Here is a 115,343-nt window from a genome sequence, read left to right on the forward strand (position 1 = left end):
GCGATGGCCGTGCCGAACGCGACGGAGTCCTGCGTGGCGACCCCCCGCCCGCCCGCGCTGACCGGTACTCCGAACTCGTGCGCGCGCCACGCCCTCAGGTGGTCCAGCAAGACGTGGGGATACTGCTCGCGTTCGTCGAGGTCCAGCACCGTCGCGAACGACGCGAGGCCTGCCGGGTCGTGCGGGTCGCCGAGGTGGCGTTCGAGGTCCTCGGTCAGCGCGGCGAGCTCTGCGACACGGGTCATGACCGGCCCTCCCGCAGCGACAGCGGTTCCGCGCTGAACAGGCGGCCGTTCGCGTGCAGCTCGTCGACCATGGTGAACGGTGCGACGGCGATGTCCGGGGCGAGCCTGCCGCGCGGGCCCTGCACGCGGTCGCGCAGCACGTCGAGCGCGGCGACGAGCCAGCCGGTGGACGCGGCGAGCCTCCCGAACAGCGGCCGGTGCCGGTTGAACCACCACAGGTGCACACAGCTGGCCGCCGCGTGCAGGAACGCGAACCTCTCGGCCACGTCCAGCAACTCGGCGGAAGCACCGCATCGCGGGCCGAGCACGTCGGCCAGTTCCCTGACGTCCCGCGACACCAGGCTGAGCGCGCCCTGCAGCGAGCCCAGCCTGCTGAGCAACGGTCCCGCGGACGGCGATCCGGCCAGCACCTCGCGGATCTCGCGGGCCACCGCGGGCAACGCCGCGGTCACGTCGTCCCGTCCGCGCCACGTCAGCGCCAGCTCGCCCAGCCGCAGCTCGGGCAGGGGAGCGCCGAGGGAGAACGCGGACGCGAGATCGGTGCTGGGTGGTGGCTGGTCGAGCACGTCGTAGCCCGCCATCCTGCGCACCTGCTGGGCGATCAGCCGCAGGTTGCCGGTCGGATCGATGTCGATGTAGCGCACCACGGCGTTGTCGCGGCGCGCGACGCCGAACGCGCCGGTCGGGCCGTCGGCCACCAGGCTCCGGAACCCCAGCACGTCCGCGCACCGCGCGAACACGTCCTCGGACAGTTCGGTGAGCACGGCCTTGGTGGTGCTGGACCACAGACTTTGCCGGCCTGGCAACGTGTGCAGGCCGCGCGCACATCCGATCGCGACGGCGTCGGCCGCGGCCAGCGCGGCGCCGGCGGCCGCCAGTTCACGGCGGACGTAGGGCTGGCAGGTGAGCGGCTGACCGTCGACCCGTGCCTGTTTGGCGTAGTCCATCGTCAGGCGCAGCGCGGTGTCCGCGGTACCGAGGTTCGCGGCCGTGCTCATCACGCGCACGAGCTGCATGGCACGCAACGTCGTCTCCATGCCCTCGCCGATCCGGCCGACCACGTCCGCGGCGAGCACGGGCACGTTCTCGAACCGGAGGTCGGCGAACTCGATGCCGCGGAAGCCGTCGGTGCGGCAGACACCGCGCCTGGCCCGGTTCAGCTGGTCCTCGCGCAGCAGTACCAGGGAGAACGCCGCGGGCCCGCGGCCGCCGGTCCTCGCGACGACGAGCAGCGCCGTGCAGCGGGGGCCGAGGCCGACCCGCCACTTGTGGCCGTTGAGCAGGTAGTCGCCGTCACCGTCCTCGGACAGCGAGCACTCGCCCGCGAGCAGGTCGCCCTCGTGGTCGGACTCGGTGAGCGCGAAGCCGATCGACTGGCCGTGCCTGGCCAGCGTCACGACCTCCGCGCACTGCTCCGGAGTGCCCGCCAGCAGCACGCAGGTGGTCGCGGTGATGCCGAACATGGTGGCGGGCATGACCGTCGCGTCACGCCGGGACGCCAGCCGCGCGGACATCAGCGTGTCGTCCGCGGTGCGCAGCTCACCGCCGAAGCACTCGGGCACGAACGCGAGCCGCAGGTCCGGCCCCGTCTCGGCGGCCAGTGCCGTGACGCCGCACGCGGAGTCGCGGTGGCGCATCGCACTGAAGCCGAACGGGTTGTCCGCGAGCCTCGGGTCGCCCAGCCGGTGGTCCAGCTCCGCGCCCGCGGCGTACAGGGTGGACGGCCGGGCTTCCCTGGCAGGCAGCGTCAGAGCCATCACGCACCCCCGTCCTCGTCGCCGGACAGCGGAACCGGCCGATACGTCGAGCACGACGCGGGCAGCCGCACCCCCGCGAGCCGCAGCTGCCACACCCGTGCCGTGAACGCGGCGCCGAGCATCAGGTGGGACGCCACGTCCGTGACGGTGCGCCGGGCCGGATCCGCGAGGTACGTGCCGCGCACCCAGTCGTTGAACGCGCCCATCGCCGGACCGCACCAGATCTGGTAGTCCTGCGCGCGGCCGGGCTCGCCCGTGACCGCCCACCGCGACGCCATGCCGAGGTACCAGCGGAAGACGAGCGCCATCCGCCTGCGCGGCTCGGCCGCCGCCCGTTCGAGCTGCGCCGGGTCACGCCGGGTGAAGTAGGCGACGACGTCGGCCCACACCTCGTCCAGCGGACGCCGGAAGATCTGCTGTTCGAGCCGGAGACGTTCGCTCACCGGCAGCGCCTCGATGCCGTCGTAGGCGCGGTACAGCTCATACAACTTCTTGGCGCGCATGGGAAAGAGCGTTCCCTTGCGCAGCACCTGCAGTTCCACGCCCAGCTCGAACATGTCGGCGGCGGGCGCCATCTCGCAGTCGGCGACACCTGCGTCCGCGAGCAGACGGCGAGCGGTGTCGGACGTTCCGGACTCCACACAGCACTGGTTCACCGAGCCGGTGACGACGTAGTCGGCTCCCATGGCGTACGCCGCGGCGAGTGCGGCCGGGGTGCCGAGACCACCCGCGGCGCCCACCCTGATGGGCACGTGGTGCTTCGCCTGCTCGGCGTCGCGCTGCCCGAGGATCGTGGGCAGCAGCGCGCCCAGCGGCCGCCGGTCGGTGTGCCCGCCGGAGTCGGCCTCCACCGTGATGTCGTCGGCCATCGGAACGGTCTGCGCCAGGTCGGCCTGCTCACGCGTGACCAGCCCCCGCAGCACGAGGTCCGCCACGATCGCGGCGGGCGCGGGCCGCAGGAAGTGGACGGCGACCTCGGCGCGCGACACCTTGGCCACCAACCGGTTCAGCGCCACGGTCCGGCCCTGCGCGTCCTTGCGCAGCCCGGCCACGCGGTAGCGGACCACGTGCGGGGTCAACGCCATGAACGCCGACGCCTCGACGCACCGCACTCCGTGACGCAGGTAGAGGTCGACCGCGTCGCGCTCCAGCGCGTCCTCGCTGGGGCTGTGGATCAGGTTGGCGGCGAACGGCAGTCCGGGGATCTCGTCGGCGAACCGCCGCAACGCCCGTTCGATGGTCGTCGGCAGCAGACCGGCGGCGCCGAACGACCCGAGAAAACCCGATCTGGCGGCCGCGACCACGAGGTCCGCCGAGGCGATCCCACCCGCCATGGCGCCGGACATGTAGGAGTACCGCACACCGTGCGCAGTGCGGAACGCCGCGGAGCCGAGCCGGTCGGCCGGCAACGGTGGTGCGACCGCCACGACGGCGCTGTCGTCGGCAGGCCGTTCGGTGGTCAGGCCGACACCGCGTGCGCCGCGCACCACGTAGCAGGGCACGTCCAGCTTCAGCAGGGCGTTCTGGGCGCCGGTCGGCGGGCGTTCGGTGGTGAGCGTCATCGTTGTTCCTCCTCGCCGTGGCCCGCCTGCCCGCGCACTTCGACGGCGAGACCGGTGAGCTCGTAGATCCGCAGTCCCGCGCGGCCGTCGCCGGCACCAGGCGTGCGCCAGAGGCTCGCGTCGGCGACGACGACCACGCGGTCGCCGGTCCGCCGGACGTCGCGGACGTGCAGGTCGAATGTCATCTCGGGATCGGTGCGCAGGATCTGTCCCCGGTAGCGCCACGCCGTCTCGACGTCCCGCGGCATCGTGAAGACGGGCCGTTCGATGCCGTCCGCCAGCCCGGTCTCGCGCACGAACACGTGCAGGCCCTGGATGATCGCCTCCACGCCGAGCGAGCCGGGCATCACCGGGTCGCGGTGGAAGTGGCAGGTGAAGTACCAGTCGTCCGGCGAGATCGTCATGGTGCCGCGCACGTATCCCTTGCCGTGCAGGCCGCCGTCGGCGACGAGGTCGACGGAGTCCACGAGCCGCAGGTGACCGCCGGCGAGCGCGGGTTCGGTGGTGAACCACCGGTCGTCGGCGCGGACGTCCAGGTGCTTTGCGGTGACGTTCTCCTGCTGGTCGAGCCACGGCGGTACGTACTCGCCGCCGTCCAGGCCGACCTGGTTGGCGAGCGCTTCGGCGGTGAAGTACCCGAACAGCGACTCGCCGCGGTAGAACACCTCGCCGTCCACGGACAGCTCGTAGCGGAAGTTCTGCAGGATCGCGCCGGGAACGGCCTGGCTGGACAGCATCTCCGAGTGGTGCCGGACCGTCTTGCCGCGCAGGTCCACCTCGCGCACCAACGCCGCCCGGCCGTCCAGGTTGCGGATGCTCAGCTCGGAGTCCGGGAACTCGAGCGTCGCGCCGAGGTAGTAGCCGAGGAAGATCGCGGCCTGCAGCGACGTCTCCAGGTGCACGCAGTTCGGCATGGTGTGCGCCGGGTTCTCGTGGAAGTACCAGGCTTCCGCGGGAGCGTCGTACTCGCTGTCCATCCACGCGCCCGGTTTCAGCTCGCCGCGGGTGCCCTCCAGCCGCATGATCCGGTCCACGAACTGGAAGTCGCCGTTAGGGATGTGGGGTGCGCGGAGGTGGCGGTAGATCTCGAACTCCGGCCCCATGGTGACGTCGAGGTCACCCTTGGCCGCGTGGGCCAGGTGCAGCTCGTCGACGTACGCGGGCTCGCCGTCGTGGTTGCGCCTGCCGAAGAACGGCGGGACGCCACCGGGGCCTGGCCGGTACGGCGTGCGCGGCTTCTCGCGCACCTGGATGCCGAAGTCGTGGATGCTGATGATCGGCTTGTCGCCGTCGTAGATCAGCAGGTCCGCGACGAGCGTCGGCCGGGGGAGCATGGTGATCTCGGTGATCTCGGCGTGGTAGCGGATGCCGGGCGTCGACGGGGTGATCTGGCCACGGACCTTGACCGTGGTCTTCAGGCCGGGCACGGACTGGAACTCGGCGTCGGGCAGGACGAGGTGCAGGCCCAGGTACATGGCGTACACCTGCAGCAGCTGCACCCCGCCCTCCGCGACCAGCGACCCGGCCAGCACCGGGTCGCCGGTGAAGTGGCAGGCGAAGTACCACCCGTCCGGGTCGAGGTTCCTGACCGCGACCAGCTCGCCGAGCCCGCGCGGCCCGCCCAGCCGGTCGATCAGGGTGACCTCGTCGATCATCCGCAGCTTCTCCCGCGGCAACCGGATGGAAGGGTTGCAGCCATCGGCGCGCTGGTCCCACCTCGGGCCGAACACCTCTGCCAGCTTGCCCTCGGCGAGCAGCGCCAAGTCCGAAGTGGACAGTGAGGTGCGGTCGGTGCGTTCGAGCGGTTTGAACCAGGCTCGCGTCATGGCCTCGCGGCGTTTGCGGTCGGCCTCGCCGAACACCACGCCGAGCGAGTCGTCCAGCTCGGTCGCGGAGAAGAAGCCGGCGCACGCGTCCGACAGCTCCAGGATCAGCTCGCCGTCGGCGAAGCACTGGTAGCTGAAGAAGAACAGCACGACGTCGCCGTTGCGTACGAACCGGTCGATGCTGATCTCGTACCGCACCGTCTGGCCCGCTCGCGGGAAACCCCCGTGGAACAACAAGGTGCTGTCCAGCAGGCGGTAGACCCGTTCACCCCGCGTTTCGAAGTCGATGCCGAGGTAGCTGATCAGCATGAGGTCGCACTGCCCGGCCTCGACCGTGACGGCGGTCGGCGCGACGCCGTCGACCAGGTACCAGGCGTCTTCCGGAATGTCGTACTCGGTCGTGATCGTCGAAGGCTCGAACTTGCCGGTCTCGGCGGCGAGTTCGGTGACCCTGCTGACGAACAGGTAGGGCGGCTCGGGCAGGCGCACGCGGTACGGGAACGAGTCGATCTCGGCGAACTCACCGCCGAACACCTTGGCGATGCTGCCCTGGGCGAACTCCAGCAGGTCCGCTTCGTCCCAGATGACGTCGTTCCGGCGCGCGGAACCCCGGTGCGGCACGAGCTGGTCCAGCATCCGTTGCTGTACGGCGCTATGCGCACGCAGCGCCGCGCGATGTGCCTGCGCCACGGTGGTGACGAGCGCCCGCACGGGACTGTCCTGTAGAGCCCGGATGGGGCGTGCGGTGACCTGCTGCGGCGCCGCCATCACGGGTTCTGGCGCGACGGCCGCGGGTTCGAGGTGCACGAACGGCTCGCCCTCGATCACGATCGCGTCGACGGAGTCGCCGGACGCGGCCTCCACCGGTTCCACCGGTTCTTCCGGCTGCTCGGCCACGGCTTCGGCGGCCCTGTGCACCTGCGCGACCACCGACTCGGCGCCGCAGACGACCGGCACGGTCAACCGGGCCGCTGCTTTCCCGCTGTGCCCGCCGGAGAGCGCGGTGAGGTCGATCGGCAGGCCGTGGCTGACCAGCCGTGCCAGAGCGGCGGCGAGCGCGACGCCGGTGGGAGCACCTCTGCGGTCGGTGGACACGGCGACGTGCGGCCGGTCGGCCAGCGTCTCGCCGATCCACCGCGTGCAGGTCGCACCGGGGCCGACCTCGACGAAGTAGCGGAACCCGCGGTCGTAGGCGGTGTTCACGAGCCGCACGAAGTCGATCGCCCCGCACAGCGTCCGCGCGATGTGCTCGGCGAGCTGGTCGCCGTCGCCCGGATCGACGCATTCGTAGTCGTAGGCGGACAACAGCTCCAGGTCCAGGTCCGGGTCGCCGAGGGGATGGCGGTTCAGCGCGGCAAGCCCGTCGAGCACCGGGTGGATGAGCGGGCAGTGCATGACGTGGTTGGCGGGCGCCCGGGCCGCCCTGCAGCCGGCGCGCGCGATGACCTCCGCGCACTGCTCCGGATCCCCGGCGATGACGACCTCGCCCGGCGTGTTGATGTGCGTGAGGAACACGCGGTCCATGCCCGCCATCGCCTCCTGCGCCTCCTGCGCGGAGGTGAGCAGCACGTGGGTGGACCACACCGCGCGGTCCGGTGTGTCGTCGGGAAGGTCCCACGACCGCCGGAGGAACTCCTTGCGCCCGCACAGCTCGCCGCGGAACAGAGGCGTCTCGGTGAGCGCGGCGTCATCACGCGCCGACTCGGCCCACACGTGGGTGGCGAACAGCATGCTGCTCTCGCCCAGGCTGTAGCCGAACGAACCGTTCGGGCGCAGGCCGAGCACGTCCCGCAGCAGCTGGGTGTTCAGCACGGCGAGGTTGGTGCCGGTGGCCAGCACCGTGGGGATGTCCTCGATCAGCTCGGTCTCATGCCGCATCAACGCCGTGCGGTCGAGCCGTCGCAGCGCCGACGGGTACAGCGCGTCCACCTTGAACCGCCGCGCCGGATGTTCCTCGTGGTCCTCGAAGTCGGCCAGCAGGCCGGGAAACAGCCGGAAGAGGTCCCGGCCCGCGCCGGGGTAGGTGGTGAACGCGCCGGGGTAGACGAACGCGACCCTGCCGTCGGTGCCCATCGGCCTTCCGGTGCAGTAGCTGCCGGACGGCGTTGCCCACTCACCGCCGTCGGTGACCACGGCCGCCAGGTCCTTCTGCGCGATCTCCAGTTCGCGTACGAGCCGGTCCGCGTCGGGTGCGACCAGGACCGCCGTCAGTGCTCCCGCCGGTGCGCTGGCCAGTTCGTGCGGTTCGGCGCCGTCCCGCAGCCGTTGCAGGTGACGCCCGGCCAGGTCCGCGAGGCCGAGGCCATCGTCGGCGCGCAACGGGAGCACCAGCGCTCCTCCTCCGCCGCGCCAGTCGACCCGCACCTCGCGACCCAGCTCGTCCGCGCCGGACAGGACGATGTGCGCGGCGTGCCAGCCGTCCGGGCCACGATGGCCGACGGCGCTGATCGCGGCGACGCGCGGCCTGTCGTTCCTCCTGCGCAGCCACGGACGCGGTTCGGCCGGCACGCGCAGCCGGCTGCCGCTGAGAGCGGGCACCTCGTCCGGGTCGAGCACCAGCTCGGCCGGCGCTGCCGGGATCTCCGCCCGGTGCAGGCACAGCGCGACCTTCACCACCGCGGCGAGCACCGACGCGCGCTGCACGTCGCCGGTCAGGTCACCGAGCCTGCCGACGGCGCAGCCGGCATCGCCGGAACCCGCCGCGAACACGTCGGCGAGCCCGGCGACCTCGGCGTTGCTGGACGCCGTGGTCAGGCCGCCGAGCTCCAGGTAGTCCACATCGGACGAGGTCAGTCCAGCCTCCCGCAGGCTGTCGGACGCCGCCCGCGCCGTGGAGCCGGCACCGCGGCGCAGGGCGAGGGCGTCGACGGTCGCGTAGACCCGGCGGCCGGTGGGCACGTCCCGCGGTCGCATGACCACGACGGCCGCCGCGCCGTCGCCGAGCGGGGGCAGCGTGTCGCCGAGCGACGACGCGAGCCGGGCGCGGGTCATGGTGTTCTCGGCGCCCGCGGCCAGGTCCACGCCACCGACCAGCACGGCCTCGATGGTGGGATCGAGCAGCAGCAGACCCGCGATCTCCAGCGCGGCGGCACCCGCGGTGGAGTCGTTCGAGACGGTGAACGACGGCCCGGTGAAGTTGTGGGCCGAGCTCACCCGGCTCGCCATCACGTTGCCGATGTAGCTCAGCACCTCGTTGGCGCCGAGATCCGGGTGGATCGCCCTGCGTGCGGCCTCTTCGAGCGACGTGAGCGCCGACTCGTCGAGCTGCACGTTCGCGCGTGAGCACTCGGCTCGCACGTGCGCGTCGATGTCGAACCGGGCGCGGTGGGCGTGCGTGTGCGGTTCCATGTCCATCGCCACGACGGTCGCCACGCGGCGCGGTGCCCGTCCCGCCGAGACGGTGAACCCGGCATCGGTCAGTGCCTCGTCCGCCGCCTCGAAGAACACCAGGTGCTGGGGGTTGGCGTGCCCCAGTTCGGCGGGCGGGATGCGATAGGCGCGCACGTCGACGTCGACCTTCTCCGCGTACCCGCCTGCAACGACAGGCGAGTCCGGTAACTCGTCGAGGCCGTACCAGCGCTGCGAGGGCCGCTCGGTCAGCAACGGCGTCGCCGTGCGCACCGCGCGTTCCAGCGAGCCGGTGCCGGACAGCGGACCCATCCGGACGCCCAGCCCGACGATCGACAACGGACCCTGCTCGACCGGTTCCGGTGAGCCTGCCGGAGAGGGTGCCACGGACAGGACGACGTGCGCGTTGGTGCCGCCGAACCCGAAGGCGGAGACGCCTGCTCGCCGCGGTCCGGAGTCCGGCCACGGCCGCGCGGCGCGCACCACCCGCTCGGCCGTTCCGTTGCACTCGGGCACGCGCACCAGCTCGCGGATGCCCGGTGTGGCCGGGATGATGCCGTGTCGCATGGCGAGGACGACCTTGAGAGCGCTGCTGAAACCGGCCACCGTGAGCAGGTGGCCCAGGTTGGCCTTGACCGAGCCCAGCGGCGGCACGTCATCGGCGTTCTCGGCGAAGAACTCCTCGAGGCCGCGCAGCTCGGTGGAGTCACCGATCGGCGTGCCCGTCGCGTGGCACTCGATGTAGTCCACTGTGGAGGGATCGATGCCGGAGTCGTCGTAGGCACGGCGGTAGGCCTCGATCTGACCGGCCAGGTTCGGGCTGAGCAGGTGCTTGCCGGAGCCGTCGTTGCTCAGTCCGACGGCGTCGACGACCGCGTGGATCCGGTCACCGTCGCGCTGGGCGTCGGCGAGCCGCTTGAGCACGAAGACGCCGGCGCCCTGCCCGGTCACGATGCCGCGCGACGAGTTGTCGAACGGCTGGCTGATCCCGTTGTCCGGATAGGCGTGCAGGTCGGAGAACGACAGGTGGATCAGCAGCGGGTCCGGCGCGCACACCGCGCCCGCGAGCATGAGGTCCGCGCGGCCGGTGCGGAGGTGGTCGCGCGCGAGCGCCAGGCTGTACAGCGCGGACGAACAGGCGGCGTCCAGCGACAGCGCGGGTCCGCCCAGTCCGAACGCGTCGGCCAGCACGGTCGCCGGCAGTTGCGCCGCCCAGAGGTTGTGCGGATCGACGTCGGGGCTCTGCTCGGCGGCGGGCACGTCGATGCCCGCCCGGCGCAGACCCTCCGACACCGCTTCGCGGTGGGCGGGCCCGGACATCCGCACGGACTCCGTGGTGGGGAACGAGTAGTTGCCGAGCGCCAGCCCGGTCCGCCCGAGCACCGGGTCCGTGAGCTCGACACCGGCGTCGGCGAGCGCGGCCCGCACCACGTGCAACGGCCACCGGACCACGCGGTCCAGCCGCGCCAGTTCGTCCGCGGGGACGTGCAGCCCGGACAGGTCGATGTCCGGCTCGGTGACGAACCCACCTCGTGTCGCGGTGATCCGGTGCACGTCGTCGCCGGACCCGCCCGTCTCGCCCGGGTCCGTGCCGAACACCTCCGGCCCACCCGGCGTGCGCAGATCGGCTTCACGGAGCAGGTTCTGCCAGAACTCCTCCGGCGACGTCGCTCCCGGTAGCAGGCAGGCGAGGCCGATGACGGCCATCGGGCTGTGCACTGTCGGCATGGCTACTCACCCGTTCCCGTTACCGCTGGCGAATTGCTCGGTCAGTCCTTCGCTGCACGCGACGCAGGTGTCGGCGAACCGCAGCAGGACCCGGCCGTCCGGCGCACAGGCGGTGACGGTGCAGCGGGCGCAGTCCCCGTTGGTCACGCCGTCGTCCACGACGACCAGGAACGGCCGGCCGCTCGGTACCACGTCGTGCACGTCGACCCTGCCGACCTCGGTGGGCAGGCAGTTGCGGCCGATGACCCGGTGCACCCGCACCAGTGCCGCCTGCAGCAGCAGGTCGGCGAGCACCGGGCTGAACCGGTCGGTGCGGCAGCCGCCGTCACCCAGCGGCACGTCGTCCAGCTCGCACAGCAGCACGAGCCGGTGCGTGTCCTCCTGCAGCAGCGCGGTGATGCCACGCAACGCCGGACCGTGGAACAGCGCGCCGTCGGTGTACGCGGTGGCCGGGGTGCCACCATCGAGGTCGGGCAGGCCCTCGACGACCTCCGGCTCGGGCGCACCTTCCACGACTTCGGTGCGGTAGCGCGGTTTGCCGTCCGGACCGCGCACGAGCACGGTCGAGCCGGTCACCGCGAACTCCAGGTGCGCCGGCGCGTCGTCGTCGAACCGCAGCCCGCGCAACACCGAGAACTCCCGCAGGCCGCCGAGTCGTGCCGCGGGACGGGCTCGCCCGACCGCGTTGAGCACCGCGCCGATCACCGCAGTCGCCGGCAGCACCGGCGTGCCGCCGAGCGCGTGGTCGGCCAGCACCGGATCGTGGCGCAGCGACCGGATGTCTCGCCGCAGCACGACCTCGTCAAGGATGCCGGTCGAGTCCGATGTGGACAGTGGCGACGTGGGGCCCGCGACGCAGACGACGTCACCGGTGCGCTCAGGGCCGAACTGCTCGGCGAACAGCCGCACGCCCTCGTCCATCCCGATCAGCGGCACACCGCGTTCGGCGAACATCCGCGCCAGCTCCGGCGTGACCATGCCACCGTCCCACGCGCCCCAGTTCACCGCGGTCACCTGCGTGGCCGGCAGGTCGCGCTTGAGCGAGCAGGCGATCCGGTTGAGCGCCTCGTTCGCCATCGCGTAGTCGGACTGCGCCCGGTTGCCGAAGAATCCGGCGACCGACGAGAACAGCACGATGTGCCGCAACCGCTGGAGGTCCACCGCGTCGAGCACGGAGTCGAGGCCGGTGAGCTTCGGTGCGAGCACCGCTGCCACGTCCTGTTCGTCCTTGTCTGCGATGAGCTGGTCGGCCAGCACGCCCGCGCCGTGCACAATGCCGGTGATCTGGTGGCCTGCCAACGCTGCCGCGGTCGCCTCGCCGTCGGTGATGTCGACGGGAAGATAGGTGGCGGAGGCTCCGGCGTCCTCGATCGCGGCGATGGTGCCGCGGATCTCGCGCTGCGCCAGCAGATCGCGGGCGATCCGCTCGACCTCGCGGGGGACGGGCTTGTCGCCCATGTTCTTCAGCTCCGCGGCGATCGCGGCGCGCAGCTGCTCGGCTGGTACGTCCACCGCCCACGCGGGTTCGTCGGCGAGTTCCGTGCGCCCCAGCAGAAGCAGGTTCGCGCGGTACCGGCGCGCGAGCCCGGCCGCGCAGGCCGCGGTGACGCCACGGCCCCCGCCGGTGACCACCAGCAGGTCGCCGGGACCGGGGGAATCGACGGCGGGCCCGGACGGCATCAGATCGTCACGATCGTCGGAAAGGCCGACGGTGCGGCGGGTCCCGGCCGCGTCGTACGCGATGTCGGGCAGGTTCGGCTGTGCGTCGTGGAGTTCGGCGAGCAGCAACTCGGCGCAACGCTCGTCCGGCAGCGACGGCGCGAGGTCCACGGCACGGCAGAACAGCGACGGCGCCTCGATAGCGAGGGTCTTCACCAGGCCCGGCAGACCGCCGAGCAGGGCCGTACCGCGATCGACCCCGCCGAAGCCGAGCAGGCCGTCGAGCCTGGTGACGACCAGGAATGCCGCCCGTCCGCGGGCAGCGGCCCACTCCAGCCGCTGCCGGGTGTCGCGGGCGAGCAGCAGAGCAGAGGTGAGCGTTCCGCCCACGTGCACCACGAGATCCAGTTCCGCGTCGTCAGGCACGTCCTCCCGCGCGCGCCAGGCAGTCCACCCGGCCGCGGTGAGGGCGTCGGCGAAGGCGTCGTCGCCGACCACCAGCGCGGCGCGGGTGCGGAAGGGAGAGTCCAGCTGGTCGGGAGCGGGGACGGCCCGCAGGCACGCCTGCTTCCGGCCGATGCCGGGCGCTCCCTCACGTGCTTTTGGGCCGGCCGTCACCGACCCCTCTGGCCGGTCGGCCGCGCCGGACTCCTCGACGACGAAGTGCACGATGTCGTCCAGGGTCCGCAGCTCGGCCAGCCGTTCCGGGCTCGCCTCCCGCGCGTCCGGGTAGCGTTCCCGCAGGCCGCCCATGATCTCGACCCGCTTGATCGAGTCGATGCCCAGGTCGGCCTCGACGTCCATCGACGGGTCGAGCATGTCCGCGGGGTAGCCGGTCTTGCCCGACACGATCTCGAGCAGCGCGTCGCGCACCTCTTCGGCGGAACCCCGCGACGAGGCCGCGGGTGACTCGGTCGGGGCCGGCTCGGCCGCGGGTTCGTCGTCGACGACGATCTCCTGGTCCGTTGGTGGTGCCGCCACCTCGACAGGCTCGGCTGGAGGTGCGCTTCCGTTGCCGGAGGCCTGTTCCAGCTCAGCGGGAGCCGGTCGCCAGGCGCGCGGCGCGGGCGGTGCGAGGCGGGGCTCGGCCGGTGTCGCGCCCGGCTGCTCCAGTTCGACCAGGCTGCGCAACACGTCGCTGGCGTGGATGTGACTCTGACCGATGGCCACGCTGTGCTCGGTCACCGCGTTGATGCCGCTGATGACGCTGTCGTCCGGAGTCTCACCGTCGGCGTGCTGCTGCAACACGTCGGTGAGCCGCTCGGCCACCTTCAGCTGGCTGCTGAGGTACTCCTCGTGCATCGCCAGGTGTCCGTCGACGGCCTCGCCGACGCCGGTCCCCGAGTTCGTGATCAGCTCGCCCTCCTGCGGGACGGGCGCCTGCGACATTTGTTCGGGTGCGCCCTGATCTTGTTGCAGCGCATCACGATGGGCTCGCCGTTCGTCGGACACGTAGTTCACCCCGTTCATGGGAATCGTCATTCCGTTGGCCTGTGCGCGCTGGTGCGGTGGTGCGGTGAAGCGGTTGAACCCGGCGAGCGGCAACCCGAGCACGGCGAGCTGGGCCGCGGTCTGCTTGAGCGTCCGGTCGCCGTCCGCGCGAGGACCACCGTCGGCCGACAGCACGACGACGTCGTCGTGGCCCGCGAGCGTGCGCCGGGCCAGGCCGCCGAGCACCTTCTTCGGGCCGAGCTCGACGAACACGCGGAACCCGTCCGCGTACATCTGCTCCAGCCGCGGCCCGAACATCACCGGCCGGACGAGCTGCTCGGCCAGGACCTCGCGGTTGGCCGCGGTGTCCGCGCCGTAGCAGGCGTTCTCGGTGTTGGCGTAGACCGCGATGGCGGGCTCGCCGAGGCGGACCTCGCCGACCGCGGCGCGGAACGCCTCGACGGCGTGCGCCACGTACTTCGTGTGGAACGCCGCGGCCACGGGCAACCTGCTCACCTTGAGGCCATCGCCCTGGCACGCCTCGGCGAACGCGTCGATCGCCTCGGTGCCGCCGCCGACGACCACCTGGTCCGGGCTGTTGACGTTGCACACGCTCAGCTCCGGATACTGCTCCAGCAGCCGCAGGGCGTCCTCGTACCCGCACGGCACGGCGGCCATCGCCCCGCTGTCGCCACTCGCGGCCATCGCCCTGCCCCTGGCCGCCGCCAGGCGGAAGTAGTCGCCGTCGCCGATGCTTCCCGCGCACCACAACGCGGTCAGCTCGCCGAAGCTGTGCCCGAGCGCTCCTTCCGGCCGGAACCCCAGCGCCGAGAGGTAGCGGTGGTGGCCGACCGACAACGCGCCGATCGCCGGCTGCGCGTGGTCCGTGCGGCGCAAGGACTTCTCCTGCTCCGCCGCCGTCTCCTCATCGAACGCGGTCGGTGGGAACACGACCCCGGCGAGGTTCGAGCCGGCCACCGCGAGCGAAGCCTCGTCGAACGCCGCGCGCAGCGGTGGCACCGCGAGCGCGGCAGCCGAGCCCATCCCGGCGTACTGGCTGCCCTGACCCGCGAACAACACCGCGACCTTGCCCGGCACACCCGCGCGCCGCCGGTAGTACACGCCGCCGGGCAGCTCGAACGACTCGCCGTCGCCCGCCTCACGCAGCCGGCCGGCCGCCTGGCACCGCAGCTCGTCGAGCTCGTCTGCGCGGGCGACGATCGCCAGCCGGGCGTGCTCGGCGGGCACCTGTTCGTCGGACAGGCCGTCGCCGGACTCCAGCGCGGCGAGCAGTGCCGCGGGGTCGGCCCCGTGCCACAGGTGCACACGAGTGGTCGGGAGCAGCACTTGCTCTGCGGTGTCGTGCTCCTCCAGCACGCAGTGGAAGTTCGTGCCACCGAAGCCGAACGACGACACCGCGGCGCGCCGGACTGTGCGGTCCGGGTCGAGGATCCACGGCCGCGCCCGGACGCAGAGGTGGAACGGTGAGCCGTGGAGGCCCTGAGCCGGCGCGGTGACGTTGATCGTGGGCGGCAGCACCTTCTCGTGCAGCGCCAGCGACACCTTGATCAGCCCGGCCGCACCCGCGGCGGCCTTGGTGTGGCCGATCTGCGACTTCACGCTGCCGACGGCGACCGATCCCGGCTCGGCGCCCGCCGCCTCGTAGACCTCGCGCAACGCCCCGAGCTCGGTCTCGTCACCCACTGCGGTCCCGGTGCCGTGGCACTCGACGAGCCCGACGGTGGCGGGTTCTACGCCGGCGTCGGCGTAGGCCCGGCGCAGTGCGACGACCTGACCTTCCGCGCGGGGCGCGTAGATGCTCTTGAACCGGCCGTCGCTGGACGAGCCGATACCGCGCAGGACCGAGTAGATCCGGTCGCCGTCGCGCTCGGCGTCGGCGAGCCGCTTCATCGCGAGCATCCCGATGCCCTCGCCGATGAGCGTGCCGTCCGCCTCCGCGTCGAATGGGCGGATGCGCTCGCTGTTCGAGAACGCCGGGGTCTTCGAGAAGCACAGGTACATGAAGATGGTGTTCTCGGCGTCGCAGCCGCCGGAGATCATCAGGTCCGCCCGGCCGGACACCAGTTCGGCGGCCGCCATGTGCACCGCCGCCAGGGAGCTCGCGCACGCCGCGTCGACCGTGCAGTTGGTGGCGCCGAAGTCGAACCGGTTCGCGATGCGCCCCGCCACGACGTTGCCGAGCATGCCGGGGAACGAGTTCTCCTCCCACGGCGCGAACGCGTCGCTGAACCTGCTCGCGATCTCCTCGGCCTGGTCGTCACCGAGCCCGCAGCTGCGCACGACCTGCTTGAGGATCGGCGTCTGCAACCGCGTGGCGAGCGGCTGGGTCAGCGAGTTGGCGCCGGTGATGCCGAGCACGACGCCGGTGCGCGCCCTGTCGTACCAGTCGGCGCCCTCGCAGCCGGTGTCGGCGAGGGTCTCCCTGGCCACCACCAGGCTGAGCAGTTGCAGGACGTCCGTGACCTCCAGCGTGGCGGGCGGCATGCCGAACTCGACCGGGTTGAAGTCCGTGGTCGGCAGGAAGCCGCCCTTGCGGCAGTAGGTCTTGTCCGGCACGGCGGGGTCCGGGTCGTAGTAGTCGTCCACCCGCCAGTGCGTCTCGGGCACGTCGGTGATGCAGTCCACCGACTCGGCGATGTTCGACCAGAACTCGCGTAGATCTCCGGACCGCGGGTACAGCCCACCCAGCCCGACGATGGCGATCGGTGTGTCGCACAGCCTTGCGTGGTCACCCATCATGCTTCCCAACGGTCAGGCGGCGTTCTCGGCGAAGCGCCGGATCGCCGCGGGATCGCGCAGCATCGTGTAGTGGTCACCGGGGCAGTGCAGGACCTCCGGTGAGTCCGCCACCTGCTCCCAGCCGAGCGCGCCCGGTTTGTCGACGAGACCGCGTTCGGGACGCAGCACCACGAGCGGCACGTCCGTCCACTGAGGACGATGGGTCGACACCAGCGAGTTGTTGCGCAGCAGTCCGTCGCGGTAGCTCGTGAACACCTTGCGCAGTCCGGCGACCGTGGTGCCGGGCAGCAGCGCCCCGCCCGCGATGCCGGCTCGCAGCACCGTGGCGAGTCCGTGTTCGAAGTCCTGCTCGCGCAGCTCGTCCGGTGACACGGTCACGTCGCCGCCGCGTTTCGCGGCCAGGTACATGGCGAACCACCCGAGCACCACCAGCGGGTCGAGGTCACCGTCCGCCGCGGTGAACTCGGGAACCGGCGCGAGCGCGTCAAGCACCAGCACGCGGCGGGGGAGTTCGTGCGTGTCGAGCGTGTCGAGCAGGGCGTGGCAGATCGCGCCGCCGAAGGACCAGCCGGCGAGCACCCAGTCCGCGTCGGCGATCGGCAGTTCCCGCACCGCCTTCGCGACGTAGGAGGCGATCTCGTCGATGGTGGTGGACGTCCGGCCGCCGGTGAGCGCGGCCTCGAAGTACTCGGGCACGTGTTCGAGGTCGGCGATCACGAGCTCCCGTGACGGTCCGATTCCCTCTGCCAGGTCGCGGTAGTGGCTCACCGGGATCGCTCCGGGGTGGACCATCACGGCCAGCCGCCCCGGCGGTCCCGGTGTGCGTACCAGCAGAGGCCGGTCAGCTCGCGCCATTGCCGTTCGCCTGCTTCGTCTCGACGATGTACGGGGCCAGCTGGGCGATCGTCGGGTGGTACCACAGCGCCGTCGGCTCCAGTTCCAGGCCGAGCCACGCCTCGAGCTCACCGGAGAGCACGAGCGCCTCGGTCGAGTCGAGGCCGAACTCGTCGAAGTACTTCTCCGGGTCGACCTGGTCCGGCCGCACGCCGAGGCGCTCGGCGATCTTCCCGGTCAGCCAGCGCTGCGCGTCCTGCGCGGTCAGCGTTCCCGTGTGCGGTGCAGAGGGGTTCGTCATCACTGTCCTTTCGCGACATCGCGGAGCACTCGTTCCGCGGCGCTGACGCCGGATCCGACGGCGGTGTCGTGGTTGCCCAGCGAGTCGGGCCCGTACCGGCGGGAGTGGAAGTAGGAGCCGGCGAACTTGATCCGCGAGCCGTCGCCCAGCGAGTCGATCTCGTCCTGGATGTGCCGGGCCCCGAGGTCGAACGTCGGGTGCTCGTAGGGGATCTCGGAGATGACCAGCTCGTCGCGCGGAGCGATCGGGCAGGCGACCGATACGAAGTAGTCGGTCGCGCTGCTGAAGCAGTGCAGCTGGTTGAGGTAGTAGACGACCCACGGAGTGGTGGTGCCGTCCACGGTGGTGCGGCCGTAGTTCCAGCTGCGCCAGTTTTCCCGGTCGCGCGGCATGACGACGGGATCGGTGTGCAGCACGGCGGTGCTCGGGTGATACCTGATCGCGCCCAGCAGCCGCCGGTGCGTCTCCGTCGGCTGCGTCAGCAGCTTGAGCGCCTGGTCGGCGTGGGTGGCGACGACCACCTGGTCGAACCGGTGCGTCCCGTCCGCGGCCTGGACGCTGACGCCGGAGTCGTCCTCGCTCACGGCGTGCACGGGTGTGCCGAGCCGGAGCTCCCCGCCGTTGGCGCGCAACGCTTCCACGGCCTTGCGGACGTAGCTGATGCTGCCTCCGCGCACCGTCCGCCACGGCACGCCGCTGCCGCCCAGCGGTTCGGCGCCGTGCGCCATGAAGAACGCGATGATCGTGGCGGCGGGCATCTCCCAGATCTTGTCCGCCGGCACGACCCAGGCGGTGGAGCACATCATCACCACGAAGCCGTGCCGGAACTCCTCGCTGTAGCCGTTGCGCGCCAGGTAGTCGCCCAGCGGCATGTCGACCTTCTTCCGCACGAAGTCCCTGGCCGACTCGGTGTGGAATCTCCGCGCCTCGCGCCACAGCCCGAGGAACTCGGGCGGGCAGTGCTCGCGCACCTCGTCCTCGGTGCGCTGGAAGTCGTCCGACACGTAGCACGAGCCCGTGCCGGCGTCGTAGAAGCTGAACCGCCCCGGATGTTCGACACCCTCGACCCCGAGATCGGTGAACAGCTTCATCAGCTCGGGGTAGTTGGGTTCGTTGTAGACGATGAAAGCGGTGTCCAAGCCGAGTGTGCGCCCGTCGTCGTCCTTCACTACGACGGTGTGCGCGTGCCCGCCGGGGCGGTCGTCCGCCTCGAAGAGCGTGACCTTTGTGGACATTCGTAAGTTGTGCGCCGCCGACAATCCGGCGGCGCCGCTCCCTATGACCGCGACCTCTGGCTTCACGCGTCCTCCGGTGGATTGCATTTACCGCGTCCTGCCGTCGTCCTCGCCACCACAGTGCGGATGTCGCGCCGCGGAGATACGCGCGAATTGGGTTTTGCTCCAATCGGGTCGAACCTCCGCGCCGGAGGTTTAGGGCCGACGCGTACTGGATAGTCGGCAAAGCTTTATTCTTCAAACAATTGGCCGGTTGTCCCGTCGCGATATTGCGCTATGCTCGGATTCGCATCTCCTCGTTCGCCGCCGAGCCGTCTTCCTCATTGGTTCGTCACCGTGATCGAGGAAAGGACCACGACGTGGATGCGCAGGAGTGCGCGCGCACGACCCGTGAGGTGCTCGTGCACCGCGGTGGCCGCTTCATGGTCGCGCCCGAGCTCGCGACCCAGGAACGCCTTCTTCAGGTGCCCGCCCGCTCGCTGTACTTCCGCGGCCGGTCGGCCGTCCTCGGGGACCCACCCCCGGCCGTGGTGGCCGAGCTGTTCGGGATCTTCCCCGCCTGGCTGGTCGAGATCGCACTGACATCGAACGAACTCTCCGCGGGGCGGGCCGTCGAGGCGTACACGGCCGGATGCTGGGAATGGGGGCGCCATCACCTCGCCGCGGTCGCGGAGCCGGACCGGGTCGCCGACCTGCTGTTCACCGTGGTGGACGAAGCCGACGGCAGCGGACTCGCGCTCTTCGCGGGCTGGCGGCGGGCACCGAGGCCCGACGACGCACCGGGGCGGCTCGCCCATGCGTTGATGGTCGCCCGCGAGCTGCGCGGGGGACTGCACTTCGCCGCGCTGAGGTCGTGCGGCCTCGGCGTGGTGGACGCGGTGTTCACCGATCCCGACTCCGGACCGGACCGCCTGCGCCAGACGGGGTGGCGCGAGCAGGACGTGGAACCCGTGCGCGCACGCCTGCGTGATCGCACCGACCTGCCCGAGCGCTGGCGACGAGCCCAGCAGATCACCGACCAGACGTTCGGCGCGTGCCTCGGCGTGCTGCCGTCACCGAAACGCGCACAACTGGCCACCGCGCTGCGTGCGGCCGCCTGAGCCGCGCCCGCGCCGAAGACGACAGGAGAACGCAGTGGCACGAGGGACGCAGTGCGTCATCGGCGCCGGATTCGCCGGACTCGCGGCGACCCGCGCCCTGCTCAAGCGAGGCATCGACGTGCACGTGTACGAGGCCAGGCCGGACGTGGGCGGCAACTGGCTGGACGGCGTCTACGACTCCACCTACCTCATCACCTCCCGCAACAGCACGGGCTTCCCGGAGCACCCGCTGCCCTCCAGCCTTCCGGACTTCCCGCACTGGACCCAGCTGCGGGACTACCTGCGCGACTACGCCGACGAGTTCGGCCTGCGCCGCCACATCCGGTTCCGCCACGAGGTCTCGTCGGTGGTGCCGGCGGGCGCGGGCGACGGCACCGGCGGCTGGCTCGTCACCTGCCGCGGCCCCGGCGGCGAGGAGCAGACCAGGCACTACGCCGGGGTCGTCGTCGCGAACGGACACCACTGGGACAAGTTCGTGCCGGACAAGCCGGGCACGTTCACCGGCGCCCAGATCCACGTCAAGGACTACCAGCGCCCCGAGGACCTGACCGGGCCGCGTGTACTGGTGGTCGGCGCGGGCGTGTCGGGCTGCGATCTGGCCGTGGAGGCGAGCCGGACCTTCGGCACCGCCTGGATCTCGATGCGCCGCACGCACCACTTCATCCCGAAGACGCTGTTCGGCAAACCGGTCACCGACCTGAACAGCCCGTGGATGCCCGCCTGGCTGCAGCGGACGATGAGCTCGATCGCGCTGAGGGTCGTCAACGGCCCGTTCAGCCGCTACGGCATGCCCGCGCCGGACCACAAGCTCTTCTCCGAGCAGGTCACCATCAACAGCCAGCTGCTCTACGCACTGCGGCACGGCGCCGTGCGGTACCGCCCGGACATCGAGCGGTTCGACGGCCGCACCGTCCGGTTCGTGGACGGCCGTGCCGAGGAGTTCGACGGGATCGTCTGGGCCACCGGGTACCGGGTGAGCTTCCCGTTCCTCGACCACGGCATGTTCGAGTGGGACAACGGCATCCCGCGCCGCGTGTGCGGCATGGTGCCCGAGCGGATGGCCGGGCTCTACCTCTTCGGCCTCGTCCAGCTGCGCGGCGGAGCTGGACCGATGCTGGCACGCAACGCGGAGCTGCTCGCGGACGCGGTGCGGGCGCAGGACCGTGCCGACCGTCCCATCAGCACCGACCTCGCGCGGCTGCGCGCACCCGACAGCAGGTTCTACCTGTCCGTTCCCCAGATGACCAGGCAGATCGCGCTGGAGCGCAAGGTGCTGGCCGTGTGCAGGCGCCGCGCGCACTGGCGGGACACCGACCCGCCGGTGGGGGAGCAGTGCGGTGGAGGCCTCGTCCGGACGACCGCGGTGTCCGCGGCCCGTTGACCCCGAGAACCGGAGGCGGACATGCAGATCGTGCAATCGGTGCTGGTAATGGGGCACCTGCTCGGTATGGCCGGGTTCATCGCCGCGTACTTCGTGCAACGGCGCGTCGCGCCCGGCGGGCGGCTGATCCCGATGTGGGCGTGGAGCGTCCTGATCGTCACGCTGTCCGGCTTCGGACTCGTCGTCACCGGGATCGTCACCGGCGACCACCACGACCCGGTCAAGATGATGATCAAAGGTGGCCTGATGACGCTGCTCGGTGTCGCCGTGCTCGTCGTGTTCTTCCGCCGCAGGCCGATTCCCCGGCAGCTACCGGCGGTGTTCACCGCGGCCGTGCTCGCCGAGGTCGCCGTGTCCGTCCTGATCACGTGAGCCCGTCCGGGCGACGAAGGAGGACACCATGGCGACCGCACTGGTCACCGACCCGTCCGAGGGAATCGGCTCGGCCTTCGCCCGCGTGCTCGGCGCCAGGGGGCACGACCTGGTCCTGGCCGGAGACGACGAGAGGGAGCTCGGCCGGTTGGCGGGCGAACTGGCCGACCGGCACGACATCACCGTCGAGGTGATGGTGGTGAACCTGGCCGAAGCCAGGGGCCGCTCGCTCGTGGAGGACCGGCTGCGGGACGAGGACCGCATGCCGGTGGACCTGCTGGTGAACACCGCGGCGGGAGGTCCGGCCACCAGTGCCTGGTCGACACCCGCGCATCGGCTGCAGGCGCAGTTCGAACGCAACGCCACGACGGTGCTGCGGCTGACGACGGCCGCGCTGGACGGCATGGTCCGCAGGCGCAGGGGCGCGGTGATCAACGTGTCCGGTACCGACGGCCAGGCCCCGTGGCGGGCGCGGTGCACCGTGCAGGACGCGTTCGTCCGCTCCTTGTCGGAGGACCTGGCCGCCGCGCTGCGCGGCACGCAGGTGCACGTCATGGCGTTGTGCCTCGGCCGGCGCCGGTGCCAGGTGGCCGGTGCGGCCGTCGACGACGTGGTCCGGCGGGCCCTGCGGGACGTGGCCAACCGCAGGGTGGTCTCCGGTCGCGGGTCCGGGCTGCTGGCGGGCCTGTTGCCGGAACGCTGGGTGAACAGCTCGGCGGCGCGGTGGCTGGTGCGGCGGTGATCAGTGGATCCGGTGGCCGGTGGTCGCCTCGCCGGGGGACTCGTCGGTCCGGGACAGGCCGAGCCGGGTGCGCAGCACGAGCGACTGGTCGAGGTAGCCGGCGGCCGCCTCCGGCCCGTCCGTCAGGGCGACCATCCGGGCCACCCGGTGCAGTTGCTGCTCCTCGTAGCGCCGGTCGCCGAGCTGACGAGCGATCGCCAGGGCGCGCTGGTACTGCGTGAGCGCCTCCGCCGGGCGGTTCAGCTTCTCCAGCACCAGGCCGCGCCGGGCGTGCGCCAGGACGTGCGCGTCGCAGAGCGGCATGTCCGCCAGCAACGCGAAAGCCCGGTCGACGTAGGCCATCGCGTCGGAGGTGGCCCCCTGCTGCGCCGCGGCCCGGCTGAGGTTGCTCACCCACTTGGCCTCCAGGTACGGCTCGCCGATCTCGCGGACGATGGCCACGGCGCGTTCCAGGCAGTCGCGCGCCTCGTCGATCCGGCCGGTCAGCAGGTGGCTCTCGCCGATGTTGTTGAGCACCGTCGACTCGGCCTGCCGGTCGCCGAGCTCGCGGGCGATCACGAGCGCCTCCTCCATCGTGGCGACTGCCTCCTCGTGCCGGCCGAGCTCGGCGAGAGCCAGTCCCATGTTGCTGGTCAGCAGCCGCTCGGCGCGGCGGTCGCCCAGCTCGCGGGCCGACTCGAGACCGGGCTGGAGGATCTCGAGCCACCAGGCCTTGTTGCTGCACCGGTAGTGCAGGACGCCGGTGCGGTAGGCCAGCCGCCACGCGCGGTCGTGCTCGCCGTACCGGGCCGCCGTCTTCACCAGCGCGCGGATGTTGCGTTCCTCGGCATCGACCCACGTGAGGATGTCGGTGGCCGAGCGGGACGGCGGCACCACCTCGGGCGGGTGCTCGACCGGCCCGTCGAACAGCGGGGGATGGGGTTCGAGCATCAGCCGGGCGACTCCGACGGTGTGCAGGAAGTAGTCGATGAGCCGTCGTTGCGCGGCCGCGCATTCCGGATCGCCGCGCACCAGCTGGGTCGTGTAGAGGCGTACCAGGTCGTGCCTGCTGTACCGGCCGGGAACCGTTTCGACCACCAGGTGCGCCTCGGCGAACTCGTCGAGGTAACGGCGTGCCTTCCGCAGGTCGGTGCCGAACAGCGCCGCCGCGGCGATCTGGTCGACGTCCGGGCCGGGATGCACGCCGAGCAGCCGGAACGCCCGCCGCGAACGGGGCGGCAGCGCCCGTACGCTCAGCGCGAGGGAAGCACCGACGGCGCGGTCCGGCGTCACGAGCTCGGAGACCCTCCGCTGCTCGTCGGCGAGATCGTCGACCACTCGCTGGATCTGCCAGTTCGGGTGCGTCGCCAGCCGCGCACCGACGATCCGCAGCGCGAGTGGCAGGTGGTCGCACAGCCCGACCAGCGTGCGTGCGGCGGCGTGCTCGGCGGCGACCCGGCGGGCACCGATCACGCCCGCGATGACGTCGAGCGCGGCGCGCGGGGTGAGCACGTCGAGACCGAGGTGCGCCGCGCCCTCCAGTGCGACCAGGCTCTCCAGCTGGCCACGGCCGGTCACGACGGTGAGGCATTCGGGAGCGCCCGGCAGCAGCGGGCGGATCTGCTCGGCGTCGCGGGTGTTGTCCAGCACCACCAGCATCCTGCGTCCCGCCATCAGCGACCGGTACAGCGCGGAGCGCTCGTCGAGGTTCGCGGGGACCTCGGCCTCCCTGACCCCCAGCGCGTGCAGGAACCCGCCGAGCACGTCCTCGGGCGGCCGCGGCTCCCGCTCGTCGTAGCCGCGCAGGTCGGCGAAGAGCTGCCCGTCGGGGTAGTCGCCGCTGAGCCGGTGTGCGTGGTGCAGTGCGAGGGTCGTCTTGCCGACACCGGCCTGACCGCTCACGACGACGATCCGGCGATCGCTGCCCCGCAGCAGGTCGAGCTCGGCGTCGCGACCGGTGAACCCGGCGCTGCGCGGCGGCAGCTGGGCGGGCACGGGCCCGGCCGCGAGCGCGGGTGCGGCGGCCGGGGAGTGACCGGCGACGAGCGCCTCGCGTTCGCGGCGCAGCCCCTCCGAAGGTGTGACGCCGAGATCGGACGCCAACGCGCGCTGCGTGCGTTGGTACACGCCGAAGGCTTCCGAACGGCGTCCCGTGGCATGTAGCGCCCGCACGGCGAGTGCGGCGAGTTCCTCCCGTAACGGGTGTTCGGACACGTGTTCGTCGAGCAGGGCGCTCGCGTCGTCCGCCCGGCCGAGGCGGAGCAGGCGCGCGGCGAGGTCCTCGACGGCGTGCAGCTTGCTGTCGGTGAGCCGCGTGGCCGCGGCGCTGAGGAAGAGGCTGTTCGCGGTGCCTGCCAGCGCCGGGCCGCGCCACAGGCGGAGGGCCTGCCGCAGCGTGGTGACGGCGTCGTGGTCGGGCTGGTGTTTCGCGTCGGCGAGCAGCCGGTCGAACAGCTCGACGTCCACCGCGTCCGGCTCGGTGACCAGCTCGTAACCGGACGCCCTTCGCTTCAGCCTGGCCGGCCCGGTGAGCACCTTGCGCAGCGCGGAGATGTGCCCCTGCAGCGCGGTGCGCGCGTGCGCGGGCGGGGCCTCACCCCAGACCCGGTCGATGAGGCTGTCGGTGTCCAGCAACTGGTTGGGCGTCAGCGCGAGCGCCGCGAGGACCGATCTCCGCTTCGGCGCGCCCACCGTGAACACCGATCCCTTGGTGGTGACGATCTCCACCGGCCCGAGAAGGCGAAGTCTCATTCACGTTCTCCGTCCGTCGACCCGCGTCAGATCGCCGCTACTACCGGAAAATTGCCGCCGGGCAACCAAACGCGTGGAGCGCCGTCAGCTCGTTCCCGTCATCGTTGACAGGTGCTCACTCTAGAGAATTCCGATTCGCTGTCTCCGCTAATCTTGCGAATATTATTTTCCGCATTGTGGCAAACGAAGTCTTGACCTGCGTCAATCACCATCCGTGCTCGCCAATTGAGACGCTTAGTCGGGCATTAGGAAGGCATTAAGCGCGTCTGCGACCGTCTAGGGCGACAGGCTTCCGATCTTCGAGCGGGTGATGCGGAGTGACAAGCGCGGTTTCACGGGTGCAACGCCGGGAATCCCATCTTCCGGTGGGGGACGAAGTGTCGGTTCTCGTCCGCGACTGTCGTCGGGGACGGCAACAGGCATGGCGTTCCGTGGTCGAGGAGTTCACGCCCGTCGTCTGGACCGTCGCCAAGTCGTTCGGTCTGCCGGCGGGTGATTGCGAAGACGTGTGTCAATCGACATGGATTCAGGTCTTCACGGGGATCGACTCGATTCGCCGGCCTGAACGGCTGCGCACGTGGATCGTCACGGTGGCGAAGCGGGAGAGCATCAAGCACCTGCAGTTCTCCGCTCATCACGTCCTGGTCCCCGACCTCGGCTGCGACGTCCGCGAGCCGTGCGGCTCGGGACCGGAGGAGGTTGCCGTGGCGAGAGCGGACCACCGGCGGGTGCGCGCCGCGTTGCTCCAGTTGCCGGGACACCACCAGGCACTGGTGCGACTCCTGATCCGCGACCCGGCTCCCACCTACGACGAGATCAGCGCGCGCCTGAACATCCCGCGCGGATCCATCGGCCCCACCAGGAACCGGATCATGCACCGGTTGCGCGAACTCCTGGAGCAGGACCAGGACCTACCGCCGGTTCACCACCAACAGACCGCATAGCGACGACACAGGAGGAACGGGTCATGTCCACCGCGCAACGTTCCACCGCACTGGTGACGGGGCCGACCGCGGGCATCGGGGAGGCGTTCGCCAGGAGACTCGCGGCGGACGGTCACCGGCTGGTGCTGGTCGCGCGGTTCGAGAAGACGCTCCGCGCACTGGCGGCCGAACTGGAGGACCGGCACGGCCTGGAGCACGAGGTGCTCGAAGCCGACCTCACCGACCCGGTCGCGCTGGCCAAGGTCGAGGATCGGTTGCGTGATCGGAGCGCGCCGGTCGACCTCCTGGTCAACAACGCGGGAATCGGGGCGGTGGGCCGCTTCTGGGAAGCCGATCTGGACGTGCTCCAGGCGCAGTACGACCTCGGCGCCACCGCGGTCTTCCGGTTGAGCCGCGCGGCCCTCGAGGGAATGGTCGAACGCGATCACGGCGCCTTGATCAACGTGGCGAGCTTCGGCGCGTTGATGCCCGGTCGCAACGGCGCGGCGTACACGGCCGCGAAGTCCTTCGTCGTCACGCTGTCCGAGCGGATCGCCGCCGAGCTGAAGGACCGCCATGTGTCCGTCGTGGCGGTCTGTCCTGGATGGACTCGCACCGAACTGCACCGGCGCTCCGGCAACGACAGTCCCGGCGCGTCGTCGAACTGGTGGCTCAGCGCGGACCAGGTGGTCGACCAGGCGCTCGCCGACCTCGCCAGACGGCACACCCGCTCGGTCGCCGGCCTGAGGTACCGCCTGCTGTACCGGATGGTCCAGGTGTTGCCGCGCGGCCTGAGCCCTCGCTGAGCCCGTCGTCCGCCGAGTCCTTCGTTTCCCAGGGGAACACGTGAACCGCAACGACCAACGCGCCTGGTACCAGTACGACTGGGCCAGTTCGGCCTATCCCACACCGATCCTCACCGTGTTCCTCGCCGTCTACCTCACCGGCGTCGCCGAGTCCGCGGCCAGGTCCGGTGGTCAGACGTGCGCCGGCTCCGCACTGGTGGCGTGCGACGTCAGCCTGTTCGGCGTGCCGTTCCCGGCCGGATCGTTGTGGGGCTATCTCCTGGTCGTCGGGACAGCGGTGCAACTGCTGGCACTGCCCCTGGTGGGACTGCTGGCGGACCGCACCGGCAGGTGGTCGGCGGTCCTGCTGGCGTGTGTCGTCATGGGAGTGGGTGGTACCGCGGGGCTCGCGCTCGTCTCGGCTCCCCACTGGCTGTCGGGCTCCCTGCTGTTCGTGATCGCGAACGCCGGGTTCGGTGGGGCCCAGGTCATCTACAACTCCTACCTGCCGTGGATCGCCACCGGCTCGGAACGCGACGCGGTCGCCGCGCGCGGTACCGGTTTCGGCTACCTCGGCGCGGGCAGCATCCTCGTGCTGCAACTGGTGATCTACCTGGGGCACGACGGCATCGGGCTCGACGAGGCGGGGGCGGTGCGGCTCTGCTTCCTGATCTCGGGCGTGTGGTGGGCGCTCTTCGCGATCCGGCCGCTGCGGGTGCTGCGCCGGTTCGACCCGGTACGCCGGCCGGGGTGGACCGCTGGCCAGGACTCGATCTCCCTGGCCGGCACCGCGCGGAGCATGGCCCGGCATCCGATCATCCTGCGGTTCCTCACCGCGTTCTTCGTCTACACGGCGGGCATCAACACCGTGAACGCGGTGGCGTCGCAGTACGGCGAACGCGAGATCGGCCTCACCCAGGACGCACTGGTGCCGATCCTGGTCGCCGTCCAGTTCGTCGGCGCGCTCGGCGCCTGGCTGCACGGCAAGCTGGCGGTGCGGCTCGGCACCCGTGAAGCGATACTGGTCAGCCTCGCCTGCTGGTCGGTGTTGATCTGCATCGGCTTCTTCGTGCCGCACGGCGCCACCTTCGGCTACGCGGCGCTGTCCTGCGGTGTCGGCCTGGTCATGGGCGGCACGATCGCGTTGTCCCGGTCGCTGTTCAGCAAGCTGATCCCGGTCGGCCAGGAGGCGCGCTTCTTCTCGCTGTTCAGCGTCTTCGAACGCGCCAGCTTCATGCTCGGCCCACTGGCGTTCGCCGCCATCGGGCAGCTCACCGGTTCGTATCGGCCGGCGATGATGTCCACCCTCATCTTCTTTGTCGGCGGCGCGCTGCTGCTGTGGAAGATGCCCAGCCGCGTTCCCGCCGGGGCGAGGTGACCGCATGCGCATCGGCGAACTCAGCTCGTGCAGCGGCGTCCCCGTGTCGACGATCAAGTACTACCTGCGCGAGGGCCTGCTGCCCGCGGGCGAGCTGACGTCCGCGAACCAGGCGCGGTACGACGAGGGCCACCTGCGCAGGCTCAGGCTCGTCCGCGCGTTGATCGACGTCGGGGGACTGCCGGTCTCGACCGTGTGCGAGGTGCTCAACGCCGTGGACGAGGCAGAAGAGCCGCGGCGGGAGTTGCTGCGCCTGGTGCAACACGGCATCACGACGGAACCGGCGGCCGGCCATGACGAGGTGGCGGAACGCGAGACGCGGGAGTTCCTGGCGCGGCAAGGATGGAACTACGACGAGGACAACCCCGCGGTGCGTTCACTCGTCACCGTCCTGGCGACCGCGCGCGCCCTGGGACACGAGCACTTCATTGACTCGCTGGACACCTACGCCGACGCGTGCCGGCACATCGCCGAAGCCGACGTGACGCACGCGCTCGACCACCGGGAGGCCACCGACGTGGTCGAAGGTCTCGTAGTCGACACGGTGCTGGGCGACGCGGCGCTGCGAGCACTGCGCCGCCTCGGCCAGTGGGAGAAGCTGAACTCAGGCCTGCAGCAGCCCGATACCCAGCCACACCGTCGCGACGGCTAGAGCGGCCGCCCCCAGGTACGTGAAGACGATCATCTTGTTCGGCTTCTCCGCCTTGGGCGAGACCACGGCCAGGAAGAACCCGAGCGGGGTGAGGATGGGACCCGCGGCGAAGCCCACACGGACGATCGTCTTCGCGGTGTCGGAGAGATTCGCCCGATCGACGTAGAGCAGTGCGACCAGCGCGAAGATGACCCACACACCGGCGTGCGCGTGGCCGGCGCGGAACAGGTGACGCCTCACCGGGTTGTCGAGGTAGCCGGGCGTTCGTTTGCTGATCATGCGCAGCAACGAGTACCCGCCGTACTCGATGGTAGGCACCACGATCAGCAGGATCGCGGCCATCCGCAGGGACTCTGTGGACATGTCATATCCTCGCCGGGGCTCTGGTGGAGATCCGATGCGGCGGTCGGCGATCCCGCTGTACAGCAGGACATCCATCCGCGCGCGATGAACCGGCTGTCGCGTGGTTCGAGGGTATGACGGGGAAGCGCGGCCCGCACGACTCGCTGCTCCGTTCGGTGGTCCCCGTCCGTCTCAGTTGGCCGGACGGTCCATAGTGGACGAGACTCGGGCCGGGCTGGCAAGGTGCGAACGCGGATGTGCCGGTCACCTCCAGCGGCGACCGGCACATCTCTGGCGAGCTCGGAACCTAGACGAGACACTTCCAGCTGTAGGGATCGGCGACGGAGACGGTCCGGGAGAAAATGGCCTGCTCGTGCGGGTTCTGGCGCTGGCAGGCATCATCCATGTCCATGACCACCCGCGCGCCGGTGCCGGTGACGCAGCGCCAGTCGTAGGCGGTCGTTCCCGCGAGGGTGACTCCGTTCGCCGCGCCGATCGAGATGCAGTAACCCTGCAGGTCGAGGCCGCCCTTCTCGGTGAACACCGGCGGCCGGGCGAGGGTGACCGTGACCGACCCGGTACCGGGAGGGAGCGTGACGATTCCCTTGGCGCTGTCGACGGTGCCGGCGCTGGCCCTGGCGATGTTTCCGATGAAGGCCGGCACTTCGAACCGCACGCCGCCGGCGGGAGCGGCGCCGGTCAGGGTAAGGCTGACGTTCGCTCCGGAAGCGGTGATCGTCGCACCCATGCGCTTGCCGCCGGCGATGGGGTAGTTGCCGACACTGGTGGTGGCGCCGTCACGAAGCCATTGGTTCGGCAGACCGCGGCCGACGATCACCGTCGCGTCGAGCTTCTCGGCGACCAACGAGTCCAGCAGCACCTTGGAGGCGTTGGCCTGCCCCCACATGTGCGGGCTGGAGCCGGTGCCCGCGGTGCTGTGGGTGCCGGGGGACCAGTTGCTCGTTCCGACGGACTGGATTCCTTCCCACCAGGAAAAGGGAGCACTCTGGGCGTTCTGGACGAGGTACTGGTAGCCGTGGATCCCCTCCGAGCGGTACCGGGAGGAAGCCAGGCCGGCTGAGCCGTAACCGGCGTTGTAGGCGCTGCTCACGCCGGGGTAGCCACCGAAGGTGTGCTTGGGCAGGTTCGACAGACGGCTGAAGCCGTTGTCGTAGGTGGCATCGATCAGGTTGATCATCGGGCCCGCCGGGTCGCTGCCCCACAGCTGGCCGTCCCACGCCCAGCGGCCGAACAGGAACATCGAGGCCCAGTTGCCGTTGTTGGTCTGGCCGCACACGTTCGCGCTGCTGTTGGGAACGTCCATGGCACACGGCAGATAGGACAGGCGGTTGGTCGAAATGGTGTTGTTCAGCCTGGCGTTGACCGCGTTCAGCAGCCTGTCGTACATCCGGCCGGCCCACGACGCCTCGGCTGTCTCGCCGAGGGTGGTGGCGATGTACTTGTAGGTGAGAAGGGCCAACAGCGCCGACTGGTTGTCGACGGTCCAGTAGCCCTCGGCGTCCACCGCCTTGGTGGCCTTCATGATGCCGCCGGGGCCGGTGGCGTCGGACTCGATCGCGTGGGCGGTCTGCCTGATCGTGGCGAAGTGCTCCCGGACGAAGGCGGCATCGCCGGTCTTCCTCAGGTACACCGCCCAAGGCCAGTTGTACTTCCACGTTCCGTCCGGGTACATCCGGGTGACGTCGTTGGGGTCGTCCCGGGAGATCAGCGTCGGCAGGTAGTCCTTCGCCCGGTTGAGGTCGCCGGCCTCCAGCAGTTGCACCAGCATGCCGACGAGGTCGTGGTTGAAGATGGCGTCGTAGCCGTTCTCGCCCACGTTGAGCCGGTTGCCGTCCTTGACGAGGTTCGTGGTGATGTAACCGGACCGGTAGGCGTTGGCCAGCTGCGGGTCGGGCACCTCGATCTGCGCGATCTGGGCGAGTTTGGCGTCCCAATAGGACGTCATGTGCGCGTAGTGGGCGTCGTAGCCACCGGCGGCGACCAGTTCGCCGGCCGAGGGCCAGGCGTAGCTCTGGCCGAACCTGTCGGCTGCGATCACGTAGTCGAAGTTGGTGGTCTGTCCCGGTTGGACAGTGGTCGACGGGTGGTTGAGCGCGAGTGTTCCGCCGGTCGGCGCCGGGTCCAGGACGTGTGCGACCGTGTCGTGGTTGGTGACGCCGACCCGCGAGTACACGGCGACGAAGTCCCGGCCGCCGATCGTCACCTTGTCACCGAAGTTGGTGATCGTGACGGTGCTGTTGTCCCGCTCGAACCGCGTTGTCAGGGCGGGGTAGTAGCCCCCGGCGTTGAACCACTGCAGTCGCTCGGGGTTGTTGTAGATCCCGAACCGGACCGTGGTGTTCGGTCCCGAGTGGATGTCGAAGCTGCCGTCCTTGTGGGTGAGGACGCCGTAGTAGTCGCCCTCCCAACCGATCGAGGCGCTGTCGTGCTGGGTGACAGCGGCTTTCGCATCCGTGGAATACCACACCGGGGAGCCACCGGCGAGAGCCAGAACTGCGGTGACGGTCGCGGCCAGCCAGCCGCGCCGCCTTCGGCTGTGCCTCTTCATGTCGGGCCTTCCTTCCGGTCGCGCCCCGCCGTGGGCCTGAACGGCCCGATATTTATCGTTAAAATCAAGCTCAGCGAACCCAACCACAGGCTCTCTTCTGCTGTCAACGCTGGAAGATCCGCGTTCAACGGCCACGCTTCTGAGCTTGGATGTCCGCAGGCGGTGGATCGATCCAACACGCCGGTCCGGACAGGCTGAGAACGATGGAGATGCCTGGGTCAAGCCCGGCGTCGGGAGGAACCACGCACGATCAGCTCCGGCGCCAGCAGTTCCGCCACCGGCACCGCCGCACCGTCAACCGGGCACAGGGCTTCCACGATCCGTTGGCCCACTTCGGAAAGCGGCTGGCGGACGCTGGACAGGTCGAGAACTTCCGCCGACGGGGTGTCGTCGTACCCCACCAGGGCCACGTCCTGGCCGGGAACCAGCCCGAGATCACGGATGGCCTGCAGCGCACCCGCCGCCAGCGTGTCGGAGGCCGCGACCAGGGCGGTCGGCGCATCGGCCCGGTCGACCAGGCCGCGCGCCATCTTCGCGCCGCTGACCCAGGTGTCCTCGCCGCGCACGTCGAGGCGGTGGCTGCCGGCCAGCAAGCCATGCCGGTCCATCGCCGTCACCCAGCCGCCGGCGCGGTCGTCACCGACCCGATGGCCGTCCGGGAAACCGAGGAATCCGATCCTCTGATGGCCGCCGTCCGCCAGGTGGTCGACGACGGCGCCGACGCCTGCCGCGTTGTCGACGTCCACCCAGCCGTTCGCGTCGGCAGCGTCAGAGAATCGGCCGAAACACACGAACGGCACAGCGGCGTCCTGGAGTATCGATGGCCGCGGGTCGCCGGGAGCCAGGTCGTACAGCACGACACCCTCGACCGACCCGGTCCGCACGAGCCGGACACAGGTGGCCGCTTCACTCTCGGCGTCGTCCACCGCGAACAGCATCAGGTGCCTGCCGACCGCCTGCCCGGCCTCGGCCAGCGCGTGCAGAAAACGATCATGCAGATGGGCCAGTGAGTGGGAGGGGACGGGCTCGATGCGGCACGCGATCATGCCGGGTGTGCTGGAGCGCAGCGCCCGTGCCATCCGGTTCGGTTGGAACCCCAGTTCCGCGACGGCTCGCTGCACACGTTCCCGCGTCTCCGTGCGCACCTTCTCCGGATAGTTCATGACGTTGGAGACCGTCTGCTTGGACACGCTGGCGGCCGCGGCGACATCGGCGATCGTCACCGGACCGGACCGCGGCCTGGCAGGCGCTTTCGCCACGACAACCCCCCTGACACCCGCTGGTGCGCCCACGTCGGTGACGCGCTTGTTGATCGATAAAATCCGGCTGACCAGTCACATCGTACTAGCTGACCCGCACCGCCGAGATCACTTTGAAGGGCGGCGGGGGCCGACGCGTTCGGGTCGAGGACGTCCGCTACCGGCCTGTCGGCGTGTTCTACGGCGTCGAGTCACTTCCTGTGTCCTGGTGACCGCCTGGACCGGTTTCCTGAGGGGTAAATCAGGCAGAGGTCAGGGGGAAACCCTGATGGCAGGGCGCCCGGCCGTGGGCAGGCTGGAGTCGTCAGGGGATATCCGCAGTTCGAGGAGAGTCATGAGCGAATCCAAGCCCGAGTCCACCCGTACCGCCGTCGACTCCGTGGTCGACGCCGTTCGCGGGCTGGTGAGCGAGGGCATCAACCGTCGTGTCGTTGTGCGTGACAGCAAGGACGACGTGCTGCTGGAGGTGCCGGTGGCTCTTGGGGTGGTCGCGGCGCTGGCAGCTCCGGTGGCCACGACGATCGGTGCCGGTGTCGCGCTGGCCGGCAAGTGCGCGATCACGTTCGAGGACCGCCGGCAGCCCGGTAGCCAGCCGGTGACGACGGTCGAGGCCGAGCGGGTGTAGTCAGCGGCCGCGGGTCACCGCGGCGGAGATGTCCACGGGGGCGGCCGCCGTCGTCAGTGGTGGTGACGGCGCCGCGCTGTGGCAGGCCCGTTGTGCGGCCGCCGTGGTTATCTCTATAGTTTCAGTGTTGACCAAAATCAACCCCCTATGCAGCGCAGCTGAAGTCGAGAAAATCCAGCCACACGAACGCACGGAGCAGGGGAGCGCCTAGATCGGAAGGCGACCGCTGCGCCAGCGCCAGTGACCGCCGGCCCGCAGGTGGTCGACGATCGCGCGCTGGAGCACGGTGTTGCGCGGTAGCCGGTCGAGCGGGGTGGTCAGGCTGCGGAACACGAACCGCAGCACCTCGACGTCGGCGTCCAGCCCCTCCGGCTCCTCGTAGGGCTCCAGTTCGAACCGCTGCTGGAACCGGACGATGTTGGAGTCCGCGGGCAGGTACTCCCGCAGTTGCGGGTCGAGCAGCCACGAGCCGCAGGAGAACGCCGTGTAGTGCTCGCCGGGGAAGTGGCGAGGGAAGAACGCGCGGGCTTCGTCGAGTGACGCCGTGACCGCTTCCGGGATCAGCGGCCCCGAGTCGGGAATGTGCAGGGCGATGGCGGTGTCGCCGCGCTGGTGCTGCAACCGGCCGAGTTCGTACACGCCTCCACGCGCGTGCAGGGTCAGCCAGCTTTGCATGACTGGCCAGCCCTCGCGGTGCATCCGCCGGTCGATCGCGAGGTTGCGGCCGAGGTCCGCGAGGGTTGTCCACGACACGGCGTCGGCGATGCCGTGGTCGCGGTGGTACGTCGTCACGACGTCGACCAGGGCCAGGTACGTGTACACGTAGAGATGCCGCCAGGCCGGACCCCGTTCGCGCGGCAGCTCCGGGCCGGGCGGCAGCCAGTCGTGGCCGCCGAGATCGGCGCGGACCAGGGCGATCGAACGGTCCAGCAGCCAGCGCAGCTCCGGCGTCCACAGTGGAGAGCCGGGGTCGGGCCAGCCCGCCATGATCTCGGCGGCGTCGTCCGGCCGCACGGCGAGCCGGTCGAGGAGTGCGGGCGCGTGGGCCTTGGCGGGCAGCGGAGCCGACGGCCGGTCACCGGCGAGCCGGTGCACGCGGTCGACTTCCTCGACGGGAACTCCGAGCCGGGCGGCGGTGTCCTCAAGATCCACGCGGACAAACCTACCGGTCGCCCGCGGGTCTGCGCGGCTCGAATTCCGGCGTTGCTGGACAGTTCCGGTGACCACGCCGAACGGAAACCTGGATGTCGGGGTTTCTCCGCAAGGGCCAATCGGTTCGGTGCTTTCACCTGTCCGTCTTGTTGCGGACGCCGGCCAGGGCCTGCATGGCACGACGTTCCCGGGTCGCGAGCGCGGTCAGGATCGCCGAGGCGTCGTCCAGGTGCTGGGGGTCTCCTGTCTCCCCGGCGGCCGTGACGAGGCGGGCGACCTCCGTCCACAGTGGAACGATCTCGGCGTACAGCCGATGCCCGAGAACGAGGTTGTCGTCGTCGACGATCGCGGCGCATTCGGCGAGGAAGTCGCGGTATAGAGCGCGGAACAGGGATCCGCCGGTGCCGCCGCGTTCCATCAGCGTTCCCGCCAGCGGAAGATCACGGGCCGGGTCACTGGACCGCGCGAGCCAGCGTTTCACCTGCTGGGCCGCCTTGCCGATGCCGCGGTGACCGAGGTTCGCGATGGGCGGGTTCAGGAAGGCGTGCGCGTTGCCGGTGACGGCGGCCCGGATGGCGTCGCCCAGATCGGGCCGGCCGACCGGCCCGGCGATGGTGTAGGAGAGGTTGCGTGCGGTCATCGGCCCCCGTTCGCCGCGAGCCCGTTCCAGGCTTGCCAGCGTGGTCGTCACGGCGCCGCCCTGCTGAGCGGTGTCGACCAGGTGCGCGTGGGTGTCGTCGTAGCCGTACAGCGCGACGAAGTGGCCCCCGAAGTGGACCTTCGTGGTGAAGTAGTCGAGGTGGTAGGAGTCCAGCTGCAGCCCGGCAGGGCGTCCCTCGCCGAGTGCGGTGACGACGTTCTGCCACGCTTTGCGCGGCGAGGCCGTCTGCTGGACGTGCAGCGTCAGGCCCAGCCGGGCGGCCGCGGTCCGGGTGATCTCCATCGGTTTGACCCGACCGCCGAGGAACGGGAAGTCCAGGTACTTGGCGTCCCAGTAGACGAAGCTCAGCCCTTCACCGAGGCCGAACAGCATGGGCTCGGAGAGCTCGAGGCCCGCATGGCGCAGCAGGGCGCCCATGGTGGTGGTCTCGCAGTGCTGACCGTCGGGGAACGAGACGTCGTCGATGATCATGTCGGGTCCTGAACTGCTCACGGCGGCTGGATCGTGCACTGAACAACCTTGAACCCTCCCACCGTGTCAGGGTCAACCTTCCTGGTCACGAGAGCGAATCCCAGAACGAACGCAACACCTTCGCGGTCGCCGCCGGGTCCTGCACCATCCACGAATGACCGAGGCCTTCCAGCTTGGCGGTACGCGCGCCGAGCAGGGCGGCGACCTCGGACGACGCGGCCGGGTCGTCGAACCCGTCGGCGGTCGGCTGGAGGACGAGACCGGGTGCGGGCGCCGGCCGGGACAGTTCGGTGCCCCAGTGGGCGAAGATGTTGGGCTGCGCCGAGCGGTAGAGGTCGAGGATGCAGCCGCACATCGTCTCGTCCTGGCTCGCCTCGAGCCCCGCGACGTCGGCCTCGCTCATGCCTGCGGCGCGCAGCATGGTCCCGACCGAGACAACTCCGTCCAGCTCGTTCGCGAGGAAGGCCTTCATCCACTCCTCGCCGCTGCCTGGGGTCTGCCACACCTGCGCCATCTGGTGCCAGACGTAGCCGGGGTGGAACACCGCGCCGATGTCGACGGCCCAGCTGCGCACCGGCACGTCGAACGCCGTGACCGCTCGCAACACGAATCCAGCACCGAAGTCGTGCCCGACCACGTCGACCGGGCCGCGGAAGCCGCGCAGCGTGGCGGCGAGCCAGGTCGCGTACTCGTCCTTCGTGGCGCCGAAGTCCGCGGCCCGCGGAGTACCGAACCCCGGAAGGTCCAGCGCCACCGTCTCGACCTCGTTCCCGAGATGCTCTCGTACGCCGTTCCAGATCACGCCGGTCTCGGGAACACCGTGTACGAAAACAACAGTCACGACCACTCCTTAACTAAGTTCAACTGTCCGACCAGGGTTGCTGAACATCGTTAAGGTGTCAAGCGTCCGGTTGCGGGGAGGAGACCAGCTCCGATGTGGACCCGGCAACCGCTGAGCCACGGGAACAGTGGATCGCGCCGGCGCGAGTTCGAAGAAGTCGCACAGAACCATGACTTGACAACGGCAGGGGGTGCGGTGAACGGGTCGGTGGCGTGCAAGAAGCGGCGACCGGACCGCACAACCATCGTCGAGGCGGGCCGCCGGGCTGCTTCGGGGCGGGTGCTTAAGCTGGCGATCATGACGAAGCGCCGGTGGACCGCCGATGATCTTCCCGACCTGACCGGTCGCACCGTGGTGGTGACCGGTGCGGCCAGCGGGGTGGGCCGCGGCACGGCGACCGCGTTCGCCGCGGCAGGGGCGCGCACGGTGCTCGCGGTGCGCGACGTCGCCGCCGGTGAGCGGGCGGCGGTCGCGATGTCCGGCGACACCGAGGTCCGTGAGCTGGACCTGGCGAGCCTGGCGTCGGTGCGCGCGTTCGCCGAGGGCTGGCAGGGCGGACTCGACGTCCTGGTCAACAACGCCGGGGTGGCGATGACGCCGTTCGGTCGCACGGCGGACGGATTCGAGCTGCAGTTCGGCACCAACCACCTCGGCCACTTCGCGTTGACCAACCTGCTGCTGCCCTCGATCACCGACCGGGTGGTGACCGTGGCTTCCGGCGCGCACAAGGCGGGCGTGCTCGATCTCGACGACCTGGACCTCGCCCGCTCCGGCTACACCGCGGTGAAGGGCTACGGCCGGTCGAAGCTGGCGAACCTGCTGTTCACCCTGGAACTGGAGCGACGCTGCCGCGAGGCCGGGTCGTCCGTGCGCGCGCTGTCCTCGCACCCCGGCTACTCGGCGACCAACCTGGGTACCAAGGGCCGCAACCCGTACCTGGTCAAGATCGTGCACCTGGCCGGGCGTTACCTGGCGCAGAGCGAGGGGCAGGGCGCGTTGCCGTCGTTGTACGCGGCGACCCAAAACCTGCCGGGCGCCAGCTACGTCGGCCCGGACGGACGGTACGAGCTGCACGGCCACCCTGCGCTGGTCGGCCGGTCGGCGGCGGCCAGTGACCCGGTGCTGGCGCGGCGGCTGTGGGAGGCGTCGGAGCGGCTCACCGGGGTGACCTTCCCGCTGACCGCGAAGCCCTGAGCCCGGCGCTCAGCCCAGCGAAGACCCGCACAGACCGCGGCAGCGCTGGCCGGAAGCGGTCAGCGACGCCCGTTCGCAGTGGACGTGCCGGAGCCTTGAAGCCATGGACGGAATCGATGTCGAGCGGGTCCACCGGCAGTTGGCCGGACTCCGCGCGACCGCCATCTCCGCCGACGGTTTCCTGACCGCCACCGCGGGTTTCCTCGGCAACCTGCTCGAACTCGACGTCGATCCGAGGGTCTACCGCATCCGCGACGCCCAGGCGCTGGCCCGGAGCGTTCTGGACACCACCCGAACGGCAGTGGATCGCGCCACCCAGGCGGCGTTGGAGGTGGCAGCAGTGGTGCTACCCACGCCCGGCCACGTCGACCTGCTCTTCGGCCCTCCGCTGCGCGAACTGGACCGCCTCAACGCGCAAACGCGCGCCACCACACCGGGATCGCGGCCGGCACTCAGGTCCGGCATCGACTACGAGGCCGAGCGCCGCGCGCTGATCAAGTGCCGCGAGGCCATGCCGGCGATCCGGGAGACGGCGGAATCCGATGACGGACTGGTCGCCGCCACGGCAGACGCCCGAGGCAGGCTGCTCGACCTGTCACTGCACCAGTCGATCTATCGCGCACCCGACTCCCGCCGGTTGGCGGAGGGGATCATCACCACCGCGCGCCGGGCCACCGAGCGAGCCCGCGCCCGGCTGCACGCGACAACCGCCGCCCCACGGGACGTGCGGTCGTGACGGGGCCTGGCCAGGGTCTGGAGATGGACCCCGACCTGGCCGAACCGCTGATGAAGGCCCTCGACAGGACGGGCGTGGAACTGGCGAACGCATGGCGGCACGTGCCTGCCGACACCCTCGCCGGCGAGGCGGCGATCGGTGTCGACAAGCTCGGCTGGGCGTTCCGGGAAGGGCTGGGCGGCGGCCGAACGGCCAGCGACCTCGGCAACGGGTACATCCAGTTCGCCCACAGCGCACGCGAGAGCGCGCAGCAACTGCCCCGGAAGTACCAGGAACTTGGCGCCGCCGGCCTGGCCGGCGCCAGGGACTACCGCGAGGCCGACCAGCGCGGTGCCGCGGCGATGCCCCGCTGACGACCACCCGAACGCGGGAGAGGAGGCGCTGTCATGCCGGTCCAGCCACCGGACTCACCCCTGTGGCACGCGATCCGACCGCACGTCGAGTGGCCACAGGCCGACGAGGAGGCGATGGCCAGGCTCGGGCGGACCTGGAAGGACGCGGGCGCCCACGACCACCGGCGGCACAACGGACGAACCAACGAGCTGCGGAACGCCTGGGCGGACGACAACGGCCGGGACTACCACGCGAAGGCCGTCGCGCTCGTTGTCATGACCTCCGATGCCGCCGCCCAGATGACGCGGCTCGGGTGGCTGGCCGCCCAGTACGGCGACGACGTCCGGTACACCAAGACCGAGATCGCCAAGGTGGTCAACGACAACGCCGAGTTGTACGCGTCGGCGTTCGCGCCGTGGGAGGACCCTGGCAAGCCCCAGCGGATCGTGACGACGCTGGTGGCCTCCATCAACGCCTTCACCGACGCGATGGCCGACCGGATCGCCGCGCGCGGCGCCCTGGGCGAGGACTTCCACCGGCCGCAGTTCGTTCCCAGCTATCTCCCTCCCTCCGAAGCCGGTGTGGTCCCGCCCGGAGGGTCCCCGTCGAACGGCGGACTCGGCGACCTCGTCAAGTCCGCGCAGAGGCACGACCCCGCGGCGGACGCCCTGGCGAATCGGATCAAGGGGCGTTCCCAGGTGGAGTTCGCCAACGACCCGAAGGGGCGGGAGTTCGACGCGGTCAGCGACCGGTACCTGGCCCAGGCCAAGCCTGCCGACTTCCGGGAGAGCAAGAAGTGGAGGGAGCAGGCGAGGGACACGTTCCTGTACGCCCAGCAGACCGGGCGGACCCCTTATTTCCAGTTCGACGGCCCGCCGCACCCCAACGTGCTCAGGAAGCTCGATGAGTACGCCGCCAGATACGGTGTCCAGCCGGTGATCGACCTCAATCCGCTGTGAGGATGACGTGTACCAGTTCCACGGGTGGTTCACCCTGTCCGAGTCGACCGAGGAGGACGACGTCGGCGGCCTGGACGCCGCCGTCGAGGAGTTGCGGGCCCGGCTCGCGGAGGAGCTGCCGAGCAGCGTCGTCGCGTCGTTGGACGTCGTGAACGGCTGGTACCTCCTGACGATGACCGGCAACCCCAACCGCAAGCGGGACACGTGGGTGGAGGACACCATCGACTTCGTGCGGACCCGGCTGCCCGGCTCGTGGGGACTGCTCTACGAACGCGACGACGAGACCACGCTTCCACCGGGACCCAACGCCTTCCGCGTGACCGTCCTCGCGCGCGGTGAACTCTCAGTGCGATCCGACCCGTTCCTGTCTCCGTGCATCCCGGTGATCGAGGACTGATCGGCCGCCGACCCCAGCTGGGGTTTTCTCATTGTCGTCAGTGGACAGTGCGAGCGGCCGGTCGTCCGAGTCAGGGAGCCACCTGACCGGAAGATCACCTATCCATCGGGGACCACCCTTACTCCCAAGGTCTACTGCCGGCTCAGACCACGGTCCGATGTGCGAGCTGTGCCCGTTGCGGTGAACTGTCCCGGACGTTCTGATGTTCCTGCTGGGGAGAGTTCATGTCCTTCTTGACCGATGCGCTGGAAGGGCTGGCCGGTCTGCCGCAGCCCGCTGTGCTGGCGGTGACAGGTGCGTTGACGCTGGCGGAGTGCACGCTCGGTGTGGGCTTCCTCGCGCCAGGCGAGAGCGCTCTCCTGCTGGCCTCGACGACGGTGACGAGCGTGCCCAGGTTCCTGGTCATGTGGCTCGTGGTCACGGTGTGCGCGGTCGCCGGTGACAGCATCGGCTATTACCTCGGCCGCCGTTTCGGTGACCGCCTGCGCGAGAGCAAGGTCGTCCGCAAGGTGGGGCAGCAGCACTGGGACAAGGCGGGCGAGCTGTTGCGGCGCCGCGGCGCGTGGGCGGTGTTCTTCGCCCGGTTCATGCCCGTCGTGCGGACTCTGGTCCCGGCCTCGGCGGGTGCGTCGAAGCTGGAGTACCGGCGGTTCCTGCCCGCCTCGATCGCGGGTGCGGTGTGCTGGTCGGCGTTGCACATCGGCATCGGCTCGGCCGCGGGCGCCTCGGCGAAGTACATCGAGTCCGTCTTCAACGGAGCGATGTGGATCCTGCTGGGCGTCGCGGCGGTGGTCGGCGTGATCGTCGTGTTGCGACGCCGCAAGCAGAGCACCGCGGCCGAGGCCAGGAAACTGGAAGAGGTCGCCTGAACGTCGCCTCGTGCGGCTCCGGGCAGATGATCACGAACAAGATCAGACGCCCGCTAAGGGCACTGCTTCCGGAAATCGGCTATCTCTTCAGCGTTCGGATGATTGGCGTCGAGCGGTGCGACAGGGTCGATCACCAGTCGGCCGGCGGCCTTGGCCAGACCGTCGTACTGCTCGTCCAGCGCCGCGGCCGCACCGGTCAAATGCGCGATGAGACCCACCTCAGGACGAGGTCCAGGCTCGAGTACGCCGGCTGTGCCACATGCGATGTCCACCAGCTTCCGCGGATTCGGTGTGAGCTCGTCATGATCGGCACACTCCGCGTCAGCCCGGACGCGGGCCTGTTCGAAGGACTCGTCGTCGTTCTCGTCGAACGCGGTCTTCAGATCGTCCGAGAGGTCCTGAAGCCGGGTGTTCATCATGCGGTTGCCGGCCTCGAGGAACGCCGTGGAGACGCCGTACCCGAGCTCTCGCCCCGCTCTGTCGTCCTCAATCGCGGCCCGGCTCAGGTCTCGCTGGTGCAGGTGAAGGCCGCAGGCGAGCTCGAGATACCCCTGCGCACCCGGTTCGAACGACTTGTCCCGGGTCAGCCACACCGTCACGCCGACTGATGCGAGAAGGAGCACGGACGCCGCCACGACAACGGGCCAGCGCCACCGCCGCGTGATCACGGTGCGATGCTAGCGAAGGGCGTACTACGAGGCCAAGACGCGCTGGAACGCCACTGACGCCGGACGCTCTCGTACGATGTCGCGGTGTTCGCCCTTCTGCGGTCGGTCTGGGACGAGCCACGGCCGGTGGGCGCGACGCCTCGGCTGTGGTGGGACTGGGCGCTGGTCGCCGTCCTGCTGGTGGTCGCCGTGCTCGAATCGGCGCTGCGGCCGGACCTGAGCTGGCGGGCCGGCACGCTCGTCCTCGTCGCGGCGCTGTTGCCGCTGCTTTTGGTGCGCCGGAGCAGGCCGTTGCTCGCGGTCGCCTGCGCGTTCGGGATCGCCGCGGTGGCCTCGCTGGTGTTCAGGGGCGAGCCCGACCTCAACGTGCTGGTGTTCATGGTGCTGTTCCCGTTCGCGCTGTTCCGGTGGGGGTCGGGGCGGGAGTGGGTGATCGGGCTGGCGGTCATGCTCGGCAAGATCGGGCTGTCCGCGGTGCTCGGGTACCTCAGCCCCGGCGACGCGGTGGCCGGCTGCGCCGTGCTGGGGACGGCCTGTGCGCTCGGGGCGGCGGTGCGGTACCGGGGGCGGGCTCGGGCGCGGGAGCTCGACCAGGTCAAGTTGCTCGAACGGGAGCGGCTGGCGCGGGACCTGCACGACACGGTGGCCCACCACGTGTCGGCGATGGCGATCCGGGCCCAGGCCGGGCTGGCGACGGCGGCGCAGCGGCCGGAGGCGGCCACCGAGGCGCTCGGGTTGATCGAGTCGGAGGCCTCGCGCGCGCTCGCCGAGATGCGCACGATGGTGCGGGCGTTGCGGCACAACGACTCCGCGGACCTGGCGCCCAGCCCGACGGTCGCCGACATCGAGCTGCTCGCGAGCGCGGGCAGGCCTGGTCCGGAGGTGGACGTGCGGATCGACGGTGCCGTCGACGACCTGCCCAAGTCGGTGGGGACGGCCATCTACCGGCTCACCCAGGAGTCGGTCACCAACGCCCGCAGGCACGCCCGGCACGCCACCCGCATCGAGGTGCGGGTCACCGTGGGCGAGAAGACGGTGCAACTGCGGGTCAGCGACGACGGCGCGACCGGCAACGCCCGCGTCGCGCCAGGGCACGGGCTCATCGGGATGAAGGAGCGCGCGACGTTGCTCGGTGGCACCTGTGAGGCGGGCCCGGCTGCAAACGGCTGGACAGTGACCGCCGTGCTGCCGCTGAACGGGGCCGCGCGATGAGTGTCCGGGTGATCGTCGCCGACGACCAGGAGATCGTCCGCACCGGCCTGTCGATGATCCTCAGCGTCCAGCCGGGCATCGAGGTCGTCGGTGAGGCGCCCGACGGCCGGCGGGCCGTGGAGCTGGCCCGGCGGCTGCGGCCGGACGTGTGCCTGTTCGACATCCGGATGCCCGGGATCGACGGCATCGAGGCCACCCGGTTGCTGGCCGGGCCCGGTGTCGCCGAGCCGCTCGCAGTCGTCGTGATCACCACGTTCGACCTGGACGAGTACGTCTACGCGGCGTTGCGGGCGGGCGCCAAGGGGTTCCTGCTCAAGGACGCCGGTCCCGCGCTGCTCGCCCAGGCGGTGCACGCCGCGGCCGTCGGTGACGCCCTGATCGCGCCCAGCGTCACCGCCCGGCTGCTGGACGCGTTCGCGGACACCGGCCCGGCAGGCCCCAAGCGACAGCCGGTCGACCCGCTCACCGAACGGGAGGAGCAGGTCCTCGCCGCCGTCGCCGGCGGGCGCACCAACAGCGAGGTCGCCCAGGAGCTCCACATCACGCTCAGCACCGTGAAGTCGCACCTCGCGAGCCTGATGGCCAAGATCGGCGCGAGGAACCGGGTCGAGGTCGCCATCTGGGCCTACGAGACCAGGCGGGTCCGGCGGTCAGCCGAAAGTACGACACTCGCGCCCGACCATCGGCCAGGATGATCGCGGCCCTTGTACCGATGAGCTGACCCCGTCCCGAGCGCCACGATCTGGGGCATGAACTCCAAGTACGACAAGCTCGTCCCGGCCGCGATCATCCTGTTCAGCGTCGTCCCGGTGCTCGGCGGCGCCCTCCGGCTGACCGAGCTCGGCGGCGGCGCGGAGATCACGCCGGACAACGCGCGGTTCTTCGCCTCACCCGTACCCGTGGTGGTGCACGCCGTCACCGTCAGCATCTACAGCCTGCTCGGGGCCTTCCAGTTCGCCCCGGGCCTGCGCCGTCGCAGACCGGGATGGCACCGGCTCGCAGGTCGCATTCTGGTCCTTTGTGGACTTATAGGTGCGGTGTCCGGCCTGTGGATGACCGTGTTCTACCCCAAGCCCGCCGACGTGGGCGCGTTCCTCACCGGCATCCGGCTGGTGTTCGGCACGGCCTGGGTGGTGTTCCTCGTGCTGGGGTTCCTCGCCATCCGCCGCCGGGACGTCCTCGGGCACCGCGCCTGGATGGTCAGGGCCTTCGCGATCGGTCTCGGCGCCGGCACGCAGGCCGTGCTGCTGGGCTCGTGGATCGCCGCCACCGGCCCGCTCGACCAGCTCACCAAGGCGTTGCTGATGCTCGCCGCCTGGGTGCTCAACCTCGCCGTGGCGGAGCGGATCATCCGGACACCCCGGCGCACGGCCACCCGCGCCCGCGTCGCACTCGCACAGGGAGGAAACCGATGAAGGCGATCGTTCAGGACCGGTACGGCTCACCGGACACGCTGGAGTTCCGCGACGTGGAGCCACCTACGGCCTCGGGCAACGAGATCCTCGTGCGGGTGCACGCGGCCGCGGTCAACGCGTACGACTGGCACATCATGCGCGGAGACCCCTACCTGGCCAGGCTCACCGGCATCGGCGTCAAGCGCCCGAGAGCGAAGACCCGCGGCCGCGACTTCGCGGGCACCGTCGAGGCGGTGGGCAGGGACGTGCGGCGCTTCCGGCCCGGCGACGAGGTGTTCGGCGACCTCGGCACCGCCGACGGCGCGTTCGCCGAGTACGTGTCGGTGCCGGAGGACCTGGTGGAGACCAAGCCGGCGAACCTGACCTTCGAACAGGCCGCCGCGATCCCACTGGCCGGTCAGACCGCGCTGAAAGGCCTGCGTGACACCGGAAAGCTCCAGCAGGGCCAGCACGTCCTGATCAACGGAGCGTCCGGCGGCGTCGGAACGTTCGCCGTGCAGATCGCGAAGTCCATGGGCGCCACCGTGACGGGCGTCTGCCGCACGAGGAACACCGAACTGGTGAAGTCACTCGGGGCCGACCACGTCATCGACTACACCTTGAACGACTTCACCACGACCGGCCAACGCTACGACCTCGTCTTCGACCTGGTCGGCAACCACTCGCTGACCGCCCTGCGCCGCGCGCTCACGCCGGGCGGGACGATCGTGCTGTCCGGCGGCGGAGTGTTCGACGGCGGCAGCTTCCTCGGCCCGATGCGCCTGATGATGGGCGCGAAGCTGCGCGCTCCGTTCGTCCGCGACAAGCTGCTCGTGCTCACCACGGCAGCTGGCCGCGAGTACCTCGCTGCCCTGCGGCACCTCGCCGAGTCGGGAGGCTTCACCCCGGTCATCGACCGCACCTACGTGCTGGCCGAGGCACGCGACGCCCTGCGGTACGTCGAGACCGAACACGCCCGCGCGAAGGTCGTCATCACGATATGAGCTGGTCGTGGCCAACGAGCCGTGCGTACCGTGCGGCGAGCGTCGCCAACGTTCACACTGCTTGAAGTCCGCCGGATGGGAGGTGACCATGGCCGTCGACGTCCGACCCGAAGTACTCGTGCACCGGCCGCGCACGGAGGTCGCCGCGTTCATGTTCGACCCGGCCCACGACCTCGAGTGGACCGGCGGGATCACCTCCAGCCGACCGGCCCGTCCCGGTGTGCTCACCGAGGGCGCGACCGTGGTGCGCACCGCCAGGTTCCTCGGCCGCGAGTTCGACTACGGCTACGTCGTGACCAGGTATGAACCGGACCGGCTCGTCGAGATGAAAGTCGACCGGCCGTTTCCCATGACCGTGCGATACGAACTGGCGGACAACCCGGACGGCACGCTCGTCGCGATCCGGGCGACCGGCTCACCGGGGAGATTCTTCGGCTGGGCCACGCCGCTGATGAGCCGCCAGGTCAAGAAGAGCATCACGGCCGACCTGGTGCGCCTGCGTGATCGGCTGGAACGGCCGTAGCTCCACGCGCCGGGACCGCGGATGGGGCGTCAGCGGTTCGTAATATCCGCGCGGCCGATCATGCGGAAGTATCAGGACATGTCCGAAATGCGCGTTCTGGCAGCGTCGCTCGTTCTGGTCGCCACCTTGGCCGCCTGCGGTGGTCCCGCGGGTGCTCCCGAACCGGCGCCGACACCACCGGCCACGTCCAGCGTCCCCACCTCGGCAAGCGGGGCGACGTCCGTGCCCGAGCAGCTGAACTTCACCGCCAAGACCGTCGACGGCAAGGACATCGCCGGTGCGGACCTCGCCGGCAAGCCCGCCGTGCTGTGGTTCTGGGCGCCCTGGTGCCCGAAGTGCCAGCGCGAGGCGCCCGGGATGGCCGCGGCGGCGAAGGAACAGGGCGGGAAGGTGACGTTCCTCGGGGTCGCGGCGCAGGACCAGGTCCCGGCGATGCAGCAGTTCGTGCAGCGCTACGACCTGCAGTCGTTCCAGCACGTCGCGGACGTCGACAGCGCGGTGTGGAAGCGGTTCGGCGTGACGGCGCAGCCCGCCTACGCGTTCATCGACGCCAGCGGTCGGGTCGAGGTCGTGACGAGCCAGTTGTCCGAGGACGACCTGCGGCAGCGGCTGGGCCGGCTGGCGTGACGCAGACGCTGCTCGTGGCCGTGGTGGCCGGCATGGTCGCCACGGTCAACCCGTGCGGGTTCGCGATGCTGCCCGCCTACCTCGCACTCGTCGTGACGGGCGCGAGTGAGCAGTCGCGGACGCGGCTGCTCACTCGCGCGGTCGTGTCCAGTCTCATGATGACGCTTGGTTTCGTCCTCGTGTTCGGTGTGTTCGGCGTGGCGTTCTCGTTGGTCGCGTCGTCGGTGCAGCGGTATCTGCCGTTCGTGACCGTCCTCATCGGACTCGCGCTGCTCGTGATGGGCGTGCTGCTGCTGATGGGCCGCGAGATCACACTGCTGGTGCCGAAACCGGCCAAGGGTGCGCCCAACCGGCACGTCGGGTCGATGTTCGGCTACGGCGTGGCATATGCGATCGCGTCGCTGTCGTGCACGATCGGCCCGTTCCTGGCGGTCGCGGGATCGACCCTGCGCAGCGGCGACCTGGTGGAGGGCGTTTCGGCGTTCCTCGCCTATGCGGCGGGCATGGGCCTGGTGGTGACGGTGCTCGCGGTCGGCACCGCGCTCGCCAGTGACGTGATGACGCGCCGGGCGCGGTCATTGCTGCCGCACGCGGCCAGGCTGGGTGGAGCGCTGCTCGTGCTCGTCGGCCTGTACGTCGCGTACTACGGCGTCTACGAGCTGCGGCTGTTCCTCGGCGGTGCGGATCCGGCCGATCCGGTGGTCGACGGGGCGGGACGACTTCAGGGAGTGCTCGTGCAGTGGTTCACCAGTGTCGGACCTGTGCCGTTCCTCGTCGTGCTCGTCGCGTTGGTGGCGGGAGGGGCATTGTGGACCCACAGGCGCGGTAAGTCCGCCCGCGGCTCCGATCGCGGGCCGGCAGATACCGGACGGCGAAACCACTGATGCGCGTGGCGGTCCCTCAGGGCATGCTGGGCACATGGCCGTCGATCCCCGTGGTGCGGACTTGAAGCGACTGCTCGCCGAGGACCCGGGCGGGCCGCTGGTGATGCTGAACCTGCTGCGGTTCGCGGAGGGCGGTGCCGAGTCCTATCGTGAGTACGCGCGTCATCTGAGCGAGACGTTCCTGCCCCGCTACGGCGGCGAGATCCTGTACGCCGGGAAGGGCTCCACGGTGCTGGTGGCCGAGGACGGGCAGAGCTGGGACGCGGTGATCATCGTGCGGTATCCGAACCGGACCGCGTTCAGCCGCATGGTCGCCGATCCCGAGTACCAGGAGGTGACGCGGCTGCGGACGGCGGCGTTGACCGAGGCCGTGCTCCAGGCCACCACCCCGTGGAGCTGATCCGAGCCTGAGGTCCCCGTGCGAACGCCGGCGATCGGAAGCCCGGACGGGACGCTTGATGTGGTTGTAGACTCCCCGCCAGGTGTGCCGGGAAGCCTGGTCGGCGTGTGTTGGACGCCGACCTTGAGGAGTCTTCGTGGACACCGCTGTCACTGGAACGGCCGTGGGACCGATGGTCATCGCCGCTGTGGACCAGTTCGAGGAACATCCACTCGTCCGGGACGAGCTCGCAGCCCGGATCCTGCCTTTCTCCGGCCGGCTGGCCGTGGCTGCGGCACGTTGGCGGCCGGTGCGCAACGCGCTGTTCTCCGCAACGGAGAAGAAAATCCCCGGTCTGTGGGCGAGCATGTTGTGCCGCAAGCGCTACATCGACGATCGTCTGGACGCCACCGAAGCGCGGACCGCGGTCGTGCTCGGGGCGGGTTTCGACACCCGCGGTTGCGGAAGCTGGGACGGCAGCGTGTTCGAGGTCGACCTGCCGGCCAACGTGAAGGCGAAGCACGACCGCTTGTGCGCGCTGTTCGGGTCGGTGCCCGAGCGACTGACCCTGGTGCCGGTGGACTTCGAGGACCAGAGCCTCGCGAACGCCTTGGCGGAGAACGGCTATCGCGATGACAAGCCGGTGTTCTTCGTCTGGGAGGCGGTCACCCAGTACCTGACGGAGGACGCCGTGCGCGCCACCTTCGACTTCCTGGCGCAGGCACCTGCCGGCAGTGAGTTGGTGTTCACCTTCGTGCGCAGGGACTTCCTCGACGGCACGGCCATGTTCGGCGCGGAGGCAGCTCACCGCGAGTTCGTGTCGAAACGGCGCATGTGGAAGTTCGGCCTGATGCCGGACGAAGTGGCGCCGTTCGTCGAGCCATACGGGTGGGCGGAGATCGAACAGTTGGGTCCGCGCGAGTTCACCGCGCGCTACCTCGAACCCTTGGCTCGCCTCCAGCCGGTGTCGGAGATCGAGCGGATCGTGCACTGCGTCAAGGTGTCACCGTGACGCCGCGTTGTGGTGGCGTGACGCAGATCAGGACCGCTGAGCCTGGTGACGCTCCCACAGCCAGCCGAAGCGATCGATTCGCCACAGCTGTGCCAGCACGACCACGGTGGTGCCGAAGACCGTCGGCCACACCTCCAGGGCGATCAGACCCCAGACGATCAAGCCGAACCCGATGACGCCGACCGTGACCAGCAAGCGCAGCACCGACCGGTGGTCCGGCGGCACGAGATCCCGGTCCTCGACCCAGGCGCGTTCGCCGTAGATGCCCCGGGCCGCCCAGCTGCGGGGCTCGCGCACCGGAGGGAACGCCCGCGGGTTGACGAACAGCCAGACGACCACGGCGCCGACGGGCAGGAGGCTCCACCAGCCGATCCACGTGCGGCTCCAGACAGCCACCAGCATCAGGGGGATCGCGGCGAACCGCGTCCAGACGCTCCACGGGTTGGCGTGCCGCTGCCACGCTTCGTCCGTCATGCCGAAGGTCCTCGCGACTCGGTCAGCTACGTCCATTGTGGATCTCCTCCAGGTCGCGGACCGCCGTGCTGACACCGTTCTCCGCGCGTATCTGCTCGCCGAGGTCGGTGGCGCGTTGCCGCAGGGCGGGATCGGTCACGGCTTGTGTGATCGCTTCGCTGAGCGAGGCGACGGTGATCTTCCGGTGAGGAAGTGGTTGCGGCGCCACGCCCACGGCGTGCATCCGCTGTGCCCAGTGGGGTTGATCGGCGACGAACGGGCAGACGACCTGCGGCACGCCCGCCGCCAGAGCCGCGGCGGTGGTTCCTCCTCCGCCGTGGTGCACGACCGCTGCCACCCTGCCGAACAACCAGTCGTGCGGCGCCTGGTCGATGACGAGGAGGTCGTCGGACGAGTGTGCGGCGAGTCCGCCCCAGCCAGTGGCCACGATCGCGCGCACTCCTGCCTCGCGGGCGGCGTCGGCGACGATGTCACCGGTGCGCTGGGCGTCTCGTCCCGCCATGCTGCCGAATCCGAGGTAGACAGGCGGCGGACCTGCCTCGAGGAACTCCCGCAGCGACGTGTCCGGTGACCACTCGGGGTTCCGCGGCAGGAACCAGAAGCCGGTGGTGCGCACGGACTGAGGCCATGCGGGGTCGACCGAGGTGACGGCTGAACTGAACGCCTGCAACACCAGCGCATGCCGAGGGCCGCGACCGCGTGCCAGCCCGAGTTCGTTCGCACGCCAGGCGTTGACGACACCGTTGTAGGCGCGCATGGTCGCTGACACCGTGAGATAGGTGGCCCGGTTGAGGAACCGGGGAACTCCCGGCAGCGGCACCATGGGACACGGAAACTCCGACGTCGGCACCCAGCCGGGCTGCAGGGTGGCCAGCACCGCCGGTACGCCGAGCAGTTCCGCCGCGTGCTGGGCGGGCAGGCTCGGCGAGTGCACCAGCAGATCCGCGCCCGAGGCGCCTGCGACCGCGCCAACGTCACGCAGCACGTCCGCCATCAACGGCTTGATGCGCCGGATCGTCGAGATCGCGGTGAGCTTGCCGCGCACACCCCGGTACCCACTCTCGATCGCCTTCACCATCGCCGGTTCGTGCAGCAGCCTGTTCGGCCCCTCGTTGAGCGGCGCGAACTCCACGTCGTAGTCGGCGGCGCTGCCGGCGAAGGACGCGGGAGCGGCGAGCAAGGCATCGTGGCCGGCCCGTCGGAGGGCCACCGCGAGCGCCAGGAACGGTTGCACGTCACCGCGCGTGCCGTGCGTGACCAGCAAGGCTTTCACCGGCCGTTCCTTTCGTCGATCGCGGTGAACGCGGTCAGCCAGCGGTCGTCGGTGAACAGGCCGTTGGTCAGCATCTCCAGACCAGCGCGAGCGCCACGTACCGCTGTCGCGGTCTCGGCAGGGTCACCGCCCAGCAACCGGCCGACGTGATCGCCGAGCACCAGCGGCGCCAGCAACCACGAGACGTAGGTGACGGCTCGCGCCCGCGCGTCCGCTGACGGGTGAACCCAGCCCTCGGTCTCGCCGACCGCGAGCCACGTTTCCGTGCGTTCGACGATCTCGGCGAACAGCGCGCCGGCAGCGGGGGTGTCGTCGAGCAACGCTCTCGCCAGATAACGCCGGACCGGTGTCGCCGCCCGCAACACCTCACCCAAAGCCTCGGAGGCGGCTTCGCCGCCGCTGCGGATCGAGTCGAGGACGTAGTCGTCACAGGCCTGCCGGAGTCCCTCCTTGGAGCCGAAGTGGTGCACCACCAACGCGGGTGACACCCCGGCATCCGCGGCCACCGCGCGGACCGAGGTGCCCGCGATGCCGTCGGCGCCGAACCGTGCGAGTGCCGCGTCGCGGATGCGGGCGCGTGCCGTCAGGTCAGAGGCTGAACGCATGTTCTGATTATTGAACAACTGTTTAGTCGATGTCCAGGCCGCCGGTTTGCTCTGCGTGAACATTTACGGCATCTTTGCGCGCGGTGCGCCGGGAAGCCTGGTCGGCAACGCTCGTCACGAACTCGTGGTGGGCCTGGCCGACATGGGTGGAGTCCGCTGATGGCACTGGTTCTGGCGTTCGGCGTGGTGTTGCTGATCAGCGTCTCGCTGTCCGGTCTCGCCGCCCGCACGATCCTGTCGACGGCGTTGATGTTCCTGGTCGCGGGCGCGTTGATCGGGCAGGGTGGGCTCGGGCTGGTCGACATCCCATCCAACAGCGGCTTCGTCACGGTTCTCGCTGATCTCGCGCTGTTCACCGTCCTGTTCACCGACGGTCAGCGGGCAGGCCTGCCGGACCTGAAGCAGGGGTGGCGGCTCTCGGGCAGGGCGCTGGGCCTGGCGATGCCGCTCACCATGGTCGGCATCGCCGTGCCGACCCACTTCCTCACCGGCCTGGACTGGACGACGTCGTTCCTGATCGGCGCGATCCTCTCGCCGACCGACCCGGTGTTCGCGTCCGCGATCGTCGGCCGCACCGACGTGCCCGCGCGGCTGCGGCGCCTGCTCAACGTCGAGTCCGGGCTCAACGACGGCCTCGCCCTGCCGTTCGTGCTCATCTTCCTTGCCACGGCGGCGAACAAAGACACCGACTTCGCCACGATCGGCATTGAACTCGCCGCAGGACTCGCGCTGGGCATCGCGATCCCCGCCGCCGTCGTGCTGACGTGGCGGCTGCGGATCTTCACCGCCGAACCGCGGCTGCAGGCCCTCGGCCCCTTGGCGATCGCGGTCATGCTGTACGCGGCCTGTCACCTGACGCACGCCAATCCCTATCTGGCCGCGTTCGCGGCGGGCTCGACCATCGCGACCTTGGATCGTGTCGCGGCGGAGCACTTCGAGCACTTCGGCGACTTGCTGTCCGAGATCACGAAGTTCGCGGCACTCCTCGTCTTCGGCGCGCTGATCACCCCGGAACGCCTCTCGCACCTGACCGTGGGCGACTGGGCGGTCGCGGTCATCGCGATCCTGCTCGTGCGCCCGGCGGCGATGATGTTGTCGCTCCTGCGCACGTCCCTGCCCGCACGCGAACGTTCCGCCGCAGCGTGGTTCGGACCGAAGGGCTTCGCGTCGGTGGTCTACGGCCTGCTCGTCCTGCAAGCCGGGATTCCGGCCGGCGAGCACGTCTTCGACCTCGTGGCGATCACCATCGCGCTGTCGATCGTGCTGCACTCCTCGACCGACGTGCCGGTGGCCAAGGCCCTGAGTTTCGAGCCGCCGGACGGGCTGCCCACAGGCCGGCCCGAGAAACGCAGGCAGGACTGAGGGGGGTCGGTCGCCCCCTGACCCTCGTCTGGGCGGCGCTCGTGAGCTGCGCAGGTCTTGAAGGGATGCTGTGTTATCCGCGGTAGACGTTGGCGCGGTGCCATGTGAAGTAGGGCTGCGAGCTGGTGCGGTGTGCTCCACAGGGACGTCCGTGCAGCTGGTTCAGGTGATCGCGCAGCCGGCCGCGGAGCCCGTCCTCGAACCAGGAGAGAACGCGACCGGTGTCGTCCACGGTGATGTGGCCGGATTCGAACAGGCTGTCGCAACCGAACTTGCAGGCCAGCATCGCCACGTTGGTCAGGTCGTTGCGCTCGTCGTCGGTGCACAACGACCGTTTCTTGATGTGGGCCGCGACGAGGAAGTCCCCTGGGTAGTCGTGTCCGCACAGGTCACAAGGCGCGGCGGTGCGGCCGCCGAGCAACAACCTGCGCAGTTCCCTCTGCTCCTTGCGGGTAGTGACCTGGGCGCTGCCGTCGAGCACGGCGAACTTCCGGATGCGCAGCGGGAACTCCGGGTCGTGCAACGTGACGATGGCTGGCCGGAGGGAGACGACTGTGCCGGGAATGGTTGCCAGCACAGCTCCGACGAACGAGGAACGGTGCCCGAGCTCGTCGACGCTCACGAGCACCGACCCCTGCGCGTGCAGCTTCTCCAGGCCGGCCTCGACATCGCGAACATCGACCCATTGCCCCTGCGGCGACCGGTCGGTGGTCACCCGTACCTGCTTCTGGTTGACCTCGACGATGGTGTTCACGCTGCCGGTCACCGTCTCGATGGGATCTCCGATGAGCGAGCGCAGCAGAGCCGACGCGTCCGGTGCCGCGCCGCGGTTCGCCGGCTTCGCCAGGTCCGCAGCCAGACGGCCGGCGTCGTCGGCGGCGTAACCAGGCACCCGCAGCCTCAGCCGGATCTGCTTGGTGGCGTTGCCATCCGGGTTCTTGCCGATCTTTCCCTGTGCACGGCCCAGCTTCTTGCGCAGCACCTCGATGCCGGGCGTCGTCGCCAGCACGACCGGCGACTCGACGATCGTGCGTTCCGTCTCGGGCAGATGCTTGACCGAACTGGAGTCCACGACTCCGCTTTCCAGTACTGCGCCGCGCTCGCGAAGCCGGTGGAGCAGCAGTTCCAGGGCGAGGTTGTACTGGTGGTTGCGGCCGTGCGGACTTCCGTTGACCTTGCCGCCTGCACTCTTCATGACCAACGCGAGGTGGTCGCCGTCCGGCTCAATCTCGAACTCCGCGTTGAGTACGGCACCGGCGTTGTCTGTTGCGCGCATGCCCCCATCATCGGCGCCCGTCGCAACCGAGTTACCACAAGCATGCGCCGGCCGAGCTTGTCCGAATCTGGGACCTGTTTCAGCCGTCCTGCTGTGTGGCGATCACCGACTCCTCGGCCCCCGCCGATGAGCTGCACGCGGCGGGGGGCCGAGGCGGTCGTCGTGCGACCTAGGTTCAGCAGTCGATGAGGTGGCAGCCCAGCTGACGGCCTCGTGAGCGGACTAATTAGAAGTCCCGCGCGGGTCACGGTCACTCGTCTGGCGCGGAGTATGCCGGAAGACTGAGGCCGTCGGGCGGCAGCGGGGGCGCGAGCGACTCGCCACTCGCAGCCTTCGCGGTCACTCCGACGATCGATCGGCGATGCGACCTTCATCTTCTTTTCGAGTCGTCGTGGAAGGTGACGCTGCCATGGATGTCCCGCGCTTGGATCACGCGACCGCTGACATTTCCGGTTATTCGATTGATGACGGCTCCGCGGGCCTGGTCGTCGACGGCGCCTGACTTGCTGCGGAGTTCGCTGACTGCTTTCTCCAGCGCTTTCGCGAAGTCGCGATCGTCCTCAGCGGCGTCCTCCAGGGCCATCTCCAGCCTGGTCCGCGTTCGCGGACGTACCTCGCCGGCGTCGCTCGCTTCGACTTCGAGCCGCTTGAGCGCCGGATCTCCGCTCAGCTTGGCCGTTACGAGCTCGTGCACTGTGCGAAGCGCGAGAGCTTGATCGTTCGGCAGGTCGCGTCCGGAGATCGAAGAACGCGTCATCCAGGTGACGAGGAGCCCTACCGCGATCTCAGTGTTCTTCATGTGAGCCACCAAACTGCCGGAGAAGTGGATCGTCCTCACCACCGTCGGTGGTCGCGTACACGTCGTTACCCGGCCGATGCCCTCGTAGGTCCAGCGCCACCGCTTCGCGGCCTTGACCGACGACGTGACGAGAATCGGCCGTATCACCCGTCGCTGGGCTGACCGAGGCCGATTGAGTTGGAAGCCCTGGGCAGACGAACCAGGACATTGGTGCCCGCGTCCGGTCCGGTCTCGACGACGAGGCCGTAGTGAGGGCCGAACGTGGCCCGGAGCCGTTGATCGATGCGAAGTAGCCCGTTGGCGGAGAAGTAAGCTCGCTCGAAGTCGATACCGGGTCCGTTGTCGTCGATGGTGATGCAGACGTCGGGTCCGTCCTCGAACGCCATGAGCGTGACGAGGAGCTTCCGGTCGACTGATTCGCTGTGCTGCACCGCGTTCTTGACCAACGGCACGATCACGGGAAATGGCGCGGTGGTGAAGAGCACCGAGGGTTCGACGTCGAGCGTTACCGACAACCGGCTGCCCAGTCTCGCTCGTTCCAGCAGCAGGAACTGGTCCACGCACCGCAGTTCGTCGGCGAGATTCCCTTTGCTGCGCATGGAGACGTAGGCGTAGCGCATGAGGTTGCTGAGGTCGAGCAACAGTTCTCGGGCTCGCTCGGGAGCTGTTCGGGTCATGGACCAGATGCAGTGCAGCCAGTTGAACAGCGATCGGCGGCACATCAATGCGTCGGTTGCCGAGATCCTGGCGAGAAACTGGCTGAGCACAATCTCTTCTCGCTGGATCACCAGCACGTCCCGCGCCAGGCAGGCCGCTGCCCAGGAGAGCCGACGGCGAAGGGCCGCCGGATCTGCCTCGGAGAACCCGACTAGCACCCAGCTGCGGTCTGGGGTGATCACCGGCACGGCTACGGCAACCATGCCCGACTCGTCGCTGGTGACGACTTGGCTCGCCTGCAGCGCCAGTTCTGCCAGTTCCCCGGCGCGTTCGACGTGGAGTGCTCCCGGTGTACTGCATTCAACTGTGCCGTCGGTCGTCACGACCGTGACCGTCGTCGCACCGGTGATGGCGCACAGTTGGTCCGCCACGCCCCGGCCTTCCCAGAGGGCCTGCGCCGCGCGTTCGGTTTCGTAGAAGATCTCGTACGCGGTTTCGAGCGTCGTGTCGGGCAGGCGGCGTGAGTTGTCCTTGCGTGCAACCAGAAACGTGATGACGGTTGCGGTGACCACGAGAAGGATAAGGTCGACAGGAGTCATCAGGGCGACCAGGTGTTGCGCACCAGCGCGGAACGTGCGTCGGAGTTGTACCGAGGACTCACCTCTAGGGTGCGGTCGCCGATGATCACGGCCATCCGGTCGTCCTGTTCGCGGACCCGCCGCACGTGCTTGATCGCGACGAGGTGTCTTCGGTTTATCCGTACGAAGCCTTCTCTGCCGTGCATCAGCTGCAACAGCGACACGTCGACGGAGAACGCGCAGGAGTCGGTGTGGAGCCGCACCCTGCCGTCGTGCGTCTCGACGAACAGCACGTCGGCCAGCCGGATCGAGGCGATGGTGCCTCCGACGTCCACCGTGACGACGTCTTCCGGCACCGGCTGCAGCGTGCGGATCACTCGGCCGATCGCGCGGCCCAGCCTGGCTGAGTCGATCGGCTTCGGCACGTAGTCGACGACCTCGAGATCGAACGCGTCGGCGGCGCGCGACATGTGCGCGGTGACGAAGACGATCGCGGGTGGTGCGGCGAACTGGGCGAGCAGGCGCGCGAGCTGCCAGCCGTCCAGACCCGGCATGCAGATGTCGAGGAAGACCGCGTCGAGTGCCGACTCCGCCTCGGACATGTGCTGAGCTGCCTCGGTCGCGTCACTGGCGGGCCTGACCTCCTGGATGCGCGGATCCTCATGCAGCATCGCGGTGAGCTGGTGCAACGCGTGCGGCTCGTCGTCGACGGCCAGGGCCCGCAGCTTGCGCTCGGGAACCGGAGCCGCCGCGCCGTTGATCACCTGTGAGTTGATGTAGACGTTCCCGGTGAGATCGCGCAGTTGCAAGGCGTTCGTCGCGTCACCGCTGAAGGAGTTCTGCACGGTTTCCCTTCCGCGCGTCTGATCGGCCGACGTCGCCCGGCGCGCCCAGGGGCCTGTGTATACCGAGCTGACCGCTTCGCATGGGGAGAAGCCACGACGCCACCTGATCGAGTGATGGCAGGCGACGTGGTCGGCACTCCGATACGGCCATCGGGCCGCTGTGGTTCTGCGACCGGGTCGGCCTTGACGATGTCCGGACCGGTGACCTCGACGGACAGTGCGGCATGACCGTCCACGGCCCACGGGCTTGTCACATTCTGTAGTGATGTGCTCACCAGCAGAAATGTGAGCATCAACACTCGCCCGTTATGTTCTCGTGTTCGTTTCGTAATATTGCGCGCCGTGTGAACATGCCCCGTCCCCAACGCAAGGTGTTCCCGAATGCCGGGCCGACATAGAACGAAGCAGACAGCCAGCCGGAAGCTGCCCATCGCAGTCGCCGCCACCCTCACCGCGGGCCTGGTCGTGACCTTCTGGGCCGTCCGCGTTTCGGACCAGCCGGTCGATCCAACGGGAGCGGCCGCCCAACTGGCCGCCCCGTCGACCCCTGTCAGCCAGGACCTGCGGCCTGTCACGACATCGACCACCGCCTCGCCGTCCTCGCAACCTCCGGCGACCACCACGGTGCCTCCGGTGACCACGACAGCACCCAAGACCACCACGCCGCCGCCCCCGCCGCCCTGTCCGACCACCCTGGACGGAGTCAAACCGCATGTGGCGCAGGTAGGTCACCACCTCGCGGCCAAGTTCGGCGTCGACGACATCGGCGGGGCCGCCGGCCGGGGCGGCTCCGGCGACCATCCTCTCGGCCTGGCGCTGGACTTCATGGTCGATACCGCCACCGGCAATGCCCTGGCCGACCACGTGCTGGCCAACCGCCGGGCGTTCGGCGTCACGTACGTGATCTGGCGTCAGCGCTACAACGACGGCAGCGGCTGGTCGGTGATGGAGGATCGGGGTAGTCCCACGGCCAACCACATGGACCACGTGCACCTGTCGTTCCAGGCGACCGCGACCGTCAAGGCCACCTGCTGATCTCCCCGAGCGGCATGCCGTCCAGCTCAGACCACGGTCACCCGGCCGGCGAGGCGGCCTCCGCCGCGGAGCGGCTGCTGTTCGGACCGTCCTCGGCCTGCCCAGCCGGCCCCGTGCGTCCTCCGGTGGGACGCAAGGCGAACACCAGTACGGCTGTCGCGACGAGGGTGATGACCATGATCCAGACCGCGCCGACGTGCATGGCGTGAATGAACGCGCGGTCTGCCGCCTCGGCGAGAGCGGGTTGGTCGAGAGTGCCGGCGACGTGCCTGGCCTGCTCGGCGGACACGCGGACGCTGTCCCGCAGTGCGGGCGGGACGTCGCCGAGCGAGGGTTCGATCGCGTTCCGGTAGGCGATCGACATGATCGTGCCGCCCACCGCGATCCCCATCACGCTGCCGACCTGGCGTGCCGTGTTGGTGACGGCCGAACCGGCGCCGGAGCGTTCCAGCGGCAGGCTGCTGATCAGCGCTCCGGTCACCGGCGCGAGCACCATGCCGACGGCGAGGCCCTGGGCCAGCAACACGACCGCGATCCAGGTGAGCGAGGTGTCCAGGTCGAAGAAGCCGACCGCGCCCAAGGTGAACGCTGCCACCGCGAGCGACGGTATGGCGACCGCGCGCAAGGACCACAGGCGGACCAGGCGTGCGCCCAGCGGTGCACCCACGACAGCGCCGACCGCGGTCGGCACGTTGGCCAAGCCTGCCTTCAGCGGCGAGAAGCCGAGTGCGCCCTGCAGGTAGAACGCGTTGTAGAAGGTGACGGCGGCCACCGAGAAGAGCAGCAACGACATGGACAGGTTGCCGCCGCCGAACATCCGCTGCGCCAGCAGCCGGGGGTCGAAACTCGGTTCCCTGGTCCGCAGTTCGACGAGCACGAACACGGCGAGCAGGGCGAGCCCGGCCGCGACCGGTGCCCAGACGTCCCACCGGCTCCAGGTGTCCACCTGTCCCGCGCGGATCAGGCCGTAGGTCAGCGTTGCGAGCCCGCTGATCGACAGCAGGATCCCGGCCGGGTCCAGCGGTCGCACGGTGGGACTGCGGAAATTGGGGACCAGCAGGATGATTCCGGCCAACGCCACCGCGACCACGGGAACGTTGACCAGGAAGACCGAACCCCACCAGAAATGGCTGAGCAGGACCCCTGCGAGGACTGGGCCCGCGGCCATTCCGACGCCGGTCGCCGTCGAGGAAATGGCGATTGCCGTCGCTCGCCCCGGACCGGTGAACGTCCACAAAAGGATGGCGAAGTTGGCGGGCATGATGAATGCGGCGCCGATGCCCATTGCGGCGCGGGCTGCGATCAGCTGGCCGGCGTCGCCGGCGTAGGCCGCCCAGATCGAGGTCGCGGCGAAGATCACCAGCCCGACCGCGAGCACGTTCCGGTGGCCGAAACTGTCGCCCAGCGCACCGGCGGTGAACATCAAGGTCGCGAAGACCAGGGTGTACGCGCCGGTGGCCCATTGCAGCTCTGCCGGGCCGGCGCCCAGTCCGCGGACAGGGTCGGCGAGGGTCTCCATGGTGATGCTGAGAACGGTGTTGTCCAGCCAAATCAGCAGTGAACACACCATGAGAACGGCAAGAATCAACTGCTGCCGCGATTTCGGCAGCGTTGCAGGCGGGGTCATGGACACCTTCGGATGTCGATTGACGAAAACCTGGCCGACGATAAGCAAGCGCGCGAGACATTGTCAAGTTTAGAGATTTTTGCCGACGCTATTGCGGTGGGGCTGGCGATATGCCCGCGGACGTATTTGCGGTCGGAGCAATTATGTGCCCTCTGGAAGAATTTGCGTTCAGGATTGTTTACGGCCCCGGTGCGGCCGGTGCCGGGCTGGTGCAACGGGTCCAGTTGCTACGGCGTCATCGCGGGCTTGCTGACCGTGCCGTTGCGCAGGCGTGCGCGGACGTCCTCGGCCGCCGCGTGCCCCAGGCCGGTGAGGATGTCGAGCGCCTGCTGCCAGTGCGAGCGCGCGGCGGCCGGGTCACCGGACTCGCCGTGCAGGTCGCCGAGGTGCAGCAGGCTGATCGACTCGTAGTAGTGGTCGCCGAGTTCGCGGTACAGCCGGATCGCCGTCTCGTAGCACGTCACCGCCTGCCGCTGGTTGCCGAGGTGGTGGTGTGCGTAGCCGAGCGTGTCCCAGGTGGCGGCCTCGCCGTCACGGTCCTTGATGCGGCGGTGCAGGACGATCGACTCCTGGCAGTGCACCAGCGTCTGGTTGTAGTTGCCGACCAGCGCGTAGCACCAGCCGGCCGTGTTGAGGGCGTTGGCGTGGCCCACGCCGTCGTCGGCCAGCAGGCGGTGGATCGACAACGAGCGTTGGGCGTGGTTCAGGGCCTCGTCGTAGTCGCGCGACTGTTCCAGCAGCAGCGCCAGGTTCGTGTGCGTCCTGGCCTGGCCGCCGAGGTCGCCTGCCCGTTGGTAGAGCTCCAACGCCTGCGCGTAGTGGTGGCGGCTCTCGGACACGCGGCCCAGCCGTGAGTGCGCGCGGCCGAGGTTGCGGTGGGCGGCGGCTTCCAGGGACAGGTCGCCGAGCCGGGCCGCGGCCGCCCGGGACACGAGCTGGCAGCGGATCCAGTCCTCCCAGTGGCCCTGGCGTTCCAGGAAACCCGACACCACCCAGGTGAGCTCGGCGGCGTGGCGGTCAGCGCCGTGGCGGGCCGCGTGTTCGGTGGCCGCCAGCAGGACGCGGTGTTCCGCGACGAACCAGGCCGTGGCGTCGGCGTAGGCGGCGATGTCCTCGACCTGCACTCCGGGGTGTGGCGGGGCGGGGGTCACCTCGGTGCGCTGCGGGTTGAGCAGCACGGCGGCGGCGTGTCCGGTGTGGAGGTAGTGGTCGAGGACCCGCATCGTCGAGGCCCGCCGGTCGGCCTCGGATTCCTGCTCTCGCGCGGTTTCCTCGGCGTGCGCGCGCAGGAGGTCGTGGAACGTGAAGCGGTCCGGGCGGTGCTCCAGGACCAGGTGGGCGTCGGCGAGCTCGGTCAGCAGTGCCCGCACCCGCGGCACGGGCAGGGCTGCCAGGCTGGCCGCCGCCGCGACGCTCGTGTCCGGCCCGGGATGCGTGCCCAGCAACCGGAACAGCCAGGCCGCGGGTCTGCTCAGCGCCCGCGTGGACCACGAGAACACGCTGCGCAGGTCTGCCCGTGCGTCTCCGCCGGACAGAGCGTCCAAACGGGCTGTGCGCAGCTCGTCTGCGAAGCGCGCCAACGGGAAACCTGGGCGGATCGCTGCCCGTGCCGCCACCACGGCGAGTGCCAGTGGCAGGCGGGCGCACAGCTCCACGATCTCCGCCACCGCCGCGGGTTCCGCGGACGTGCGGCGCTGACCGACGCGCCGCGCCAGCATCCGCTTGGCCTCCGCGGGCGGCAGCACGTCCACGATCACGGGGTGCGCGCCCTCGTTGGCGACCAGCCCGGCCAGCGGGCTCCGGCTGGTGACGAGCACCGTGCACGCCCCGTCGCCCGGCAGCAGCGGGCGCACCTGGTCGGCGTCGCGGGCGTTGTCGAGCAGCACGAGCACGCGCCGACCGGCCAACCTGCTGCGGTACAGCGCCGCCTGCGCCTCGGTGCCGGCGGGCACGCGGTCGGGCGCCACCCCGTGCGCGGCCAGGAAATCGCGCAGCGCCTCCGACGGGTCGACCGCCGTTCCGCTCGGGTCGAAGCCGCGCAGGTCCACGTACAGCTGGCCGTCCGGGAACCGCGGCGCGGCCCGGTGCGCCCAGTGCACGGCGAGCGAGGTCTTGCCGACACCGGCCGGTCCGGTGATCGCGGCGATCGGTGTGGCGTCCTCGCCCGCGTCGGTCAGAACCGTGCTCAGCCGGCGCAACAACGCGTCGCGGCCGGTGAAGCCCGCGGTTCCGGCCGGGAGCTGGCGGACCGCGACGGGAGCGGGCGCCGGCCGTGGTGTCGCGGGCGGGTCGGGCAGCCGTCCGGCAGAGGAGGCGGGCTGGTCACCCGGCGGTGCCGGAAGGCCGCGCGCGACGGCGGTCAGCATTTCCGCCTCCGCCGCGTCCAGCCGCAGCGCGTCGATCAGCAGCCGCACCGACGCGCTGCGCGGCCGCCGCAGCGTGCCGTTCTCCAGCCGCCGGATCGTCCGCACGCTCAGCCCCGCCCGTCCGGCGAGCTGTTCCTGCGTCAGCAACGCCCTGGTCCGCCAGTCGCGTACCAGCTCGCCCGGGGCTAATCGGCCGCCTGGGTCGTCGGACATCAGTTCCCCCAGAGTGTCCGGTCAATGTCCGGTCGCGGACCTGTCCCCTGTGATCGCGACCACGGCAGAGTCTAGCCGCGGACCGGCAAGAGGCAGTCCACGACGGCATGGGGGACAAGTGGCGGACCTGATCGGCCTGGACCAGGCCGAGCAACTCGATGTAGCGCAGGTGCACGAGCTCTACCGCAAGTACGTCAACAGGAACCAGGTCCGGTTGATGACGTCGTTCGGCTTCGGCCGTGACCTCGTCGACCACGCCGAGGGTGCGCACGTGCACACCCGCGACGGCCGCAGGATCCTGGACTTCACGGGTGGTGTCGGCGTGCTCAACCACGGGCACAACCACCCGCGCATCCTGGCCGCACGGCGGAAGTTCCAGGAACGACGGCGGATGGAGGTGCACAAGACCTACTTCTCGCCCTATCTCGCGGCGCTGGGCCACAACCTCGCGGCGGTGCTGCCCGGCGACCTCACGCGCTCGTTCGTGCCGAACTCCGGCGCGGAGGCCGTCGAGGGCGCGGTCAAGCTGGCCTACAAGTACCACGGCGGCGCGCGGCAGCGGATCCTGCGGGCGGACAACAGCTTTCACGGCAAGCTGCTCGGCTCCGGCGGTCTCACCGGTGGAGCGCAGAACCACTTCGCGTTCCCGACGATCCCGGGCATCGGCACGTTCACCTACGACGACCTCGACTCCGTGCGCCGCGAGATCGACGCCTCCCGCGACGCACGGGGCCGCAGCGACGTCTACGCGCTGCTGGTCGAACCCTTCAGCGCCTCCACGATGCGGTGGTGCTCCGAGGAGTTCCTGCGCGGCCTGCGGGAGCTGTGCACCGCCGAGGACGTCGTGCTGGTCTTCGACGAGATCTACACCGGCTGGGGCAAGACCGGCAGCATGTTCCACTTCACCCGGTACGACGGGCTGGTCCCGGACGTGGTCACCACGTCGAAGTCCTTCGGCGGCGGGAAGTCCTCGGTCTCCGCCTACGTGGCGCGCGAGCCGGTCTTCCGCAAGGCCTACGACAACATGACCGACGCGATGATGCAGAGCACCAGCACGACCTACTACGGGTTCGGCGAGGAGACCGCGACCGCCATCGAGGCCATCGCCATCGCCGTCGAGGACGACTACCCGGCACGCGCCCGCGCGCTGGAAGCGGTTCTGGCGCCCGGACTGGAACGCATCCGCAAGGCCCACCCGGACAGCGTCGCCGACGTGCGCGGCGCGGGAGCGTTGTTCGGGGTGTTCCTCACCGGTGGCCCCAAGGTCCTCGACCTGGTCGCGAAGCTGCCCGCGGGCCTGGCCAAGGACCCGTTGATCCGCACCAAGGTCGTGACCGCCGCGGTGATCGACACGTTGTACCGCAAGCACGACATCTACACCTACAACACGCTCAACGGCCGCAGCCCGCTGGTCGTGAGCCCACCGCTGGTCGCCGAACCCGAGGACGCGGAACGGTTCCTCGACGCCCTCGACGCCACGCTGGAGGAGGGCATGACCCGCCTGCTGGGCCGGTTCATCCGCGAGCGGGTGACGTCGTGGTGACCCGTGTCGCCGTCACCGGCGCGGCCGGCGTGCTGGGCTCGCACCTGGTGGAACGGCTGGTGCGCGACGGGTACGAGGTCCGCGCGTTTGACCTGCGGCCGGTGCCGGAACGACCAGGGCTGACGTCGAGCACGGGCGACATCCGCGACCCGCGCGCACTGGCGCAGGCGTTCGGCGGGGTCGACGGGGTGGTGCACTGCGCCTCCGCGCTGCCCAGCTATCCGGCGGCCGACATCAGGTCCATTGTGGTCGAGGGCACCACGACCGTGCTGGAGGCGGCGCGCGCGGCGGCGGTCACGAGGGTCGTGCACATCTCCTCGACCGCCGTCTACGGGCTGCCGCGCCTGGTGCCGACGCCCGAGGAGCACCCGCACGAGCCCGTGGACACCTACAGCGGCGCCAAGGCGGCGGCCGAGGTGGTCGCGCAGCGGTTCCGCGACGAGGGAATGTGCCTGCCGGTGTTGCGGCCCAAGACGTTCCTGGGGCCGGGTCGCATGGGGCTGTTCGACATGCTGTTCCAGTGGGCCGAGGAGGGCCGCAACTTCCCGGTGCTGGGCAGAGGCGACGTGCGGATCCAGATGCTCGCGCTCGACGACCTGGTGGAGGCGGTCGTCACCGTGCTGCGGGCACCGGAGTCGATCGCCTGCGACACCTACAACATCGGCGCCGCGGACTTCGGCACGCTGCGCACCGACTTCCAGGCGGTGCTGGACGCGGCCGGGCACGGCAAACGGGTCGTGTCGGTGCCCAGCGGACCGGCGGTGGCCGTGCTGAAGGGTCTGGAGCGGACCCGGCTCTCGCCCGTGTACGGCCGGCTGGTGCACAAGCTGCTCGCCGACTCGTTCGTGAGCGTCGACAAGGCTCGCGACCGGCTCGGGTTCCGGCCTCGCAGGTCCAACCGCGACGCGATCCTGCAGACCTACGAGTGGTGGCGCACCCGACGGGCGGACGCACCCGCCGCCGGGGGCGGGCGCACGAGCCGCGACCCGTGGCGGCAGGGCGTTCTAGGCCTTGCGAAGGTGTTCTTCTGACATGACAACCGAAACCACGACGGAGTCCACAACGGACTCACAGGGGCGTCGGTGGTGCTGGGGGACGCGGCTCGTCGTGACCGCCGCGGTGGCGTGGGCGGTGTTCCTCGTCCTGCACGTCCTGCTGGCAGGGGAGTGGTGGGTGTGGCTGGCGCTGGAGGCCACCCCTCCGGTCGCCCTGGTGGTGGTGCCTGCGGTGCTGCTCGCGGTCACCTGGTTGGCACGACCCGTGCGGCGCGGGCTGTCCGTCGTGCTGGCCGTCCTGCTGCTGGCCGGCGCCTCCCTGGCGGGCTACGTGCCGGCGTGGCCGGGCGACACCACCGCGAAGGGCACCGAGGTCAAGGTCTTCGCCTGGTCCACCGACTACTGGCGGATGTCCGACGACGAGGGCGCCTTCTACGCGTTCCTGCGCGGTCAGGACGCCGACGTCTACCTGCTGCAGGAGTACCTGTACTGGGAGGACGACGACCGGCCGGTCCGCATCGACGACACCGCCCGGCTGCGCGCGGAGTTCCCCGGTTACGAGGTGTCGGTCGACGGTGAGCTGCTGACGCTGAGCCGGCTGCCGGTCGTCGCCACCCACCACCAGCCCGATCCCGGCACCGAGACCGGCTGGTACTGGGAGGGCCGCAAGTCCCAGCGCACCGACGTCCTGGTCGGTGGCCGCACGGTCTCGTTCTACAACGTGCACCTGCCGGTGCCGTTCCGTGTCGGCGACGACCCGTTCAGCGCCGAGTTCTACCGGTTCCTGCACGAGCAGGGCACCTGGCGGCTGCGCGAGCTCGACCGGTTGCGCGCCGACCTCGCCGCCAACCGCAACCCGGTCGTCGTGGCCGGCGACTTCAACTCGCCCTGGATGGAGCTCACCGGGCTGGGCGCGGGCACCCGCTCGCACCACCCCGGCGGTGGCACCTCGTCCACGCCGTCCTGGCCCGTCTCCGACTACCCGCTGCCGCGTCTCTGGCGGCTGGACTGGCTCTACACCTCCGGCGACCTGGTCGTGCCCGGCTACCGCTTCGGCGGCGGCGAGGCGTTCTCCGACCACGCCGCGCAGGAGATCAGGATCGCCGTCCCGCCCGCGTCTTGAGACCTGAGAAAGGGAAACACTGTGCCGCACGCACGACAGTTCGACGTGACGGTGATGCTCGACTACTACGCCCCCTACGTCAGCGGCCTGACCGAGTCGGCGCGCCTGACCGCGGAGGGCCTGGCCCGCCGCGGCTGGCGGGTCGCGGTGGTCTGCGCCCGGCACGACCCGGCGCTACCCCGCCACGAGGTGCTCAACGGCGTCCACGTGTTCCGGGCGCCGGTGCTCGCCAGGGTCAGCCGCGGGTTCCTCAGCCCGGCGCTGCCGGTGCTGGCCGGCCGGCTCGCGGCCCGCTCCGACCTGCTGCACATGCACCTGCCCAACCCCGAGGCGGCGTTCGTCGCCGCCGCGCGCGGACGTGCCAAGCTCGTCGTCACCCACCACATCGACGCCTTCCTGCCCGACGGCGCGGTGAACCGCTTCGGGCTGTGGGCGGTCGACCAGGTGTGCAAGGTGGCGGTGCGCAAGGCCGACCTCGTGATCACCAACAGCGAGGTGCAGGCGCGAGGATCGCGGATCTGGCCCACCATCCGGCGCCGCGCCCTGCTGCCCATCCCGTCCCCGTGCGTGGACCGCTCCGGCGGCGCTCCCGTGCTGCGCGACGGGGACGGCCTGCACATCGGGTTCATGGGCCGGATCGCCGTGGAGAAGGGCATCGAGCACCTCATCCGCGCGTTCCGGGCGATCGACGACCCGGCCGCCCGGCTGCTGATCGCCGGCGGCGACCGGAACGTGGCCGGCGGCAGCAACATCGCCGAGCTGCGCCGCGAGGCCGCCGGTGACACGCGGATCCGGTTCACCGGGCTGCTGCGCGACCAGCAGGTGCGCGACTTCTACGCCTCCATCGACGTGTTCGCGCTGCCGTCGATCGCCGAGTCGTTCGGCATCGTGCAGGTGGAGGCGATGATGACGGGCGTTCCGCCGGTGGCCACCGACCTGCCCGGCGCGAACCACCCCGTGGCGGCAACCGGGTTCGGCCGGCTCGTGCCGCCGCGCGACCCCGTGGCGTTGCGGGAGGCACTGCTGGAGATGGCCGCCCTGCCCGCCGAGGACCGCGAGGCGGGCCGGGAGGCGGCGACGAAGCTGTTCGGTGGCGAGACCTCGCTGGACGCGCACGAAGAGGCGTTCCTGCGGCTGCTGAGCGGTCGGCGCTCGTGAGGCGGCTCAGCGACGGACCCGTTGTGCCCGAACAGGTCCGGCCCACACCCGAGAGCCGGCCACGGCGGTCGCGGCTGCCCGCGTGGCTGGTGCTGCTGCGGCCGCGCCAGTGGGTCAAGAACGTCTTCGTCCTGATCGTGCCGCTGGTCGTGGACCCGATCTCCTTGTGGCAGAACGGACTCGTGGCACTGTCCACAACGGCCACGTTCGTCGCCGCCTCCTCGGCGGTGTACGTCCTCAACGACTGGCTCGACCGGGAGAAGGACCGGCTGCACCCGGACAAGCGCCACCGGCCGGTGGCGAGCGGGCGGGTCAGCCCGCTGGGCGCGGTGCTGCTCGGCGTGGCGTGCGTGGCGGCGCTGCTGGGATGCGGTGCGCTGCTGCCGCCGCCGGTGCAGGCGACCGTCGCCGGGTACGTGGTGCTCAACCTGGCGTACTGCCTCAAGCTCAAGCATTACCCGCTGATCGACGTCAGCGTGGTCGCGGCCGGGTTCGTGCTGCGGGCCGTCGCGGGCTGCGTCGCGGTGGCGGCGCCGTTCAACCCCGCGCTGATCCTGTGCGTGTACTTCACCTGCTTGCTCATGTCGCTGGGCAAGCGCAGGCACGAGCTGGCCGGCGTCCGCGGCCTGGCCGTGGCGCAACGGCCCGCGCTCACCGGCTACTCGGTGCCGTTGCTGGACCAGCTCGTCGCCGTGCTGCTGGCCGCGACCCTGCTCAGCTACGAGATGTTCGTGCTGTCCGGGCCGGAGCCGCAGTCCGCGGTGCTCGCCGTCGTCACCGTGCCGTTCGTGGTCTTCGCGTTGTGCCGGTACGCGTACCTGCTGGCGGCGCAACGCGGTGGCGAGCCCGGCCAGGACGTGCTCACCGACGTGCCGCTGGTGGTCAACGCCGTGGTGTGGCTCGCGTGCCTCGCGCTGGGGAGGGTGCTGTGATGCGGGTCGTCATGGTGTCCACCGGTGCGCCGCCGGATCCGTTGGGCGGTATCGGGACCTACGTGGAAGGGCTGCTCGGCGGGCTCGCGTCGCGCGACGCCGAGGTCCACCTGGTGGGGGCGTCACGCCACCGCGGCCTGCCACCCGAAGCCGGGGACGGCCGGGTGACCGTGCACCGGGTGCCCACCGGGCTGCCGAGGACGCGGCTGGGCATGGCGATCGCGTTGGCACGGCTGAACCTCGCCGGTGTCCGGTACGTCGTGCGACTGCGGCCCGACGTGGTCGCCGTCCACGACTGGATGTGCGCGCCCGCCGGACTGGTCTGCGCACTGCTGCTGCGGTTGCCGGTGTGCTTCCACGTGCACTCCGCGGAGATCTTCCGCGGGGAGGGCGGCCGCGGCTTGGTCGCGTCCGCGGGACGGCTGCTGACCAGGGTGATGAGCCGGTGGGCGCGGCTGGTGGTCGTGCCCTCCCAGGACACCGTGGCCGCGGTGCCTTACCTCGCCGGCAACGCGGTGGTCGTGTCGCACGGTGCCGGTAAGGCGTGGCGGATGCCGTGCCCGGACGCCGCCGAGCGCGAGGTCGTGCGCAAGGACGTGCGGGCGCGCTACGGCCTGCCGGACGGGCGGCGGCTGGTGGTGTTCGCGGGCCGGTACGCGGCCCACAAAGGCGTGACCGAGCTCGTGGAGGCGATCGGCCGGATCCCGGACGTGACCCTCGTGCTGGCCGGGTCGGGCTGGCCGGAGATCGGGCCCGACGAGCGCCTGCACCGCCTGGTGGCACAGCTCGGACTGGGGGACCGGGTGCACGTGCTCGGCCGGTTCCTCGGCACCGGCGAGCTGCGTGACCACCTCGTGGCCGCCGACGTGTGCGCGTTCCCCTCGGCCTACGAACCGTTCGGCTTCGTCGCCCTGGAAGCCATGGCGTTGCGGGCGCGGACGGTCGTCGGGCCGGGTTTCGACGAGGCGGTGGTGGGCAGTGGGGAGGGCGCGTGCCTGCGCACCACCACGATGTCCGTGGACGAGCTGGCGGCCGCGGTCCTGCGCGCTCTCTCCGACGACGACCCGGAGCTGGGCGACCGCGCCCGCCGGTACGTCCTCGACCACCACTCCTGGGAGGCGGCCGCCGACCGCACGCTGCGGGTCTACGCCGAGGCGGTGCGCCGGTGACCGCGGTGGCGGCGCGCTCCTGGGCACCGGCCGGGCTTTCGGCCGGTGCGAGCGTGCTGGTCACGGTCGCCAGCCTGCTGATCGCCCGCTACGACGGCTTCGGCGTGTTCGGGGAGTTCGTCGCGGTGCAGGCGATCGGCGTGGTCCTCGGCATCCCGATGCTGTGGGGTGTGCACGTGGCCGCCAGCCGGGCGATGGCGGCCAGGTCCGACGACCGGGTGGTGACGGGGACGGCGCTGGCGTCCGTCACGACCGCGGCCGCGGTGACGGCTTTCGCCTACTGCGCTGTGCTTCTCGCCGTCTCGGCACCGGCGTTGCTGTGGCACGCGGCGGGGCTCGGCGCGTCGGCGGCGGCGCTGACGCTCGCGGAGTCGTTGCTGCGCATCCGGGACCGGCAGCTGCTCGCCTCCGGTTGGCGCCTCGCGCACGGACTCTCGTACCTGGCCGCGGTGCTGTCCGTCGTGGGGGAGGGGGATCCGGGCACGTACTCGGTCATGGTCACCGCGGCCAACACGCTCTGCGCGGCCGGCATGCTGGCCGGGTCGCGGTGCGTGCCGGGACGTCCCGACCCGGTGCTGGCGCGGACGTTCCTGCGCGAGGGCTGGGCCTACAGCACCGGCCAGTCGCTGCTGGCCCTGCTCTTCGCGTTCGACGTGATCCTCCTGGTGCAGGCGGCGGGCCCGGCGGCCGTGGCCGTCTACGCGCTCTACGTCGGCAGCTGCCGGCGGGTGATCGGCGTGCTGTTCACCGACTCGCTGGCCTCGGTGCTGATCGCCCTGCTGGCCCGGCGGAACCCGGCCACCGGCAGGCGTGCCGTCCTGCGGTACGCCCCGCGCGCCATCGCGTTGTCGGTGACCGGCGCGGTCGTGCTCGTAGTAGCGGGCCTGGCCGCCGCCGGCGCACTGCACCACCTGAACGCCGCACTCCTGGCGTTGACCGCAGTCGGCGCCACTGCCCATGCCCTGGTGGTCGTGCTGTTCTGCGTGGTCACAGTCCAGCCATCGCTCGGCCTGGCCCGCGTCCGCACCGCGCTGACCGCGGCGTTCGTGCCCGGACTGGCCCTGCAGGCCGCGGGCGGTGTGTTCGCCGGCGCGCCGGGCATGGTCGCCGCCTTCACATTCTGCAACGTCGCGCTGGGCTGGTGGTTCCTGACCGTCGTCCGGCAGACGCCGACCGTTCTCCCGACTCCTGCTACCGAGATGAGGTCTCGATGAAATCCGACCGCCCACTGACGCTGCTACCCAAGGACGGCCTCACCTCGACCAGCGACGTGGACCACCCCGGCTGGAACCACCTCCCGGTCCTTCGTGGCGTGCAACGGCTGCGGTTCCGGATAATCGTGGACCTGCTGGCCGGCACGAGGTTCCCGCGGCTGCTCGACATCGGTTACGGCAGCGGCGTGTTCCTGCCGGAGCTCGCCCGTCACTGCGACGACCTGCACGGCGTGGACCCGCACCCGAAGCGCGCCGAGGTGGAGGCCAACCTGGCCCGCCACGGCGTGAACGCGACCCTGGCCACCGCGAGCGTGGAGAACCTGCCCTACGACACGGGGTCGTTCGACTGCCTGGTGTCGGTGAGCACCCTGGAGTACGTGCCGGACATCGAGGCGGCGTGCGCGGAGATGCGCCGCGTGCTGCGGCCGGGCGGCACGCTCGTGCTCTGCACGCCGGGCACCGGCGCGCTGTGGAACGTCCCCCTCCGCCTGCTCACCCGGCAGGGCCCGAGCCAGTACGGCGACCGCCGCGAACGCCTGCAACCGGCACTGCGCAGCCACTTCCGGGTGAACCGCGAGATCAGGGTGCCGAACCTGGCCGCCGCCGCGGTGCGCCTCTACACGGGCCTGCGCCTGCACACCGGCTGACTTGCTCTTACCGAAGTGGAGGTCGTCCACACCCAGTTCGAGGTGCTGTTGAACGTGTCTCGGGTGTCGGTGATGAGGAAGAGGCGCCCGACACCGCGACGCGACAACTACCCGAGTCACGCGTCGACGGCGGTGCGCGGCATCTCAGCGAAGCTGTGGATGTTGCCGGCAAGGTCAATGCGCGCGTCGTCGAGTTCGTCCAACAGCCGAGCTCACCGTCCTCGCCCAGCCGCTCCAGTTTCCGCTTGTCGAATTCCGCCAGATAGCGGGCATAGCGCACCGTGCTCGGCTCCAGATCGGTGGAATGATTCGAGAGCTGCACGTGGCAGTTGTCGCCGCGGAAGTAGCGCAGATCCAGGTCGGAACGGTACTCGTCGCACGCGTGATTCAACACCCTCCGCCCCTGAATGATCGACCTCTTCGAGACCATGCCGGCGACGATCAGTCCAGGTGGCCGAGAATTCCGCAATGGTTCAACATTCTTGCCGAACAGGTTGACATATCGGAGGTCGATCGTTTGCTGCGAGAGAGCAGAACGAGGGCTAGCATCGAACGAGTGCGTGGTCGGGGTCGGGGAACTCCGGGTCGGGTCGAATGGACTGTGAACGCCGCGCGCTGACGTTCGGGGGAACGGTTTGTCTCAGCCTGGGGGAAGGGCGGAATTCGAGGAAACAGCCGTTGCGGAATCGCCTGTGGTGCGGGTGCCGGTGGAGTCGGTCAGCACCGGGGTGTCGCCTCGGCTCGGCGGAGAGGACCTGGAGCACGTGCGGGCGCTGGCGGCTCTCGAGGAGGAGCTGCCACCGATCACGGTGCTGCGGTCGAGCATGGAGGTGATCGACGGGGCGCATCGGCTGATGGCTGCGAGGTTGAAAGGTGATCCGCACATTGCGGTGCGGTTCTTCGATGGCACGGCGGAGGAAGCGTTCGTGCTGGCAGTGCGGCTGAACATCACGCACGGACTGCCGCTGTCGCAGCGGGATCGGCTGATCGCGGCACGGCGCATCGTGGCGTCGCACCCAGGTTGGTCCGACCGGAAGGTGGCCGCTGCGAGCGGGTTGTCGGCGAAGACCGTGGCGGCGTTGCGCGTCAGAGCCGGCAAAGCGGTGGAAACGAAAGTCGGGCTTGACGGCAGGGCGCGGCCCACGGATCCGGTGCGGCGCAGGGAACGGGCCGCGGAGCTGATCGAGGAACGGCCGAACGCGTCTCTGCGTCAGATCGCGGCGGAGGCGGGGATTGGGCTCGGTACCGCCAAGGACGTGCGGGACCGGCTGCGGCGCGGGCAGGACGTGGTGCCGCCCAAGCTGCGCGGTATCCGCGAGGCCACCTCGGCCCGGCACGACGAGCGGATCGAGGCCGCGGGGCCGAGATTCCACGAGGTGTTCGAGGTGCTCCGCAAGGATCCGGCACTGAGGTTGACCGAGGTGGGGCGGACAGTGCTGCGCATGCTCGCCGCGCACCGGGTCGAACAGGACCAGTTGCCCCGGCTCGCCGCCGAGATCCCGGTGCACGCCACGGGAAAACTCGTCCGTGCCGCGCGGTTGTGCGCACAGCTCTGGACGCAGTTCGGTGACGAGCTGGAGGACCGCGACAGCCAGGACGAGGCTTCCTGATGGCCGACGTCCGTTCAACTACTGACTATCCGCAGTTGAACCTACGTCAACGCCACGTTCCACGCGCACCCGCGACCGCGAATCCCGGGCCGAACGCGATGATCACGCCTTCCGTCCCCGTGGCCGGCGGTGCCTCGTGGGTGCGGCGAAGTACGTCGAGCACCGCGTTGCCGCCGAGATTCCCATTCTCCCGCAATGAGTCGAACGAGTGTCTGGCGTCTACGTGGCGCAGTTCGAGGGCGGCGGCTTGGGTGATGATGTGCGGGCCACCGGGGTGGATCACGCCGAACGACGGGCGCCGGTCGCCGAGCCACGCCAGCACACCGGGCAGCGCATCGGCGGCAGCCGCGACGGCCTTCTTGGTGGACTTGAAGTGCAGCCCGCCACTGTCGAGCTCGCCCCAGTAGCGGTCGGCAGAGTCCGGCAGCAGGAACTCGAGCGTTTCTTCGATCGCGAACCCGTTCTCCCGCAGTTCGCCGGTGACGACACAGGCGCCCGCCGAGTCGCCGAACAGGGCCTTGTAGATCATGCTCTCGATGGTGTCCTCGTCGCGGTGGTACACAGTGGACAGTGCTTCGGCCACGACCACGAGAACCGCGGCGCCGGGCCGGGAGTGCACCAGGTCGGTTGCGCGGACCAGTGCCTGCCCGCCACCCGCGCACCCGAGCGTGGTGATCGCAAAGCGCGCGACGTCCGGTCGCAGCCCCAACTCCTCGACGAGCCGGACGTCGAGGTTCGGGACGGCGAATGACGTGGTGTGGCTCGTGACCAGGCCGTCGACCTCGTCCGGGCGCAGTCCGGTGGCCTCCAGCGCGCGCCGTGCGGCATCGACCGCCATCTTGGCCGCGTCGGCGAACGCGAACCGGTTGCGCGCCTCGATCCCCGTCGTGCCGGCCACCTCGGTGAACGGCCTGGTGAAGTAGCGCTCGGACACCCCGCAACCGGTGATCACCCGCGTGATCGCGTCCAGTCGCGGGTGGTTCGGATGTCTTTCCCTGACATCGGCCAGGATTTCCTCGGTCGCTACTTTGTTCGCGGGCAGCACGACGACGGGTTTGGTGATGTGCGCGGTCAATTTATTCTCTCCCTGAGGGATTGCCGGAGATTTCAGCCTAGCGATCCAGGGTGTGTTCGATAAGTGCTGTTGCGAACCCGAAAATGTTCCGACAGGCTGCCGGGAGTCATCTCATGGGGGGAGTTGAGTTGATCTTGCGCAGGAAAGTCGTGGTCGTCGTTACGTTGCTGATCGCACTGGCGGGGAGCGCACATGTGCCGGCGGCGGCTCAGCACGAGCCCGACCAGCTGCTGCACTTCGTCACCAGGCCGGATCTGAAGGCGCCGCGGATAAATGTCCGCATCAGTACGGCCGGCACCGCCCCGGGTTATGTTTTCCTGGGCCCGAAGTCGGACACTTTCGTGTTGCCGCCGGCCTCGGTCCTCGGCGGCCCGGAAATCGTCGACAACACCGGTCAGCCGGTGTGGTTCCTGCCTCGTGGTGACGGAAACCTGATTCGCACCGCCGCTTTCGAGGCGCAGTCGTACCGGGGACGGCCCGTGCTGACGTGGTGGGAGGGCCTGCCCGTGCCGATCCACGAGATCGGTGCCCCGGTGTTCGGCAACTGGGTGATCATGGACGAGTCGTACCGCGTGATCGACAGGGTCAAGCCGGGCAACGGCATGGAGTTCGCCGACATGCACGACATGCGGATCACGCCGTGGGGAACGGCTCTGATCCTGGTCTACCGGATGGTGGCGCACAAGGACGGCGACACCATCCGGATGGTGCACGACAACGTCATCCAGGAAGTGCGCATCGGCACCCGCGAGGTGCTGTTCGAGTGGTCGGCGCTCGACCACATCGGGCTCGACGAGTCCACCATGCCCAGGCCGGACAACCCGTTGACGCCCTACGGCGCGGTGCACCTCAACTCGCTCTCGCTCGACACCGACGGCAACATCATCACGAGCGGCAGGCACACCAGCGCGGTCTACAAGATCGACCGGACGAGCGGCGAGATCATCTGGCGGCTGGGCGGCAAGCGCAGCGACTTCACCTTCGGGCCCGGTGCCGCGTTCGCCTGGCAGCACGACGCCGCGCGCGAAAGAGACGGCACGCTGTCGGTCTTCGACAACGCCTCCACCGGCGACGGCCCGCAGATCTCCCGTGGGCTCCTGCTGAACCTCGACGAGCCGCGCCGGACGGCGACACTCGCACGGTCGTACCCGAGCCCGGACGGACTGATGTCCGGCACGCAGGGCAGCGTGCAGGAACTCGGCAACGGCAATGTCTTCGTCGGCTGGGGATCGCACGGCACCTTCACCGAGTTCTCGCAGCGCGGCGAGGTCGTGTTCAACGCCTCCTTCGCCAAGCAACACCTGAACTCCTACCGCGCCTTCCGGTTGCCATGGGTGGGCAAGCCCACTGATCTCCCGGTCGCGGCCGGGCGGGGGAACACCGCGTACGCGAGCTGGAACGGTGCCACGGAGGTCGTTTCATGGAGGGTGCTCGCCGGTGCGGGCGCACAGTCGCTGGCTCCGGTCGCCACGGCGCCGAGGCGGGGTTTCGAGACCTCGATCCCGCTGCCGGGGCCTGCGGCCTACCTGGCCGTGCAGGCGTTGGACCGCAACGGTTCGGTGCTGGGAACGTCCCGGCCCGCGAAGACGGGGTGAGCGACAGTGCTGATCATCGGTGCCGGTTTCGGCAGGACGGGCACGCTGTCGGTCAAGGCCGCGCTGGAACGACTCGGGTTCGGGCCCTGCTACCACATGCTCACCGCGTTCGAGAAACCGGAACACCTCCGCTTCTGGAATGCGGCCCAGCGCGGCGAACCGGTGGAGTGGTCCTCGATCTTCGACAGCTACCGGTCCACTGTGGACTGGCCGGGGTGTGCGCATTGGCGGGAACTGGTCTTCCGGTACCCGGCCGCCAAGGTGGTGTTGACGGTCCGGGATTCGGAGCGCTGGTACGAGAGTTTTCGCGAGACCCTCGCGCCGCTGTGGTCGGCGGACGGTGGTTCCGAGGATCCGGACTTCCTCGCGTACCTGGAGCTCGTGCACCGCATCTCGTCCCACACGTTCGGCGGGCGGCTCGACGACAAGGCTCACGTCATGTCGGTGTTCCAGCGGCACAACGAGGCGGTGGCTGCCGCCGTGCCTGCGGAGAGGTTGCTGGTCCACGAGGTGCAGCAGGGCTGGGCGCCGTTGTGCGAGTTCCTCGGCGTGCCCGTGCCGGAGGAGGAGTTCCCGCATCTCAACGACAGGGTGAGCTTCCTTGAGATGGTCCGTCACCGCCTCGCCACCTGAGTCACCGCGGTGTTCGGCCTGCTGCTGCTTCATCGCCGGCGGTACTCACCCGGCCTGGGCTATGCCGATCAGCCGTCGCTGGTGCAGTCGCTCGCGTGGCGATGAGCCTGATGGACGACGTGCCTGTGGTGCTGCGGCCGCCATTGCCCTTCGAGTGGCCGACCGGCCACGACCGGACGTTCGTCGTGGTGCACGACGAAAGCACATGGACCGCAGACAGGCGGAGAAGGAGCGAGAGTGAAGGGAACGACAGTCTGGATCACCGGGCTACCCGCGTCCGGGAAGTCCTCGGTGGCAGGTGCTCTGGCCGGGGCACTGGCCGTGCACGGTCGGCAGGCCGTTCTGCTGGACGGTGACGAGCTGCGCCGGGGGTTGAACGCCGACCTCGGGTTCGGGAAGGCCGACCGGGCCGAGAACGTGCGCAGGGTCGGCGAGGTCGCGAAGCTCTTCGCCCTGGCCGGAGTGGTCGCGATCGTCGCGGCCATCAGCCCCTACCGCGGCGGACGGGATGGCGTGCGGTCGGCGCACGCGGCGGCGGGCGTAGGGTTTCTGGAGGTCTTCATGGACACGCCCGCCCGGCTCTGCGAGGAGCGAGACCCGAAGGGGCTCTACGCACGAGCCCGCGCGGGCGAACTGCCCGGCTTCACCGGGATCGACGATCCCTATGAACGACCGGCGAACCCGGACCTCGTGCTGACACCGGAGATGGGCGACAGCGCGGAGCTGGCGCGCCTGATCTCGGTGCTGCTCGACCGCGCGGAGGCAGCCTGTGTCTGATCTCGAGGTCGCCGTCAACATCAACCCGCGCTCGATCGGCGAGGCGATCCGCTGGGGCCGCCTGTTCGACGGCTACGGGGTGGCCAGGCTCGGCGTGTGGGACTCTCCGGCCGCGGTGCCCGAATGCTGGACGATGCTCGGTGCGCTGTCCCAGCACGTCACCCGGGTGCCGCTCGGAGTGAGCGTCACCAACCCGGTGACCAGGCATCCGGCCGTGACCGCGAGCGCGGTCGCCGGACTGGCCGGGGAAGCGGCCGCCGGCGTGTTCCTCGGGATCGGCACCGGCGACAGCGGTGTCTACAACCTCGGTGGACGGGCCGCGACTCTGCGCGACCTGCGTGCGTATGTCCAAGCGGTGCGGCAGTTCCTGGACAGGCGAGGGAACACCGTCAAAGTCCTCGTGGCGGCGCACGGGATGCGGTCGCTGGAGCTCGCGGCCGAGATCGGCGACGGCGTGATCGTCGGCCTGGGGCACAGCGAGGAGGTGGTCGCGGCGGTCACCGCGGTGACCGGCCACGACGTCGAGGTCTGGTGGAACACCGGCACGATCACCGTCGATCCCGACGGTGAGAGGGCCGAGACGGCCGGCGGCTGGGTGCTCGCGTCGCTCGCGCACCACTTCACCCGGTTTGGCCTGGAGTCGAAGCTCGTGCCCGCCGGACTGCGGTCCGGCGTCGAGCAGCTGGGCGCGCTGTACGACCTGTCCCGGCACGGCGTCCAGACCGAGGAGAGCAAGCGGCGTTACGTCGAGGCCGCGAAGAGGCTCGGCGTGTGGGACCACCTCGCGGACCGGTTCCTGATCGCGGGCACCGAGAGCGAGGTCGTCAAGCGGCTCGACGAGCTCAGCGCGCGGGGCGTGCGGCGGCTGGAGATGGGCACCGCGAACGGCCAGGACGCGGCGGCGGCGGTGCTGAGCCTGATCTCGAGGAGGGCGCGTGAGCGCTGACGATCACGTCTTCGCGGCCCGGCTCGCCGGGGAGTGCGGCCGGCTGCTTCGCGTACTGCGCCGGGACACGGGTTTCGCCGATCCCGAGCGGCTGCGGCGCCTTGGTGACCGGCGGTCGCACGAGGCGTTGATGGAAGGGTTCCACGAACATCGGCCCGAGGACGCCGTGCTCTCGGAGGAAGGTGCCGACGACCCGAAGCGCCTTGTCAGTCAACGGGTCTGGATCGTCGACCCGCTCGACGGCACCCGCGAGTTCGCCGAGGAGGGCCGTACCGACTGGGCCGTCCACGTGGCGTTGTGGGAACGCGGCGAGCTCACCGCGGGCGCCGTGGCCATCCCGGCGAGGGACGTCGTCCTCTCCACCGCACAGCCGCCGGCGCCTCCCGTGGGTGCGGAACGGCTGCGCATCGCGGTCAGTCGCACGAGACCGCCGGCGCTCGTGCACACGTTGGCCCGGTTGCTGGACGCCGAGCTGGTGCCGCTGGGATCGGCCGGTGTCAAGACGTCAGCGGTGGTGCGGGGCGAGGTCGACGCCTACGTGCACGCGGGCGGCCAGTACGAATGGGACTCCGCGGCACCGGTGGCGGTCGCGATGGCGGCAGGGTGCCACGCGTCCAGGCTGGACGGCTCACCGCTGCGGTACAACCGCGAGAATCCGTGGCTCCCAGACCTGGTCGTCTGCGGCGCACGCCACCGCGACCGGCTGCTGTCCGCGATTCGATCGGTCACCGAGGAGTGCTGAAGGCCGAACGGGGACTATTCCTGATTGACTGGAATTGGGTCGCGGTACGTCGGTTGCCAATGATTCCGGCGCGTGCGGTCAATGACCGGACCAATTGGTGGTGGCAGACTGAACGGGAGTTGCGCCACTCAGGGGGGAACTTGTCGATGAAGCAGGATACCCGTGTGCTTCTGCCGGTGTTCTGCGGCTCGCAGCTGGACGTAGCGCTGGCCGTGGTCGATTTTGTGCACGATTCGGTCAGAAAGACCGTTTGGCCCGCCGACCGGATCAGGGAATCGTATCTGCGTCGATCGGTCAGCGAGATTCTCGCCGACGGCGACACGATGGTGTTCGGCCCGTGCCCCGATCGGACGTTCGTCGCATCATGCCTGCTCGGCGCGCACGGCATCGATCACGTGCTGATCTACCACGAGCGCAGGGTCCCGGGCTACGGGCCGTCGACCGCGCATCTCGCGCTGGAGACGACCCTGGACGGCACCGGGTTCATGATGGATTTCGGTACCAGGGAATCGCGGTTGATACCCGGTGGATACCACTTCACCGAAGAGCTCGAGGAGACCATCGCGCTCAAGCGAATTCCACTCCGGTCGTTCGACCCGGATGGCGTCGCGCCCTATCAGCTGTTGCAGCACGTGGTGTCCGACAAGATCGATCCGGAGCTCAAGCTCGACTGGTACGCGAAACAGTCGCGCAATTTTCGTCCGGACGCGCTTCGGGACAGACTTGCGCTGGATCAGCGGTACAGTGTCTACCACGAGCTATAGCGCGGAGGATACGTGCGGTGACGGTCGCGTACAGAGTCGAGAACCTGGTGAAGCGATATCCGCGGCAGGACGTTCTCGCCGTCGACGGGATGAGCTTCGAGATCGCCGAAGGAGAGATATTCGGGCTGCTGGGGGACAACGGCGCGGGAAAGACGACGCTCGTGCGTCAGCTCGTAGGGCTGCTGCGGCCGACGTCGGGCCGCATCGAGCTGTTCGACAGGGACGTGGTCAAGGACGCGAGTTTCGTCGCCACGGTGATCGGTTACATGCCGCAGAGCACGTCGGCGCTCAACCGGCTGACCGTCGGCGAGGCCGTGTACTTCTCGGCGCACCTGCGCGGCATGTCCCGCGGGGATGCCCGCCGTGAACGGGACGAGCTGCTCGAACTCTGGCGCATCGCGGAGATCAGGGACAAAGTCTCCACGAACCTGTCCGGTGGCCAGCGCAGGCTGCTGCAGTTGGCGGTGGCGACGGCGGGCAGGGCACCTGTGCTGATCCTGGACGAGCCGACCAACGACCTCGACCCGGTCAACAAGAAGCACGTCTGGGAGGTCCTGCGGGACTTCAACCAGCGGCGCGGGACGACGATCGTGCTCGTGACGCACGACGCGGTGGAGGCGGAGAAAGCCATCCAGCGCGTGGGCATCGTGCAGCGCGGACGATTCACCGCGCTCGGCACGCCGGCCCAGCTGAAGGCGGAGATCGCGCAGAAGCTCAAGGTACACCTGGCGTTTCCGCCCGACGACCCGCCGGCGCTGCCATTCGGCGTTGTGCCGCAAGAGGAATCAGACGGCTCCTGGCTGCTGATGCTCGACCGGGACGAGGCCGCCGAACTTCTCGGCAAGCTCGACCTGCGCAAGATCACCGACATCCGGATGACGTCGACGACCCTCGAGGACCTGTACCTCCACTATGCCTCCTAGTCTTCAGCGGCCGAGACCGCACATCCAGTTCACCGACCTGTTCCTGATCCAGCTCTCCAACTTCCGCTGGTCGTGGCGCGGCCAGGTGGTGACCGGCATGCTGGCGCCGGTGCTCGCCACCGCGGCGCTCGGCGCGTTCGCCGGCCGGGACCAGCAGAGCCTGACGTACGTGCTGTGCGGCAGCATCGTGCTGTCGCTGATGTTCCAGAACCAGAACAACGTCGCGGCCAACTTCGGCTACATGAAGGCCATGGGGACGCTGGACTTCTTCGCGACGCTGCCCGTGCACAGATCGCTGGTCATCCTGGCCACGGTGCTCGCGTTCTTCGTGCTCTCGATCCCGTCGCTGGTCGCCACGGCCGTGCTGGGAACGGTGATCCTCGGCGTGCCGCTGATGATCAGCCCGCTTGTGCTGCTGGTCGTGCCGCTGTGTGTGCTGCCGATGGCCGGGATCGGTGCGTTGATCGGCATCACGGTCCGCTCGCCGGCCGAGGCCGGTTCGGTCAGCATGCTGATCACGCTGCTGTTGCTGTTCATGGGCCCGGTCGTCCTGCCGCCCGATCGGTTGCCGGACTGGATGCTCGGCGTGAGCCACTTCAGCCCGACGAGTTATGCGGCGTCCGCGATCCGGCAGGTCGTGATCGGCCCGGTCACCGGGCAGGTGTGGCTGGACCTGGCCGCCCTCGCGCTGGTCACCGCCGTGACGTTGTGGGGAGTCGGGCACAAGCTGCCGTGGCACCAGAAGTAGGAACGTTGCCGACTCGTCGATTCGGGGGAACGACGCATGATCATCGAGACGGGAAGCACACGGACGCGCCTGGCTCTGGGGGTGCTGTTCGGGCCGGATCTCGCCGAGACCGCCGATCCCGCGCTGATCGAGTGGATCGAGCGGCGGCCGCACCAGTGGCGGCAGGCGGTGCGGGTGCTCTGGCACGCGTCAGGCCGTCCCGGTGCGGAAGCCGGGCTTCCCGCCGCGCCGCCGCATCCGCAACCGCGAACGCCGCCGGAACCGGAACCGGCGCTGCTCAGCCGGGTCCTCGTCGAGACGCGACCTCCTGAGACCACAGTGGACTGGCGCGGCCGGACGGTGCTGGTGCTGGGCGACGGAGCCGACCTGGCGATCGCGGTCGACAACGCGCTGCGGGCCGCGGGCGCGCGCACGGAATCCGTGACGTTGCGTGAAACCGTGCGGCTGCACGTGAACGAGCGGGCGGGGCAGGTGATGACCGCGGCTGAGCTAGCCAAGCGCCTGCACGACGAACCGCAGCCGGACTGGTTGTTCCTGCTCACCAGCCGCACCACGCCGAGGTCGACGAACATCGGTCCGGTCGACGCCGTCCACGTTCGGGCGGCCATGGGCGCCTTGCGCGAAGTTCTCGCCGCCAGGAAGGGCGGCCTGACCGCCGCCGTGACCGCGCTCGACGGCAGGTTCGGCGAGACGGGTACGGTACCGCTGGACCCCGTCGCCGGCGCGATGGCCGGTCTGCTGCGCGGGCACACGCAGAGCCGGGTGCTGGACGTCGCGCCCTCGGTCGGGGTCGACGAGGTGGCCCGTGGGCTGCTCGCGTTCGTCGACGGGACACCGGACCACCGCGAACTCGGCTTCGACGGCGCGACCTGGGTGACGCCGGCGTTCACGCCCGCCCGGCTCGGCGAGAAGACGGGTCTTCCGCTCGAACCGGGATCGACGGTGATCGCCGCCGGTGGCGCGCGAGGGCGGGCGGCCGAGGTGCTCGCCGCCATGGCGGCGGAGGTGCCGTGCCGGTACGTGCTGCTCGGCCGGACACCGCTGGTCAACATCTACGCCACGCTCGGTGTCGGTGACCGCGACTACGTGCTGTCGATGAGTGCGGAGGAGTTCGAAGAACACCGCATCCGTCAGCGCGAGTCGCTCAAGGCGAACTCCCCGGACTTCTCGGAGGAGGAGTTCGAGGCGTACTGGGCGCGGCTGTCCCGCAGTCTCGACGTGATGCGCACGATTGGCCGGATGCGCGATGCGGGCGCACAGGTCGAGTACGTCCAGCAGGACGTCACCGACTCGCACGCCGTCCGGCGGCTCGGGCAGGAGCTCAGGTCGCGCGGACTGCGGATCCACGGGCTGGTGCACGCCGCCGCGCACGGCGACGAGTCGGACGCCGAGGCGTGGGACCGCACGATCGCCACACGGATCAACGGCTTCTACCACTTGGCCCCGTTGCTGGACGACCAGGTGCGGCTCGTGGCGCTGCTCGGTTCCTCCTCCGGAGGTAGCGCGGAATCCGCGGGCAGCGGGTTCCTGGTACCGCTGGCGGACCGGCTCGCCGCCGAGTTTCCACAGGCGCGGGTTCGTTCCGTGCACTCCGCCGCGGCGTCCGTGATCACGGCGGCGCTGCGGTCACCTCAGGCCCCGCGAACGCTGGTGGAGCGGGCAGGCCGTTGACAGGCCGGACACATGCGGTGCGGCGCGAAGCCGCACCGCGGACCGGTCGCGTCCACATCAGACAGGGGGACAGCTGACATGACTGGGGGGAACGGTCCCGCGTGGCGATCGCCGAACGTCTTGGTGATCGGCGTGGGACCACACGCGAGGCGCAACCACCTGCCGGTGCTGCTCGACGAGCAACGCGCGGGCCGGCTCGGCACGATCATCGGCGTTGACCTCGTGGACACGCAGGAGATCAACGACGAGTACGTGCGGTCGACCGGCTCGTCCGCGTTCTCGATGGTGTACCTGAAGAAGTCCGACACCGGCAGGGCGACGCTGCCGCCCTCCGCCGAGCGCCTGCTCGACGGGTTCGTCGCGCGGTACGGCATCCGGGGCGTGGTCGTCGCGACCGAGCCGAGCTTCCACCTGGCATACGCGAAGTGGGCGCTGGATCGCGGCCTGAGCGTCCTGATGGACAAGCCGGTCTCCGCACGGGTCAACGCGTCGCTGGACGAGGACCAGGCAGGGCTGCTCCTCGACGACTACGACGAGTTGATGCGCTGCTACGCGGAGGCGAAGCTCCGCAACCCCGGCGTGGTCGTGAGCATGATGTCGCAGCGCCGCTACCACCCCGCGTTCCGCACCATGCGGTCGCTGGTCAGCGAGGTGGCCGAGATGACGAACTGCCCGATCACGTCCATCCAGTCGTTCCACAGCGACGGGCAGTGGCGGATGCCGGCCGAGCTGGTGGACATCGGGTACCACTCGTACGACCAGGGCTACGGCAAGGCCTCACACTCCGGCTACCACTTCCTCGACATCGTGCCGTGGCTGCTGGAGGCGGCCGAGGCGCCTGGCAAGGAGCTCGACGAGGTCGAGGTGTTCGCCAACGTCGTACGGCCCAGAGACCTGTTGCGGCAGCTGGACTTCGACGACTACCGCAAGATCTTCGCCGACTTCGACGAACACAACCGCTACAGCGCTTCGGACCTGTGGCGCCGGGTGCGTCATCACGGCGAGGTCGACGTGTTCGTCTCGCTCGCCTTCCGCAGCGCCGGGCGCACGATGACGCTGGGCTCGGTCAACCTGGTGCACAACGGGTTCTCGCAGCGCGGCAGCGTGCTGGCGAACCGGCTCGACCTGTACAAGGGCAACGGCCGGGTGCGCCACGAGAGTCACGTCATCGAGCAGGGCCCGTTCCAGGCGATCTACTTCCAGAGCTACCAGGCCCGTGACGGCGTGGCCGGTGCGGACCCGGCGGGCGTGGGCGGGGATCGGCACGTGGACGTGCACGTCTTCCGTAACCGGGCGCTGTTCCCGGCGTGGGAGAGCCACCAGCACCTGCGGCTCGAGGACATGGATGGCGGACTGTCGTCCGTGCGCGGCCACCAGGAGAACGCCCGCAGGCACTCGATGGAGGAGTTCCTCTCGCACCTGCGCGGCGACGGCTTGCCCGTGACGTCCGATCTGGTCGAGCACCGCCGTGGCTGCGTGCTCATGGCGGGCGCGTACCTGTCGGCCGCACGCCGGCGCCGCAGTGGGGATCCGGTGGTGTGCCTGGACTTCCGCCGCGATCGAGAGATCCAGCCGGCGCGCGGCGGCGTGGCCTGCCCCCTGCCCGAACGCGTGGAGGGCTGAGATGGCCGTGGTGACGCCCGCGCTGCTCGACCTGTGCGCGCCGCACGTCGGCGGGGTTCAGGACGTCGAAGAGTTGGCCGGCGGCAACGTGAGCCACGTGTACCGGGTGCGGGGGCCGCGCGGGGTGGTGATCCTCAAAGTGCGCGGCTCGTGGTTCGCGCGGATCCCGGACGTGCCGACCGATCCCGCGCTGATAGGCGTGGAACGCGCCGCGCTGGCCGTGTTCGGTGCGGCCGTGCCGGACGTGTTTCCCGAGGTGCTGGAGTTCGACGAGGAGCGGCACGCGTTGGTGCTGAGCGAGATCTTTCCCGCGGGTGGGTCGTTCGAGGACGCGTTGCGGCTCGGCCCCGCCACACCGGCGCAGGCGCGGCGGCTGGGCGAGGTACTGGGCGACGTGCACGCGGCGACCAGGTCGATCACGACACCGATCCGCCCGGACGGCGATCTCGCGTTCCGCGACCACCAGCTGTGGTACTGCCTGGAGAGCAGCGGTCATCCGGCACTGCTGGAGTGCAGCGCGCACCTGAAGTCCCTGCCGGACAACGACCTGGTGCTCGGCGACGTGGCGCCGAAGAACATGAGCGTCAGCGCGGACCGGGTGGCGATCTGCGACCTGGACACCGTTCACCGCGGCAGCCATTGGTACGACGTCACGTTCGTGCTGGCGCACCTGTTGCTGCACCACCTCAGGGCGCCGAAGGCGTTCCGGCCGCTGTCCGCGGAGTTTCTCGCCGGCTACCGGTCGCGCAACTCGCTGCCAGAACTCGCCGCGTCGATCCGGACGAGGCTGGTCATCGGGTTCTGCCTGTACCGCCTGGTGAACGAGCTGGTGCCGTACCGGCTCGAGCTGAACGCCGCACAACGGGCCGCCTGGCGCGAGCGGTTCCTCGTGGTGTTGGACCGGTCGAACCCGGAGGTGAGCTGAGGTGCACGTCCCGATCGACGAGGTCAGGCAACTCATGGCAGCGGTGTGCACCGGCGCCGGAATGTCCGAGGTGGAATCCGGCGCGGTGGTGGACCACTACCTGGACGGTGAGCTGCGGGGCAAGACCTCGCACGGTGTAGCCAAGTTCTGCTTCGAGAGCCAGTTCTTCGCGACGAGAGCCGGCAGGCCGTTCGTGGTGGAGGACTTCGGCGCGGTCGCGGTGGTCGACGGCAACCGCGAGGTGGGGCCGTTGAGCGTCGGGTTCGCGGTCGACATCGTGATCGAGAAGGCGCGGCGGTTCGGGATCGGTCTGGTGGGGATGAACAACACCCAGCGGCACGGGGCGTTGGGGTACTGGACGCGCCGCATCGCCGAGCAGGGACAGCTGGGCGTCGTGATGAACACATCGACCGCGGACAGCACGGTCGTCGGCGCGACGCGGCCGTTCCTCGGGGTCAACCCGCTGAGTTTCGCGTTCCCCGCCGAGGGCGGCGCCATCGTCGCGGACCTGTCCACGACGGTGGCGCCGATGGGACGGCTGTGGGAGGCCAGGCGCGGGAACGGCGGACTGGAGAACGGGCAGTTCGTCGACGCGAACGGCAGCTTCACCACGGACCCGGAGGAGGCCGTCGCCGCGGTGATCTTCGGCGGGCACAAGGGGTTCGCCCTGTCGTTGCTGGTCCAGCTGCTGACCGGGTCGGTGTTCGGGTTCCCGATGGGTGAGCGAATCGAGTCCCTGCTCGACACCGGGTACGCGTTCATCGCGGTGGACCCGTCGTTCGGTGGTGAGCGGAAGACGTTCGTCGACGAGAACTCCGCGCTCGTGCGGGCGCTGGCCTCCGTGCCGATGCAGGACGGAGGCACCCTGCGGTTGTTCGGCAGGGAGAGCGATGCGGTGAAGGCCACGGCGCTCGCGGACGGCCGGATCCACCTGGGGACCGGTGTCTTCGAACGGCTGCGCTCCAGTGCGGGCCGGTCATGAGGCTCGCCGACGGGGTGGACGACACGACAGCGCGGAAGGTCCTGATGCGCCACGGCTTCGCTGTGCCGGACGTCCAGAAGCTGGCGGTGGACCAGAGTCCGTTCGCACGCCGGATTCCCACTCGGCGCGTGGCGTTGCGCCGGGGCGTGACCCTGGAAGCCCGCACGATCGAACTGGGTGGCGGGCACTTCACGAACTCGTACACCCTGCGCGCGGCGCAGGACTCCGGGTACGTCCTGGACACCGTGAGCGACAGCAGGGGTTTCCATCTGCGCGACGCCCTGGTCGATCCAGCGGCCGTGGGGGCGATCAACGGCTCGTTCACCTTCATCTCGGACGACCCCGACTATCAGCCCGCTGAGCCGCACTTCGACCTGTGCGTGCGTCACTGTGTGGTCGCCGGGCTGCCTTCGGCGACGAAACCGGCCTTGCTGGTCCACGGCTCCTCGTCGACCGCGCGGACGGTCAGGGCGAAGGGCGTGATCCGGGTGGGCTCGGACGTACTGCCGTGGGCGGGTGCGAAGGAGCCAGGCGGGCGGGTACTCGTGTTCAACGCCGCGAACTGCCGGGTCAAGTACCTGGACTCCGATGTCACGGCGTTCCAGCGGATCGTCGAGCCCGCCACGAACACGACACCGGGTGCCGCATCCGCCGTGGACGCGGTGGTGGCGGTACGGCCGGACGGCCACGCGGTGATTACAGCACTCGTGCCGGGCGGAGGCGCTGACCTGTTCGCCGGCAGCTACGTCCTGCGGGCGCATGAGCAGGACGCGCGGGAGTGGCGGGTCGGCGATCGTGTTGTGCCGCTGACCGTCGACGGTACGGATCTCCGTGCACTGAGCTCGGCGACCTCGCTCGGGCCGTCTGTTGCCGATGCCGTTGTACCGCAGCGAATCGCGAACGCCTACGACGACTCGCTCGGCGTGTCGCCGTTCCGCGGCGTCCGGTATCCGAGGTCGCTCGTCTACGGCACCGGCGACGGTGCGGTGCACCTTCGAATCTTCGACGGCGCGCCGCTGACGTCGCACTTTCAGGGCCTGACGCCCGGTGAGGTCGTCGAGGTGCTCGCGGAGGAGGGCCACGACCTGCGCTGGGCGTTCCACCTCGACGGCGGGCAGTCCTCGAAGCTCGCGTACCGGCACGACGGCGGGACCGAGGTTGCGGGGAGCCTGCACTACCTGGTGTGGCCCCAGAAGAACGAGACGCGATTCCGGTGGAACGGGCTCGCCGGCCGGGTACTGGCGTCCTGCCTGGTCCTGAGGGAGGCAGGCTGATGCTCGAAGAGGCGAAGGCGGTGGTGGAGCGGTTGCAGGGCGAACCCGTCCGGGTGGCCGTCCACCAGCCCGCGTACCACCCGAACATCTACTACTTCCGCAAGATGCTCGCGAGCGACGTGTTCGTGTCGCTCGACACCGTGCAGTTCGCGGACCGCGATTGGCAACACCGCCAGGAGTTCTTCTACGAGGGACGGCGACGGTGGCTCACCGTGCCGGTAAACAACGGCAGGGAGTCCATCGACCGCAAGCGGGTCGTGGATCACGGCCGGTTGGCGGCGCACTGGCGGATCATCGCGCAGGCGTACGCGAAGGCGCCGTACTTCGAGATGTACCGGGAGGAGCTGGCCGGGGTGTACCGGCAGCCGTGGACGTCGTTGCGGGATCTGTGCGAGGAGATCGTGGCGTTCGCGCGGCGAGCGCTGGGTGTGGAGACGCCGGTCGTGCGGGCGAGTGACTGCTTCGACGGATCGGCGAGCAAGGGAGAGTTGCTCGCCGAGCTCGTGTCGAGGGTGGCCGGGCTTGGTGAGCCGTCACGGGTCGTGTACCTGGTCTGCGCGCACCCGATTCGGCCGGACCACTACATCAACCAGCGGCACCACGGGAATGCGTTGTCGGAGCGGGAGAAGCTGGAGGCACGGGGCATCGAGGTCGGTGCGTTCCACTACCGGCATCCGGTGTACCCGCAGGCCAACGTGCCGGCGGAGGTGGGGTTCCAGCGCGAGCTGTCGATCGTCGACCTGATCTTCAACGTCGGACCGGACGCGCGGACGGTGCTGGACCTGTCGCGGGTGCGCGATGACTGACCTGACGGTGCTCGCGATCGCGGCGCGGGCCGGTGACGCCGAGCTGGGCATGGGCATGCGGCTGCGGTGGTACGCCGACCGAGGTGCGGCCGTGCACGTTCATTGCCTCGCCGGTGAACCGGACGCCGACTGGAGGACGGCGAGCGTCCACCTCGGACTGAAGGACTACACGTTCTCCGGTGTCAGGCCGGGATTCGCCGGGTACCGAGGCCTGATCAACGCGGAGTTGTTCCGGGTGGTTCCGAAGTTGCGGCCCGACGTGGTGTACGGCGTGTTCCCCGGAGACCACGAGCAGGACCGCCGGATCGCGGGCGACGAGACGGAAGTGGTGGCGATGCGGGAGGTCCGGGACATCAGGTCCTTTCGCTGCGGGCCCGCGGACGGATTCCGGCCGAACCTGTTCTTCTTCGGTGACGACGAGCTCATGGCGGCGAGGCGGACCGCGCTCACCGCGTTGGGGCGAGATGCCGACGAGGAACTGGCCCGGGTCGCGTACCGCGAGCACGTCCACCACCGCGTGATCGAACGCATGGCCGCGCAAGACGCTTTCGCCGAGATGTTCACGGTCTCGCGCGCAATCGAGGGGAGAAGACGATGACGCTCAGGTTCCACTGGTTCCTGCCGACCGCCAGTGACGGGAGGTCTCTGCTTTCCGGCACGCACCGGACCCACGGGCGGGACGCGGACAGCATGGACGTGGCCGGCGCGGACCGCTACCGCGAACCGGACATCGAGTACCTCGCGCAGATCGCCCGGTCCGCCGAGCAGATGGGATTCGAGGCGATCCTCACGCCCACCGGGACGTGGTGCGAGGACGCGTGGTTGGTCACCGCCGCGCTCACCAGGGAGACGGAGCGCCTCAAGTTCTTGGTGGCGTTCCGGCCCGGCTTCGTCTCGCCGACGCTCGCGGCCCAGATGGCGGCCACCTACCAGCGCCTGTCCCGTGGCCGGCTGGTGCTCAACGTGGTGACCGGCGGAGAGTCCGACGAGCAGGCCAGGTTCGGAGACCACCTGTCGAAGGACGAGCGCTACGCGAGAGCGGGGGAGTTCCTGGCGATCATGCGCGGTGCTTGGACAGGCGAGCCGTTCGACTACACGGGCAGCTATTACGACGTGCGAGGGGCTACGGTGTCGCGGCCGCCCTCTCCGGTGCCGGAGCTGTACTTCGGCGGGTCGTCCAGCGCGGCGGGCGTGGTCGCGGCCGAGCACGTGGACACCTACCTCACCTGGGGAGAACCACCCGGTCAGGTGGCGGCGAAGCTCGACTGGATCCGTGAGCTCGCCGAGGAGCGCGGTCGCAAACTGCGGTTCGGGATCCGGTTCCACGTCGTCACGCGCGACACGTCCGAGGCGGCCTGGGCCGAGGCGGAACGGCTGATCGCGGGGCTCGAGACGGAGAAGGTCGCGAGCGTGCAGCGGATCCTCGCGGCCAGCGAGTCGACGGGCCAGGCCCGGATGCGGTCGCTGCACGAAGGGTTCCGCAGCGGCGGCGACCAGCGCGACCTGGAGATCTATCCGAACGTGTGGGCCGGCGTGGGGCTGTTGCGCGGAGGAGCAGGCACGGCGCTGGTCGGCAGTCACCGCGAGGTGGCCGACCGGATCGCCGAGTACGCGGAGCTGGGCATCGACGAGTTCATCCTGTCCGGCTTCCCGCATCTGGAGGAGACGTACTGGGTCGGCGAAGGCGTGCTGCCGGAGCTGCGCCGACGTGGTCTGGCCGCCGAGGTGGGCCACTGACTGTCGGTTCTATGGGGGAGAAATGTCTGCGAAAACTTGGGGGACTTGTATTCCGCTGGCGCGCGCCGGCCGTGCGGAACCACTCGTGCGCACGACCGAGCTGGGCAGTATCACCGTGCACCAGGTGGTGCTCGCGTCCCATCCGCACGTGGTATTCGCACAACCGGGGCATCACGCGTTGGTGCTGAGCGCTTCCGGCGTCGTCGTTGTGGAACGCGAGGGCCACGAGGTGCTGGTGAGCGACGAGGGGCTCGCGCTGTCCGACGTGCGGCGCTCGTTGGCGATTCGCCCGTGCACGTCCGGGGCTGAGGCGTTGGTGATGGTGTTCCCGAACTCGGCCGCGCCGCTGCTGCCGCCGCCTGCTCCTGTCGCGCGGCACGAGGTCTGCGATCTGACCGGTCCGGGAGCGTTGCTGTGCGACCTGCTGGCCGGGGCGACGGTCGCGGCCTCACAGCTGCACGTGTCGGAGGCCGCGCGGATCGGGGATGCCGCGCTGCACCTCGCGACCGGTGTGCTGGAGCGGCACTTCTCCGGACCCGGAGACGGCGTCGTCTCGCACCAGCACGAACTGCTGACGCGGATCCGCGGTTACGTCGACCGGCACCTCGGCGACCACACGCTGACACCGAGCAGAGTGGCTGCGGCACATCACATCTCCGTGCGTTACCTGCAGCGGCTGTTCAAGATCGACGGTTGCACGCCGTCGGGCTGGATCCGTGCGCGCCGGTTGGAGATCTGCCGGCGAGAACTGTCCGACGAGGCATTGCGAGGTCTGTCGATCCGGGAGATCGGGCTGCGCAACGGTTTCCCGCAGGCGTCGGACTTCAGCAGGGCGTTCCGCGCCGAGTACGGCAGGCCGCCCGGTCAGTTCCGCGACGAGCTGCTCTCGACCGGGACGTGAGTCGGCAACCAAGCGGTCGCCTCAGGCCAATGACAGTGCCTGGAGCTCTGGGAAGAATCGTCTGAGTCGGTCAGTTCCTCGGCCTGCGGGAGCCATCGCTCCACTGTGGATGGACTGGGTCGGGATGAGGGGGAGGAAAGTCGATGCCGGAACGCACTTCAATGCTTGATCCCGCGGTCGAATTGGCGGCGCGGGTCCTGTTCGGCGACGAGCTGCTGACCGCGCTCGGGCCGGGTTTCGTGCACTCGTTGACCGAGCAGCCCGCGGCGTGGGCGTCGGCGCTGACGTCGATCTGGACGATTTCGCGGGGTGCCGGGCCCGCCGGGAACGGTGCGGCCCCTGCGGTCGCCGCACCCGCACCGGCACCTGTCGCTGTCGCACCAACTCCACCTCCCGCGAAGGCGGACGCACCACGGTTTGCCGATTCTCCCGCCGAGCTCGACTTCTTCGACCCGTCGGCTGGCGACGGAGCCGAAACCGCAGTCGAGAAGCGCGACACGCCTTGGGAGTACGAGGAGGTCCGTGCCGAGTTCGTGAAGCTGCTGGAGGAGGCCACCGGGTACCCGGCGGAGGTCCTCGACGACGACGCGGACCTCGAGGCCGATCTCGCGATCGACTCGGTCAAGCAGGTCGAGGCGCTGGGCAAGCTGCGTGAGCACTACCAGCTGCTGTTCGAGGAGGACTTCTCGATTGTCGACCACCGCACGATCCGCAGTCTCGCCGGCCACCTCACCGATCGCCTGAACCGCGAGCGGCTCACATCGGTGCCCGCGCGATGAGCCGGTTCGCCGGCAAGGTCGCGCTCGTCACCGGCAGCAGCCGCGGGTACGGGCGCCAGGTCGCGGTCGGGCTGGCCGGTGGTGGTGCGAAGGTGGTGCTGAACTCACGCGGCAGCGCGGCCGACGGCCGGATCCTCGCCAGGGACATCGCGGCGGCCGGTGGCGAGGCCATCTACGTCGAGGCCGACATCGGCGACGAGTCCAAGGTCCGTGATCTGGCCGCCGTCGTGGCACGCAAGTACGGCGCGATCGACATCATCGTGCACAACGCCGCACGTGGTTATGAGCGTTCGGTCGACGAGACGACGTGGCCGCAGTTCGAGGAAGCACTGCGGGTCAACACGTACGCGATCATCGCACTGGCGAGGCACTTCCGGCCGTTGTTCCGTCCTGGGGGGAAGTTCCTCTACGTCTCGAGCATCGGCGCTGAGCGCGGCATGCCCGGCTACAGCGCCATCGGCGCGAGCAAGGCCGCCGGTGAGGCGCTGATCAGGTCGCTCGCGCTGGAGTGGGCGCCGGACGTGCGGGCGAACACCATCCGCCCCAACGTGATCCCGACGTTCTCGCTGCGGTCGTTCACGTGGGCCGACGACCTGTGGAAGGTCTTCGAGGACGAGGCACCGCTGGGCGTCACCAGCGTGGAGGAGCTCGCGCGGACCGCGTTGTGGTTGTGCAGCAACGAGTCCGACTACGTCAACGGTCAGGTGATCAGCGTCGACGGCGGGTTCACCACGTCGATGCGCCGGCCGGGTCTCGCGACGCAGCGGCGCAACGGAAGTGTGGCCAAGAAGTCCGAGGGGGTGTGAACCGTGGCGCGGTTGTTCGAACCGGTCGCGATCGTCGCGAGCGAGTGCCTGCTGCCTGGTGCGGTGGACCGGCCCGCGTTCTGGCGCGCGCTGGACGAGGGCCGGACGGCGATCGCGCCGGCGCCCGAGACGTGGCTGGACCGGTCGATCTACCACTCGGCCGATCCCCACGCGGTCAACCGCGGCCGCAGCGACACCGTGGCGTTGCTGCCGGAGTGGGAGTTCTCCAAGCCGCCGAAGCTGCCGCCGAAGCAATTGTCCGGAATGGACCTGACACACCGGCTGGCGCTGGAACTCGGCCAACGGGTCGTGGGCCCGCTCGACGAGGCAGGCCGGCTGCCGAAGGACAGCACGGGCGTGTGGGTCGCCAATGTCGGCGGCACCCTCGGCACCCAGCTCAGCATGGTCGCCTATCACTCCAGTGAGGAATGGTCGCGCAAGGCGAGCCAACTGCGGCCCGACCTGGCGGACGAGGTCGACTTCTTCAATCGCGGGTTTCAGGAACGGTTCCCGCACCTGCGCGAGGACGCGGCGGTCAACGGCAACATCCTGGCCGGGCGCATCGCGAACTACTTCGATCTGCGCGGACCGCAGATGGCCGTCGACGCCAACTGTGCGAGCTCGCTGGCCGCGCTGCGCGCCGCGTGTCTCTCTCTGCGCGACGGCACGTGTGACATGGCGCTGGTGGCGGCGATCGGCGTGCAGGCGGCTGAGATGACCGTCGTGTCGTCGAAGGCGCAGGCCTCCGCGCCCGGCCCTTCCTTCCCGTTCGACGCCGGCGCCTGCGGGTACGTCCCTGGCGAGGGCGCGGTGATGGTCGCGCTCGTGCGGGCGGAGGACGCGGTCGCGCAAGGCATGCCGGTGCTCGGTGTGATCCGTTCGATCGGTCGCAGCTCCAATGGCCGAGGCACCGCGCCGTGGTCGCCGTCGCAACGCGCCGAGGAACTGGCCATCACCCGTGCCTGGGAGGAAGGCGAGTTCACGCCTGGAGAGCAGATCGACTACATCGAGGCCCACGGCACGGCCACCCAGGTCGGTGACCGCGCCGAGCACGCGGCGATGCTCGCCACCTACGGCACCACCGGCTATCGCGACGCGATCCCGTTCGGCTCGGCCAAGTCCATGGTCGGGCACACCGTCGAGGTCGCGGGCATGGTGGGTCTGTTGCGGGCCCTCTACGTCTTCGACCGCGGCCGCATCCCACCGTCCGTCGGGGTCGAGACTCCGGCGGCATTCGTCACCGAGCACGCGGACAAGCTGCGACTGGCTCAGCAGACGGAGGAACTGGCGCCTGGCCCGCGTCGTGTCGCGGTGAGCAGCTTCGGCGTCGGCGGCGTGAACTATCACATGATCGTCGAGTCCGCGGCCGGCTCGAGGCCTGTCTCAGCCGTGCCGCGCCGCGAGCCCGTCGCGATCACCGGGATGGCCGCGATCATGCCGGACGCGAACGACGTCTCCGGCGTGTGGGAGCACCTCAGCCAGACCACGGCGGTGCGAAAGCAGCTGGCCGGGTACATCCGCGAGTTCGAGAAGTTCCACTCCGGCGACAGCTCTCACCGCGACCGCACGACCTGCCCGGTTTCGTCCATTGTGGACAAGCCCGTGCTGGCGGAACCCGCGCGCTGGCGTATCCTGCCGAAGGTCGCGCGCGAGATGTTCGACGACCACCTGCTCCTGCTGAACGCGGTGTCCCAGCTGGCCGCGCAGAACGTGCTGCCGGACGATCCCGCGGTTCGCGCCCGTTCGGGTGTGTTCGTCACCGACATCCTCGACAGCGACGGCCGCAACAGCCTCATCCGCAACCTGATGTTCCAGCGCTGGCAGGAGGAACTGACCCGGCACGTCCAGGACCCGTCGCTCGCGGCGGAGATCTTCGCCGACCCGGACCTGGGCCTGGGCGCGGTGACGGAGAACGCCTCGGTCGCCGGTCAGGGTGTGCTCGGCGCCAGCAGGGTCGCGGGCGGCCTCGACCTGCTCGGCGCGGCGGTATCGGTGAACTCGGCCTGCGCGTCGGGCCTGGCCGCGTTGTCCTTGGCAATCCAGGAACTGCGGGCAGGTGGGTTGGACTTCGCGGTCGTCGGTGGTTCGAGCATCGGCATCGACGTGACGAACCAGGTGGCGCTCTCGGCCATCGGCTCGCTGTCCGCGACGGGAGAAGGCCGCCCCTATGACCGCACAGCCGACGGCTTCGTCATCGGCTCGGGCGCCGCGGTGTTCACGTTGAAGCGGCTGTCCGACGCCGAACGCGACGGCGACGAGATCCTCGCGGTGATCCGCGAATGCGTCGGCAACAGCGACGGCAGGGGTCGCAGCATGCTGGCCCCGCAGGTGCGCGGCCGTCGCGAGGTCGTGCGCCGTGCGTATGCCTTGGCGGGCATCGATCCGTCCACCGTCCAGTACGTCGAGGGTCACGGCGCGGGCAACGTGCTCGGCGACTCCTCCGAGCTGCAGGTGATCGCCGAGGAGATGGCGACCGCGGGCCGCGAGGTCGCACTGGGCAGCGTGAAGGGCAACTACGGCCACCTGAAGTCGGTGGCGGGCTTCGCGGGCCTGCTGAAGGTCGTGCTGTGCCTGCGGAACCGCACCATGGTCGCGACGCCGGGGTTCAGCTCGCCCGGTGACCTGGCGGCGAGCCTCGCCGGCAAGGTCCGGATCGTGGACCGGGCGGCGGAGTGGCCGGCCAACGGTGGCTCGCCGCGCCGTGCCGGACTGAACTCGTTCGGCCTCGGAGGGACGAACTTCCACGCGATCGTGGACGAGTACGTCCCGACGACGTCCGGGCGCACGGATGTGCGGACTGCCGGCTCTCCCAGGTTCGCCGCCGAAAGCGCCGTGGACCTGGCCGACCGGCTCGATTCCGGCACCGCCGGCAGTACGGGCCAGTGGCGTGCGGCGGTCTTCGCTCCCACCTCGAAGGTCGCTCGAGCTCAACGCGCCGTTCTCGCTTCCCGTCTGCGCGCGGCCGGGGCCCGCGTCGCCGAGGTGACGGAGTCCGCGGTCTGGGCAGGCCCGGCGGTCCGCACCGGACCTGCCGTGGCGTTGTTCCCCGGCCAGGCGGGCACGAAGGACTTCGCCGTGGTGTCCTGGCTGGCGCGCAACGGTGGCGCGGACGCGGTGGCCGCACTGCCCGAGGTGCTCGGCGAGCCCGGACGGATCATCGCCGGGGCGCTGGAGTCCGGAGAACTCACCGATCTCGGCGACCTGGCCGCACGGTCCGGCACCTCCCAGGTGCTCGGTCTGCTGTCCGCCCACCTGGTGTGGCGGTGGTTCCGGCCGGACGACGCCGTGCTGCTCGGCCACAGCGCCGGGGAGTTCGGCGCCCTCGTCGCGGCGGGTGTGCTGCCGTTCCACGAGGCCCTGCGGGCGTGCTGGGCGCGCGGCGAGTTCGCGGAAGAAGTCGTCGACGGCCGCGCGGGCCTGATGGCCGCGGTCTTCGCCGCGCCCGAGACGGTTGCCCGGCTGGTGGACGCGGTGCCGGGTGCCTACCTCGGCACGGTCAACGGACCAGCGTTCTGCGTGATCTCCGGCTGGGCGGACGCGATCGAGCAGGTGATCGCCGCCGCGGCCGCCGAGCAGATCAGCTGCACCAGGCTCGACGTGCACCTGCCGTTCCACACGCCGCTGCTCGACGGCGCGGTGTCCCGGCTGCGTGCCGTGCTCGACGAGATCGAGGTGTCCCCACCGCTCATCCCCGTCTACTCGGCCGCGCTGAACGGGCTTTACCCGGCCGATCCCGAGGCGATCAGGACCTCGCTGGCCGCGCTCTACACCGAGCCGGTCCGGCTCGACGTGCTCATCCGCCAGGCCGCTGAGGACTCGCGCAGGTTCGTCGAGTGCGGCGCGGGCCGCTCGTTGAGCCGCTCGGTCGACGCCGTGCTCGGTGACGAGCCGCATCTCGCGCTGCCCGGGGTCACCTCGGCGCGCAGTGGCCTGCACCGGCTGGCTGAAGGCCTGTGGGTGGCCGGACTCGAGCCGGTGCAGGCGGATCCTGGGGAATTCGCCCTGTTCACACCGGTTGCGGTGGCCGCGGAACCCTACACCGGCACGTCCTGGCGTGGCGTGTCCGTGCGAGTGGCCGGGCCGGATCGTGCTCTGGCCACGGAAGTCGCGGACGCTCTCGGGGCCGCGGGCGCCGACGTGTGCTCCGAGGCTGACTGGCTCGTCTGGGTTGCCGCCGAGCAGGCCGAGGAAGGAGTACCCGGTGCGCAGGCCACGATGGCAGAGCTCGCCGAACTGAGAGCGGTCACCGCGGAACTGGCCACCGGCTGGGATCTGCGCTCACCCGGCGGCCTGCTCGTCGTGACCACTGTGGACGGACGACTGGGTTCCTCGCGGTCGTTGCTCAACCCGGCGGGTGGCGCGCTCACCGGCTTCACCCGTGCGCTGGGCCAGGAGTACCCGGAGGCCGCCACCGCCGTCCTCGACGTCGGTCTGGACGCTCGTTCTTCCGCGGCACGACGGATCGTGGAACTGGGCCGCCCACTTGCGGGCCACCACGAGTTAGGCATGGACGCCCGCGACTGGTGGCGCACGGAGCTGGCGCCGTTGCCGCCGGGCCAGGCGTCTGGACCGGGACTGCTCGACGCACTGCGCGAGCCGGATGCCGTGGTGGTGGTTTCCGGTGGTACCACGGGAATCGTCGCCGAGATGGTCTGTGCCGCCGCGCAACGGCTGAACGACTCGAAGGGCTTGCTGGTCCTGCTGAGTCGCACGCCGGCGGCTGAGCGCACGGAAGAAGAGTGCCTGCGCGAGCTCGCTGAAGACCGCAAGACCGATCACCTCCTCGAATGGCGTCGAAGCAAGCCGCAACGGTCGCTGCACGAGTTCGAACGCGAGTGGCGGCGGCACCGGCGGGCGTTGGAGGCCAGGGTCACGCTGGCCAGGCTCGCCAGGGCGGGTGTGCGGGTGGCGCACGAGCTGGTCGACGTCTGCGACGTGGCCGGTATGCGGGCGTTGCGGGAGCGGTTGCGCGGCAAGGTGGTCCGCACGGTCGTCCACGGTGCCGGCGTCGAGCGGTCCAGCCGCATCACCGCCAAGCCCGCCCGCGAGTGGGAGGACACCGTCGCGGTGAAGGTCTTGGGTTGCCACACGCTGATCGACCTCGCCGGAGATGGTCTGCGGCTGTTCGTCGCGCACGGTTCGGTGTCCGGCGCGGTCGGGCTGCCCGGCCAGACGGACTACTCCTGTGCCAACGAGTACCTGGCGAAGGCGACCGCGAGGCTGCGGGCGCAACGGCCGGGGGTCGTGGCGCAGTACGTCGGCTGGCCCGCGTGGAACCAGGTCGGGATGGCCGCGGATCCGGAGACCAAACGTCGTCTGGAGGGCAAGGGTTTCCGCTACCTCGACCCGGACGCCGGTGCCCGCTGGTCCGAGGACGTGGTGGCAACCGCGCCGACGCTGGCTTCGCACGTCGTGCTGCTGCCGGTGCCGTTGCCCGCACTCGCCCGGCGGTGGACGAGCACGCCCACTCCGCCGGGTGAGCGGTGGTGGCTGGTCGACGCGACGACCCGATCCGGCGCCACCACGACGGTTCACCGGCTGTACGACGCGGCTGACCCCCGTGATGCCGACCTCGCGGGCCACCGGGTTCGCGGTGGAGTGCGGATCGCGGCGGTGCAGCTGGTGGAACAGCTGGCCGAGGCGGTCGTGGCCGGGACCGGCACGGTTCCGGAACGGCTGGAGCTGCGCGACGTGGTGTTCCACCAGGGTTTGGTGCTCGGTCGCTCCGGCCGCCGGCCCACGCGGGTGGTCGTCACGGGCGACCAGCTTCGCCTGGAGACGACCCCGGTGCTGCGCGGTGATCTGCCGGGACCGGGGTCGGTGCTGGTGGCGACGGCTTCCTGGAAGGCCACGACCGGGCGGGACGAGGTGGATCTCGCGAAGGTCCAGCGCGTCGGCGACGGTCCGGACGTGGTGGAGGAGGCGGCCCGGTTCGGCATCGACTACACCGGCCGGTTCGCCACCCGGCTGCACGCCGTGGCGCACCCGGACTTCGCGGCCGCCGGACGGTTCACGTGCGCGGAGCCGGCGTTTCGAGCCGGCGGGAGCATCGTCGATCCGCCGGAGTTCGACACGGCGCTGCGGGCGGTGTTCGCGGTCCAGTCGGAGAACATGGATCACGGCCTGCCCGCGGCGTTCGGCAAGGTCGTGCTCTACCCAGGTCGAACCCCCGGCGAGAAGCACGTGTTCGTCTCGGTCGCACGCACCGGGGGCTACGACCTGAAGATGACCGATGCTCGCGGACGAGTCCTGGTGTCCGTCGAGGGCCTGCGGCTGAAGGTGCCGGCCGAGTGGGGGCCGCGATGACCGCTGTGCTCGTGGTCGCCGCGCACCCGGATGACGCCGAGCTCGCGATGGCCATGCGGATCCACGCTCACGTGCGGTCCGGTGACGCCGTGCGGGTGCACTGCCTGACGATCGGAACGCCGGATCCGGACGGCTCCGAGCCGAGACGGGAGGAAGCGCTGCGGGCAGGTGCCGTGCTGGGCGTCGGCGAGTACACGTTCTCGCCGGTGCCCGACACCAGGTTCGTCGAGCACCGGGCGCTGGTCCGCGACGAGGTCACCGCCGTGATCGAGGATGCGCGGCCTGACCTGGTGTACACCCACTTCCCGCACGACCAGCACCTGGACCACCGCGTCGCGGGGGAGGAGACGACGGCGGTCGCGCTCGGTCACGTCCGTGCGCTGACCCACTTCCGAGCGCCGTACAGCACGGGCTTCGACCCGACGTCGTTCTTCCTGGCCACCGAGGAGCTCATGGCGGTCAAGGTCAAGGCGCTGGCGTGCTTCGGTTCGCAGGCGCAGCTCGACATGCGGGTCTTCCACGACCTGGCCGCGGTGTCGCACCACCAGCACGTGCACCGCCGGGTGCTGGACGCGGTGGACCCGAGGCTGAGGTACGCGGAGTCGTTCCGGATCGTGCGGGAGCTTTATCTGTCCGAAGTGGACTGACGGTTGGCGGAAGCCGCTGAACGGGGGAGAAGTGGCTGCGATCGAGTACCTGGCGGAGCCCGAGCTGTCGGTGGTCGCCCCGATGTACGACGAGGAAGAGGTGCTGCCGAGCTTCCTCGACAGACTGCGCCCGGTGCTCGACGGGCTGCGCGTGCGGTACGAGGTGATCGCGGTCGACGACGCGTCGGCTGACCAGACACCTGTCTTGCTGCAACGCGCCCGGCGCACGTGGCCGCAGCTGCGGGTGGTGCGGCTGCGGGCGAACGCGGGGCACCAGGCCGCGTTGTCGGCCGGTCTGTCGCGGGCTCGCGGGCGGTGGGTGGTCACGATCGACGCGGACCTGCAGGACCCACCCGAGCTGATCGAGGACCTGCTCGCCGAGGCTCGGGCGGGCGAGGTCGACGTGGTCTACGCAGTGCGGGTGAACAGGTCGAGCGACAGCGCGTTCAAACGGCGCACCGCGAGCCTGTACTACCGGCTGCTGCGCCGCTTGTCCAGAGTGGACGCACCACGCGACGCCGGCGACTTCCGGCTGATGTCACGTCCCACCGTCGACGCCGTGCTCGCGGTGGCCGAACGCGGGCGGGTGCTGCGGGTCGTGGTGCCCGCGCTCGGTTTCCCGTCCGCGATCGTGCGCTACCGCAGGGAACGCCGCGCGGCGGGACGGTCGAAGTACCCGTTGTCGAAGATGGTCGGGCTGGCGATGGAGTCGGTGATCAACTGGTCGCTCGCCCCGTTGCGGCTCGCGACCTGGTTCGGGCTGCTGGGGTTCCTCGCGGCGCTGCTGTCGACCGGCTACGGCGTGGTGGGCGGCCTGCTCGGGCACGCGGTGCCGGGCTGGACGTCCACGGTCACGATCGTGTCGGCGTTCGCCGCGGTCGAGCTGTTGTGCATCGGGATGCTGGGCGAGTACGTCGGCCGGATTCTCAAGGCGCAGAGCGCACTTCCCGTGTTCTTCGTCGCGTACGACTCCGCCGAGACGGCGTCCGCGCGGAAGGTCTCCTGATGCACCACGAGGAGATCCGCAAGCTGGCGCGCCTTGAGGACTCGCACTGGTGGTACCGGGAGCGGCGGCACCTGCTCGCCCGGATGATCAGACGGATGACACCGGGCATCGCGCTCGACATCGGTGCCGCCGGTGGTGGCAACACCCGCGTGCTGGTCGCTCATGGCTGGCGCGCGACGTCGCTGGAGTACGGCGAGGAAGGCGCGGCGATCGCGGCCGCGCGCGGATTGCCCGTCGTGCGCGCCGACGCATGTCACCTTCCCTTCGCGGACCGGTCCGCCGACCTCGTCATCGCGTTCGACGTGCTGGAACACATCTCCCGTGACGACGCCGCGGCCGTCGAGATCCACCGCGTTCTCAAGCCTGGAGGCACGTTCCTCGCGACCGTTCCCGCCGATCCACGGCTGTGGTCGGCGCACGACGTCGCCGTCGGTCACGTACGCCGCTACACCCGTTCGTCATTGGAGGCCCTCTTGTGGCGCAGCGGGTTCGAGATCCGATCCTGCCGGTCCTGGAACGTGCTGTTGCGTCCCGTCGCGGCGTGGCGGCGCAAACGGGCGTCGGGCAGCGATCTGCAGGAGCCGCATCCGCTGGTGAACCGCGCGCTCGCCGCCGTGGTCGCCGCCGAGCGGTACCTCGACGTCGGCAGGTGGCCAGGAGTCAGCCTGCTCGTTCACGCCCGCCGTCCACAGACATGAGGTGACCATGGCGACCACTGTCGAGATCACGGAAGAGCGACATTCGGTGCTGCCACCGCTGTCCCGAGCGGTGCCGGCGCTCGTCGTCGCGTTCGGCGTGCTCGTCTGCGTGACGCAGAACGGGTACGAGCTCGCCGGTGACGAGTACTTCTTCCTCGTGGCGGGAGACCATCTCGCCTGGGGTTACGCCGACCAGCCGCCGCTGGTGGCCGCGCTGGCCCGGCTCTCCGACACGCTCATGCCCGGCTCGCGGATGCTTCTGCGGTTGCCGATGGTGCTCGCGGTGTGTGCGGGAATCCTCGTGACAGCACTGATCGCGCGCGAGTTCGGAGGACGGCGCAAAGTCCAGCTGCTGGCTGCCGCGGCGTTCATGCTCAGCACCTACACGCTGGTGCACACCCGTGCCGTGACGACGGACGCGATCGACATGGCCTGCTGGGCGACGGTGACCTGGCTGCTGGTGCGGTGGACGCGCACCCGGCGGGACGGACTGTGGTGGGGAATCGGACTCGCCACCGCGTTCGCGTTGCAGGGCAAGTACATCATCGGAGTGTTCTGGATCGTCGTGGCCTTGGCCTTCCTGCTGGTGGGCCCGCGTGACGTCTTCCGCAAACCGGTCGTGTGGCTGGCCGGGTTGCTCGCGGCGCTGTCGACGATCCCGAGTCTGGCCTGGCAGGCGCGGAACGGCTGGCCGCAGGCGGACGAGGGGCCCGCCATCTGGGCGGACGCCGAGGCGCTCGGCGGGCATCTGGTGTTCTTTCCATCGTTGTTCTCCTGGCTGGGGATCGCCGGCGCGGTGCTGTTCTGCTGGGGCACGTGGTGGCTGCTCAAACACGGTGGTGACAACAGGTTCCTGGGCGTCGTGCTCCTCCTCGTCGTTGCGCTGGTGTGGCTGGTCGAGTTGCGCCGCAACTACCTCGGCGGGCTGTTCCCGCTCGGCATCGCGGTCGGCGCGGTCCAGTTCGGACAGCTGGCCGAGCGCAGGCGGTGGCTGTGGAACGGAACCGCGCTGCCGGCCCTGGGGCTCACCGTCGCAGTGCTGCTGCCGGCGCTGATCCCGGTCGGACCCGGCTGGTTGAGCGGTGTGAACCGGTACCTGCTGCCGGACCACCGGTTCGACTGGGACGGGCTGGCTGTCGCCGTGTCGGAGGTCGTGCGGCAGGTTCCGGAGTCGGAACGCGACACCACCGTGGTGATCGCGGGCGACTACTGGCGTTCGAGCGTGCTGGAACGGTTGCGGGACAAGCACTCGTTGCCGTTGGTCTACGGCGACATGCAGGGCTCGTACTTCTTCGGCCCGCCGCCGCCGGACACCAGGACCGTCATCTACGTCGACGAGCTGCCGGAGCCGCTGAAGCGCAACTGCGGCAGCCATGAGCTCAGCCGGACGTTCGTCGACCCGCACACCTCGCCGGTGCACCAGGAGCAGACGCACACCCCGATCCACCTCTGCCGAGACCTGCGCGTGCCGATCGACCGCCTCTGGCCGGAGCTGCGGCACACCACACTGCCTTGGGACGGTCGTGAATGAGACGTAGATGGACGTTCGTGCTCGCGCTGGTGAGCGCGGTGGTGCTGGCTGTCGCCGTGCTCACCGCAGGTGGTCCGACCGCAGGCCACCATGTCTTGCCTGCCGCGGCGATGGCGCCGAACGCGCCGACGTTGCCGCGCACGGGCTGGACCGCGTCCGCGAGCGACGAGGAGATCATCGCCGGCCAGTTCTGGGCGGCCAACGTGCTGGACGGCGACAACAGCACGTTCTGGCACAGCAGGTTCCGCGTCGCGCCCGCTTCGTTGCCGCACTCGATCACCATCGACATGCACCGGATCCAAGTGGTGTCCGCCCTGGTCTACCTGCCTAGGCCGGGCGGCGGCAACGGCACGATCGGCGGCTACGAGATCAGGCTCAGCCACAACGGCGTGACCTGGACCTCCCCGGTCGCGATCGGCACGCTCGCGGACACCGCGTCGGTGAAGACGTTGAGCTTCCCCGCACAAGCCACGAGGTTCGTGCGGCTCATCGCGACCTCCGAGGCGGGTGACCGCGGCCCGTGGTCCTCCGCCGCCGAGCTGAACCTGCTCGGTGACCCCGGCACCCTGCCGGGCCTGGTCGAGCTGCCTCGCGCGGGCTGGGCCGTCGCCGGCACGGACAGCGGCGATGGGCGCGGTGTGCTCGACGGCGACCCCGCGACGTTCTGGCAGGGCGGCCGCTGGATCACCCTCGACATGGGCGCACGGGTCACCGTCTCGGCACTGCGCTACCAGCCACGCCGTGACGGCGTCGGCCGCATCGGCTCGTACACGGTGGAGGCGAGCACCGACGGTGTGGAGTTCAACCCCGTCGCCGCCGGCCGGTGGTCTGACGACGAACTTCAGAAGAGCACGACGTTCGCACCGGTCATCGCACGGTTCGTCCGGCTGAGCGCGTCGAGTGACGCCGGTGCGTCCGAGATCGCTCTGAGCGCACCCGCGAACCCGGCGGTCGCGGGCTTATGGGGCGAGATGATCGGCTTCCCGATCGTGCCGGTGGCGACGGCCACCTTGCCCGGCAACAAGATGCTGGCCTGGTCGGCCGTCCTCGCCGACGACAACGGTGGTTCGTGGGGCTCGACCGAGACCGCGCTTCTCGACCTGGGGAGCGGTGCGGTGAGCAGACGGCGGGTGTTCACCACCGGTCACGACATGTTCTGTCCCGGCACCGCCCAACTGGCGGACGGCCGTCTCATGGTCACGGGCGGCAGCAACAGCGACAAGACCAGCATCTACACCCCGGCGACGGACAGCTGGCAGGCCGGTCCGCGCCTGCGCATCCCCCGCGGCTACCAGGGCATGACCGCACTCCCGGACGGCGGAGCGTTCGTACTCGGCGGCTCGTGGAGCGGCGGCAACGGCGGCAAGCACGGCGAGGTCTGGTCGTCGTCCGGCTGGCGTGAGCTCCCCGGCGTGCGGGTGGACCGCACGTTGACGGACGATCCGCAGGGAATCTACCGCTCCGACAACCACGGCTGGTACCTCGCGGCCTCCGGCGGCCGGATCTTCCACGCGGGCCCGTCCCGCTCCATGCACTGGATCAGCACCGCGGGCGAGGGCTCGCTGACGGACGCGGGCCCACGCGGCGACAGCCAGGACGCCATGAACGGCAACGCGGTCCTCTACGACGTGGGCAAGATCCTGACCGTGGGCGGTGCGACCGCTTACCAGGACGCTCCTGCCACGCGCCGCGCGTACACAGTGGACATCAACGGCGCGCAGCCGGTGGTCCAGCGCGTCGCCGATCTCGGACACGCCCGGACCTTCGGCAACAGCGTCGTCCTGCCCGACGGCAAGGTCTTCGTGGTGGGAGGCCAGGCCCACGCGGCGCCGTTCAGCGACGAGGCCTCGGCCATGACCCCGGAACTGTGGGATCCGGCGACCGGCGAGTTCACCCCGATGGCGACCATGGCCGTGCCGCGCAATTACCACAGCGTGGCCAATCTCCTGCCGGACGGTCGAATCTTCTCCGGAGGCGGCGGCCTGTGCGGCAGGTGCACCACGAATCACTTCGACGGGCAGATCTTCACCCCGCCGTACCTGCTCAATCCGGACGGCACCCCACGAGACCGCCCGATCCTCGTCACGGCGCCGCGGTTCGCCGCTCCGGGCGCTGTCGTCTCCGTGCGAACCGACCGTCCGGTGACGGCGTTCTCGCTGGTCCGAATGGGAGCCGTCACCCACTCCGTCAACAACGACCAGCGCCGCGTCCCGCTGCCGATCGTCTCGTCCGCGGGCACGACCTACTCGCTGTCCGTGCCCGCTGACCGGGGCGTCGCCCTGCCCGGCGAGTACCTGCTCTTCGCCCTGGACGCGGCCGGGACGCCGAGCGTGGCGGCGACCATCCACATAGGCTAGTCGCGACGTGGGTGGAACACCCAGAACCGCATGACCGCGAACCTCGCTAGCGTCGTCGTGACGCTGGCGACCATCAGGACCGTCAGCTCCACCACCCGCGGCGCGCCGGCACCCAGCAGTGCCAGCGCGCCGTTGGTGAGCCCGAGACCGAGCCCGAACACCACCAGTCCCTCGAAGTGCTGCCGAGCCAGCTTTTCGCTGCCCTGCTTGCCGAACGTCAGCTTGCGATTCGCCGCCGTGTTCGCGACGGCGGTCACCAGCAACGCCACGCTGTTCGCCGCGAACGGGCCTATCGCGCCGCGCAATCCGCTGTACAGCAGCAGGTACGCGAGTGTGCTCGCGACCCCGACGGCCGCGAAGCGCAGCAGCTGTCCCCCCAAAGCCCGCATGACGTCCTCCGCGTTGGTGACGGTCGACGGGATTCCCCTTGCTGTCAATGAAATCCAGCCTGTCGGGGTAAGTCAACCCAGAACGCGGACGCGTCGAATGTAGACGGTCCTGGTCGTGGTAGCGGGGGTACGAGAATACGTCGTCTCGGGTGGTCCACACGGTGGTGCCGATCTCGGTTTTGAGGGTGACGAAGAACGACTCAGTTCGTCTCCGGCGGAACGCCCGCCCGACGGTGCACGCCCACAGTCAACGCCCGGCTCGCCCCGTCGAACAACACGACTTCGTGGTCCGCGGGCCACCCAACCACGGCGACCTCCCACCGTCGCCGGTGGGCGTCACCGTCGAGCGTGTGCACGGCGCCGTGGCCGAACGGCGTGCTCAACACCGGACCGGGTAGCGCGGTTGACGTTCTTCTCGCCGTAGAGGAACTGCGCCGCCTCCGGCCCGCATAGTCCACGGCACGCTGACCCATCACACGCGTCGGCACCACATCGCCATGGATCCGCCGCCGGCCGGGCATCCAGTCGTAGCCCTCCACCATGGCCTGAACCGATTCGTCCCAGCGAGCACGAGACTCGCGAACCCGGCACCATGTTTGACGGCGCGGACAGAGGGTATCTCCCGCGCTGCGGAGGCGGCGTGCGGCGCGAAGGGTGTGGTGTTGGCTGTGCTGGAGCTCCTGGCTGGTACGGCCGAGAACCTCTACCCGGCGCGCATGCAGATGGCGTTGTCGCTGGGCTGGCACATCATCTTCGCGTGCTTCGGCATCGCGTTCCCGGCGATCGTGGTGTTCACCGAGTGGCGCGGGCATCGGCGCGGTGACGCGGTGCTGACCGCGTTGGCACACAAGTGGGCGAAGGCGATGGGGGTGCTGTTCGCCGCCGGCGCGGTGTCGGGCACGTTGCTGTCGTTCGAGATGGGCATCCTGTGGCCGGGGTTGATGGGCCGGTTCGGCGAGGTGTTCGGGTTCCCGTTCGTGCTCGAGGGTTTCGCCTTCTTCGTGGAGGCGATCTTCGTCGGCGTGTACCTGTTCGGCTGGAACCGGTTGTCGCCACGGGCGCACATGCTCAGCGCGCTGCCGATGGTCGCCGCGGGCATCGTGGGGGCGTTCTGTGTGGTGGCGGCCAACGCCTGGATGAACAACCCGACCGGCTTCCGGCTGGACGAGCAGGGCAACGTCGTCGACGCCCGGCCGTGGGCCGCGATGTTCGGACCGTCGACCTGGGCGCAGTTCGTGCACATGTGGCTGGCGGCGTTCATGGTCACCGGCTTCCTGATCGCCTCGGTCTACGCCGTCGGGATGCTGCGCGGGCGCCGCGACCGCTATCACCGGGCGGGGTTGCTGATCCCGTTGACCGTCGCCGCGATCATCACGCCGGTGCAGATCGGTGTGGGGGACTGGATCGCCAACGTGGTCGCCGACAACCAGCCGGCGAAGCTCGCCGCCATGGAGGGCCAGTACGAGACGACCGCCGGTGCGGGGCTCTCGATCGGCGGCATCTACCGCGACAACGAACTGCACTACGCCGTGGAAATCCCCTACGGGCTGTCGTTGCTGATCCACCACGACCCGGACGGTGTGGTCCGCGGCCTGGAGGAGTTCCCGGCCGATGAGAGGCCACCTGTCAACGTGGTGCACCTGGCCTACAACGCCATGGTCGGCATCGGCACGGCCTTGCTGGTGCTCGCCGCGTGGTTCGGCCTGGTGTGGTGGCGTCGGCGGCGACTGCCGCGGACCGCGTGGTTCCTGCGCGCCGTCGCCGTCTCCGGTGTCGCCGCGGTGGTCGCGATGGAAGCCGGGTGGATCACCACCGAGGTCGGCAGACAGCCGTGGGTCGTCTACGGCATCCTGCGCACCGCCGACGCGGTGAGCCCGGCGCCAGGACTGGGCTGGGGTTTGGTGGCCGTCGTGGGCATCTACACCGTGCTGACCGTGTTCACGGTGGTCGTCCTGCGCAGACTCGCCCGCGATCGCGCCACGCTCGCGCCGCAGGAGGAACGGTGACGCTCGCCGAGGTGGTGCTGGGAGCCGCGTTCACCGGTCTGGTGGCGTACGCGCTGTTCGGCGGTGCGGATTTCGGTGGCGGTGTATGGGATCTGCTGGCGGGTGGCACCGAACGGGGACGCGGTGTGCGGGACCGGATCGAGCGCTCGATCGGCCCGGTGTGGGAGGCCAACCACGTCTGGCTGATCTTCGTGCTCGTCGTGCTGTGGACCGGGTTCTCCCGCGCGTTCGCCGCCGCCGTCACGACGCTGTACATCCCGCTCACGCTCGCCGCCTTCGGCATGATCGCCCGCGGTGCGGCATTCGCCTACCGCAAAAGCGTTGGCACGCCGGGAATGCGCCGCTTCTTCGGTGCCGCCTTCGCGCTGTCCTCGCTGTTCACCCCGTTCTTCCTCGGCGCGGTGGTCGGCGGCGTCGCCTCCGGCCGCGTGCCACCCGGCATCGCCGAGGGCGACGTCGTACGCAGCTGGGTCAACCCGACGTCGCTGCTCGGCGGCACGCTCGCCGTGCTGGTGTGCGCCTACCTGGCGGCGGTGTTCCTGTGCGGTGACGCCCGCCGCGACGGCGAACACGAGCTGAGCGAGGCGTTCCGCTTGCGCGCATTGGTGACCGCTGCCGTCACGGGTGTGGTGGGGCTGGCCGGTATCGCGGTGCTCCGCGCGGACGCTCCCGTGCTGTTCGACGGGCTGACCGGCCGTGGCCTGCCGGTCGTGCTGCTCTCGGTCGCCGCCGGTTTGGCTGCGCTGGGCCTGCTGGTGGTGCGCCGGTACACCGTCGCCCGGATCGCCTCGGCGCTCGCCGTCACGGCGATCCTGGCCGGCTGGGCGGTGGGGCAGTACCCGTACGTGCTGCTGCCAGAACTGACCGTCGACGAGGCCGCCACCGGCCGCACCACCCTCGTCGCACTGCTCACCGCGCTCTCGGCCGGGACGCTGGTGCTCGTGCCCGCGCTGGTCTTCCTCTACGTCCTGTTCCAGCGCCCGGCCGATCACAGTGATCAGCCGGGCGCTTGACGGCTTACGGCGAGAGTATCGCCATGTCGCTTGACCTTCATGGATGCGGTTTTCGGCACGCAAAGGCCTGATGCGGTCGGTGCTCGTCGTAGTGGTTGACGCGTCGCAGCTCGCGACGGCCTGCATCACCGCCCGGTACGGCGCTCCGCCGGCGTGGTCTTCGCGGTGTTCTGCATGATCGCCCGATCCAGGTGTTCCAGCGGTTACAAGGCACGGCAGGTCCTGAGGTAGCTGAGGAACGAGGCCTGCAGGCCGGTGACGTGCGTTTCACGCAGCACCTCGCTGGTGACGGCCGCGCCGCGGGAGGTGAGGCGGTGCAGGACGGTGGCCGCGTTCTTCGTGAGGTTCTGGTAGACGGGCACGTTCCCGAGGAGCTCCCGGTCGTTGAAGGTCAGATGGAGCTTGGCCGGCTGGTCGCCCAGCTCCTGGATCTGCGTGAAGACCCGGCTGCCCTCGCTGGCGACGCCCGGGCTGCCCGCTCCGATGCTCTCGAAGAGCGTGGTGCCGGCGAGCCAGGCGTAGAGGCTGAAGAGCCCACCGTAGGAATAGCCGAAAAGGCCGTGACCGCTTGTGGCCGTGCCGTAGTCGCGTTCGATCCGGGGGTGCAGTTCCGAGGTGAGGAAGCTCAGGAACGCGTCGGCCTGGGTGTCTCGCAGTTCATCGAGATAGGCGTCGGCTTGCTCGCGGGTCATCGCACCCGCCTGGACTCCCATCTCCACGGCGTCGAGGAACTCCTGGGCGACGGGCTCGCCGGGTGGCACGAGGTCCCTGTTGCGCAGCCTCGCCCAGTGCTCCGCTTCCTCGCCCGCGTAGCCCACGCTGACCTGGATGTACGGCTTGATCTTCTGCATGGGGTCCTGCTGGGTGACGATGAGCGGGGCCGTCAGGCCCACCGCCCAGTTGCCGTCGAGCACGTACACGACGGGTGTCTGCGCTGTGGTGGGGTCGTGGCGCGGCGGCGTGGTGACCCAGACGCCGTAGTCGTGTCCACCGCTGGAACGCAGCTCGAAGTAGTCGGTGTCGGCGAGGCAGCCGTGCCACATGGTGCTCATTGAGGTCCTTCACAACACGTCCGGGTTGGACGACGAGTACGGGGTCGGCGAAGTGGTCGGGTCTTCGAGCGGGGTTGTCGTTCCAGAGCACGAGGTCTGCCTGCTGCCGGGAGCGATGACGCCTGCCTCGGTCAGACGATGATCTCCGCGTTGGTCTTCGTGGCCGCTACGAGAGCGTCCATCGGCGTCCCGAGCACCCCCGGTCAGTTTTCCAATGGATAAATCGCTTTCCAATGGATAAACTACGGGAGTGGTCCTGTCAAGCACGGCACGCAACGGTGACGCACGCGAGCGCCTCCTGGCGCGGCTCCTCGACGTCTTCGACGAGGGCCTCCCGCCACCGGAGATCTCACTTCGCGAGATCGCGGCCCGGACCGGGACCAGCCACGCGCTCCTGCGGTACCACTTCGGGTCGCTCACGGGCGTCCTGGCGGCCATGCTCGGGGCACAGCGGACCCGCGACAACGAGGTGTTGTTCAGGACCGCTGGGCAGGGAACCTTCGACGACCTCGTCCTGGCGATCTGGCGGGCCTACACCCGACCGGAGCAGCTGTCGCGTGCCCGCGGGTTCTTCCACGTCGTGGGGCTGGCCGCGTACAGCCCGGACGACTTCCGCGAGTTCATCTCGTCGCTGGACGACCTCACCAGGATGCTGGCCTCGCTGGCGGAGCGCGAAGGGCTCGCCGCCGGGGAAGCGCTGACCAGGGCCACCGTCGCCATCGCCGCGATCCGTGGCCTGCTGCTGCAGGAGGTTCTGACGCCGGGGGCGTGCTCGGAGGACGCGGTCGCGCTGATCCTGGGTATGGGCGGGGAGCGGTCCCGTCCACGGGCATGCCCAGGGGATTGAACTCGGACGCGGGCCAAGGCGCGGGGTTGTTCGCAGGTTCGCGAGGCCGGCGCAGGCTCGTTCGCGGAGGCTTGGGCGCGGTGTCCGGGGCCTCTTCGCGGAGGTCGTGGGCGGTCTTCTTCGCCTCGTCGATGAGCTGCTGCGACTCGCCGCCCGCGCGGACCGCTGGCTCGGCAACGCGGCGGGGCTGAGCGACCCGGCCCCGACCGCGTTCGACCGCATCGATCTTGACGGCGACGGAAACCTCATCGTCGGCGAACTCGTCATCGCGGTGCACGAGTTCCGCCACGGCCGGCTCGACGTTCCGTTGCTGGGCTGAAATGTGCGCCGGACCCGTTTTACGCGGGTCCGGCGTTTTCAGTTCCGGCTCGTCACGCGTTGCTGGCGAGGTAGTAGCACTCGCCGGGGTCGGTCACCGGGCCCAGCTGTTCGCAGTTGAAGATGATCGAACCGTAGACCGGCGTCGCGGCCGAGGAACTGATGGGCGGGTCGATGACGTTCCAGCCGAACGCCACCTGGTACGCGCCCGCGTCGGGCAGGTAGAGCGACGGGGCGACGTGGTTGTTGGGGATGTTCGTCGGCATCGGCGTGACCGGGCTGGCCACCGGTGGCGTGCAGCCCGCGCCGCCGGGCAGGCAGACCGAGGCGTGCTGGACCTGCAGCGGGAGCGGAGTCAGGTTCGTGACGGTGGTCTTGATCTCCCTGACCTGGTGGCCGTTGAAGAAGAAGCTGGCTTGCACACCGACCTCGCCGTGCAGGACGCAGTTGACCAACTGGCCGTTGACGACCTGGCAACGGTAGTAGTTGAGCAGGATGTTGACGCCCTTCTTGAGCTTCCACCCGTAGAAGCGGCCGTTCGCGCCGTTGTTGGTCAGATAGCCGTACTGAGTGGTGAATGCGAGTGCGGACATCTCCGTGGCGGCGGTATCCAGGTAGTTCGCGACGGCGGCGGGCGAGGAGCCGGCCTGGATGCCCGCCTCGCGGCAGGTGTCCAGCGTGAGCGTGCACCCGTACTGGAAGGTGTTCTCCGGCGCGGCCGTAGCCGTCGCCGGGAAGACCAGAGCGGCAAGCAACGCGCCGAGGCTGAGTGTGATGGCCATAGGATTCCGTAGCAAGATCGTCTCCCGGACTCAGAGGTGATCGCTGACTGGGAGCTCAGACTCAAACGGGTGAGACTGGACGAGAACTGAACTTCAACTGGACTTGCTCACGTGGTGGATCAGGCGCGCCACCTGGTTCGACTCGCGCGAGCGATCTGTTGGGATTCCAGGTTTGCACGCCGTCGAAGATCCGCGTGGCCCACTCCGAGCAGGATCGGCATCATGTACGGCTCATCGGTCGGGATCGAGAATGTCGTTGCGTCCCAGCTGGAACTGAGCGGCCGCGACGATGATGGCGCGCGCGACTCCGGTACGGTCGTGCTGGTCGCGGTGCTTCAGAGGGCGATGATGATCAGGGCCACGATGGCTCCGACGCCCAGCAGCAGGACCAAGCCGATCGCGGCCTGGAACCACCGCGTGCGCACGAGCTGCCGACGCCGCTGCTCGTTTTGCCGCTGCTGCTCCGCGCGGCCGGCCTCGGTGTCCCTGCGCCACTCGGGCTGAACCTTGGCCGTACCGTCGGCGATCGCGTCTGCGACCCGCTGCACGTCCTCGGCGTTGTACTCGGTCCACGTCGTCGACCCGTATGTTCCTGTCATGGATGCCTGCCGGGTCCGGACCTCGTTGGCCTGAATCACCAGGTGGTAGTTCCAGACGACCGGCCAGGCACTCGCGACCTCATCCCTGTCGAGGTAGCCGTCGGTGGCGTGGGCGCGCCCGCGTTTCCGTCGCGCGATCAACTCCTCCACCGGCACGGGGGCCGGGATGTCAGCATCCACGAAAGGCACCTCCAACCACGTTGCGCGCCGAACAACTCTCCTGCGCGACCGCCGCTCTCACAAGGCCCCGGCCGGTCCAGTGCCGCAGGTTTGGCAACACCGCGGACGGAGTCCGGAATTGTCCAAAGTGGACCGTGAAGAATGCTCAGCCCCGCAGGCCAGTCGACGCGTCCTCGCCACACGACGCGATACCGGCCGTCGCACGTGACTGCTCGTCCTGGTCACCTGTCTCGGTCGCGATGGCCAACGCCTCCCGGTGCGCCGCGGGCGTGCCCGGTCGCGCCGGCTGCGCGCAGGGCCTCGGCCAGGCCGTTCAGCGTGTTCGCCAAGGTCGACAGCGCCGCGGCGGCCGAGGTGCGTCTACGCGTCAGCCAGGTTGGTCAGCGCACTCGCTTCGCCTGCTCGGTCGCCATGCTGGCACAAGCCGTTCGAGCACGGCAATGATCGGATCCTGGTGGTACGCGGTCGCATTCAGACCCGTTCATGAGCTACTGAGGTGACGATGCGGAGATGTTCGCCGAGGTGATTGGTCGCGATGAACACAAGGACTTCGGCTGCGACAAGTGCGTAGCAGTCGACCGCGCGGCGTACTTCGCCCGAGCGAGCGCGGAACCCGCTGATCAAGAGTCGTTGCGTGCGCTCGCAATCGTGTTCATGCGGGCGGTCAGCCGCAACGTCGTCGTCACCGGCGTGATGGTGTTCGTGGTGTGAGTACTCGGTTTGCGGCGATCCGGCATGCGGGCATAAGTGCTGTGCAGGGCTGTCGCCGCGCCGACACTCGCCATCGTGGTGAAGGGCGACGACGCAGCGTTGTTCACCGGATCTGTCCTCGTCATGGGCGGCCGGACGGCCTGTCAGCGTCGTGTCAGCGGCGGCTCCTAGCTTGATCGACGCGGGTTGCCCGGCCCGCTCGAATAGGAGGCTGGGAGTTCGATGTTCCACCTGGGCAGAACGGTTCTCGCCGGACGCGCGTGAGCGACGCCTGAATTTCCTTGCTCCGGCAACCAGATGCTCGGCGACCGCGGGCAGGTGCGCGGTGAGCAGGACGTTCAGAGCGCGGCCAGTGCCGCGGGTGCCGGGGTATGTCGGAACCCACTGTTCGTTGGCTTGAAAGGAGGTCCGCTTACATGGACTATGGCCCCTTGTGGAGGCAAAGCGCAGGGGGCAGTGCCAACACGGGCAGGAACCGTTTTCGTGACCACAGATACTGCCGTCCAATGGCGTGATGAATCTGCTGGGGGAGTAGTGAGGACTGGGGAAACAGCGTTCGTGCCTGCAGCGAGGGGAGGATCCGCACTCGATTTTCCGTTGACTACAGGGCCGGTGCGGACTATATCCACGAGTGCGCTGTCGATCGGGAACTCGCCGCGGTCGACCGGTATTGACGAAGCACACGTGCAGGTGCTCAACGAATCCGTTGCCGAGCTGCCACCGATCATCGTGCACCGCGAGACGATGCGAGTGATCGACGGCGCGCACCGCTTGCAGGCGGCCAGGGCCGCGGGTGTCGGCGAGATCCGGGTGCGGTTCTTCGACGGTGACGAGAACAGTGCGTTCGTAGTCGGTGTGCGGGCGAATACGGCGCACGGGTTGCCGTTGTCGCTGGCAGAACGCAAGAAGGCGGCGGCGCGGATTCTGCGGGACTACCCCGAATGGTCGGACCGGGTCGTCGCCGTGGCCACCGGTCTCTCGGCCAGGACGGTTTCCGGGTTGCGCGGCTGCTCAACCGCGGGAGGTCCGCAGTTGAGCAGCCGGGTCGGGATGGACGGGCGCAGGCGTCCGGTCAGCACCGCCGGGGGCAGGAGGCTGGCATCGGAGATGCTGTCCGCGAAACCGGACGCCTCGATCCGCGAGATCGCCAGGGCCACCGGCATCTCCCCCGGAACTGTGAAGGACGTCCGCGATCGCATGGACAGGGGGCTTGATCCGGTACCCGACCAGGTCTCCTCGGCGCACCGGGCCGGGAACCGGCGTCAGAAGAACGACCACAACGGTCTTACGGCCGACGACGTCGCCGCCCTGTTGCGTGGCATCCACCGGGACCCGTCGTTGCGGTTCACCGACACCGGCCGGCTGATACTGCGCTGGCTCGACGCCAACGCGATCGGCCGCACGGAGCGGGAGCGTCTGGCGGCCGACCTGCCGGCACACACCGCCGGGGTCATCGCCGAACTGGCTCGTTGGTATGCGGCCGATCTGACCGAGTTCGCGGCTCGGCTGGAAGGGCGCCCGCCGCTCGGCAACTGATCGCTCCACGCCCGCCTGGGGCAGCCATCGCGGGCAGAACGGTCGTGCCGACCGGCATGGGTTGCCGGTCGGCCCGGCCGGCCACTCACGATCGCGGGAACGGGCGCCCGCTCGTCGACCTGCAATTTCGCCACGACACCGATGACCCCTGGCGACGAATTCTACGGCACGGTCCGTGGATTCCGTCAATTGGTAAAGTTTGTCGGTTCCATTGGTGATGACAGTGCTCAGCCGGTGTGTCTGATCAGTCCGGAGCCGTGGTATCAGGCGGATTCGGTAGTTGCTCGCCGCTAATGCTCGCTATATGGTCGGGAAAGATTCTGCGGCGGCTCGAACACTGGGGTGCGTGAGTCGAACTTCGGATAGCTCGTGTCACGCTGTTGCCGCAGGCTGCGGCAGTTGGGGGTTGGGGTTGATTCGCGGTGCCTTCTTCAGTTTGCCGTTCGCCGACTGGAACCGTAACCGGAGAGTTGATATGAGTGCGGCGTTCTACCAGAGGACTACCGCTGGGTCGAGGGTTGCCGAGTGACCAGTCTCATTGACCGTCATGATCTGATCCTGCTGGACATCGACGGCGTACTCGTGCTCGGCCAGCAGCCCATTCCAGGCGCGGCGGAGACAATTGCGGCCATCCGCACCAAGGGTGTGCCACTGCGTTTCACCACGAACAGCCCGCGTCGCCGCCCCGGTGAGGTAGCGGAAATGTTGAACAACGCTGGTATCGGAGCCAGCGCCGACGAAGTGGCGACCCCTGCCGCTATCGCCGCCGCCGCATTGGCGCACCGTCTCCCGTCCGGCGCGGCAGTCCTCGTCGTCGGCTCGGGCGCGCTGCGTGACGAGGTGGCGGCCGTCGGACTCAAGCCCGTCGACTCCGCTGACGACGAGCCGCAAGCCGTGGTGCAGGGTTTCGACCCCGCCATCGGCTGGCCCGTTCTCGCGGAAGCCGCTCTCGCCCTGCATCGTCCGGAAACACTGTGGGTGGCGACCAACCTGGACGACACCTGGCCTGCCGAGCGAGGTTTGGTCCCCGGTAACGGTGCCCTCATGGCAGCGCTCACAACCACCACCGGTCGCGTGCCGGACTTGTCGGTCGGTAAACCCGAACCCACTATGTTCCAGCAGCAGGCCGGGGCCCTCAACGCTCGAAATCCATTGGTGGTAGGCGACCGGCTGGACACCGACATCAAAGGCGGGCTCCGGGCCGGGTTCGACACGCTGCTGGTTCTGACCGGCGTGACAACCCGGGACATGGTGGCCGATTCGCTCGTCCAGCCCACCTACGTCGGCGAGAGCATCG

Annotated in this window: 98 protein-coding genes (2 of these 98 running past the window's edge); 67 read left to right on the forward strand and 31 right to left on the reverse strand. The window is 69.8% G+C overall.

The window, feature by feature from the left end; translation table 11 throughout:
- The 8 genes in view from ACRSBM_RS16040 to ACRSBM_RS16075 are tightly spaced (at most 15 nt apart) and all read right to left on the reverse strand, a layout consistent with a single transcriptional unit that may run on beyond the window.
- Window positions 1-245 carry the beginning of an acyl-CoA dehydrogenase family protein gene (locus ACRSBM_RS16040; RefSeq protein WP_434444191.1) on the reverse strand. 1,516 nt of this gene lie to the left of the window's left edge, so 245 of the gene's 1,761 nt are visible here — the first part of the coding sequence; its start codon is at window positions 243-245; its stop codon lies off the left edge, out of view.
- A complete protein-coding gene (locus tag ACRSBM_RS16045) occupies window positions 242-2,002 on the reverse strand; it encodes an acyl-CoA dehydrogenase family protein (RefSeq protein WP_434444192.1) in 1,761 nt (586 codons plus the stop codon). Before ACRSBM_RS16045 ends, ACRSBM_RS16040 begins: the two co-directional genes overlap by 4 nt.
- Entirely contained in the window at window positions 2,002-3,564 is a 1,563-nt protein-coding gene (locus ACRSBM_RS16050) for a PfaD family polyunsaturated fatty acid/polyketide biosynthesis protein (protein WP_434444193.1), read from the reverse strand. The genes ACRSBM_RS16045 and ACRSBM_RS16050 overlap by 1 nt, the downstream gene beginning before the upstream one ends.
- Complete coding sequence (locus ACRSBM_RS16055) at window positions 3,561-10,466, reverse strand: beta-ketoacyl synthase N-terminal-like domain-containing protein (protein ID WP_434444194.1); 6,906 nt, start codon at window positions 10,464-10,466, stop codon at window positions 3,561-3,563. Before ACRSBM_RS16055 ends, ACRSBM_RS16050 begins: the two co-directional genes overlap by 4 nt.
- Before the next feature lie 6 nt (window positions 10,467-10,472).
- Entirely contained in the window at window positions 10,473-16,313 is a 5,841-nt protein-coding gene (locus ACRSBM_RS16060; RefSeq protein ID WP_434444195.1) for an SDR family NAD(P)-dependent oxidoreductase, read from the reverse strand.
- 15 nt (window positions 16,314-16,328) lie between these two features.
- Complete coding sequence (locus ACRSBM_RS16065) at window positions 16,329-17,171, reverse strand: alpha/beta fold hydrolase (protein WP_434444196.1); 843 nt, start codon at window positions 17,169-17,171, stop codon at window positions 16,329-16,331.
- Window positions 17,158-17,451: an acyl carrier protein gene (locus tag ACRSBM_RS16070; RefSeq protein ID WP_434444197.1), complete on the reverse strand. Its 294-nt coding sequence runs from the start codon at window positions 17,449-17,451 to the stop codon at window positions 17,158-17,160. Before ACRSBM_RS16070 ends, ACRSBM_RS16065 begins: the two co-directional genes overlap by 14 nt.
- Window positions 17,451-18,773 (reverse strand): NAD(P)/FAD-dependent oxidoreductase, encoded by a 1,323-nt coding sequence (locus ACRSBM_RS16075; RefSeq protein ID WP_434444198.1) that lies wholly within the window; start codon window positions 18,771-18,773, stop codon window positions 17,451-17,453. The genes ACRSBM_RS16070 and ACRSBM_RS16075 overlap by 1 nt, the downstream gene beginning before the upstream one ends.
- Before the next feature lie 272 nt (window positions 18,774-19,045).
- On the opposite strand from ACRSBM_RS16075, the gene ACRSBM_RS16080 reads away from it, so the two are divergent.
- From ACRSBM_RS16080 to ACRSBM_RS16095, 4 genes are read left to right on the forward strand one after another with little or no spacing between them, the layout of a single operon-like run.
- Window positions 19,046-19,786, forward strand: coding sequence for an SCO6745 family protein (locus tag ACRSBM_RS16080; protein WP_434444199.1), 741 nt, complete (start codon window positions 19,046-19,048; stop codon window positions 19,784-19,786).
- A gap of 34 nt (window positions 19,787-19,820) precedes the next feature.
- Window positions 19,821-21,167 (forward strand): flavin-containing monooxygenase, encoded by a 1,347-nt coding sequence (locus ACRSBM_RS16085; protein WP_434444200.1) that lies wholly within the window; start codon window positions 19,821-19,823, stop codon window positions 21,165-21,167.
- Between the two features lie 21 nt (window positions 21,168-21,188).
- Window positions 21,189-21,539 (forward strand): hypothetical protein, encoded by a 351-nt coding sequence (locus ACRSBM_RS16090; RefSeq protein ID WP_434444201.1) that lies wholly within the window; start codon window positions 21,189-21,191, stop codon window positions 21,537-21,539.
- Between the two features lie 28 nt (window positions 21,540-21,567).
- Entirely contained in the window at window positions 21,568-22,281 is a 714-nt protein-coding gene (locus ACRSBM_RS16095) for an SDR family NAD(P)-dependent oxidoreductase (protein WP_434444202.1), read from the forward strand.
- On the opposite strand, the gene ACRSBM_RS16100 is transcribed toward ACRSBM_RS16095, so the two are convergent.
- The gene (locus tag ACRSBM_RS16100) at window positions 22,282-25,011 is read right to left on the reverse strand and encodes a BTAD domain-containing putative transcriptional regulator (protein ID WP_434444203.1); all 2,730 of its coding nucleotides are present in this window, start codon (window positions 25,009-25,011) and stop codon (window positions 22,282-22,284) included.
- A gap of 365 nt (window positions 25,012-25,376) precedes the next feature.
- On the opposite strand from ACRSBM_RS16100, the gene ACRSBM_RS16105 reads away from it, so the two are divergent.
- From ACRSBM_RS16105 to ACRSBM_RS16120, 4 genes are read left to right on the forward strand one after another with little or no spacing between them, the layout of a single operon-like run.
- Window positions 25,377-25,955, forward strand: a complete 579-nt coding sequence (locus ACRSBM_RS16105) for an RNA polymerase sigma factor (protein WP_434444204.1) — start codon at window positions 25,377-25,379, stop codon at window positions 25,953-25,955.
- A gap of 23 nt (window positions 25,956-25,978) precedes the next feature.
- A complete protein-coding gene (locus tag ACRSBM_RS16110) occupies window positions 25,979-26,740 on the forward strand; it encodes an SDR family NAD(P)-dependent oxidoreductase (protein WP_434444205.1) in 762 nt (253 codons plus the stop codon).
- Window positions 26,741-26,780: 40 nt separating this feature from the next.
- On the forward strand, window positions 26,781-28,097 hold the full coding sequence (locus tag ACRSBM_RS16115; RefSeq protein ID WP_434444206.1) for an MFS transporter: 1,317 nt from the start codon (window positions 26,781-26,783) through the stop codon (window positions 28,095-28,097).
- 4 nt (window positions 28,098-28,101) lie between these two features.
- Window positions 28,102-28,749 (forward strand): MerR family transcriptional regulator, encoded by a 648-nt coding sequence (locus ACRSBM_RS16120; protein WP_434444207.1) that lies wholly within the window; start codon window positions 28,102-28,104, stop codon window positions 28,747-28,749.
- On the opposite strand, the gene ACRSBM_RS16125 is transcribed toward ACRSBM_RS16120, so the two are convergent.
- From ACRSBM_RS16125 to ACRSBM_RS16135, 3 genes are all read right to left on the reverse strand, one after another.
- The gene (locus ACRSBM_RS16125) at window positions 28,702-29,112 is read right to left on the reverse strand and encodes a hypothetical protein (RefSeq protein WP_434444208.1); all 411 of its coding nucleotides are present in this window, start codon (window positions 29,110-29,112) and stop codon (window positions 28,702-28,704) included. The two genes, ACRSBM_RS16120 and ACRSBM_RS16125, sit on opposite strands and share 48 nt — an antisense overlap.
- 286 nt (window positions 29,113-29,398) lie before the next feature.
- Entirely contained in the window at window positions 29,399-31,660 is a 2,262-nt protein-coding gene (locus ACRSBM_RS16130) for a hypothetical protein (protein ID WP_434444209.1), read from the reverse strand.
- Between the two features lie 218 nt (window positions 31,661-31,878).
- Window positions 31,879-32,919, reverse strand: a complete 1,041-nt coding sequence (locus ACRSBM_RS16135; RefSeq protein ID WP_434444210.1) for a LacI family DNA-binding transcriptional regulator — start codon at window positions 32,917-32,919, stop codon at window positions 31,879-31,881.
- A gap of 334 nt (window positions 32,920-33,253) precedes the next feature.
- On the opposite strand from ACRSBM_RS16135, the gene ACRSBM_RS16140 reads away from it, so the two are divergent.
- The gene (locus tag ACRSBM_RS16140; protein WP_434444211.1) at window positions 33,254-33,544 is read left to right on the forward strand and encodes a DUF4342 domain-containing protein; all 291 of its coding nucleotides are present in this window, start codon (window positions 33,254-33,256) and stop codon (window positions 33,542-33,544) included.
- Window positions 33,545-33,751: 207 nt separating this feature from the next.
- Here ACRSBM_RS16140 and ACRSBM_RS16145 read toward each other — a convergent pair whose 3' ends face one another.
- From ACRSBM_RS16145 to ACRSBM_RS16155, 3 genes are all read right to left on the reverse strand, one after another.
- A complete protein-coding gene (locus tag ACRSBM_RS16145; RefSeq protein WP_434444212.1) occupies window positions 33,752-34,696 on the reverse strand; it encodes an acyltransferase domain-containing protein in 945 nt (314 codons plus the stop codon).
- Between the two features lie 133 nt (window positions 34,697-34,829).
- A complete protein-coding gene (locus tag ACRSBM_RS16150; protein WP_434444213.1) occupies window positions 34,830-35,849 on the reverse strand; it encodes a BtrH N-terminal domain-containing protein in 1,020 nt (339 codons plus the stop codon).
- A gap of 64 nt (window positions 35,850-35,913) precedes the next feature.
- Window positions 35,914-36,669: an alpha/beta fold hydrolase gene (locus ACRSBM_RS16155; RefSeq protein ID WP_434444214.1), complete on the reverse strand. Its 756-nt coding sequence runs from the start codon at window positions 36,667-36,669 to the stop codon at window positions 35,914-35,916.
- 297 nt (window positions 36,670-36,966) lie between these two features.
- On the opposite strand from ACRSBM_RS16155, the gene ACRSBM_RS16160 reads away from it, so the two are divergent.
- The 6 genes from ACRSBM_RS16160 to ACRSBM_RS16185 all read left to right on the forward strand — a co-directional run bounded on the left by ACRSBM_RS16160 (window position 36,967) and on the right by ACRSBM_RS16185 (window position 41,157).
- Window positions 36,967-37,863 carry an oxidoreductase gene (locus tag ACRSBM_RS16160; protein WP_434444215.1) on the forward strand — a complete coding sequence of 299 codons (897 nt, stop codon included), beginning with the start codon at window positions 36,967-36,969 and terminating at the stop codon, window positions 37,861-37,863.
- A gap of 103 nt (window positions 37,864-37,966) precedes the next feature.
- Entirely contained in the window at window positions 37,967-38,599 is a 633-nt protein-coding gene (locus ACRSBM_RS16165; protein WP_434444216.1) for a YbaB/EbfC family nucleoid-associated protein, read from the forward strand.
- The gene (locus ACRSBM_RS16170; RefSeq protein WP_434444217.1) at window positions 38,596-38,952 is read left to right on the forward strand and encodes a hypothetical protein; all 357 of its coding nucleotides are present in this window, start codon (window positions 38,596-38,598) and stop codon (window positions 38,950-38,952) included. The genes ACRSBM_RS16165 and ACRSBM_RS16170 overlap by 4 nt, the downstream gene beginning before the upstream one ends.
- Window positions 38,953-38,985: 33 nt before the next feature.
- The gene (locus ACRSBM_RS16175) at window positions 38,986-39,891 is read left to right on the forward strand and encodes a restriction endonuclease fold toxin (protein ID WP_434444218.1); all 906 of its coding nucleotides are present in this window, start codon (window positions 38,986-38,988) and stop codon (window positions 39,889-39,891) included.
- Window positions 39,892-39,898: 7 nt separating this feature from the next.
- The gene (locus ACRSBM_RS16180; protein WP_434444219.1) at window positions 39,899-40,288 is read left to right on the forward strand and encodes an Imm7 family immunity protein; all 390 of its coding nucleotides are present in this window, start codon (window positions 39,899-39,901) and stop codon (window positions 40,286-40,288) included.
- Between the two features lie 224 nt (window positions 40,289-40,512).
- The gene (locus ACRSBM_RS16185) at window positions 40,513-41,157 is read left to right on the forward strand and encodes a DedA family protein (RefSeq protein ID WP_434444220.1); all 645 of its coding nucleotides are present in this window, start codon (window positions 40,513-40,515) and stop codon (window positions 41,155-41,157) included.
- Window positions 41,158-41,210: 53 nt separating this feature from the next.
- Here ACRSBM_RS16185 and ACRSBM_RS16190 read toward each other — a convergent pair whose 3' ends face one another.
- Window positions 41,211-41,825 (reverse strand): hypothetical protein, encoded by a 615-nt coding sequence (locus ACRSBM_RS16190; RefSeq protein ID WP_434444221.1) that lies wholly within the window; start codon window positions 41,823-41,825, stop codon window positions 41,211-41,213.
- An 84-nt stretch (window positions 41,826-41,909) separates the two neighbouring features.
- Between ACRSBM_RS16190 and ACRSBM_RS16195 the strand changes: the two genes are divergently transcribed.
- The 9 genes from ACRSBM_RS16195 to ACRSBM_RS16235 all read left to right on the forward strand — a co-directional run bounded on the left by ACRSBM_RS16195 (window position 41,910) and on the right by ACRSBM_RS16235 (window position 48,860).
- Complete coding sequence (locus ACRSBM_RS16195) at window positions 41,910-43,037, forward strand: sensor histidine kinase (protein WP_434444222.1); 1,128 nt, start codon at window positions 41,910-41,912, stop codon at window positions 43,035-43,037.
- Window positions 43,034-43,732 (forward strand): response regulator, encoded by a 699-nt coding sequence (locus ACRSBM_RS16200; protein WP_434444223.1) that lies wholly within the window; start codon window positions 43,034-43,036, stop codon window positions 43,730-43,732. The genes ACRSBM_RS16195 and ACRSBM_RS16200 overlap by 4 nt, the downstream gene beginning before the upstream one ends.
- A gap of 54 nt (window positions 43,733-43,786) precedes the next feature.
- Window positions 43,787-44,452, forward strand: a complete 666-nt coding sequence (locus ACRSBM_RS16205; RefSeq protein ID WP_434444224.1) for a DUF2306 domain-containing protein — start codon at window positions 43,787-43,789, stop codon at window positions 44,450-44,452.
- Entirely contained in the window at window positions 44,449-45,435 is a 987-nt protein-coding gene (locus tag ACRSBM_RS16210) for an NAD(P)-dependent alcohol dehydrogenase (protein ID WP_434444225.1), read from the forward strand. Before ACRSBM_RS16205 ends, ACRSBM_RS16210 begins: the two co-directional genes overlap by 4 nt.
- Before the next feature lie 88 nt (window positions 45,436-45,523).
- Complete coding sequence (locus tag ACRSBM_RS16215; RefSeq protein ID WP_434444226.1) at window positions 45,524-45,958, forward strand: SRPBCC family protein; 435 nt, start codon at window positions 45,524-45,526, stop codon at window positions 45,956-45,958.
- Window positions 45,959-46,045: 87 nt separating this feature from the next.
- Window positions 46,046-46,585, forward strand: coding sequence for a redoxin domain-containing protein (locus tag ACRSBM_RS16220; protein ID WP_434444227.1), 540 nt, complete (start codon window positions 46,046-46,048; stop codon window positions 46,583-46,585).
- Window positions 46,582-47,469, forward strand: coding sequence for a cytochrome c biogenesis CcdA family protein (locus tag ACRSBM_RS16225; protein WP_434444228.1), 888 nt, complete (start codon window positions 46,582-46,584; stop codon window positions 47,467-47,469). The genes ACRSBM_RS16220 and ACRSBM_RS16225 overlap by 4 nt, the downstream gene beginning before the upstream one ends.
- A gap of 34 nt (window positions 47,470-47,503) precedes the next feature.
- Window positions 47,504-47,869 (forward strand): DUF1330 domain-containing protein, encoded by a 366-nt coding sequence (locus ACRSBM_RS16230; protein WP_434444229.1) that lies wholly within the window; start codon window positions 47,504-47,506, stop codon window positions 47,867-47,869.
- A gap of 136 nt (window positions 47,870-48,005) precedes the next feature.
- The gene (locus ACRSBM_RS16235) at window positions 48,006-48,860 is read left to right on the forward strand and encodes an SAM-dependent methyltransferase (RefSeq protein ID WP_434444230.1); all 855 of its coding nucleotides are present in this window, start codon (window positions 48,006-48,008) and stop codon (window positions 48,858-48,860) included.
- A 27-nt stretch (window positions 48,861-48,887) separates the two neighbouring features.
- On the opposite strand, the gene ACRSBM_RS16240 is transcribed toward ACRSBM_RS16235, so the two are convergent.
- From ACRSBM_RS16240 to ACRSBM_RS16250, 3 genes are read right to left on the reverse strand one after another with little or no spacing between them, the layout of a single operon-like run.
- Window positions 48,888-49,334: a DUF6653 family protein gene (locus ACRSBM_RS16240; RefSeq protein ID WP_434444231.1), complete on the reverse strand. Its 447-nt coding sequence runs from the start codon at window positions 49,332-49,334 to the stop codon at window positions 48,888-48,890.
- Between the two features lie 22 nt (window positions 49,335-49,356).
- Window positions 49,357-50,607, reverse strand: coding sequence for a glycosyltransferase (locus ACRSBM_RS16245; protein ID WP_434444232.1), 1,251 nt, complete (start codon window positions 50,605-50,607; stop codon window positions 49,357-49,359).
- On the reverse strand, window positions 50,604-51,212 hold the full coding sequence (locus ACRSBM_RS16250; RefSeq protein ID WP_434444233.1) for a TetR/AcrR family transcriptional regulator: 609 nt from the start codon (window positions 51,210-51,212) through the stop codon (window positions 50,604-50,606). Before ACRSBM_RS16250 ends, ACRSBM_RS16245 begins: the two co-directional genes overlap by 4 nt.
- A 159-nt stretch (window positions 51,213-51,371) precedes the next feature.
- Between ACRSBM_RS16250 and ACRSBM_RS16255 the strand changes: the two genes are divergently transcribed.
- A complete protein-coding gene (locus ACRSBM_RS16255) occupies window positions 51,372-52,574 on the forward strand; it encodes a cation:proton antiporter (protein ID WP_434444234.1) in 1,203 nt (400 codons plus the stop codon).
- 73 nt (window positions 52,575-52,647) lie between these two features.
- Here the strand turns inward: ACRSBM_RS16255 and ACRSBM_RS16260 are convergent, their stop codons facing one another.
- The 4 genes from ACRSBM_RS16260 to ACRSBM_RS16275 form a co-directional block, all read right to left on the reverse strand.
- The gene (locus ACRSBM_RS16260; RefSeq protein WP_434444235.1) at window positions 52,648-53,850 is read right to left on the reverse strand and encodes an HNH endonuclease; all 1,203 of its coding nucleotides are present in this window, start codon (window positions 53,848-53,850) and stop codon (window positions 52,648-52,650) included.
- A 370-nt stretch (window positions 53,851-54,220) separates the two neighbouring features.
- Window positions 54,221-54,649 (reverse strand): hypothetical protein, encoded by a 429-nt coding sequence (locus ACRSBM_RS16265; protein ID WP_434444236.1) that lies wholly within the window; start codon window positions 54,647-54,649, stop codon window positions 54,221-54,223.
- 143 nt (window positions 54,650-54,792) lie between these two features.
- A complete protein-coding gene (locus ACRSBM_RS16270) occupies window positions 54,793-55,905 on the reverse strand; it encodes a sensor histidine kinase (RefSeq protein WP_434444237.1) in 1,113 nt (370 codons plus the stop codon).
- Window positions 55,905-56,729, reverse strand: a complete 825-nt coding sequence (locus ACRSBM_RS16275; protein ID WP_434444238.1) for a LytR/AlgR family response regulator transcription factor — start codon at window positions 56,727-56,729, stop codon at window positions 55,905-55,907. The genes ACRSBM_RS16270 and ACRSBM_RS16275 overlap by 1 nt, the downstream gene beginning before the upstream one ends.
- A gap of 633 nt (window positions 56,730-57,362) precedes the next feature.
- On the opposite strand from ACRSBM_RS16275, the gene ACRSBM_RS16280 reads away from it, so the two are divergent.
- Window positions 57,363-57,764 (forward strand): hypothetical protein, encoded by a 402-nt coding sequence (locus ACRSBM_RS16280; protein WP_434444239.1) that lies wholly within the window; start codon window positions 57,363-57,365, stop codon window positions 57,762-57,764.
- 37 nt (window positions 57,765-57,801) lie between these two features.
- Here ACRSBM_RS16280 and ACRSBM_RS16285 read toward each other — a convergent pair whose 3' ends face one another.
- Together ACRSBM_RS16285 and ACRSBM_RS16290 are read right to left on the reverse strand one after the other, a co-directional pair.
- Window positions 57,802-59,391 carry an MFS transporter gene (locus ACRSBM_RS16285; protein ID WP_434444240.1) on the reverse strand — a complete coding sequence of 530 codons (1,590 nt, stop codon included), beginning with the start codon at window positions 59,389-59,391 and terminating at the stop codon, window positions 57,802-57,804.
- Between the two features lie 227 nt (window positions 59,392-59,618).
- Window positions 59,619-61,970, reverse strand: coding sequence for an ATP-binding protein (locus tag ACRSBM_RS16290; protein WP_434444241.1), 2,352 nt, complete (start codon window positions 61,968-61,970; stop codon window positions 59,619-59,621).
- 118 nt (window positions 61,971-62,088) lie between these two features.
- On the opposite strand from ACRSBM_RS16290, the gene ACRSBM_RS16295 reads away from it, so the two are divergent.
- The 9 genes from ACRSBM_RS16295 (at window position 62,089) to ACRSBM_RS16335 (ending at window position 72,361) form a co-directional block, all read left to right on the forward strand.
- A complete protein-coding gene (locus ACRSBM_RS16295; protein WP_434444242.1) occupies window positions 62,089-63,513 on the forward strand; it encodes an aspartate aminotransferase family protein in 1,425 nt (474 codons plus the stop codon).
- The gene (locus ACRSBM_RS16300; RefSeq protein ID WP_434444243.1) at window positions 63,507-64,544 is read left to right on the forward strand and encodes an NAD-dependent epimerase/dehydratase family protein; all 1,038 of its coding nucleotides are present in this window, start codon (window positions 63,507-63,509) and stop codon (window positions 64,542-64,544) included. The genes ACRSBM_RS16295 and ACRSBM_RS16300 overlap by 7 nt, the downstream gene beginning before the upstream one ends.
- Window position 64,545: 1 nt before the next feature.
- Entirely contained in the window at window positions 64,546-65,631 is a 1,086-nt protein-coding gene (locus ACRSBM_RS16305; protein ID WP_434444244.1) for an endonuclease/exonuclease/phosphatase family protein, read from the forward strand.
- 21 nt (window positions 65,632-65,652) lie between these two features.
- The gene (locus ACRSBM_RS16310) at window positions 65,653-66,789 is read left to right on the forward strand and encodes a glycosyltransferase family 4 protein (RefSeq protein ID WP_434444245.1); all 1,137 of its coding nucleotides are present in this window, start codon (window positions 65,653-65,655) and stop codon (window positions 66,787-66,789) included.
- Window positions 66,786-67,721 (forward strand): UbiA prenyltransferase family protein, encoded by a 936-nt coding sequence (locus ACRSBM_RS16315; RefSeq protein WP_434444246.1) that lies wholly within the window; start codon window positions 66,786-66,788, stop codon window positions 67,719-67,721. The genes ACRSBM_RS16310 and ACRSBM_RS16315 overlap by 4 nt, the downstream gene beginning before the upstream one ends.
- On the forward strand, window positions 67,721-68,890 hold the full coding sequence (locus tag ACRSBM_RS16320) for a glycosyltransferase family 4 protein (protein ID WP_434444247.1): 1,170 nt from the start codon (window positions 67,721-67,723) through the stop codon (window positions 68,888-68,890). Before ACRSBM_RS16315 ends, ACRSBM_RS16320 begins: the two co-directional genes overlap by 1 nt.
- A complete protein-coding gene (locus ACRSBM_RS16325) occupies window positions 68,887-70,104 on the forward strand; it encodes a hypothetical protein (protein WP_434444248.1) in 1,218 nt (405 codons plus the stop codon). The genes ACRSBM_RS16320 and ACRSBM_RS16325 overlap by 4 nt, the downstream gene beginning before the upstream one ends.
- Window positions 70,101-70,751, forward strand: coding sequence for a class I SAM-dependent methyltransferase (locus tag ACRSBM_RS16330; protein WP_434444249.1), 651 nt, complete (start codon window positions 70,101-70,103; stop codon window positions 70,749-70,751). The genes ACRSBM_RS16325 and ACRSBM_RS16330 overlap by 4 nt, the downstream gene beginning before the upstream one ends.
- Before the next feature lie 692 nt (window positions 70,752-71,443).
- Window positions 71,444-72,361, forward strand: a complete 918-nt coding sequence (locus ACRSBM_RS16335) for a streptomycin biosynthesis protein (RefSeq protein WP_434444250.1) — start codon at window positions 71,444-71,446, stop codon at window positions 72,359-72,361.
- A 46-nt stretch (window positions 72,362-72,407) separates the two neighbouring features.
- On the opposite strand, the gene ACRSBM_RS16340 is transcribed toward ACRSBM_RS16335, so the two are convergent.
- Window positions 72,408-73,436, reverse strand: coding sequence for a hypothetical protein (locus tag ACRSBM_RS16340; RefSeq protein WP_434444251.1), 1,029 nt, complete (start codon window positions 73,434-73,436; stop codon window positions 72,408-72,410).
- 128 nt (window positions 73,437-73,564) lie between these two features.
- On the opposite strand from ACRSBM_RS16340, the gene ACRSBM_RS16345 reads away from it, so the two are divergent.
- The 25 genes from ACRSBM_RS16345 to ACRSBM_RS16465 all read left to right on the forward strand — a co-directional run bounded on the left by ACRSBM_RS16345 (window position 73,565) and on the right by ACRSBM_RS16465 (window position 104,613).
- Window positions 73,565-75,031 (forward strand): arylsulfotransferase family protein, encoded by a 1,467-nt coding sequence (locus ACRSBM_RS16345; protein WP_434444252.1) that lies wholly within the window; start codon window positions 73,565-73,567, stop codon window positions 75,029-75,031.
- Window positions 75,032-75,037: 6 nt separating this feature from the next.
- On the forward strand, window positions 75,038-75,664 hold the full coding sequence (locus ACRSBM_RS16350) for a sulfotransferase family protein (protein WP_434444253.1): 627 nt from the start codon (window positions 75,038-75,040) through the stop codon (window positions 75,662-75,664).
- A gap of 237 nt (window positions 75,665-75,901) precedes the next feature.
- A complete protein-coding gene (gene cysC / locus ACRSBM_RS16355) occupies window positions 75,902-76,441 on the forward strand; it encodes an adenylyl-sulfate kinase (protein ID WP_434444254.1) in 540 nt (179 codons plus the stop codon).
- A complete protein-coding gene (locus ACRSBM_RS16360; RefSeq protein WP_434444255.1) occupies window positions 76,434-77,387 on the forward strand; it encodes an LLM class flavin-dependent oxidoreductase in 954 nt (317 codons plus the stop codon). The genes cysC and ACRSBM_RS16360 overlap by 8 nt, the downstream gene beginning before the upstream one ends.
- A complete protein-coding gene (locus ACRSBM_RS16365; RefSeq protein WP_434444256.1) occupies window positions 77,377-78,129 on the forward strand; it encodes a 3'(2'),5'-bisphosphate nucleotidase CysQ in 753 nt (250 codons plus the stop codon). The genes ACRSBM_RS16360 and ACRSBM_RS16365 overlap by 11 nt, the downstream gene beginning before the upstream one ends.
- Before the next feature lie 146 nt (window positions 78,130-78,275).
- On the forward strand, window positions 78,276-78,893 hold the full coding sequence (locus ACRSBM_RS16370) for a hypothetical protein (protein WP_434444257.1): 618 nt from the start codon (window positions 78,276-78,278) through the stop codon (window positions 78,891-78,893).
- Window positions 78,894-78,910: 17 nt separating this feature from the next.
- Complete coding sequence (locus ACRSBM_RS16375) at window positions 78,911-79,816, forward strand: ABC transporter ATP-binding protein (RefSeq protein ID WP_434444258.1); 906 nt, start codon at window positions 78,911-78,913, stop codon at window positions 79,814-79,816.
- Window positions 79,806-80,564, forward strand: coding sequence for an ABC transporter permease (locus ACRSBM_RS16380; protein ID WP_434444259.1), 759 nt, complete (start codon window positions 79,806-79,808; stop codon window positions 80,562-80,564). Before ACRSBM_RS16375 ends, ACRSBM_RS16380 begins: the two co-directional genes overlap by 11 nt.
- Window positions 80,565-80,600: 36 nt before the next feature.
- Window positions 80,601-82,235 carry a KR domain-containing protein gene (locus ACRSBM_RS16385; protein WP_434444260.1) on the forward strand — a complete coding sequence of 545 codons (1,635 nt, stop codon included), beginning with the start codon at window positions 80,601-80,603 and terminating at the stop codon, window positions 82,233-82,235.
- 78 nt (window positions 82,236-82,313) lie between these two features.
- Entirely contained in the window at window positions 82,314-83,858 is a 1,545-nt protein-coding gene (locus tag ACRSBM_RS16390) for a Gfo/Idh/MocA family oxidoreductase (protein WP_434444261.1), read from the forward strand.
- 1 nt (window position 83,859) lies between these two features.
- Window positions 83,860-84,783: a phosphotransferase family protein gene (locus ACRSBM_RS16395; RefSeq protein WP_434444262.1), complete on the forward strand. Its 924-nt coding sequence runs from the start codon at window positions 83,860-83,862 to the stop codon at window positions 84,781-84,783.
- A 1-nt stretch (window position 84,784) separates the two neighbouring features.
- Window positions 84,785-85,765 (forward strand): Ldh family oxidoreductase, encoded by a 981-nt coding sequence (locus ACRSBM_RS16400; RefSeq protein WP_434444263.1) that lies wholly within the window; start codon window positions 84,785-84,787, stop codon window positions 85,763-85,765.
- Window positions 85,762-87,039 carry a phosphodiester glycosidase family protein gene (locus ACRSBM_RS16405; protein WP_434444264.1) on the forward strand — a complete coding sequence of 426 codons (1,278 nt, stop codon included), beginning with the start codon at window positions 85,762-85,764 and terminating at the stop codon, window positions 87,037-87,039. The genes ACRSBM_RS16400 and ACRSBM_RS16405 overlap by 4 nt, the downstream gene beginning before the upstream one ends.
- Window positions 87,039-87,845 carry a WbqC family protein gene (locus tag ACRSBM_RS16410; protein ID WP_434444265.1) on the forward strand — a complete coding sequence of 269 codons (807 nt, stop codon included), beginning with the start codon at window positions 87,039-87,041 and terminating at the stop codon, window positions 87,843-87,845. The genes ACRSBM_RS16405 and ACRSBM_RS16410 overlap by 1 nt, the downstream gene beginning before the upstream one ends.
- Window positions 87,838-88,443 (forward strand): hypothetical protein, encoded by a 606-nt coding sequence (locus ACRSBM_RS16415; protein ID WP_434444266.1) that lies wholly within the window; start codon window positions 87,838-87,840, stop codon window positions 88,441-88,443. Before ACRSBM_RS16410 ends, ACRSBM_RS16415 begins: the two co-directional genes overlap by 8 nt.
- Window positions 88,440-89,582, forward strand: a complete 1,143-nt coding sequence (locus ACRSBM_RS16420; RefSeq protein ID WP_434444267.1) for an LLM class flavin-dependent oxidoreductase — start codon at window positions 88,440-88,442, stop codon at window positions 89,580-89,582. The genes ACRSBM_RS16415 and ACRSBM_RS16420 overlap by 4 nt, the downstream gene beginning before the upstream one ends.
- Before the next feature lie 85 nt (window positions 89,583-89,667).
- The gene (locus ACRSBM_RS16425; protein ID WP_434444268.1) at window positions 89,668-90,483 is read left to right on the forward strand and encodes an AraC family transcriptional regulator; all 816 of its coding nucleotides are present in this window, start codon (window positions 89,668-89,670) and stop codon (window positions 90,481-90,483) included.
- Window positions 90,484-90,626: 143 nt separating this feature from the next.
- The gene (locus tag ACRSBM_RS16430; protein ID WP_434444269.1) at window positions 90,627-91,262 is read left to right on the forward strand and encodes a phosphopantetheine-binding protein; all 636 of its coding nucleotides are present in this window, start codon (window positions 90,627-90,629) and stop codon (window positions 91,260-91,262) included.
- Window positions 91,259-92,068: an SDR family NAD(P)-dependent oxidoreductase gene (locus ACRSBM_RS16435; RefSeq protein WP_434444270.1), complete on the forward strand. Its 810-nt coding sequence runs from the start codon at window positions 91,259-91,261 to the stop codon at window positions 92,066-92,068. The genes ACRSBM_RS16430 and ACRSBM_RS16435 overlap by 4 nt, the downstream gene beginning before the upstream one ends.
- A gap of 3 nt (window positions 92,069-92,071) precedes the next feature.
- Window positions 92,072-98,374: a beta-ketoacyl synthase N-terminal-like domain-containing protein gene (locus tag ACRSBM_RS16440; RefSeq protein ID WP_434444271.1), complete on the forward strand. Its 6,303-nt coding sequence runs from the start codon at window positions 92,072-92,074 to the stop codon at window positions 98,372-98,374.
- Complete coding sequence (locus ACRSBM_RS16445) at window positions 98,371-99,021, forward strand: PIG-L deacetylase family protein (RefSeq protein WP_434444272.1); 651 nt, start codon at window positions 98,371-98,373, stop codon at window positions 99,019-99,021. The genes ACRSBM_RS16440 and ACRSBM_RS16445 overlap by 4 nt, the downstream gene beginning before the upstream one ends.
- Window positions 99,022-99,052: 31 nt before the next feature.
- Window positions 99,053-100,027, forward strand: coding sequence for a glycosyltransferase family 2 protein (locus ACRSBM_RS16450; RefSeq protein ID WP_434444273.1), 975 nt, complete (start codon window positions 99,053-99,055; stop codon window positions 100,025-100,027).
- Window positions 100,027-100,725, forward strand: a complete 699-nt coding sequence (locus ACRSBM_RS16455; protein WP_434444274.1) for a methyltransferase domain-containing protein — start codon at window positions 100,027-100,029, stop codon at window positions 100,723-100,725. The genes ACRSBM_RS16450 and ACRSBM_RS16455 overlap by 1 nt, the downstream gene beginning before the upstream one ends.
- Before the next feature lie 7 nt (window positions 100,726-100,732).
- Window positions 100,733-102,256, forward strand: a complete 1,524-nt coding sequence (locus ACRSBM_RS16460) for an ArnT family glycosyltransferase (protein ID WP_434444275.1) — start codon at window positions 100,733-100,735, stop codon at window positions 102,254-102,256.
- Window positions 102,253-104,613: a discoidin domain-containing protein gene (locus tag ACRSBM_RS16465; RefSeq protein ID WP_434444276.1), complete on the forward strand. Its 2,361-nt coding sequence runs from the start codon at window positions 102,253-102,255 to the stop codon at window positions 104,611-104,613. The genes ACRSBM_RS16460 and ACRSBM_RS16465 overlap by 4 nt, the downstream gene beginning before the upstream one ends.
- Here the strand turns inward: ACRSBM_RS16465 and ACRSBM_RS16470 are convergent.
- The gene (locus tag ACRSBM_RS16470; protein ID WP_434444277.1) at window positions 104,610-105,050 is read right to left on the reverse strand and encodes a GtrA family protein; all 441 of its coding nucleotides are present in this window, start codon (window positions 105,048-105,050) and stop codon (window positions 104,610-104,612) included. The genes ACRSBM_RS16465 and ACRSBM_RS16470 overlap by 4 nt on opposite strands.
- Window positions 105,051-105,202: 152 nt before the next feature.
- Window positions 105,203-105,385 carry a hypothetical protein gene (locus ACRSBM_RS16475; protein ID WP_434444278.1) on the reverse strand — a complete coding sequence of 61 codons (183 nt, stop codon included), beginning with the start codon at window positions 105,383-105,385 and terminating at the stop codon, window positions 105,203-105,205.
- Between the two features lie 285 nt (window positions 105,386-105,670).
- On the opposite strand from ACRSBM_RS16475, the gene ACRSBM_RS16480 reads away from it, so the two are divergent.
- Together ACRSBM_RS16480 and ACRSBM_RS16485 are read left to right on the forward strand one after the other, a co-directional pair.
- Complete coding sequence (locus ACRSBM_RS16480; protein ID WP_434444279.1) at window positions 105,671-107,008, forward strand: cytochrome ubiquinol oxidase subunit I; 1,338 nt, start codon at window positions 105,671-105,673, stop codon at window positions 107,006-107,008.
- Window positions 107,005-108,021, forward strand: coding sequence for a cytochrome d ubiquinol oxidase subunit II (locus ACRSBM_RS16485; protein WP_434444280.1), 1,017 nt, complete (start codon window positions 107,005-107,007; stop codon window positions 108,019-108,021). Before ACRSBM_RS16480 ends, ACRSBM_RS16485 begins: the two co-directional genes overlap by 4 nt.
- 203 nt (window positions 108,022-108,224) lie before the next feature.
- On the opposite strand, the gene ACRSBM_RS16490 is transcribed toward ACRSBM_RS16485, so the two are convergent.
- Window positions 108,225-109,073, reverse strand: a complete 849-nt coding sequence (locus ACRSBM_RS16490) for an alpha/beta hydrolase (RefSeq protein WP_434444281.1) — start codon at window positions 109,071-109,073, stop codon at window positions 108,225-108,227.
- Between the two features lie 250 nt (window positions 109,074-109,323).
- Here ACRSBM_RS16490 and ACRSBM_RS16495 point away from each other — a divergent pair, with 250 nt between their 5' ends.
- The gene (locus tag ACRSBM_RS16495; RefSeq protein ID WP_434444282.1) at window positions 109,324-109,920 is read left to right on the forward strand and encodes a TetR/AcrR family transcriptional regulator; all 597 of its coding nucleotides are present in this window, start codon (window positions 109,324-109,326) and stop codon (window positions 109,918-109,920) included.
- Between the two features lie 106 nt (window positions 109,921-110,026).
- Entirely contained in the window at window positions 110,027-110,239 is a 213-nt protein-coding gene (locus ACRSBM_RS16500) for a hypothetical protein (protein ID WP_434444283.1), read from the forward strand.
- A 52-nt stretch (window positions 110,240-110,291) separates the two neighbouring features.
- Here ACRSBM_RS16500 and ACRSBM_RS16505 read toward each other — a convergent pair whose 3' ends face one another.
- Window positions 110,292-111,020 carry a hypothetical protein gene (locus tag ACRSBM_RS16505; protein WP_434444284.1) on the reverse strand — a complete coding sequence of 243 codons (729 nt, stop codon included), beginning with the start codon at window positions 111,018-111,020 and terminating at the stop codon, window positions 110,292-110,294.
- Window positions 111,021-111,355: 335 nt separating this feature from the next.
- Window positions 111,356-111,799: a hypothetical protein gene (locus ACRSBM_RS16510; protein WP_434444285.1), complete on the reverse strand. Its 444-nt coding sequence runs from the start codon at window positions 111,797-111,799 to the stop codon at window positions 111,356-111,358.
- A gap of 510 nt (window positions 111,800-112,309) precedes the next feature.
- Here ACRSBM_RS16510 and ACRSBM_RS16515 point away from each other — a divergent pair.
- The 3 genes from ACRSBM_RS16515 to ACRSBM_RS16525 all read left to right on the forward strand — a co-directional run.
- Window positions 112,310-112,510: a hypothetical protein gene (locus ACRSBM_RS16515; protein WP_434444286.1), complete on the forward strand. Its 201-nt coding sequence runs from the start codon at window positions 112,310-112,312 to the stop codon at window positions 112,508-112,510.
- Between the two features lie 597 nt (window positions 112,511-113,107).
- Window positions 113,108-114,046 (forward strand): ParB N-terminal domain-containing protein, encoded by a 939-nt coding sequence (locus ACRSBM_RS16520; RefSeq protein ID WP_434444287.1) that lies wholly within the window; start codon window positions 113,108-113,110, stop codon window positions 114,044-114,046.
- Between the two features lie 525 nt (window positions 114,047-114,571).
- Window positions 114,572-115,343 carry the 5' portion of an HAD-IIA family hydrolase gene (locus ACRSBM_RS16525; RefSeq protein ID WP_434444288.1) on the forward strand. Its footprint extends 32 nt past the window's final position, so only the first 772 of its 804 coding nucleotides appear in the window; it begins with the start codon at window positions 114,572-114,574; the stop codon falls past the right edge of the window.

Origin of the sequence: Lentzea xerophila, from assembly GCF_051094245.1 — a bacterium.
Taxonomy (GTDB): Bacteria; Actinomycetota; Actinomycetes; order Mycobacteriales; family Pseudonocardiaceae; genus Lentzea; species Lentzea xerophila.

Coding starts and splice junctions, on each gene's coding strand:
- ACRSBM_RS16260 (WP_434444235.1), bottom strand. CDS start 53,850: ATGCGCGCAACAGACAACGCCGGTGCCGTACTCAACGCGGAGTTCGAG.
- ACRSBM_RS16130 (WP_434444209.1), bottom strand. CDS start 31,660: ATGAAGAGGCACAGCCGAAGGCGGCGCGGCTGGCTGGCCGCGACCGTC.
- ACRSBM_RS16455 (WP_434444274.1), top strand. CDS start 100,027: ATGCACCACGAGGAGATCCGCAAGCTGGCGCGCCTTGAGGACTCGCAC.
- ACRSBM_RS16420 (WP_434444267.1), top strand. CDS start 88,440: ATGACGCTCAGGTTCCACTGGTTCCTGCCGACCGCCAGTGACGGGAGG.
- ACRSBM_RS16415 (WP_434444266.1), top strand. CDS start 87,838: ATGACTGACCTGACGGTGCTCGCGATCGCGGCGCGGGCCGGTGACGCC.
- ACRSBM_RS16255 (WP_434444234.1), top strand. CDS start 51,372: ATGGCACTGGTTCTGGCGTTCGGCGTGGTGTTGCTGATCAGCGTCTCG.
- ACRSBM_RS16070 (WP_434444197.1), bottom strand. CDS start 17,451: ATGACGAACCCCTCTGCACCGCACACGGGAACGCTGACCGCGCAGGAC.
- ACRSBM_RS16290 (WP_434444241.1), bottom strand. CDS start 61,970: ATGTCCGACGACCCAGGCGGCCGATTAGCCCCGGGCGAGCTGGTACGC.
- ACRSBM_RS16320 (WP_434444247.1), top strand. CDS start 67,721: ATGCGGGTCGTCATGGTGTCCACCGGTGCGCCGCCGGATCCGTTGGGC.
- ACRSBM_RS16165 (WP_434444216.1), top strand. CDS start 37,967: ATGGACGGAATCGATGTCGAGCGGGTCCACCGGCAGTTGGCCGGACTC.
- ACRSBM_RS16230 (WP_434444229.1), top strand. CDS start 47,504: ATGGCCGTCGATCCCCGTGGTGCGGACTTGAAGCGACTGCTCGCCGAG.
- ACRSBM_RS16250 (WP_434444233.1), bottom strand. CDS start 51,212: ATGCGTTCAGCCTCTGACCTGACGGCACGCGCCCGCATCCGCGACGCG.
- ACRSBM_RS16515 (WP_434444286.1), top strand. CDS start 112,310: ATGTTCGCCGAGGTGATTGGTCGCGATGAACACAAGGACTTCGGCTGC.
- ACRSBM_RS16110 (WP_434444205.1), top strand. CDS start 25,979: ATGTCCACCGCGCAACGTTCCACCGCACTGGTGACGGGGCCGACCGCG.
- ACRSBM_RS16120 (WP_434444207.1), top strand. CDS start 28,102: ATGCGCATCGGCGAACTCAGCTCGTGCAGCGGCGTCCCCGTGTCGACG.
- ACRSBM_RS16100 (WP_434444203.1), bottom strand. CDS start 25,011: ATGAGACTTCGCCTTCTCGGGCCGGTGGAGATCGTCACCACCAAGGGA.
- ACRSBM_RS16175 (WP_434444218.1), top strand. CDS start 38,986: ATGCCGGTCCAGCCACCGGACTCACCCCTGTGGCACGCGATCCGACCG.
- ACRSBM_RS16460 (WP_434444275.1), top strand. CDS start 100,733: ATGGCGACCACTGTCGAGATCACGGAAGAGCGACATTCGGTGCTGCCA.
- ACRSBM_RS16270 (WP_434444237.1), bottom strand. CDS start 55,905: ATGACTCCTGTCGACCTTATCCTTCTCGTGGTCACCGCAACCGTCATC.
- ACRSBM_RS16060 (WP_434444195.1), bottom strand. CDS start 16,313: ATGGGTGACCACGCAAGGCTGTGCGACACACCGATCGCCATCGTCGGG.
- ACRSBM_RS16385 (WP_434444260.1), top strand. CDS start 80,601: ATGATCATCGAGACGGGAAGCACACGGACGCGCCTGGCTCTGGGGGTG.
- ACRSBM_RS16370 (WP_434444257.1), top strand. CDS start 78,276: ATGAAGCAGGATACCCGTGTGCTTCTGCCGGTGTTCTGCGGCTCGCAG.
- ACRSBM_RS16380 (WP_434444259.1), top strand. CDS start 79,806: ATGCCTCCTAGTCTTCAGCGGCCGAGACCGCACATCCAGTTCACCGAC.
- ACRSBM_RS16200 (WP_434444223.1), top strand. CDS start 43,034: ATGAGTGTCCGGGTGATCGTCGCCGACGACCAGGAGATCGTCCGCACC.
- ACRSBM_RS16215 (WP_434444226.1), top strand. CDS start 45,524: ATGGCCGTCGACGTCCGACCCGAAGTACTCGTGCACCGGCCGCGCACG.
- ACRSBM_RS16430 (WP_434444269.1), top strand. CDS start 90,627: ATGCCGGAACGCACTTCAATGCTTGATCCCGCGGTCGAATTGGCGGCG.
- ACRSBM_RS16445 (WP_434444272.1), top strand. CDS start 98,371: ATGACCGCTGTGCTCGTGGTCGCCGCGCACCCGGATGACGCCGAGCTC.
- ACRSBM_RS16390 (WP_434444261.1), top strand. CDS start 82,314: ATGACTGGGGGGAACGGTCCCGCGTGGCGATCGCCGAACGTCTTGGTG.
- ACRSBM_RS16395 (WP_434444262.1), top strand. CDS start 83,860: ATGGCCGTGGTGACGCCCGCGCTGCTCGACCTGTGCGCGCCGCACGTC.
- ACRSBM_RS16065 (WP_434444196.1), bottom strand. CDS start 17,171: ATGGCGCGAGCTGACCGGCCTCTGCTGGTACGCACACCGGGACCGCCG.
- ACRSBM_RS16285 (WP_434444240.1), bottom strand. CDS start 59,391: ATGACCCCGCCTGCAACGCTGCCGAAATCGCGGCAGCAGTTGATTCTT.
- ACRSBM_RS16095 (WP_434444202.1), top strand. CDS start 21,568: ATGGCGACCGCACTGGTCACCGACCCGTCCGAGGGAATCGGCTCGGCC.
- ACRSBM_RS16220 (WP_434444227.1), top strand. CDS start 46,046: ATGCGCGTTCTGGCAGCGTCGCTCGTTCTGGTCGCCACCTTGGCCGCC.
- ACRSBM_RS16240 (WP_434444231.1), bottom strand. CDS start 49,334: ATGACGGACGAAGCGTGGCAGCGGCACGCCAACCCGTGGAGCGTCTGG.
- ACRSBM_RS16045 (WP_434444192.1), bottom strand. CDS start 2,002: ATGGCTCTGACGCTGCCTGCCAGGGAAGCCCGGCCGTCCACCCTGTAC.
- ACRSBM_RS16490 (WP_434444281.1), bottom strand. CDS start 109,073: ATGAGCACCATGTGGCACGGCTGCCTCGCCGACACCGACTACTTCGAG.
- ACRSBM_RS16075 (WP_434444198.1), bottom strand. CDS start 18,773: ATGCAATCCACCGGAGGACGCGTGAAGCCAGAGGTCGCGGTCATAGGG.
- ACRSBM_RS16205 (WP_434444224.1), top strand. CDS start 43,787: ATGAACTCCAAGTACGACAAGCTCGTCCCGGCCGCGATCATCCTGTTC.
- ACRSBM_RS16505 (WP_434444284.1), bottom strand. CDS start 111,020: ATGGCCATCACACTCAGCCTCGGCGCGTTGCTTGCCGCTCTGGTCTTC.
- ACRSBM_RS16140 (WP_434444211.1), top strand. CDS start 33,254: ATGAGCGAATCCAAGCCCGAGTCCACCCGTACCGCCGTCGACTCCGTG.
- ACRSBM_RS16405 (WP_434444264.1), top strand. CDS start 85,762: ATGAGGCTCGCCGACGGGGTGGACGACACGACAGCGCGGAAGGTCCTG.
- ACRSBM_RS16090 (WP_434444201.1), top strand. CDS start 21,189: ATGCAGATCGTGCAATCGGTGCTGGTAATGGGGCACCTGCTCGGTATG.
- ACRSBM_RS16465 (WP_434444276.1), top strand. CDS start 102,253: ATGAGACGTAGATGGACGTTCGTGCTCGCGCTGGTGAGCGCGGTGGTG.
- ACRSBM_RS16055 (WP_434444194.1), bottom strand. CDS start 10,466: ATGCCGACAGTGCACAGCCCGATGGCCGTCATCGGCCTCGCCTGCCTG.
- ACRSBM_RS16305 (WP_434444244.1), top strand. CDS start 64,546: ATGACAACCGAAACCACGACGGAGTCCACAACGGACTCACAGGGGCGT.
- ACRSBM_RS16330 (WP_434444249.1), top strand. CDS start 70,101: ATGAAATCCGACCGCCCACTGACGCTGCTACCCAAGGACGGCCTCACC.
- ACRSBM_RS16125 (WP_434444208.1), bottom strand. CDS start 29,112: ATGTCCACAGAGTCCCTGCGGATGGCCGCGATCCTGCTGATCGTGGTG.
- ACRSBM_RS16435 (WP_434444270.1), top strand. CDS start 91,259: ATGAGCCGGTTCGCCGGCAAGGTCGCGCTCGTCACCGGCAGCAGCCGC.
- ACRSBM_RS16185 (WP_434444220.1), top strand. CDS start 40,513: ATGTCCTTCTTGACCGATGCGCTGGAAGGGCTGGCCGGTCTGCCGCAG.
- ACRSBM_RS16265 (WP_434444236.1), bottom strand. CDS start 54,649: ATGAAGAACACTGAGATCGCGGTAGGGCTCCTCGTCACCTGGATGACG.
- ACRSBM_RS16160 (WP_434444215.1), top strand. CDS start 36,967: ATGACGAAGCGCCGGTGGACCGCCGATGATCTTCCCGACCTGACCGGT.
- ACRSBM_RS16410 (WP_434444265.1), top strand. CDS start 87,039: ATGCTCGAAGAGGCGAAGGCGGTGGTGGAGCGGTTGCAGGGCGAACCC.
- ACRSBM_RS16050 (WP_434444193.1), bottom strand. CDS start 3,564: ATGACGCTCACCACCGAACGCCCGCCGACCGGCGCCCAGAACGCCCTG.
- ACRSBM_RS16210 (WP_434444225.1), top strand. CDS start 44,449: ATGAAGGCGATCGTTCAGGACCGGTACGGCTCACCGGACACGCTGGAG.